Origin of the sequence: Nissabacter archeti (assembly GCF_018257325.1) — a bacterium.
Lineage (GTDB): Bacteria > Pseudomonadota > Gammaproteobacteria > Enterobacterales > Enterobacteriaceae > Chimaeribacter > Chimaeribacter arupi.
Genome location: NZ_JAERKB010000011.1, coordinates 1 through 115343, shown reverse-complemented (window position 1 = coordinate 115343; position 115343 = coordinate 1). Strand labels below are relative to the sequence as shown.

Here is a 115343-nt window from a genome sequence, read left to right as displayed (position 1 = left end):
GGGCAGCGACGTGCGCAGAGAGTGGGTGTAACCGGCAATCGGGTCGAGGTAGGTCAGGCGGATAGACGAGCCGGGGTGCTGCAATAAAGGCAGCGTGATGTCACGGTACTCGGTGGGCAGGCGCGGATGGGTGCTGTCAGGCGGCAGCGCCAGATGGTAGAAAAGGCTGTGGCCGTTGACCACATTCACCTCAGACACCCCCACCGTACGCATCGCCAGCGGCAGCCAGTTACGCACCGTGCCGGGCGGCTGGCTCAGCAGCGCCTGGTCAAAGGTGGTGGCGAGTGTGGCGAGGCGGTCATGCATCCGCTGATGGCTGAGATTGAAAAAGCTGAATGCGCATCCCAGCAGCATCAACAGCATGGCCAGCGCCACCAGCAGGGTAATAAAGGCTGAAAGTTTGGTCGTGAATCGCATCCCTGTGCCTTGCGCAGCATGGTTGAGTAAAAGGACGGCCTCCCGTGTCGGCACGCTACTATAAAATAGAAAAGCCTGGAGTAAACGGCGTTAAACCCGCCTGCCGGCCTCGCTATTCTACGGATAGCGGCATATCGGAAAAAAACAGGGTTTACGGCGTTTTTTGTTCTGCCGCATCCTGTTCCCGTAACGGGGCGTTTATATTCATAGAAAGACAACACAGTTCCCAAATAATTCATCTTTTATATAGAGAGGTTCTATGAAAGCGCTTTTGCTCGAGCAACATGAAGGCCGGATCGCCGCAGAGATACAGGAGATCGCCCCCGATCGGCTGCCGGACGGCGACGTAACGGTAGAAGTCGGCTGGTCTGGGCTGAACTATAAAGATGCGCTGGCGATCACCGGCAAGGGCAAAATTGTGCGCAACTTCCCGATGGTGCCGGGCATCGATTTCGCCGGCACCGTAGTTGACAGCAAAGACCACCGTTTCCGCCCCGGCCAGCAGGTGGTGCTTACCGGCTGGGGTGTGGGTGAAACCCACTGGGGCGGGCTGGCGGAGCGGGCGCGGGTCAACGCGGACTGGCTGGTGGCGTTGCCGCCTGTCCTGTCGGCCCGCCAGAGTATGATCATCGGCACTGCGGGGCTGACGGCGATGCTCTGCGTGATGGCGCTTGAGGAGGGCGGCGTGGCCCCGCAGAGCGGCGAGGTGCTGGTCACCGGGGCCAGCGGCGGCGTCGGCAGCACGGCGGTGGCGATCCTCGCCCAGCAGGGCTACCGGGTGACGGCAGTCAGCGGCCGCCCGCATACCCACCCATACCTGCGTGACCTCGGTGCGGCGCATATCCTGCCGCGTGAGGAGTTCTTTGAAACGGCGCGGCCGCTGGAGACGCAGCGCTGGGCCGGGGCCATTGACACCGTAGGCGATCGCCTGCTCGCCAACGTGCTGGCGCAGATGAACTATAACGGCGTGGTGGCCGCCTGCGGGCTGGCCGGCGGTTACCTGCTGCCGACCACGGTGATGCCGTTTATCCTGCGCAATGTCCGGTTGCAGGGCATTGACTCGGTGCGCGCGCCGCTGCATCGCCGCCAGGCAGCCTGGGAACGGCTCGCCGGCCTGCTCCCTGCCCGCTTCTATGAGCAGGCCGCCACGGAAATCAGCCTGGAAGAGGTGCCGGAGGCCGCTGCCGCGCTGATGGACAACCGCATCACCGGCCGCACGCTGGTGCGTATCGGTGGGTAAAGTCCGGTAACAACATTGTCAACCTGCGCGATAATGTGTAACAAATGGCAGGATTGACTGTCAGAATGGCGGTGAACAGCAATAATAGAGCCATTGCCCGCCGTTCTGGCCCCTGCTTCTCCCGGAGACCGCCCCTATGCGCAAGCCACGCAAACTTACCGAGGCTGACGTTACCCCTGAAAGCCTGTTTATGCAGGACCGACGCCGGATCATGCAGGCGCTCGGCATCTCCGCTGCCTCACTGGCGCTGCCTGCCGCCGCCCGTGCTGACATCCTCTCCTGGCTGAAAGGCAGCGAGGCCCCCAAGGCCCCGCCCGGCAAGCCGCTGGATTTCAGCAAACCGGCCGCGTACCAGCCGGGCTGGCCGCTGACGCCGGAAGACAAAGTCACCGGCTACAACAACTATTACGAGTTCGGCCTGGATAAGTCCGACCCGGCCGCCAACGCCGGGACACTGCAAACCGCCGACTGGAAAATCCGCATCGACGGCGAGGTCGCCAAACCGGTCACGTTCAGCATGGATGACCTGCTGAAACGTTTTCCGCTTGAGGAGCGCATCTACCGCCTGCGCTGTGTAGAGGCGTGGTCGATGGTGGTGCCGTGGATAGGTTTTGAGCTGGGCAAGCTGATTAACGCCGTGGAGCCGACCGGCAACGCGCGCTATGTGGCGTTCCAGACGCTGTATGACCCGGAGCATATGCCCGGCCAGAAAGATCGCTTTATTGGCGGCGGGCTGGCTTACCCCTATGTGGAGGGGCTGCGGCTGGATGAGGCGATGAACCCGCTCACCCTGCTCACCGTAGGTGTGTACGGCAAAACGCTGCCGCCGCAGAACGGTGCGCCAATCCGCCTGATTACGCCGTGGAAATATGGCTTTAAAGGGATTAAGTCGATCGTGAATATCCGCCTGACCCGCGACCAGCCGCCTACCACCTGGAACCTTTCCGCGCCGGATGAATATGGCTTTTACGCCAACGTGAACCCGCATGTTGACCACCCGCGCTGGTCACAGGCCACGGAGCGTGCGATTGGCAGCGGCGGCATTCTGGACGTGAAACGCCAGCCGACCCTGCTGTTCAACGGCTATGGCGATCAGGTGGCGTCGCTCTATAAGGGCCTCGATTTACGGGAGAACTTCTGAGTGAAGCGGCTGACGGCAAAACAGATTACCGGCCTGAAAGTGCTGCTCCATCTGGCGGGGATACTGCCGCTGGTGTGGCTGGTCTGGTCGGTGAGCCAGGGCGGTTTCAGCGCCGACCCGGCCAAAGATATCCAGCACTTTACCGGGCGGACGGCGTTGAAATGGCTGCTCGCCGGCCTGCTTATCACCCCGCTGGCGCGCTACGGGAAACAGCCGCTGCTGATCCGCGTGCGCCGCCTGATCGGGCTGTGGTGCTTTGCCTGGGCCTCGCTGCACCTGTTGAGCTATTCGTTCCTGGAACTCGGCATCAATAACCTGGGCCTGCTGGGCAGTGAGCTTGTCTCCCGCCCTTACCTGACGCTCGGCATCCTGAGCTGGCTGATGTTGCTGGCGCTGGCCGCCACCTCGACGCTGGGCGCGCAGCGCCGGTTGGGGAAAAACTGGCAACGGCTGCATAACGTCATCTATCTGGTCGCGATCCTCGCGCCCATCCATTACCTCTGGTCAGTGAAAACCCTGTCGCCGCAACCGGTGATTTACGCCGTTTTTGCTGCGATTTTGCTGGCATTCCGTTACAAAAAGGTCAGGCAATGGTGGCGTTAACGCCCCTGAACGTTCTGTGTTCTGCGCCACATAATAAGGGCCAAAACAGTGTTTAATATCGATAAAGGGTTGATTATCTTCGCTGATAAGACCAGTATTTAGCTGCGATTTGCCACGATATCATTATAATGCCCCACTTTAGCGGTTACTGCGCAGGCGATTGGCCGCTAAAAAGGTGACAAAACGATGACATCGGGTTATTTTCTACAATACAGGTCAAATTGACGGAGATAGGCGCACGATGGCAGACAAGTTTCATATCTTGCTTCTCAATGGCCCCAACCTGAACCTGCTGGGTTCACGCGAGCCGGAGAAGTATGGGCACACGACGTTGCCGGAGATTGTCAGCCGTCTGGAAACCCAGGCCAGTGAATTGGGCCTTGCCCTGAGTCACCTGCAATCCAATGCGGAACATGCCCTGATTGATCGCATCCATCAGGCGCGTGGCAACACGGATTTTATCCTGATTAACCCGGCGGCGTTCACGCACACCAGCGTGGCCCTGCGCGATGCCCTGTTGGGGGTGGCGATCCCGTTTATCGAGATCCACCTCTCCAATGTGCACGCCAGGGAGCCGTTCCGCCACCACTCCTATCTTTCTGATATTGCCGTCGGCGTCATCTGCGGACTGGGGGCTGACGGTTATACCTTTGCATTACAGGCAGCGGCGCGCCGCTTGTCACAATCCAATTAAATCAAGCAAAAAGAGTACGGAATCACACTCATGGATATTCGTAAAATCAAGAAACTGATCGAACTGGTTGAAGAATCCGGCATCGCTGAACTGGAAATTTCTGAAGGTGAAGAATCAGTTCGTATCAGTCGTGCCCCGGCAGTGCCGAACTACCCAATGATGCAGCAGGCGTACGCCATGCCGATGCAGCAACCACAGCCGGCCCTGGCCGCTGCCGTTGCCCCGGCTGCCACCGTGGAAGCCGCTCCGGCTGCTGCGGCTGCCATCAGTGGCCACATCGTTCGTTCACCGATGGTCGGCACCTTCTACCGCACCCCTAGCCCGGACGCCAAGCCGTTCATCGAAGTGGGCCAGAAAGTGAATGCGGGCGATACCCTGTGTATCGTTGAAGCCATGAAGATGATGAACCAAATCGAAGCTGATAAATCGGGTGTGGTGAAAGCCATTCTGGTAGAAAGCGGTCAACCGGTTGAATTTGACGAGCCACTGGTCGTCATCGAATAACGAGGCGTCTCATGGTAGATAAAATCGTCATCGCCAACCGTGGTGAGATCGCCCTGCGTATTCTGCGTGCCTGTAAAGAACTGGGCATCAAAACCGTAGCGGTTCACTCCACCGCGGATCGCGATTTAAAACATGTGCTGCTGGCAGACGAAACCGTCTGTATCGGCCCGGCACCTTCTGTAAAAAGCTATCTGAATATCCCGGCCATCATTGCTGCTGCTGAAATTACCGGCGCGGTTGCGATTCACCCTGGGTATGGCTTCCTGTCCGAAAACGCTGACTTTGCTGAGCAGGTTGAGCGCTCCGGCTTTATCTTCATCGGCCCGAAAGCAGAAACCATCCGCCTGATGGGCGACAAAGTTTCTGCCATCAACGCGATGAAGAAAGCCGGCGTCCCGACCGTACCGGGGTCTGACGGTTCGCTGACCGATGACATGGAAAAAAACCGTGCCTTCGCGAAACGCATCGGCTACCCGGTGATAATCAAAGCCTCCGGCGGCGGCGGCGGTCGTGGTATGCGCGTTGTGCGCAGCGACAAAGATCTGGAAGAATCCATTAACATGACGCGTGCGGAAGCCAAAGCGGCTTTCAACAACGACATGGTTTACATGGAAAAATACCTGGAAAACCCGCGCCACATCGAAATTCAGGTGTTGGCAGACGGCCAGGGCAACGCCATCTATCTGGCAGAGCGTGACTGCTCCATGCAGCGCCGCCACCAGAAAGTGGTGGAAGAGGCACCGGCACCGGGCATCACCAGCGAAATGCGCCGTTACATCGGCGAGCGCTGCGCCAAAGCCTGTGTGGACATCGGCTACCGCGGTGCAGGTACGTTCGAGTTCCTGTATGAAAACGGCGAGTTCTATTTCATCGAAATGAACACCCGTATTCAGGTAGAGCACCCGGTCACTGAAATGATCACCGGTGTGGACCTGATCAAAGAGCAGCTGCGCATCGCTGCCGGTCAGCCGCTCTCCATCACCCAGGACGAAGTGCGTATCCAGGGCCATGCGGTCGAGTGCCGTATCAATGCGGAAGACCCGAACACCTTCCTGCCGAGCCCAGGTAAAATCACGCGCTTCCACGCGCCGGGTGGCTTTGGCGTACGTTGGGAATCGCACATTTACGCCGGGTACACTGTCCCGCCGTATTACGATTCCATGATCGGCAAACTCATCACGTACGGTGAAAACCGTGACGTGGCGATCGCCCGCATGAAAAATGCGTTGGCGGAGCTTATCATCGACGGCATCAAAACCAACGTTGACCTGCAACAGCGCATCATGGCTGATGAAAACTTCCAGCACGGTGGCACCAACATCCACTATCTGGAAAAGAAACTGGGTTTACAGGAAAAGTAATCACCTGACGCCCTGCCCTAACGCCCGCTGATGCGGGCGTTATTATATGTATCTCCTCTCTTTTTCCTTACGCCCTTTTCCCTCATCCGTGACGTTATTATTCCCTCACCTTAACTTTTGCATTAATAATAATATTCCAACTTATTACTATAATGCCTGTTTAATACAGGTATTATTAAATACGCCTATCGTTCCACACATAAAATATTCACACCTCTATTAAGGGTTCTAATAACTCACTCAGCACTTATGGTAATATGCCGGGCAGTCATTCACCGTGCATCGCATTACCCCCTCCCGGCCATTATTTTAATAAAACGCACCTGCATAACATTGATTCAAGATCTCAATACATTGACGGATATTTATATTAAGGAGTAATAAATGAAACGAGATAAAATGCATCAGGCCGCGCTCGGCCTGGCAGTAATGCTTAGCGCAGGTGCGGCATTGGCAGCATCAAATCACCCTACGCCTTCTGTCCTGCCTGCCCCCACCGCGGCGGATAGCGATTCCTCCTCCGCAGGCCGTCTGTTTTTAATGGATACCTGGTGGGCAAACCAGCAGTCTTCCGAAGGATTTAAAGAGGCCATCGCGCAATTTGGTTTAACCATTGAGCAGATGAATGAGAATTATGAGGTCATGGAAGCGCGGGCTAAAAATCCTAATGACCCGTTATTCTGGCTGAAACGCACCCTGGAAACCTATCCTGCACAACAGGATCAGTATGCGATTCCGGTTACCGAAGAAAACGGCGTGATGCGTGACCGGACGACACAATGGAACCGCAACCCTTATTTCCTGACGCGAGAATATGGCAAAGCCGGTGAGCGCATCACCATCAAAACCGCAAAAATCCCAGCGGGTATCGCCTGTTATGCGGCCATGCAGGGCAACATGGGCGGCTTTGACGGGCCGGATGGGGTAAAAGCGTTGGCCTCTGACAGCATCAACACCTACGTGCTGCCGCATGACGGCATCCTGATGTTGGGCTGCCCGGACTACAACAAAGATATGAGCACAATGGACACCGCTGTCCCGATGCAGATCCTCAGCGGCGGCTCGCAACGCCATCCGCTGTTCCTGTTCGGCATCAATAGCCAGCGTGAATGGGCAGACTTCACCCAACAGGTGACCCCGACCGGCTATGGCGTCTTCTTTGATGGCCGTACCCGCTACGCTGCCAGCCAGAAAAAACTGCGCGCCTCTGCCACGACCAACATCATGCAAACGATGCGTGAAAACCTGCTGCGCAGCATCAGCTACGACAAGCTGAATGGCCTGGACGGTTCCTCGGCCCTGCACCAGCCGGTGCGTTCACTGTTTATGGCCAGTTATGATGCGTGCTGTTATGCCAGCAGCGGCAGCGGGAAACTGGCGATTGGGTTTGAAGGCACTGTGCCGACGACGCACGGCTGGGGCGCCTGGCATGAGTATGGCCACCAATACCAGATGGGCTGGTCATGGGGCGGGCAGAGTGAGGTCACGGTAAACCTCTATTCGCTGGCGGCCTGCTATACACAACTTGGCCATGTGGAGACCAAACAGTGCCACCCCAACCTTGAGTTGCAGGGCTTCACCTGGGACCAGCAAGCCGTGGGCAGCTTCCTGAAATCCGGCCAACGCTGGCATTTTGATACCGAGCCTAACGTGTTCCGCCGGCTCACCATGTTCGGGCAACTGATGACCACCTGGCCGGATCTGTACCCGGCACTGGGCAAAGCCTACCGTGAAGCCTACAACCGGGGTGGAAACAAAGCGGCGCTGGATACCACCCAGGAAAAAATCGACTGGTTTGTGACGAACGCCAGCCGCCAGAGCGGCCGCGATCTGCGTGAGTTCTTCACCCGCTGGGGCCTGGGTTACAGCGCTGCCGCAGGCGAGCAGATTACCGCGATGAAACTGCCGGCCCCGACCCAGCCGACCACGACCTATGAAAAACCGCTGGTTCACAGCGGCAACTCACCGACGACCGTCTCCTTGCAAATTGACAACGACAATCAGGCACACGGCATCGGGTTGCTAACGAATAGCGCGAAGACTGGCCCACAAAAACTCGTCTGGGTCGCAAACGGCGAGACGACGCTGCATACGCAAGTGGTAGATACGCAAAACCGGCCGTTTACGATCGCGCTGCGCGGCAAAAAATTAACCGGGGGCTGTGCGTATCACACCATCAACAGCGCCGTCACCTGTGGTTTAGGCTCGGATATCCACCTCAGCGTGATTTACCGCCCGGAAGATAACCCTGACCTGCCGGCCGGTGATTACCACGGCACCCTGCCGCTGATCGCCGCGGGCTGGCACGACCCGAGCTGGACAGCTAACGTGAATTTCCCGCTGACGATTACGAAGTAATTATCCCATCTGCTGCACCTGAAATGGGTGCAGCAAGGCACGCAATGGAATAGTCGGACAATCTTCTCTTTCCCATTAATATAATGCCTGTGTAATGCAGGCATTATTATTACCATCAATATATTCCGCTCCGTATTTTCATTTACCTCACCGCACCTACTGCATTACGCCGCGTGTATGTTAGGATGCTCCGCCGTGATTTTTACCTGTCGCACGCTTTTTCTAATTCTTATTTTAATAAGACACGCCTGTACACGGTTACCCTCTTTTTTGAACACAGCACTGGATGTTTATATTAAGGAATAATGAATGAAAGGTTATAAAATTAACCGGCTCACCCTGGCTGTCGCCTTAATACTCAGCTCAGGGGCGGCATCAGCCGCGCCAGAAAACATCACCTATCACGGTAACACGTCAGGTTCAATTATCAATTTCGGCCCGGTGCCGGTTATTAATGATGCCGATATGGATCAGAAAAATGGGGAGTTAATTCTTGATACCTGGTGGTGGAACTATCAGTACTCCGGCGGGTTTAAAGAGGCCATTGCACAGCTGGGCTTAACCATCGATCAGATGACGGCCAATTATCAGGAGATGGACGCCCGTGCGAAAAACCCGAACGACCCGTTATTCTGGCTGAAACGCACCCTGGAGATTTATCCTGCACAACAGAACCAGTACCATATCCCGGTCACTGAGAAAATGAGCGGCAGAACCACAGGCCATGGGCGAAACACGTATTTCCTGACCCGTACTTACGGGCGTCAAAACGACACCATTGCCATTGAGACCGGCAATATTCCGGAGGGTGTGGCATGTTACGCCGCGAATGACGCGGCCATCAACTTTAGCAAGATAACCGGGCCAGCTGATGTCCAACCGCTGGAAGCTAACCGCATCAATCACTATAAGGTGTTGCAGGATGGCTTGATCGTTTTATCCTGCCAGGAGCGTGATAACCAGTCGATGGCGCATGTGGACCAAAACGTGACCATGAAGATCCTGTCCGGCGGAGCCGCGCAGCCTTTATTTATTTTCGGGCAACATACACAGCACGAATGGGCAGCGTTCAGTACCCAGCCCACGCCTTCCGGGCAAACCATCTTCTTTGACGGCCGCACCCGCTACATCGCCAATAATAAGCTGGCGGCTGCCTCATCCGGGACGGATATTCTGCACACCATGCACGAGCACCTGCTTAGAACCCTTACTTTTGACAAGCTCAATGGCCTGGATGGCGCCTCCGCGCTTCACCAGCCCAGCCGCGGCTTGTTCTATGCCTCCTATAACGCCTGTTGCTGGGCCAATGGCGGGCATGGGTTAACCGCCATCGGGTTTAAGGCCACCATCCCGGCTGAAAGCAGTTGGGGCGAATGGCATGAGTATGGCCACCACTACCAGATGGGCTGGTCATGGAGCGGGATGACGGAAATCACCGTTAACCTCTATTCCCTGGCGGCCTGCTACCGGCAGTTGGGTAACGTAGACGTTAAAGAATGCAGCAGCAGTAAAGGCCTGACAGGCTTCAGCTGGGATCAGCAGGCAGTCGGGTCACTGCTTAAATCGGGCCAGTCCTGGAATTTTGAGACAGAACCCGATCAATTCCGCCGCGCCACGATGTTTGCCGAGTTGATGACCAGCTACCCGGAGATGTACCCGCAATTGGGTAAAGCCTACCGGGAGAGTTTCAGCTATGACAAAGACAAAGCCCTGATCAATGACAAACAGGAAAAAATCGACTGGTTTGTGACGAATGCCAGCCGTTTCAGCGGCCACGACCTGCGTGCGTTCTTCGACTTGTGGACGCTGCCTTACAGCGCCGCCGCGGGTGAGCAGATCGCCGCGCTGAAGCTGCCGCAACCGGCCCAGCCGGTCGCCACCTATGAAGCCACGCTGGCCCATACCGGCAGCACGCCGACCACGGCTAAACTCAAAATAGAGAATAATACCGACAGAAAAGGCATCGGCTTTGTGGCTAACTCAGAGAAAGTCGGCCCGCGCGCGCTGATCTGGTCTGGTGAGAACGAAAGCAGGCTGCACACCCAGGTGGTGGATGTGCAGAACCGGGCCTTTACCGTGACGCTGCGCGGCAAAAGGGCTATGGGCGGTTGTTCAGGCCATGCGGTTAACACGGCGGCAGTCTGCGGCTCCTCAGATGCCGGCATCCACCTCAGCGTGAGTTACCACCCGGAAGATAACCCCCATCTGCCGGCCGGTGACTATCACGGCACACTGCCGCTGATCGCCACTGCCTGGGGAAATCCGGCCTGGACGGCCAATGTGAATATTCCGCTGTCCATCAGTAAGTAATCCCTTCCTGCGGCGTCCTTTCCGGGCGCCGTTATTATCCTGATCCGCCGCAAGGCATAGCAAGGTAATAATATTTATTTCAATGGAAATGATACCGGATTAATACAGGCACTATTATTTTTACTTATTATATTTGCACCATTATTGAGTGGTCAGGATTCCCCCATCACCTGATAATAAATCAACCCGCATCTGTTCCCATAAAAATCATGGCTGCCGGGTAACGCCTGCCGCCCTGATGTGACAACCTCCGCCCCCAACCCGCTATAATTGATAGGAAAATACCGTCCTAAAGCAATCCGTCTGTTTTTAACCCGGAATAAATAACTGAAAAAATAATAATGGATGAAAAAACGCAGGAAATGCACCGCGTGTTCACCCCGAAAAAGAGAGGCACCCTGATATACTGCCGGGTGCCGGAATACACTCCGCCCCTCGCTAAAACTTTATAACCCCATAAAACGCAGACAGCGATTAATTCGTTGGCGTCTATTCACATCAGGATAAATAAATGAAAGGACATTCATTTAGCAAAATAGCGCTGGGATTAGCCCTCGCGCTGAATACCGCAGCGGCATTGGCCGCTTACACCCCCGATGACATGAACGAAATCCATACCGACGGTAGCGATGCACACTTTGACATCACGGAAAGCGTAGTAAGTTATGACACCTGGTGGAATGACTACGCGCACCGGCCCGGTTTTCAGGATGCCTTATCCGAACTGGGCCTCACCCTTGAGCAGTTAAACCGGGACCCCAACACGTTCGCCGCCCGTTCCGGGCAGGTGAATGACCCGCTGTTCTGGCTCAAGCGCACAATGTCAATTTACCCGGCGGATAAGCAACGCTACGCCATTCCGGTAACCGAAAACGGCGGCGGTGCGGCCCGGCAGTCCACCTGGGAACGCGATAACTATTTCCTGACGCGCACCTATGCCCGCGCTGGGGAAACGGTGCTGATTGAGGTCGGGCAGATCCCGGATAAAGTCACCTGTTACGCCGCCAATAAAACCACGGAAACCATGAAAGCCCGCCCCGGCACCCTGGATGTGGTTAAACTCCCTGCCCAGGGGCTGTTCCATTACCCGGTAAAACATGAGGGGGTGATCGCCCTCGGCTGTATCGACAGCACCGAAACGCTGAACAGCATCGACAAGAGGGTGACGATGCGGATTATTGCCGGCGGTGTTGAGCATCCGCTGTTTATTCTGGGCCAGCAGCCGCGCAGCCAGTGGGCGTCAATCAGTCAGCAAACCACCCCTTCCGGCAACATTCTCATGTTTGATGGCCGCAGCAATTACTACATCAATAATGCGAAAGCCAGGGAATCAACCAATACCGATATGCTGCACGCCATGAATCAGGCGCTGGTGCGGAGCACGGTTTACGACACACTGAACGGGATGAATGGCTCCTCTTCCCTGCATCAGCCTAACCGCGGCACCTTTACCGCCACCTATAACGCCTGTTGTGCCGCCGGCAACTGGGACGGGATGCTGTCGATTGGGTTCAAAAACGCTATCCCCACTAACGCGTCCTGGGGCCACTGGCATGAGTATGGCCACCTGCACCAGAACCGGGTGCTGTGGTGGAAAGATGGCCTGCGGGAAGTGGTTGTGAACATCTACTCACTGGCGGCCTGCTATTCCCAGTTAGGCAATGTGGACCCGAAAAAATGCCACGGCAATCTGTCAGCGAACAACATGGCCTGGGATCAGCAGGCGGTCGGCCACTTCCTGCAATCCGGCCAGACCCACAATTTTGATGCGGAAACCAATGTGTTCAAACAGCTGGGCATGTTTATGCAGCTTATCACCAGCTACCCGGACATGTACCCGGCGCTGAACCGTGCCATGCGTGAAGAGTTCAGCTACAACAAAAACCGGGCGCTGATTAACACCGACCAGAAGAAGAAAGATTGGTTTGTTGTCCAGGCCAGTAAACTCTCAGGGTATGACCTGCGCGACTTCTTTGATCGCTGGGGCCTGGCTTACACCGCCTCCGCGCGGGATGAGATTGCCGCGATGACACTGCCCAGCCCGAAACAGCCGGTCGCCTCTTATCAGGCTACCCTGCGCCATAACGGTAACGTACGCAGCAATGCGATCCTGACGCTGCCGGTCGTCCAGGACATGACCTCGATGGGCATCGTCACCCACTCGGATCAGATCGGCCCGAAAACGTTGGTCTGGTCTCAACCCGGCCCGACCTTGCTGAAGGCGCGGGTGGTGGATGCCCACCAGCGGCCGTTCACCGTGACGCTGCGTGCAGAACGCCGCATGGGCGGCTGCCCGGTGCTGAGCATGAACTCGGCCGCCTCCTGCGATGGGGCAGACTACGCGACCCTGATGGTCAACTATTATCAGGAAGATAACGCCGGCCTGCCGGCAGGCCACTACACCGGCCAGTTGCCGCTGATTGTCACGGACTGGCATAAAAACGGCCTCAGCGCCAACGCCACTGTCCAGCTCGACATTACGCAGTAATCTCCCTTCCCTGCGGCATCCACACCGGGTGCCGCAGAAAATCTTTGGGCAAGCCCCGCACAATCCGTACAATCCCCCTCTTTACCCATTTGGAAACGCTATGGATACGCGATTTATTCAGGCGCACCGGGAAGCACGCTGGGCCGTGGGCCTGACCGTCGCTTACCTGCTGGCCTGGGTGCTGGCGGCCTACCTGCCGGACAGCGCGCAGGGCTTCACCGGGTTGCCCCACTGGTTTGAGATGGCCTGCCTGCTGGTGCCGCTGCTGTTTATTCTGCTTTGCTGGCTGATGGTGCGCGTGGTGTTCCGCGAGATGCCGCTGGAGGAGCACGACCATGCAAACTGATGTGCTGCTGCCGCTCCTGGGCTACCTGCTGCTGGTGTTCGGCCTGTCGGTGGTGGCATACCGCCGCCGCCAGCAAGGCAATTTCCTTAACGACTACTTCCTCGGCAACCGTTCGATGGGCGGCTTCGTGCTGGCAATGACCCTGACCGCCACCTACATCAGCGCCAGCTCCTTTATCGGCGGCCCCGGCGCGGCGTACAAATATGGCCTCGGCTGGGTACTGCTGTCGATGATCCAGCTGCCGGCGGTCTGGCTGTCGCTGGGGGTGCTCGGCAAGAAGTTCGCCATCCTGGCGCGCCGCTATAACGCGGTGACGCTCAATGACATGCTCTACGCCCGCTACCAGAGCCGCCTGCTGGTATGGCTCGCCAGTTTCAGTTTGCTGGTGGCGTTCCTCGGTGCGATGACGGTGCAGTTCATCGGCGGCGCGCGCCTGCTGGAAACCGCTGCCGGCATCCCCTATGACACCGGGCTGCTGATTTTCGGCATCAGCATCGCGCTCTACACCGCCTTCGGCGGCTTCCGCGCCAGCGTGCTGAACGATGCGATGCAGGGGCTGGTGATGCTGCTCGGCACCGTGCTGCTGCTGGTGGCGGTGATCCACGCCGCCGGCGGGCTGCACGCCGCGGTCGGCAAACTCCAGCAGATTGACCCGAAGCTGGTGTCGCCGCAGGGCGGGGAGGATATTCTCAGCCTGCCGTTTATGGCCTCTTTCTGGGTGCTGGTCTGCTTCGGCGTGATTGGCCTGCCGCACACCGCGGTGCGCTGCATCGCCTACCGTGACAGCAAAGCGGTGCATCGCGGCATTGTGCTCGGCACCATTGTGGTGGCGGTGCTGATGCTGGGGATGCACCTGGCAGGCGCACTGGGTCGGGCGATCCTGCCGGATTTGACGATCCCGGACCAGGTGATCCCGACGCTGATGATCGCGGTGCTGCCGCCGTTTGCCGCCGGGATCTTCCTGGCCGCGCCGATGGCGGCGATCATGTCCACCATCAATGCGCAGTTGTTGCAGTCTTCCGCGACCATCGTCAAAGATCTCTACCTGAACGCCCGGCCGGAAGCGCTGGAGAATGAAAAGCGCCTGACGCGCATGACCAGCCTCGCCACCTTGGTGCTCGGCCTGCTGGTGTTGTTGGCCGCCTGGCACCCGCCGCAGATGATCATCTGGCTCAACCTGCTGGCCTTCGGCGGGCTGGAGGCGGTGTTCCTCTGGCCGCTGGTGCTCGGCCTCTACTGGGAGCGGGCCAACGCCACCGGTGCGCTAAGCTCAATGTTAACCGGGGCAATCAGCTATACGCTGCTGGCCGGCGTCGATCTGCATATCGCCGGTTTGCACCCCATTATTCCGTCGCTGCTGCTCAGCCTGCTAGCGTTTACTATCGGTAACCGGTTCGGTAAGGCCGCGGTCAGCGCGCTGCCGGTGACCGGGCCACAATTATAAAAGAGATGTGCCATGCCTTGGATTCAACTGAAAATTAACACCCGCGGCAGTGATGCGGAGAGCCTGGGCGATGCCCTGATCGAGAGCGGTGCGGTCTCCGTGACCTTCCAGGACACCCACGACACGCCGGTGTTTGAGCCGCTGCCGGGCGAAACCCGCCTGTGGGGCGATACCGACGTCATCGGCTTGTATGACGCGGAAACCGACATGAAAGCCGTGGTCGCTATCCTGGAACACTCGCCGCTGCTGGGCGCGGGCTTTGCCCACCGCATCGAACAGCTGGAAGACAAAGACTGGGAGCGCGAGTGGATGGACAACTTCCACCCGATGCGTTTCGGCGAACGCCTCTGGATCTGCCCGAGCTGGCGCGACGTGCCGGACCCGGACGCCGTCAACGTGATGCTCGATCCGGGCCTGGCGTTCGGTACCGGCACCCACCCGACCACCGCGCTCTGCCTCCAGTGGCTCGACGGGCTGGATCTCGCGGGCAAGACGGTGATCGACTTCGGTTGCGGCTCCGGCATTCTGGCGATTGCGGCGCTGAAACTCGGCGCAGCGCGCGCCATCGGCATCGACATCGATCCGCAGGCGATTCAGGCCAGCCGGGACAACGCCCAGCGCAACGGCGTTTCTGAGCGCCTGGAGCTGTTCCTGCCGCAAGACCAGCCCGCTGACCTCAGCGCCGATGTGGTGGTGGCGAATATTCTCGCCGGGCCGCTGCGTGAGCTGGCACCGCTTATCGGCTGCCTGCCGAAAACCGGCGGCCACCTCGGCCTTTCCGGTGTGCTGGCGACGCAGGCGGAAAGCGTCTCTGAAGCCTACCGCGATCTGTTCGACCTCGATCCGGTGGCGGAGAAAGAGGAGTGGTGCCGCATTACCGGTGTACGCCGTTAACATCCTGTTAATAAAGGCGTAATCTTTTCGCTGCTTATTCTTTAAACAGCACAATCGGCCACCTCCGGGTGGCCAAAATGCCACGATTTGCCCTTTCCCTTGCAAAAAGCAGGCGTACTCTGCGCGCCGTACCCTGCCGATAATTCCTGGCCGGTCATGCCACTTTCCGATACCCAATTTGCTTAAGAGAAAGAGATGAAACGTAGCCTGTTTTTGGCCGCCGCCTTGCTGGCGGGCCTGCCTGCTTATGCCGCCGATCATGCCGTTGATCACCCCACAACCGCCCCTGCTGAAGCGCACCCGCACTGGGGCTATGAGGGCGAAGGCGCGCCTGCCCACTGGGGGGCGCTCTCCACCGATTTCCACCTGTGTGAAATTGGCCGCAATCAGTCCCCGATTGACATCCATGACGCGCTGACTGCTCACCCGCGCCCGCTGAAGGTAAAATACAGCCTTGCGCCGAACAGCATCGTCAACAACGGCCACACTGTGCAGGTCAACGTGCCGCCGGGCAACACCCTGACGCTGGATGGCGAAACCTTCACGCTGCAACAGTTCCACTTCCATGCGCCGAGTGAAAACACCATCAAGGGCCAGTCCTTCCCGATGGAGATGCACCTGGTGCATGCGGATGCGAGCGGTGAAGTGGCCGTGGTGGCCGTGATGTTTAAATCCGGTGCCGCGAACCCGGCGCTGACGGCGCTGTGGCAGAACCTGCCGAAAGAGGTGGGTAAGCCGGTGACCCTGAGCCAGAAAGTGGACCTCAACGCCCTGCTGCCTGCGTCCCTGACCCACTACCGCTTCTCCGGTTCCCTGACCACCCCGCCGTGCACCGAAGGTGTCCGCTGGCTGGTGATGAAAAAACCGCTGACGCTTTCCCAGGCGCAACTGACGCAATTCACCCAGTTGATGCACCATGCCAATAACCGCCCGGTGCAGCCGCTGCACGGCCGGGTCGTGGTGCAATAAGCCTGCATTCTTCCGGCCTGTGTGATTGCAGGCCGGAAAACCGCACGTTTTGCTGTTCCCCGCCTTTCCCCTTACTGGTTGTTATTTAACCAATCACCAAAGTAATCTCCTGATAACCTGGCGTCAGCCGCCTACAATAGCGACGGTTTCTGCTGCTTTTGCAGATAAAATGCTGTGTTATTGGGATTATTTTTCTGGTCAATTGTTAACCATAAAAAGATAAGATGCTGTTATATATACCTAATTTTTAGGAAAAAGTGACGGCCGTCACCTTTTTCACGTCATGCCGTGCCAATTGTTCAAAGTTTGGCCTTTCATATCGCTGTAAAAATGCGTAATATACGCGCCCTTGCGGACACAGTATGGTCAAAATTTTGTCTATGCGCATTGGACACCACCAACTTACTAATTGCCTGATTGCCGCCCCGATGGCCGGTGTCACTGACCGACCGTTTCGTGCGTTATGTCACGCGATGGGAGCGGGGATGGCGGTTTCTGAAATGCTCTCTTCCAACCCGGAAGTGTGGCGGACGGATAAATCGCGCCTGCGCATGGTGCATGAAGATGAACCCGGGATCCGGGCCGTGCAGATTGCCGGCTGCGACCCGGAGGATATGGCGGCGGCCGCCAGAATCAACGTGGCAAATGGTGCCCAAATCATCGATATCAATATGGGTTGCCCGGCCAAGAAAGTGAACCGCAAACTGGCAGGCTCTGCATTATTGCAGTACCCCGATCTGGTCAAACAGATCCTTCAGGCCGTGGTTAACGCGGTAGACGTGCCGGTGACGCTGAAAATTCGCACTGGTTGGGCACCAGAACATCGTAACTGTGTAGAAATTGCCCAACTGGCTGAAGATTGTGGTATTCAGGCCCTGACCATTCATGGCCGAACCCGTGCCTGCCTGTTTAACGGCAACGCGGAGTACGACAGCATTCGGACAGTTAAGCAGACTGTTTCCATTCCGGTTATCGCGAATGGCGACATTACTGACCCGCATAAAGCCAGGGCTGTGCTCGACTATACGGGGGCTGATGCCCTGATGATAGGCCGCGCAGCTCAGGGGAGACCCTGGATCTTCCGGGAAATCCAGCATTATCTGGACACAGGGGAGCTGCTTCCACCCATGCCACTCGGTGAGGTGAAGCGCTTGTTGATTGAGCATGTACGGGAATTGCACGGCTTTTATGGTCCAGGCAAGGGATTCCGCATCGCTCGTAAGCACGTATCCTGGTATATCCAGGAAAATGCCCCAAATGACCAGTTTCGGCGCTCCTTCAACGCTATAGAGGATGCCAGCGAACAGCTGGAGGCGTTGGAAGCATATTTCGAAAATCTTAGCGTAAAAAAAGAGCTGACAGAACTATGTTCGAACAACGCGTGAATTCTGACGTACTGACCGTTTCTACCGTAAATTCTCAGGACCAGGTGACCCAAAAGCCCCTGCGTGACTCGGTTAAACAAGCACTGAAGAACTATTTTGCTCAACTGAACGGTCAGGACGTAAATGACCTGTATGAGCTGGTATTGGCTGAAGTTGAACAGCCACTGTTGGACATGGTGATGCAATACACCCGTGGCAACCAGACCCGTGCTGCCCTGATGATGGGTATCAACCGTGGTACGCTGCGTAAAAAATTGAAAAAATACGGCATGAACTGATTCCGGTCAGCTAACTGTCTGTTGACTAAGGCGTTAATCGGCATGGATTAACGCCTTTTTTATCGCCTTTTTTCCTGCTTTTGCGGCGTGACGCCCGCCCGTGTTTTATTCAGCCCACCCCTGATATCTTTACAAAATGGCGTGATATACTGCGCGCCGAAAGTCGCCTCGCTCGCTAAACACTCCTGTCCCGGTTTACCTCGCGATCTCCGCTTTTGTGTAAAGATTGTGTGCAGTTGGGCTTTTTTCTAAACGATCCCCCTCCCGCAGTGTCTACACCCCCGTACCGCTGATGAGACCTTGCTCTATAGGCGTTACGCCCCCCTTGAATGCCTATATGAGTTCCTGATGATTAAACCGCAAAAATTTACCCGCGCCTTGCTGCATCCCCGCTACTGGTTTACCTGGTTTGGGCTGGGCGTGCTGTTCCTGCTGGTGCAACTCCCCTACCCGGTGCTCTACCGCCTGGGTGTCTGGATGGGCCGCACCTCGATGCGCTTTATGAAGCGCCGTGTCTCGATTACCCGCCGCAACCTCGAGCTCTGTTTCCCCGGCATGGACCCCTGCCTGCTGGAGCGCAAAGTCGTGAGCAATTTTGAGTCCCTCGGCATGGGGCTGATTGAAACCGGCATGGCCTGGTTCTGGTCAGATCGCCGCGTCAAACGCTGGTTTGACGTCAACGGCCTGCATAACCTGAAGATGGCGCAGCAGGACAACCGCGGCGTGCTGGTGATCGGCATCCACTTTATGTCGCTGGAGCTCGGTGGCCGGGCGATGGGCCTCTGCCAGCCGATGATGGCGATGTACCGCCCGCACAATAACAAAGCGATGGAAGTCGCCCAGACCTGGGGCCGGATGCGCTCCAACAAAGCGATGCTGGACCGCAAAGACCTGCGCGGCATGGTGCAGGCGCTGAAACGCGGTGAAGCGGTATGGTTCGCCCCGGATCAAGACTACGGCCCGCGCGGCAGCGTGTTTGCCCCGCTGTTTGCGGTAGACCAGGCGGCCACCACCAGCGGCACCTTTATGCTGGCGCGGCTGGCCAAACCGGCGCTGGTGCCGGTGGTGCTGGTGCGCCGGGAAGATGGCCGCGGCTATGAATTGCTGATCCAACCGGCGTTGCAGGATTACCCGCTGGATGACGAAATGGCTGCCGCCGCCTACATGAACCGTATCGTGGAGCGTGAAATCATGCGCGCGCCCGACCAGTACATGTGGCTGCACCGCCGCTTCAAAACGCGCCCTGCCGGTACGCCGTCGCTCTACTGATGCCCGCCGCGCTCCCGGCCCTCAGGCCGGGATTTTTTTGCCCTTTCCCTCCCCCAGCTCTGCCCAATCCCTTTTTTCACCGTCCTTGCCCTGCCTTTTGCTTCTAAGCCATATAATCACGCATAAAACCATTGGCTTACGAAGCATTCCCTGTGTCCTGAGCCGGATAACCTGAATAAACAACTCACTGATTTATAATGACTTTATCTTAAATGTTGTGAGCCAGTACACAAAGTGCATCTTTTTGCGCCAACAGGCGGCAAAAACAGCGCACCTGCACTCTTTTGGTGCTATAGGTTTCATAATGCAGGTAAATGTTTCTGTTTCCTTCATTCGCCCCTTTGATTCTTAAGCCTTTTCAAAGTTGGCACTGCCTTTGCTAATACCTTTCCAGGGCCATCGCCCACGAACAGAAAGGGTGCACCAGGGTGTGCCGATAATGAAAACCCACCGTTTCCGCCTCACAGGATGCTTTATGAAGAAGATGATGCTTTCGACATTACTTGCTGCCGCCTCCTTTCTTGCCGCAGCAAACCAGGCACACGCAGGCGCCACGCTCGACGCGGTGCAAAAAAAAGGCTTTATCCAGTGCGGGATCAGTGACGGCCTGCCGGGCTTCTCCTATGCCGATTCCAGCGGCAAATTCTCCGGGCTGGACGTTGACCTCTGCCGGGGCGTGGCCGCGGCGGTATTCGGTGATGCCAACAAAGTGAAATACACCCCGCTGACCGCCAAAGAGCGCTTCACCGCGCTGCAATCCGGCGAAGTGGACATCCTGTCACGCAACACCACCTGGACGTCTTCACGTGACGGCGGCATGGGCATGATCTTCGCCGGGGTGAACTACTACGACGGCATCGGCTTTTTGACCCACCAGAAAGCGGGGCTGAAAAGCGCCAAAGAGCTGGATGGGGCCACCGTCTGCCTGCAGGCCGGCACCGACACCGAGCTGAACGTGGCGGACTTCTTCAAAGCCAACAAGATGCAGTTCACGCCGGTCACCTTTGACCGCTCCGACGAAAGCGCCAAGGCGCTCGACTCCGGCCGTTGCGACACCCTGGCCTCTGACCAGTCCCAGCTCTATGCCTTGCGCATCAAGCTCGGCAACCCGAATGACTTCATCGTGCTGCCGGAAGTGATCTCCAAAGAGCCGCTGGGGCCGGTCGTGCGCCGCGGTGATGAAGACTGGCTGGCGATCGTGCGCTGGACGCTGTTCGCGATGCTGAACGCCGAAGAGATGGGCGTGACCTCCGCCAACGTTGACCAACTGGCCGCCAACCCGAAAACCCCGGACATGGCGCACCTGCTCGGCAAAGAAGGCAACTACGGCAAAGACCTGAAACTGCCGAACGACTGGGCGGTAAAAATCGTCAAGCAGGTCGGCAACTATGGCGAAGTGTTTGAGCGCAACGTTGGTATGGGCAGCGAGCTGAAAATCAAACGCGGCCTGAACGCCCTCTGGAACCAGGGCGGCATCCAGTACGCCCCGACAGTACGTTAAACCCGGTGCGCCCCCGGCAGCACGCCGGGGGTGCCCTCCCGCTATTGCGTCACGGTGTGATGACAACACGGCCCGTTGCCGTGTTGCCCCTGTTCTGAGGTTCCTGTTATGTCGCAACGCCCAACCGGAAAAGGCAGCTTTTCGCTGACCAACCCCGCGGTTCGCGCCTGGATTTACCAACTTATCGCGGTGGCTTTGCTGCTCGCCTGTGGCGGCTTTCTCCTGCACAACACGGTGGTTAACCTCTCCACCCGCGGCATTACCTCCGGGTTTGCCTTCCTGAATAACAGCGCCGGGTTCGGCGTGATCCAACACCTGATTGACTATGAGCAGGGCGACACCTACGGCCGCCTGTTTGTGGTCGGCCTGCTGAACACGCTGCTGGTGTCGGTGCTCTGTATTGTGTTTGCCTCGCTGCTCGGCTTTGTGGTCGGCCTCGGGCGGCTCTCGGACAACTGGCTGATCCGCAAGCTCTCGACGATTTACGTCGAAACCTTCCGCAACATCCCGCCGTTGCTGCAAATCTTCTTCTGGTACTTCGCGGTGTTGCGCAACCTGCCCGGCCCGCGCCAGAGCCTCGATGCCTTCGGCGTGATCTTTATGAGCAACCGCGGCCTCTATCTGCCGTCGCCCCAATTAGGGGAAGGCGCGCTGGCCGCCGTGGTCGCGCTGCTGCTGGCTGTCGCCGCGATTGCCGCCCTCGCCCGTTACAACCGCTTCCGTCAGATCCACACCGGCCGGGTGTGGCGCATCTGGCCCTGGGCGCTGCTGCTGATCGTGGGGTTGCCGCTGCTGGCGCACATGCTGTTCGGCGCGGCGCTGCACTGGGACTTACCGGCGCTGCGCGGCTTCAACTTCCGCGGCGGTATGGTGCTGATCCCGGAACTGGCGGCGCTCACTGTCGCGCTCTCGGTCTATACCTCGGCGTTTATCGCGGAGGTGATCCGCTCCGGCATCCAGTCGGTGCCGTCCGGCCAGCACGAGGCGGCGCGCTCACTTGGCCTGCCGAACCCGGTGACGCTGCGCCAGGTGGTGTTGCCGCAGGCGCTGCGGGTGATCATCCCGCCGCTCACCAGCCAGTACCTCAACGTGGTGAAAAACTCCTCGCTGGCGGCGGCCATCGGCTACCCGGACATGGTGTCGCTGTTTGCCGGGACGGTGCTCAACCAGACCGGCCAGGCGATTGAAACCATCGCCATGACCATGTCGGTGTACCTGATTATCAGCCTGCTGATCTCGTTTTTGATGAACGTCTACAACCGGCGCATTGCGCTGGTCGAGCGCTAAGAGGCTTCCATGACCATGACGTTACCCCCGCCATCACGCAGCGCGGTGCCGCCTTCCGGCCCGGTCGGCCGGGCCGTGCTCTGGGCGCGCCGCAACCTGTTTTCCAGCGTCTTTAACACCCTGCTGACGCTGTTCTGCCTCTGGCTGCTGTGGCTGATTATCCCGCCGCTGCTGAACTGGGCGGTGTTTCAGGCGAACTGGATAGGCACCACCCGCGCGGACTGCACCAAAGACGGCGCCTGCTGGGTGTTTATCCACGCCCGTTTCGGCCAGTTTATGTATGGCCTCTACCCCGCTGACCAGCGCTGGCGCATCAACCTGGCGTTGGTGATTGGCCTGATCTCCATCGCGCTGATGTTCTGGCGCGGGATGCCGCGCCGTGGGCGTTACATCGCCTGCTGGGCGGTGGCCTACCCGCTGCTGACCTGGTGGCTGCTGTATGGCGGCTTCCTTGGCCTGCCGCGGGTTGAAACCCGCCAGTGGGGCGGCCTGACGCTGACGCTGATCATCGCCTCCATCGGCATCGCCGGGGCATTGCCGCTCGGCATCCTGCTGGCGCTGGGGCGGCGCTCACGCCTGCCCGTCGTGCGCATCCTCTCCATCTGCTTTATTGAGTTCTGGCGCGGCGTGCCGCTGATCACCGTGCTGTTTATGTCCTCGGTGATGCTGCCGCTGTTCCTGCCGGAAGGCACCAGCATCGACAAACTGCTGCGCGCGCTGGTCGGGGTGATTTTGTTCCAGTCCGCGTACGTGGCGGAAGTGGTGCGCGGCGGGCTTCAGGCGCTGCCGAAAGGCCAGTACGAGGCGGCGGAGTCGCTGGCGCTGGGCTACTGGAAAACGCAGGGGCTGGTGATCCTGCCGCAGGCGCTGAAGATGGTGATCCCCGGCCTGGTGAACACCATCATCGCGCTGTTCAAAGACACCAGCCTGGTGATCATCATCGGCCTGTTTGACCTGTTCAGCAGCGTGCAGCAAGCCACCGTAGACCCGATGTGGCTGGGGATGTCCACGGAGGGCTACGTCTTCGCCGCGCTGGTCTACTGGATTTTCTGTTTCAGCATGTCGCGCTACAGCCAGCATCTGGAAAGGCGCTTTCACACCGGACGTTCCAACCACTGAGGTAAACCATGAGCGACCATCAGGTTACAGACGATAAAAAAATGATGATTACGCTGGAAGCAGTCAATAAGTGGTACGGACAGTTCCACGTGCTTAAAGACATCAACCTGAACGTGAAACAGGGCGAGCGCATTGTGCTGTGCGGCCCGTCAGGTTCCGGCAAATCCACCACCATCCGCTGCATCAACCACCTGGAGGAGCACCAGCAGGGGCGCATCGTGGTGGACGGCATCGAGCTGAATGACGACTTGCGCAACATTGAGAAAGTGCGCACCGAAGTCGGCATGGTGTTCCAGCATTTCAACCTGTTCCCGCACCTGACGGTGTTGCAGAACTGCACGCTGGCCCCGACCTGGGTGCGCAAGATGCCGAAAAAAGAGGCGGATGAGCTGGCGATGCATTACCTGAAACGGGTGCGGATTGCCGAGCACGCGCACAAATACCCCGGCCAGATTTCCGGCGGCCAGCAGCAGCGGGTGGCGATCGCCCGTTCGCTCTGTATGAAGCCGAAAATCATGCTGTTTGACGAACCGACCTCCGCGCTTGACCCGGAGATGGTGAAAGAGGTGCTGGACACCATGATCGGCCTGGCGCAGGACGGCATGACCATGCTCTGCGTCACCCACGAAATGGGCTTTGCCCGCACCGTGGCCGACCGGGTGATCTTTATGGACCGCGGCGAAATCGTCGAACAGGCCGCCCCACAGGAATTTTTCTCCAACCCACAATCACCGCGCACCCGCGAATTCCTCTCTCAAGTGATTCACTGATGCCCTTCCCCTGCGCCGGGCCCGCCCGGCGCAAACCTTCACAGTTGGCTTAACCGGGCGACCAGCGCCATCTCCTGTTCGCTGAACGGCAGGCCGTCCGGCGTCAGCACATCATGGAACCAGAGCGCGGCGGTCGCTTCGTCCGGCGCAATACCCGGCCACGGCAGCCAGGTCTGGGTTTTGCCCTGCACCAGCCCCCACTGGTAACAGGCCACGCCTTGCGCCCTGAACAGCGGCAGTTGCTCCGCCATCACACTGCCGACGTGGCGCGCCAGCCACTCCGTACACAGCACCGGGCGCTGGAATGCGGCCAGCCGCGCCAGAATCGCCACTTGCCCCGGCGTGTCCACATACGCGTGGTAGCTGACCACATCCGACAGGTGCAGCGCGGCGATGTCGATCGGGTGCCGGAACGCCTGCCCGCACGCGTGCCTGTCCGGGATATGCCAGGCGGCCACCGTCAGCGGCTGGCAAGGGTCAGCCTGCCGCGCCCAGCGGAACACCTGGATCATCAGCGACAGCGCGTAGATGTCCAGCCGGTTGTCATACTCCGCATACTGGCCAACGCCGCAGAAAATGCCGCCGTTGCCCGGCTCGTTATAGAGATCCCACACCCCGATGCGCGGGTCGTCACGGAAACGGCCGACCACCTCCCGCACATAGGTTTCGATCTGCGGCCAGAGGCCGGGGTTCAGCACCACTGCCCGGCCGGGGCTGCCGGCGGCCTGGCTGTTATGTACCCCCGGCCGCGGCGCTTTCTGCGGCCCGATGACCGGCTCGTCGCCGGAGAAGGCGCAGTCGTCGAGCAGGGTCAGCATCACCTGGAAACCGCAGGCGTCGGCTACCGCCAGAAAACGGTCGATGCGCGCCAACAGCCCGGCGCGGTCGTGCTGCCACACCGTAAACGGCAGGTTGGTGCGCAACCGGGTGTAGCCGTAGCGGCCGGCCCAGCGCAGCTCCTGTTCAATGGTGGCCGGGTCGAACGTCTCCTCCTGCCACATCTCCAGCCAGTTGACCGCGGTGCGCGGCAGGTAATTAAACCCGCACCCCCAGCGCTGTTGCCGGTGCCAGGCCTGGGCCTGTTCAGTGGGCCATTGTGTATACATGCGGCCCCCTATTTCGCGCTGGTGAGCGTGACGGTGCCGACGATGCGGCGTGTGGCCGCGCCGCCCCAGACTTCATCGTACTCATAGCCGGTAAGCTGTTTGATCACCACGCGCGTCTTCTCATCACAGTCGCGGCAGTCGCCGCCCAGTTTGCGGCGCGCGATCTCTTTAATCAGCAACTGGTGCGTGTCCCGCGTGAGTTTGAACGGATAGGTGGTGTAGAAACTCACGGCCAGCAGCGCAGCGGTGGCAAAAATCATCAACCCGATAATCGCCTGCAACGCGCCTTCCGGCTGCGTGCCGCTGCCTTTCACAAACCCGGCCTGCTCCAGCACCAGCCCGATAATCATAATGGCGAGCGCCACGGTACTTTTACGCGTCAGTACCATCACCCCGGCGAAAATCCCCTCACGGCGCTGTTGGGTGACCATCTCGTCAATATCGGGAATAAAGCTGTAGATATTCCACGGGATATAATACAGCCCGGCGCGCGCCGCCCCCAATAACACAAAGACCGCAGAAAACAGCAGGCCGGGCACGGGTATTTCACCGTAATAGACCACAAACAGGAAACACAGCACGCTGAAAATAACCCCATAGGAGAGGCGTAACGCGGCAGAGGGCGTGAACCGGCATTTATTCAGCAGCAACATAAAGCCGTAGGTGCCGGGCACTGAGGCAAAAGCCGCAATACTGAGCCAGCCGGACACCGCCACCGTATCCTGGTTCAGGCAATACACCACATAATAGGTAAACACCGCGCCGAAGACATCCATCGCCGTAAAGGAGAAAATATAGATAATAATATGCAGCCGGAAAGCGCGGATACGGAATGACGAGAACAGATCCTGCACCAGATAGGTTAAATGGTTTATTAGCCCGCTGCCGCGTTTCACCTCTGCTTTAAACGCGCCCGCCTGTTCAATATCTTTGGCTTCCCAGGTGCAGCGCCAGGTAATAAATACCGCGACACAAAAGACGCAGGCAAATATCAGGCCGGTCAGGGTATAGGTAAAGGGATTATCTTTACCGGTAAACTGCATAATCACACCGGGCACCGACACCGCCAGGAAGCCGCCCAGTTGCGAGCAGATCATCCTTACCCCTGACAGGCGGCTGCGCTCCTCGTAGCGGTTGGTCATCTCTGCCGCCAGCGTTTCCCACGGCACCAGCACCATCGCCGACAATAATTCAATCGAGAGATAGGTGCCGAGATAATACCAATAGCCCATATCGGTGAGCCACAGCAGGGCATATAAAAACATTAACGGGGAGCTGAGCAATAAAAAGAAACGGCGGCGGCCGAATTTACGGCCAAGCCAGGTGTTGCCGAAATTATCGGTGACATAACCCATAATCGGGCTTAATAGCGCGTCGATAACGCGGGCAATGGCAAAAATAGATCCGGCCTCCAGTACCGTCAGGCCGCAATAACTGGTGTAGAAAAAAAGTAACCAGGTGCCGATAATCGCGAAGGCACCGCCGCCGAAAAGATCTGTTACGCCGTAGCCGATCGCCACGCCATAGCCGACCCTGCGTTCAGTAGGTTTGACCATAATAATTGTCCAGTTTGTAAGATATCGGTATTACCGGAAAGCGCCGGCTCTTTTTATTTACTGCTGGAATGCTGTGCGTGATCTTTTTCTTATTGCGTGATGACAGGTCAGGTAAAAACAGCGCGGAGATTACCGGCCCGGCGTTACCCATTGCCGGGTCTGGGAGGAACGGTATATCGCCTCCACGATCGCCAGTGATTTTTTCGCCTCCTCAACCGGGGTGTAGTCCGCCGGGGCCGACGGGTGGTGAAGCGCCTGGTAAAACTGCCGGATCGCCGCCAGGTGGCCCGCGCCCCAATAGGCTTTGGCGTCACTTTCCGGGGTAGGGTCGCTGATTAAGAGGGTGCGCGCCCCTGCGCAGACCCGCCACAGCCGGTTATCCCGCAGTTGCAGCATCCCGGCTTCGCAGTGGATCTCCAGCAGCAGCGGGGCGTCGGTGGTGTAGCTGTTGCTGGCATAGAACAGGCCGCGCGCGCCGTTATGGAAATGCAGCGTCGCCATCGCGCTGTCTTCCGCTTCGGTGACGCCGGCCAGCTCGCCGCTGTCCACCACGCCTTTGACGCGGGCCACGCCCCCGGCGAACCACTGCATCAGATCCAGCGTGTGGATGGCCTGATTGATCAACAGGCTGCCGCCTTCGGTGGCATAGCGGCCGCGCCACGGGCTGTGGGTGTAGTAACTGCCGCCGCGTGACCAGGTCAGCACCGCGCTCATGCCGACCATCTTGCCGAGCGTGCCGCCCGCCAGCTCGCTGATGATCTGGCGGCTGGTGGGGTTAAGCCGGTTCTGGTAGCAGACCGCCAGCCGCCCCGGCGCGCGGGCGGCCGCGGCCGCGATGTCCGCCGCTTCCCGCCCGTCCAGGCCGATCGGCTTTTCGCAAAACACATGTTTCCCGGCCGCCAGCGCCTCCATCACCATGGTTTTATGCAGGTGGTGCGGCGTGCAGATATGCACCACATCGATGTCATCACTCCCCAGCAGGGCGTGGTAATCCCGGTAAAAACGGCAGCCGTAGGTCTGGGCAAGCGCCTGCCCTTTGTCGCTGTCGATCTCCGCCAGCGCCTGCAAGTGCGCGCCCGGCACCTGTTGCAGCGCCAGCGCATGGCAAAGGTGGATGGCGCCGCCGCCCACAATCGCGGCATTCAGTGTGTTCATGTCGCCTCCTGGTGCGTCAGCGCGCGGCGTTCGCCAGCATCTGCGCTTTTATGCAGAGTTCCGCTGCCTTGAACGCGTGCGCCTGGGTCATGGCGTGTTCGGTGCGGTGCAGGCAGTCGAGGATCAGCGCGCCGAAATAGGGAAAGCCGACCTGCCCGGCCACCGGGTAGCGGAACTCGCCCGTCCGGTTCACCAGATACACCACATCCTGCTCGCCGCGGGTGAGATCGATATATTTGCGGATCTCGATATAGCCTTCGGTGCCGAGCAGCGTCAGCCGCCCGTCGCCCCAGGTCGTCAGCCCGTCGGGGGTAAACCAGTCGCAGCGGAAATAGCCGGTCGCGCCGTTTTCGCCGCGCAGCATCGCGTCGCCGAAATCCTCAAAGTGCGGATAGTGCGGGTGGCTGACGTTGCGCACCTGGCTGGCGACCACCGTGGCGTCGTGGTTGCCGGTGTAATAGAGGAATTGCTCGATCTGGTGGCTGCCGATGTCACACAAAATGCCGCCGAAATCGCGCCGTTCGTAGAACCAGCCGGGGCGGCCCTGCCCTTCGCGGTGCGGCCCGACGCCGAGCGTCTGCACCACCTGGCCAATCGCGCCCTGTTGCACCAGTTGGCCGGCGAACACCGCGCTCTCCACATGCAGCCGCTCGCTGTAGTAGACCGCGTATTTGCGCCCGGTTTTCGCCACGCTCTCCTGGGCATCCGCGAGTTGCTCCAGGGTGGTGAGCGGCGCCTTGTCGGTGAAGTAGTCTTTGCCCGCCGCCATCACCTCAAGCCCGAGGGCGCAGCGCCGGCTGGGGACGGCCGCCCCGGCCACCAGCCTGACCTCGCTGTCTGCCAGGATCTCCGCCAGCGACGCCGCCACCCTCACCTGCGGGTACTGTTGCAGGAACGGTTTCACCTTCGCCGGGTCGGGGTCGTAGACCCATTTCAGCGTTGCCCCCGCCTCCAGCAGGCCGTTGCACATGCCGTAGATATGGCCGTGGTCGAGCGCGGCGGCGGCAAACACAAACTCCCCGGCGTTCACCACCGGTTGCGGTTTGCCGACCGGCGCATAGTTCATGCCATCTGAACAGTTCATAGCCTCTCTCCTTTCTCCAGATTTTTACCTGCCGGAATCGCCCCTGCCTCGGTGAAATTGGCCACAGCGGCGGATTTTTGGTAGAAGCGCGGTGCCTGGGCGCTGATGCCGCCGGTGTGGTAGAACGGGTCGTCACACGGGATCGGCAGCCGCACCACGCGCCGGGTGATGGCGGATTGATACAACGCAGTGATCAGTTCCAGCGCGCGTTTGCCCTGTTCACCGTCCACCAGCGGCGGCGTGCCGGCGGCAATCGCGGTGAGCAGGTTGTCTATCTGCCCGGTGTGCAGCGTCCAGGCGAGCGGCGGGAGTTGCCGGTACAGGGCGTCGAGCCGGGCCTCCAGCCCCGCATCATTGTCCGGCTGCGGGAAGCCGTTGTCGGCGCTGCGGTGGGCGCACACCGCCCAGGGCGCGGAGATGCGTGCCTTTTCCCCCTGCAATACGATCTGCTGGTCTTCGCCGTGGTGCACCACCGAGGCGGTGAGCTGCGCCAGCGCGCCGTTGGGGTAGCGGAAAATCGCGGCACTCAGGTCTTCCACTTCCGCGTTGTCATGCGCCACGTTCGCCATCATCGCCACCACCTCGCAGGGGGTGCCCAGCAGCCATTGCAGCGCGTCGATGTGGTGCACCGCATGGTTGAGCGTGCAGCCGCCGCCCTCTTTCTCCCAGGTGCCGCGCCACCATAAATCGTAATAGCAGTGGCCGCGCCACCAGAAAGAGTCGACCTGCGCATGGCAAATCTTCCCGGCAAGCCCCGATTCCACCACCGCGTGCAGCCGCCAGAACGCGTCGGTAAAGCGGTTCTGCGCAATCACGGACAGTATCTTCCCGCTGGCCTGTTGGGCGGCGATCATCGCGTCACACTCCTCCAGCGACGCCGCCATCGGCTTTTCACACAGCACATGTTTCCCGGCGTGTAATGCATCGATGGCGATCGGCGCATGGACGTAAGGCGGCGTGCAGACATCCACCAGATCCACCTCCCCGCACGCGCTCAGCATCGCCTGATGGCTGCTGAACACCTGGGCGTCCGCCAGGCCGTAACGCTGTTTCTTCTCCTCCGCCTTTTCCGGGTAGATGTCCACCAGCGCCACGATGCGGCAGCGCTGCGGGAAGTGCAGATAACTTTGGATATGGTTGTGCGCGATGTTCCCGGTGCCCACGATAGCGACATGCAACATAGTTCCCCCTTGGTTTACCAGGTGCCGCCGGCATCCAGCGTGCGGTTGGCGGCGGGCTTCTCCACCGAGGCATTGATGCGCTGCTGCAACAGCGCCAGATAGTGCGCCTCGTCCAGCGGCAGCGTGACCCAATCATCCGTCCAGGTGGAGAGGTGCATGGCGTTGGAGAGCGTCAGGCCGTGGATGCCCTCCACGCCGGGTGCGATCAGCGGTTCGCCGCGCAGCACGGCGGCGCAGAAATTGGCGGTGATGACGTGGTGGTCACTGCACGCCGGGGCCACCGGCATGGTGATTTCCCAGCACTCCGGCTCACCGAAACCGTTCCGCCAGCGGGCGTTGAACGCCGGTTCCGGCTCGCACAGCCGCCAGTAGCGCAGCCGCCCCTCTTCCACCACCACTTTGCCGCGATCGCCGGTTATCTCCAGCCGGTTGGTGCCGGGTGTCTCTGCCACGGTGGTGATAAACACCCCGGTCGCCCCGTTGGCGTATTCGGCGTAGGCGGTCACCTCATCGTCCACTTCGATCTGCCGGTGTTTGCCGAACTGGCAGAACGCGCGCAGCCGCACCGGCATCCCGACCAGCCACTGCCAGAGGTCGAGCTGGTGCGGGTCCTGATTCAGCAGCACGCCGCCGCCCTCGCCTTTCCAGGTGGCGCGCCAGCCCCCGGCGTCGTAGTAGCTTTGCGAGCGGTACCAGTTGGTGATGATCCAGTTAGAGCGGCGGATCTCACCCAGCTCGCCGCCATCAATCAGCGCTTTTACCTTTTGGTACAGCGGGTTGGGCCGCTGGTTGTACATAATGCCGAACACCACGTCACAGGTGCGCGCGCAGGCGTTCATCTCCTGCACCTGGGCGGTGTAGACCCCGGCCGGTTTCTCGCACAGCGTATGGAGGCCGTGGCGCATCGCGAGCATCGACAGCCGGGGGTGGTCGTAGTGCGGTGTGGCGACGATCACCGCGTCAATCAGCCCGCTGGTGATCATCGCCTCCGCGTCCTCAAACAGCGGCAGGCCCTCGCCCACCAGCCGCCGGATCGCCGGGTGTTTGCTGCGGTCGTTATCACAGGCCGCCGCCAGGCAGGCCTCGCTGATCACGCCGTCCAGCAGGTAACGGGCGTGGACGGTGCCGATATTGCCGATGCCGATAATGCCAAAACGTAGCTTCTCCATAACTCACCTGTATTCCACTGCGTGGGGGATAGCGGGAACATAATGAAGCGGGGGAAGCGCGACAAACGGAATGTGTGAGAGGAATCGCAAGGCCGCGACGCCAACCGCCCCATGCCCCAGATTTGGTTGTAAAATCAGTAAATTACCTCTAAGAATATTTGCAGAAATTTATTGCGAGCGGGGTCACATCATGCCGGGAAAGCTACAGATGGATAAAATCGCCGCCCTGACGGGGTTTTCCGTCAGCACGGTGTCACGCGTGCTGGCGGGGAAACCCTACACCAGCGATCGCGCGCGGGAAGCGATCATCAGTTGCGCACGGCGGCTCGGCGTGCTGGACGGCCTGGCCTGCGGGCGGCTGCTGATTGACGGCGTGGCGGTGTTCGCGCCGGGCCGCACCTTCAACGCGCGCGGTGATGTGTTCTACCTGGAAGTGACGCGCGGCATCGCCGAGGCGCTGGCGGCGCACAACGTTTACCTGAGCTATTGCGGGCTGGAAGAGGAGCACGCGGATATCGAAGCCTTTCTGGACAAGGCCGGAGACAAGCACATCAACGCCGTGATCATCATCGGCACCGATGACCCGACCATCTTCAAACTGGCAGCGGCGCTGAATAAGCCCTGTGTGCTGATCAACACCCACGACCGGGAGACGGCACTCGACGCCGTCTCACCCGACCATTACGCCATCGGCTTCAACGCCGCGCGCCACGTGTTCGAACGCGGCCACCGGCGGATGCTGTCTTTGACCTGTTTGCGCCGCAAAACGCTCTACACCCGGCTGCACGGCATCCAGGACGCTTACCGCCATTTCAGCGTGCCCTTTGATGCGCAACAGGATGTGATCATCACTGAAGGGTTTTCGCCGGAAGAGGCGGAACAGGCGCTGGAGGCGTGGCTGGCGTCGCACCCGCCCGCCTGCTGGCCGGAAGTGATTTTCCCCGGCAGCATGGGCATGACGACCGGCGTGCTGCGCGTGCTGGCGCGGCGTCAGGTGCAGGTGCCGGAACAGATGTCGCTGATGACCACTGACTTCAGCTGGCATCTGGAAAACAGCGCAGGCATCCCCATCACCGGCATTGCGGTGCCGTGCCGGGAGCTGGGCATTGAGGCGGTACACCTGCTGCAACACCGGCTGAACCGGCCGCAGGCGTCGGTGTGTCATCTGTTATTGCAGGGGAAACTCAGGGAGGCGGGGTCAGTACGGTACGCCACGCGCCACGCAGCCCGCGTGGCGCTGGGTCAATAACGGCGCGGGCTGTGGCCCGCACCGAGGGGTTACACCTCTTTTTCCACCAGCAACGCTTCCAGCAGGTCGAGGTCATGCAGCAGTTTTTGCAGCGTCTCGTTGCTGATGCGCTGGGTGGCGCGCAGATGGTACAGCTCTGCCCGCTCAGCGCGCAGCGCGTTCAGGCGGAAGCGGCGCTCGAGGTTCTCCACCATCAGCATGTTTTCCATATCATCCTTGTTATAGGTGCGGCGGCGCAGGTTACCGATCACCCGCGAGCTGACCTCACGCACCGTCTGCTCGTCGATGTTCTCTTCGGCATCCGCGGCGATGCGCTCCTCCATCTTGTGCAGGCTCTCAATCGCCACTTCAGCGGCCACGGCGCGCGCCATGTGCTCCTCTTCCTTATAAACGGATTTATCCACCGTTTTCACCCCGCGCAGCAGGAACGGCAGCGCAATCACCCCGGCAATCAGCGAGAACAGGATCACCCCGGCCGCCAGGAACACCAGCTGGTAGCGTGACGGGAAGGCTTCGCCATCCGGCAGGAACAACGGGATAGAGAGCACACCGGCCAGCGTAATCGCCCCGCGCACCCCGGCAAACGACGCCACCCAAAGCTCCCGCGTGCTGTAGCTGCCGAACATCAGCGGGCGCTTTTTCAGCAGGCGGTTGCTCAGCTTTTTCATCGACCAGAGCCAGACAAAACGCAGCATCAGCAGCGCCATATAGATCAGCACCACATCGGCGAACAGTTGCCAGGTCGGGATGGTCGGGTCGTTTTCCACCATCAGGATCGAGGTTTCCAGAATGCCCGGCAGTTGCAGGCCGAGCATAATGAACACCATGCCGTTGAACACAAACTCCAGCATCGACCAGACGCCGTTGGCGCGCAGCCGCATTGCCAGCGGCGCATTGCGGATCACGCCGGACTGGCTGATGGTCATCCCGGCGGCGACGGCGGCCAGAATGCCGGAGACGCCGATATGCTCGGCGATCAGGTAGGACGCGAACGGCAGCAGCAGCAGGAACACCGTCTGCGTGGCCGGGTCATCCCCGCTCCAGCGGCTCATGATGCGCAGCGATTTACTGTAGAGCCAGGTCACGGCGACCCCGGCCAGCAGGCCGCCGACCGCCACTTTCAGGAACTCCACCGTCGCGCCGGAGACGGTAAACACCATCGTGCCCATCGCCACCGCAATCGCGAACTTCAGCGACACCAGGCCGGAGGCGTCATTCATCAGCGCCTCACCCTCCAGCACGCCCATGATCGATTTCGGGATGCGCCCCTTGCCGACAATGCCGGAGAGCGCCACCGCATCGGTCGGCGACAGCACCGCCGCCAGCGCGAACGCCGCCACCAGCGGGATGTTCGGCACCATCAGGTAGATCAGGTAACCGATGCCGACCACCGTCAGCAGCACCAGCATCAGTGCCAGCCCCAGCACCTCGCGGCCGTGGTGCAGGAACTCACGCATCGGGGTTTTCCAGCCATCGGCAAACAGCAGCGGCGGGATAAACAGCACCAGAAACAGCTCCGGGTCAAAATCGACATGCAGGCCGAAATTCGGCCAGGCCAGCAAGGCACCGACCGCAATCTGCATCAGGGGGAGTGGGATCTGGAAGGGTAACATTCTGGTCACGACACCCGAGAGTGACACCACCAGAATTAAAATGAGGATTGTAAAAAAGATTTCCATGCGTTCCTTGGGCTCTTGTCATTATCACTTTCAGCCGGGCGCAGGCGGCCCGGCATTCGCAGGGGTGATAGTAGACCAGAACCGCCGGGCTGTTAAACCCGTGCGTGCGCTTTGGCCGAATGTGCCGCCGGAGAGGAAATCACAGGCATAAAAAAAGGGAGCCGGTGGGCTCCCCTGGGTGTGGCGGCGGCGTCAGATCGCCCAGCCACCGGCGTAAAACGCGGCCAGCAATACGGCGATGATCACCGTGCCGGCGTTCAGTTTGCGCCATTCACCGGCCACCACGCGGCCAATCACCAGCGCGCCGAAGCCGAGCATAATGCCGGTGACGATGTTGCAGGTCAGCACGATAAACACCGCGCACAGCAGGCCGGACATCGCGTCCACAAAGTCGGTGAAGTCCAGCTTGGTGACGTTGCTCAGCATCAGCAGGCCGACATACATCAGCGCCGGGGCCGTTGCGTAGCCCGGCACCAGATAGGAGAGCGGCGACAGGAACAGGATCAGCAGGAACAGCACGCCCACCACCGCCGCCGTCAGGCCGGTTTTGCCGCCGGCGGCCGTGCCGGCAGCGGATTCGATGTACACCGCCGCCGGGGCAACGCCCACCAGCCCGGCCACCATGCTGCTCACGGAGTCAGAGGTCAGCGCTTTGCCGCCGTTGATGATCTGCCCCTGCTTGTCCAGCAGGTTCGCCTGCCCGGCCACCGCACGGATGGTGCCGGTGGCGTCAAACACGGCGGTCATCACCAGCGCCAGCACGCTCGGCAGCACCACCGGCTTCAGCGCGCCCATGATGTCGAGGCTGAACATGGAGGAGTTGCCGTTGGCATCCGTCAGGGACGGCATGGCAAACAGGCCCTGGTATTTCACCGCCGGGTCGAAAATCAGCCCGATCACCGACAGCGCCACAATCACCAGCAGGATGCCGCCCGGTACCCGGCGCTTTTCCAGCCCGATGGTGGCCGCCAGGCCGATAAGCGTCATCAGCACCGGGAACGAGGTGAAATCACCCAGCGCCACCGGCAGGCCGTCGATCGGGTTTTTCACCACCAGCCCGACGCCGTTGGCGGCGATCAGCAGCAGGAACAGGCCGATACCGATGCCGGTACCGTGCGCCACGCCCATCGGCAGGTTACGCAGGATCCAGGCGCGGATGCCGGTCACGGAGATCAGGGTAAACAGCAGGCCCATCAGGAACACCGCACCCAGCGCCACCGGCACGCTGATGTGCTGGCCCAGCACCAGGCTGAACGCGGTAAAGGCGGTCAGCGAGATGGCGCAGCCGATGGCCATCGGCAGATTGGCCCACAGCCCCATCAGCAGCGAGCCGATGCCCGCCACCAGACAGGTGCCGACGAACACCGCCGCCGGCGGGAAGCCCGCTTTGCCCAACATGCCCGGCACCACAATGACGGAGTACACCATCGCCAGGAATGTGGTCAGCCCGGCGACCACCTCTTGCCGCACGGAGCTGCCGCGGGCGCTGATTTTGAAAAATGCATCCAGCGGGCCGGTCGGCTGAACCTTGCCGCCCGCTTGGGTGTTATTGCTAGACATGCTGATGTCCTCTGAAGGTGATCCTGGAATGTCGGTGCGTAGTGTCGTTAAGGCGTCGTGTCCGTCCGTTTACTTCCCTGGCACCGCGTTTTCTGTAAGAGAGGCCAGAAAACAAGGCAAACGATTAACTCTGTACCCGCCTGACGTTATTAAAATGGGCGATCAATAAAAAGCAAACGATTATCCGGTGTCACAGCAGGCTTTTTCAACTCTGAATCACGACATTTTCGCGTTGTTTGCGCATTAAAGCGGCAGGAAGGAAAATGCGAGCCGCATCACATCTTATTCAGGGCAGAAAAAGAGCGGAAAGCGCGGAAATTTACCGCGTCTGTTGCGCAACTCCGCTGCCCCACCGGCCCTTGTGCCGGGTAAAACAAGGTTTCATTATTTTTGTGATGGCAATCACAAAACTATTGATCTGGTGAATTCTTCAGCGTACCCTTTTCTTGTGACACACATCACATTTCATCGCGCTTGCGCGCCATTTCCCGACAACCGGAGGCCCCTTATGAAAACGTCTTTGACTTTGACATCCGGCGACACCGCCCGCGCCCCTGCGCCTGCGGTGACACGCCCGACGTTGCGCCGTAAAAGCCTGCTGTGGGTGAACAGCCTGCTGCAAAAGCTCGGCCAGGATTTCGTCGGTGCCGGGAAAAGAATGTATTGAGCGCAGGCGGTTTTGCCGCCGCTCAGCCGGCGATCTGGTAAGGCCCGCCCTGTTTCAGCGCCTGCTGGTACGCGGGCCGCGCCTGCACTTTCTTCAGCCAGCCGCTGAGGTGCGGGCAGCCTGACAGCCCGCCCCGGGCGTTCAGCCCCTCCACCGGGAAACTCATCTGAATATCCGCTGCACTGAAATCCGCCCCGGCAAACCAGGCATTTTCCGCCAGATGGTTTTCGAGATACCCGCGGTGGGTGGCGAGCTGCTTGTCCAGGTAGGCTTTCTGCACCCCTTTGCCGATCGCCCCGGCAATCGGCCGCGCCAGCAGCGGCACCGGCGGCTTGCCCAGGCGGCTGAAGATCAGTTTCATCACCAGCAACGGCATCAGTGAACCTTCGGCATAGTGCAGCCAGTAGCGGAAACTCTGGCGCGCAAAATGATCGGTGGGTTTCAGCAGCCCCTGCGCATCGTAGGTTTCCTGCAAATATTCAATGATTGCGCCGGACTCCGCCAGCGTCAGGTCATTGTCGGTCAGCACCGGCGATTTCCCCAGCGGGTGCACTTTCTTCAACGCCTCCGGCGCCAGCATGGTATGGGGGTCGCGCTGGTAGCGTTCGATCTGGTACGGCACCCCCAGCTCCTCCAGCATCCACAAAATACGTTGTGAACGAGAGTTATTGAGGTGGTGAACGGTGATCATGCCTCGCTCCTTTTGTTGCAGTAATGTACGTTAATTCAAAGGATAGCGTTCTCCCTCTCCCCGCGCCCGCCTTTATTCATCGCGGTTAAAGCCAAATAGACCGCCGAATATCATCTAAACTTGGCTTATCAATGATAAATAATGTTTTTATTTTATACTTTCTCCATGTTGAGCAATAGAACGGTTACGGCTGTTTAACGTTGGTGAAAAAGTCGCTAATATCGCTGCACCAGTTTGAAATATCACATAATTAAACTTAACCAAAATCGCCGCCGGCCGCGTGGCTAACCCCCTCATTGTTAAGGTTATGTGATGTTTAATCCTTTTCCCGGCGATCGCCTGACCGATATTGCGCTGCAATAACGGGGCGGGGGTTGCCCTTAGCCCTGTTATGTGGAGAGCAAGTTATGCTTGCCAGCAGTTACAACGATGTTTTGGTGCTGTTTTCATTCATCGTGGCCATTCTTGCGTCCTATACCGCGTTGGATATGGTGGGGCGCGTCACCACGACCGATCGCACGGCCTCCCGCTGGTGGCTGGGCGGCGGTTCCGTCGCGATGGGCATCGGCATCTGGTCGATGCATTTCATCGGGATGCTGGCGTTCAGCCTGCCGGTTTCCATCAGTTATGACCCGCTGATCACCGGCTTGTCGATGCTGATTGCCATCGCGTCGTCGCTGTTTGCACTCTGGTTTGTCACCGCCGCCGCGCTGACCCTGCCCCGGCTGGTGGCCGGATCGCTGATTCTGGGCTGCGGCATCGCCGGGATGCACTACACCGGCATGGCGGCGATGAGCGTGATGCCGGGCATGAATTACGATCCGCGCTGGGTGCTGCTCTCGGTGGTGATTGCGGTGCTGGCCTCGGCGGCCGCGCTGTGGATGGCGTTCCGCCTGCGCACCCAGATCAACAACGTGAAATTGCTGCGCGCGCTGGCGGCGATCGTCATGGGCGTGGCGATTGTCGGGATGCACTACACCGGCATGGCGGCCGCGCACTTCCACATGATGGGTAACATGGCGCACCACCACAGCGGGGTGAACACCAACTGGCTGGCCGTGGTAGTGATTGTGTTTACGCTGGCGGTGCTGGCGATCACCCTGGTGGTATCGGTGCTGGATGCGCGCCTGCAGGCGCGCACGGCGATTCTGGCGCAGTCCCTCGAACAGGCCAACCGTGAGCTGATGCAACTGGCGCTGCATGACAACCTGACCAAGCTGCCGAACCGGCTGCTGCTGGAGGACCGCATCCAGCAGGCGTTGCAGAAAGCGGAGCACGAAGGCGAGCTGTTTGCCGTGCTGTTTATGGATCTGGACGGGTTCAAAGCGGTGAATGACGCCTACGGCCACCACATCGGCGACCAGTTGCTGATCGCCGTGACCCACCGTATCCAGGGCAGCCTGCGTGCGCAGGACACCCTGGCGCGCCTCGGCGGCGATGAGTTTGTGGTGCTGATGGAGATCCGTGACCCGGCCGACGCCGCGACGCTGGCCGCCCAGCTGGTGATGCTGATTGAGCAGCCGTTCAATGTGTCGCGCTACGAGCTGCTGGTCTCAGTCAGCATCGGCATCGCCGTTTACCCCAGCGACGGCATCACCGAACGGGAACTGATGCTGAACGCCGACGCAGCGATGTACCACACCAAAAATTCCGGCCGTAACGGCCACAGCTTCTTCCAGAAATCGATGAATGTGAATGCGCAGGAGCAGCTGCAACTGATGCATGACCTGCGGCTGGCGATTGAGCGCAACGAACTGCGCCTGCACTACCAGCCGAAATTCACGGCGCCGTCCGGCCCGGTGTGCGGGTTTGAGGCGCTGGTGCGCTGGGAGCGCCCCGGCAGCGGGATGCTCAGCCCGGCGGTGTTCCTGCCGCTGGCGGAAAAAACCGGGCTTATCCTGCCGATGGGTGAATGGGTGCTGAACGAGGCGTGCCGCCAGCTCAGCGAATGGCACCGCCAGGGACATGCGGAGTGGAGCATTGCGGTGAACCTGTCGGCATTGCAGTTTGAACAGCCGGATCTGGTGGAAAAAGTGGTCAGCATCATTACCCGCCACCAGATCCCGGCCGAAAAACTCACGCTGGAGGTGACGGAAACCACCGCCATGCTCAACCCGGACGTCAGCGTGGCGATCCTGGACGAGCTGACCAGCCTGGGGGTGAAAGCGTCGATTGATGATTTCGGTACCGGCTACTCCAGCCTGCTCTACCTGAAGCGCCTGCCGGCCAGCGAGCTGAAGATCGACCGGGCGTTTATCAACGATCTGACCACCAACAACGAGGATGCCAGCATCGTCTCCGCGATTATTGCACTCGGCCAGACGCTGAACCTGAAAGTGGTGGCCGAAGGGGTCGAGACGGTGGAACAGCAGGCGTTCCTCAGCCGCCTGGGCTGCGACACCCTCCAGGGCTTCCTGCTCGGCCGCCCGATGACCCCGGCACAGATTGGCGACCGCATCAGCAGCGACTGGCCCGGCCATGTGATCCCGGCGACCGAGCTTGCGGCAACGCCGGTGGCAGACAGCGTAAAATAGCGCCACAGGCGTGTTCAGCCCACAGACATCAGGCCACCGGAAGGTGGCCTGATTTACAAACGTTTTTTTAAAAACACATAGAAAAATCACCCTAAAGTGTACTCTTGTGAGAGTCATGACTCATTGGGCAATCACATCTTCTATCCGCTTTTTCAACTCATCAGCACCAAACTCAGAAGGATGACGGTCGCTATCAGGATTGTATTGATCTGCCAGACAGAAAATTGTAGATAACTTTTCACTCAATGCAGGATCATCCTGAAGCAGCAAACCATTATTACCTTCCCGTTTCCACATCGCCTGATAGGGATCAGCAAAGCTATCGGCAGATATTTCCCCAGATACAAAACGTTTAGCAAATTTCAGCAGTTCATGGCTCATAAGGTTCGTTTCCCTCTTCCTAACGGCAATGCTCACAAAATGTATATGGTTTATTTCAGGACTCTTGCAGCACCAGAAATGTTTAATTAAGCGGTGAGACGTGAAAATATCTCTCAATCAACTGGTTTTAAAGAGGGGTTTGTCATTTGCCTGACGCCATGCCTTAATCTGATCAACGATACCTTTTGATGTGATGTCTGGATCTTCAGGGTAGAAAATCAAGTCTGTTGACTCTGGGTGCTCACTCACGATGTCAAAATTAGTAATAAGCGCATCCTGATATTTTTCGCCACCCTCAGCACTACAAATGGTTTCGACCAAGGCTAAAAATTCAGCTTCGGTATAATCCTCAAATTTATGTCTTAACTGAAAAGTACCCATTTTAATATTTCCTCTATGACAACGCGCCATGATGTTACAGCGGGGGCGCTGCCCAGTGCCTGATTTTACGGCCCCTCTCGCACCTTTCCCCGCCCCCTGCTGCCCCTGCCCCATGGTCTATAGTCTCTACTTACCCCCCGCCCTGACTGGAGGCAGTATGAGTGATGAGCAGACGTTCCCTTATGAGAACCGCGGCCCGGCGACGGCCATCGGCCATGCGTTACCGGCGGCCGCTGCGCCGTTGCCGCCGTCCGGCATCGACAGCGGCCAGGTGAACGGTGACCAGGTGACTTTCCCGGACTGGAAAGGGGCGGCCGATACCCCGGAGCCGTCGCCGCCGGTCGCCCTGCCGCCTGATGAGCGGGTCGGGTTCGCAGTGGTCGGGCTGGGGCGGCTGACGCTGAACCAGATTTTGCCGGCGCTGCACCGCGCTAAAAATGCCCACCCGGTGGCGCTGGTCTCCGGCCACCGGGAGAAAGCGGAGACGGTGGCCGCGCAGTACGGCATCAGCCCGGACGCGATCTACAGCTATGACGAGATGCACAAGATGGCCGACAACCCGGCGATTCAGGCGGTGTATATTGTCACGCCCAACGGGTTACACCGCGACCATGTGCTGGCCGCAGCCGCCGCCGGAAAACATGTGCTGTGTGAAAAACCGATGGCGAATACCTCCGCCGAAGCGCAGCAGATGATTGATGCCTGCCGGGATGCCGGGGTAAAGCTGATGATCGCCTACCGCTGCCAGTTTGACGCCTTCAATAAAGAGGCGGCGCGGCTGGTGCAGTCCGGCGAGCTGGGGCGGCCGCGCATCATTGAGGCGACCAACGTGCAGATGATGGGGCCGGACGGCCAGTGGCGCTTCAAAGGCGGGTTGGCGGGCGGCGGCGCACTGCCGGACATCGGCCTCTATTGCCTCAACGGCGTGCGCATGATGCTGGCCGAGAACCCGATCGAGGTGTATGCGCAGGCGGTCAACCCCACCGGCGACCCGCGTTACACGGAAGTGGAAGAGACCATCAGCTTTATTCTGCGCTTCCGCTCCGGCGTGATTGCCCACTGTGTCACCAGTTATGGCGCGCATGAGGGCAAAGAGATGACGGTGCGGCTGGAAAACGGCTGGGTGAAACTCGACAACGCCTATGCCTACAGCGGCCAGCGCCTGACGGTGGCGCAACGCAAGGGCGAGGCGCAATCGCTTGAGGAGCGCAAATTGAGTGCCGGGCCGCAGTTTGTGCTGGAGATTGAGCACTTTGCCAACTGCGTGCGCAACGGCAGCGCGCCGCGTACGCCCGGCGAAGAGGGCTTGCAGGATCAGGTGTTTATCGAGGCGATCTACCGCTCGGCGCAGGAGGGGCGGCCGGTCACGCTGGAGCGCAACGATCTGCACGTCACCGCATCACAGAAACCGTGACGCGCCCTTGACCTTGCCCTAAGGGCAAGGTTTACCGTGGTGGCGGATTCATTCACAGGAGGAAGAGAAGATGCGTAGTTACCGAGCCTGGGCCGCGGGCCTGTTGCTGGCCCCGCTGGTGGCCTGTGCGGCCCCCGGCGGCACGGCAGACCATAACGGCCACAGCGGCGCAGTGCCTGACTCTGCGTCCCGGCAGGCGTATGCACGCGGCATGGAGACCATGCACGGCGACATGATGAAGGCGATCCAGTCTGACGACCCGGACATCGCCTTTGCGCAAGGGATGATTGCCCACCACCAAGGCGCCATCGACATGGCAAAAACTGAACTGAAATATGGCAAAGACCCGGCGATGCGCAAACTGGCGCAGGAGATCATCGCCGCGCAACAGCCGGAGATAGACCGGATGCAGCGCTGGCTTGCGCAACACCCCGCCCACTGAGCCGGTTGCGCATCAGGCCGGCAGCGGTTCCGGCTTGATGCGCATCGCACTCACCACCCCGATCATCAGGCAGGCGATGCCGCACAGCGTCAGCAACGGCGGCCAGCTCTGGCGCAGCAGGAAGGTATAAGCCAGCCCGGCCAGGATCTCGAACACGATTAACGGCCCGACCAGCACCGTCGGCAGCCGCTGGCTCGCCTCACTCCAGCAGAGCGTGCCCAGCCAGGAACAGAACAGGCCAATCGCCGCCATCAGCGCAATAAACAGCCCCGGCCGCGGGCCGAACGGCAGCGGGAATGGGTCATGCGTCAGCGTCATCTGCCCGCAGGCCAGCGCGTAGGCCACCAGCGCCATCGGCAGCACCGCCAGCCCCTGCGCGGTGGCCCAGGTGCCGGCGCGGTGTTGCGGGTGTGACCGCATCCAGCGGGCATTGCGCAACGGGTACCACGTCCAGCAGACCAGTGCCACCAGCGCCAGCCCGATGCCGCTCAGGTAGCGCCCGATGTTTTGCGGGCCGCCGTCACCGCGCAGCTCCGCGATATTCACCAGACACAGCCCGGTGCCGATCAGCAGCAGCGACGGCAACAGCCGGTGCCACGCCAGCCGCCCCTCATGCCGCCCGTACAGCAGGTTGGCGGAGACCGCGATCACCACCGGCAGGGTGCCGATAATCATGGTGGAAATGGGGGCGCCGGTGCGCTGGATCGCCCCTGCCAGGCAGACGTAATAGAGCAGGTTGCCCACCGCGCTGAGTTTGCATGCCTCTTTCCAGTCGCTGCGCGTCAGTTGCCGCACCCGGCGGCGGTCAACCCACGCCAGCGGCAACGCAATCAGCCCGAACGCCACATAGCGCCCGGCTGACTGCAACATCGCCGGGTACTCCGGCACCACCACCGGGCCGACAAAAATCAGCCCCCACATCAGCCCTGCGGCCAGGGCAAACAGCACACCTGCCATCATAATCTTTACGGTTCCTGCGTGAAAAACCCTACCTTAACGCAGGCCACGCGGCCGGTATTGTAGCAGCTTGCGCATTGGCGTCAGCGGCGCATCACCGCCCGCTGGTAGCGCACCGGGGTGACGCCATAACGGGTGGCGAAGGCGCGGGTCAGGTGCGCCTGATCGGTCAGGCCGACGTCGGCGGCCACCTGCGCCGCACTGACGCCTGCGGCCAGCAGCAGCTTGGCGCGGTAGAGGCGGATCGCCATCAGCATCTGGTGCGGCGTCACGTGGAAATGCGCCTTGAACTGGCGCTGGAAATGGTAAGGGCTGAGCGCGGCCTCGGCCGCCAGCTCCGCCAGTGTCAGGGGTTCGGCAAAGCGGGCGTGCAGGCAGGCTTTCACCCGGTCAAACCGGTGCGCCGCATCCGGCGGCGGGGGCAGCGGCCGCCGGGCGTGCGGGCGGAGCAGATCCACCAGTGACAGCATCAGGCCGTCAGCCGCCAGCGCATCGTTGCTCTGCCAGAGCGCCGCCAGCGTCATCGCCAGCTGTTGCGCGGTGCGCGGATCGCGCCGCACCGCCTCATGGCTGAACCACCAGCCCGGCTCGCCGGAGAGCGTTGCCAACGTCGCCGGGTCGATGTAGATCATGCGGTAGCGCCAGCCCTCGTCGGTTTCCGCCTGGCCGGTGTGCAGCTCGTCCGGGTTCATCAGCACCAGCGACCCCGGCCCCGCCACATGCTGCACGCCGCGGTAGCGGAAACGCTCTGCGCCCGCCTCGATCGTGCCGATGCCGAACGCCTCGTGGGTGTGCGGCTCAAACACATGGCGGCTGATGTGCGCGCGGTACAGCTCCACCCCCGGCAACCCGGAAAGCTGCCGGAACTGCGCCTGGTCGGTTTCACACTCAAACTGCTCTGGTACGCCCTGCACGCCCGCCTCCCCTGTTCTGCACCCTGATTATACGTTAGCTGAATTTGGCTCCGCCGGACACAGCCCCGCCTTGATCAGGCAGTCACGCAACACATTAAACGCCGGCAGCATCGCGCTCTCCTCCACGCAGGCAAAGCCCAGCAGCAGCCCGCGCCGTGACTGGCGATGCATAAAATATTGTGACAGCGGCCGCACGCTGACGCCGCGCCGCAGGGCATGGGAGGCGATTTTCACATCGTCACAGCCGTTCGGCAGCACCAGCACCAGGTGCAGCCCGGCGTCGTGGTCATACTCATGCAGGAACTCCGGCCCCAGGTAGCGGGTAATCAGTGACACCAGATAGGCGCGGCGGCGGCCATACAGCAGGCGCATCCGGCGGATGTGGGCGTTGTAGTGCCCTTCGCGCATAAACTGCGCCAGCGCGGTCTGGATCAGGAAATGCCCGCCGCGGAACAACTCGGCGCAGGCCAGTTTCATTGCCGGTGCCAGCGGTTTCGGCAACACCATGTAGCCGATGCGCAACGCCGGGTAGAGCGTTTTGCTGAAAGTGCCGAGGTAGATAACCGGCGCATCCGGCTCCAGCCCCTGCAACGCCGGGATCGGGTTGCCGGCGAAACGGAATTCGCTGTCGTAGTCATCCTCAATGATCCAGCTTCCCTGCTCCCGCGCCAGCGCCAGCAACTGTTTGCGGCGCGGCAGGCTCATCACCGCGCCGAGCGGGTACTGGTGCGACGGCGTGACGAAAATCAGTTTCGGCGACGCCCCTTTGCCGCCCGCCAGCGGCACCAGGCCATGCTGGTCGACCCGCACCGGCAGGATGTCCGCCCCGTTGATGCGCAAAACGTTGCGCGCCCCCCAGTAGCCCGGCTCCTCGAACCAGACGCGATCCCCCGGATCGCAGAGCATTTTGGCGATCAGATCCATCGCCTGATGGGTGCCCTCGGTGATCAGGATCTGATCCACATCGCACTGCACCGATCGCGTGACGCGCAAATACTCCACCAGCGCCTGTTGCAGATCATAGCTGCCGCCCTGGTGGCTGTAAGTCAGGTGATGGTGCAGCGGATCGCGATTGATCCGCCGCTGGATGGCGCTGAACAGCGCGTGCGGGAACTCGCGCACATCCGGCACGCCGGGCACAAACGCGCCCCACTGGTGCGGCGAGGCGTTGGCGTAACCCATCAGTTTGCTGCCGCGCCGCGACAGCGCCACCTCATCCACATAGCGGTGCGGGCTGCCGGGCTGCCCGGCGGTGGCGGTCAGGTAGCTGTCCGGCAGGATCTCCGCCACGGAGGTGCCGCTGCCGGTCTTCGCCTGCAAATAGCCTTCTGCCTGCAACTGCTCATAGGCATAAAGCACGGTGTTGCGTGATACCCCCAGCTCCCGCGCCAGGTCACGCGTGGCGGGCAGGCGGCTGCCGGGCGGGATGCTGCCGTCCGCCATTGCCGTGCGCAGGCACTGGCAGACCCGCAGCCGCAACTGGCCGCCGGTGGTCTGCTGCAACCGCTGTAAAAGCAGATCTGCGTGTAAAGATCGCAATTGGCTCCCTCCGTTTTCCGTAAGTGGCTCTCGCTTGATGTTAATAGACCCTGTTAATAATTAACAACATTGATGCACGTTATTTCGGCGGCCCGCCCGCCCCTGGAGAACACCATGAAACATCAGCAACTTAACGAACGCAAAGCCGCTGCCACCCCACGTGGCGTGGGGGTCATGTGTAACTTTTTTGTAAACCGCGCGGAGAATGCCACGCTGTGGGATGAAGAGGGCAATCAGTGGATCGATTTCGCGGCGGGCATTGCGGTGCTGAACACCGGCCACCGCCACCCGAAAATCATCGCCGCAGTAGAGAAACAGTTGCAGGCGTTCACCCACACCGCCTATCAGGTGGTGCCGTATGAGAGCTATGTCGCGCTGGCAGAGCGCCTGAATGCGCTGGCCCCGGTTGACGGCCCGGCCAAAACCACCTTCTTCACCACCGGTGCGGAAGCGGTGGAAAACGCGGTGAAAATTGCCCGCGCCCACACCGGCCGCCCCGGCGTGATCGCCTTCACTGCCGCCTTCCACGGCCGCACCATGATGACCATGGCGATGACCGGCAAAGTCGCTCCCTACAAGCGTGATTTCGGCCCGATGCCGCCGTCCGTGTTCCATGCCCGTTTCCCAAGCGAGCAGCACGGCGTCAGCATCGAAGATGCCCTGGCGAGCCTCGACCAGCTGTTCAGCTGTGACATCGCGCCCGATCAGGTGGCGGCGATTATTCTGGAGCCGGTACAGGGCGAAGGCGGTTTCCGCCCGGTGCCTGCCGCGTTCCTGCGTGAATTGCGCACCCTGTGTGACCAGCACGGCATCCTGCTGATCGCCGATGAGGTGCAGAGCGGTTTTGCCCGTACCGGCAAGCTGTTTGCGATGGAGCACTTCCCGGAGGTGAAAGCGGATCTGATCACCATGGCGAAAAGCCTGGCGGGCGGCCTGCCGCTTTCCGGCGTCTGTGGCCGTGCTGAGGTGATGGACGCCCCGGCCCCCGGCGGGCTGGGCGGCACCTACGCCGGGAACCCGCTGGCGATCGCCTCCGCCCATGCGGTGCTGGATGTGATTCAGGAAGAGAACCTGTGTGAACGTGCTGAACACCTTGGCCAGCACCTGCGTGAGGTGCTGGGCCTGGCGCAACAGCAGAACCCGGCGATTGCCGACATCCGCGGCCTTGGCTCAATGATTGCGGTGGAGTTCTGCGACCCGGCCACCGGCGCACCGGACAAGGCGCTGTGCGCCGCCATCCAGCAACGCGCGATGGAGGCCGGTTTGCTGCTGCTCTCCTGCGGCCAGCACGGCAACGTGATCCGTTTCCTTTACCCGCTGACCATCCCTGACGCCCAGTTCCAGCAGGCGATGGAGATCCTCAGCCACTCCCTGACCGCACGTTGAGGCCCGCATGAGCACATTACCCCCGTTACTCGACCATCCGCTGGTTCGCCGGCCGGACGCCGGCCAGCCGACCCCGGCCGGGTTTATTGACGTCACCGACCCGTCACGCGGCAGCGTGATCGCCTGGGTCAAACAGCAGGACGCCGACGATGTGGCCGCGGCGATCCAGCGTGCCGAACAGGCGCAAAAAGCGTGGAAAGCGCAGACCGCGCTGGCGCGGGCGGACATTTTGCTGGCCTGGTATCACTTGATTCTCGCCGAGCGTGACGCGCTGGCGGAGATCCTCACCGCCGAGCAGGGCAAACCGCTGGCCGAAGCGCGCGGCGAAATTACCTATGCCGCCTCGTTTATCCGCTGGTTTGCCGAAGAGGCACGCCGGGTGCAGGGTGACGTGCTCACCCCGCCGCAGGCGCATCAGCGCCTTCTGGTATTGAAACAGCCGATTGGGGTCTGTGCCGCCATCACGCCGTGGAATTTCCCGGCGGCGATGATCACCCGGAAGGCCGCCCCGGCGCTGGCTGCCGGTTGCGCCATGATCGTCAAACCGGCGGAACAGACACCGCTCACCGCCTTTGCGCTGGAGAACCTGGCGCGCCGCGCCGGGCTGCCGCCAGATCTGCTTATCCATGTGCAGGGGGATGCCGTGGCGGTCGGCAAAACGCTCTGCGCCAGCCCGGTCATCCGCAAGCTGAGCTTTACCGGTTCCACCGACGTGGGCCGCCTGCTGATGGCGCAATGCGCGCCGACGATTAAAAAGCTGTCGCTGGAGCTGGGCGGCAACGCACCGTTCCTGGTGTTTGACGACGCCGACCCGGCCGCCGCGGTGCAGGGCATTATGGCGAGCAAATTCCGCAACAGCGGCCAGACCTGCGTCTGCGCCAACCGCATCTATGTGCAGCGCGGCATCTACCCGGAGATTGTGCGCCACCTGACTGACGCCGTGGCGCAGTTGCAGGTGGGGGATGGCCGTGACGCCGCAAGCAACCAGGGGCCGCTGATTGACGATGCCGCCGTCGCCAAGGTGCAGCAGCATATTGATGATGCGTGCAGCCAGGGCGCGACGCTGGTGACCGGCGGCAAACTCCACGCGCTCGGCGGCACCTTCTTCCAGCCGACGATCCTCACCGGTGTGACGCCCTCCATGCGTGTCGCCCACGAGGAGACCTTTGGCCCGCTGGCGGCACTGATCCCGTTTGATACCGAAGAGGAGGTGGTGCGCTACGCCAACGACAGCGAGTTCGGCCTCGCCGCGTATTTCTACACCCGTGACGCCAACCGCCAGTGGCGGGTCAGCGAAGCGCTGGAGAGCGGCATGGTCGGGATCAATACCGGGGCCATCTCCAATGAAGTCGCGCCGTTCGGCGGGGTGAAGCAGTCCGGGCTCGGCCGTGAAGGCTCGCGCTACGGGCTGGAGGAGTACCTCGAACTGAAATACCTCTGCTTTGACACCAGCCGGTAAATCGCCCATTGCCGGGCGCGCCGCGCCCGGTTCCGGCAGGCAGTGATTCACCGCACGACGCCATTAACCACATCACGACATTTTCCTGTTTGCGTGTACGGCACAAACAGGAAAGTAAGGGAAGCTTATGAGTCAACACGCCAGTGAATTGAATACCAACCTGAAATCCCGCCATATCACCATGCTGTCCATCGGCGGCGTGATCGGTGCCGGCCTGTTTGTCGGCTCCGGCAGCGCCGTGGCCCTGGCCGGCCCGGCGGCCCTGATCGCCTACGCCATCGCCGGGCTGCTGGTGGTGCTGATTATGCGGATGCTGGGCGAGATGGCCGCCGCCTCGCCGGACAGCGGCTCTTTCTCCACTTACGCGGATCGCGCCATCGGCAAGTGGGCCGGGTACACCATCGGCTGGCTCTACTGGTGGTTCTGGGTGCTGGTTATCCCGCTGGAAGCCAACGTCGCCGCCACCATTCTGCACAGCTGGGTAGACGGCGTGCCGGTCTGGCTGTTCTCGCTGCTGATCACCCTGGCGCTGACCGGCAGTAACCTGCTGAACGTGAAAAATTACGGCGAATTTGAATTCTGGTTCGCGCTGACCAAGGTGATCGCCATTCTGGCCTTTATCGCCCTGGGTACGCTGGCGCTGATCGGCGTGCTGCCGAAAGGCGAACATGCCGGGCTGTCACTGATGTGGAGCCAGGGCGGCTTTATGCCGCACGGCATCGGCGCGGTGCTGGCGGCGGTGCTGATCACCATGTTCTCCTTTATGGGCACCGAGATCGTCACCATCGCCGCGGCCGAAACCGACTCCCCGGCGGAGCATGTGGTGCGCTCTACCCGCTCGGTAATTGGCCGCATCACCGTGTTCTACCTCGGCTCGATCTTTATGGTCGTTACGCTGGTGCCGTGGAACAGCCACGACCTGACCACCCTCGGCTCTTACCAGTCGGTGCTGGAGTCGCTGCATATCCCGTATGCCAAGCCGATCATGGACGGCATCATCCTGCTGGCGGTGTGCAGTTGCCTGAACTCCGCGCTCTATACCGCCTCCCGGATGCTCTATTCCCTGAGCAAACGCGGCGACGCCCCGGCGGCCGCCCGCAAGACCAACAAAGTGAAAACCCCGTACATGGCGGTGATGCTCTCCACCATCGCGGCGTTTTTGACAGTTATCGCCAACTATTATGCGCCGAAAAACGTGTTCGATTTCCTGATCGCCAGCACCGGCTGCATTGCCCTGCTGGTCTATCTGGTGATTGCGGTGTCGCAGTTGCGGATGCGCACCCAACTGCGTAAATCACAGATGCCGATCCGCATGTGGGGCTACCCGTGGATCACGCTGGCGGTGATTGCATTTATCGTGGTGATGCTGGTCTGCATGTTGTTTATGCCTGACCAGCGCGGGCAGGTGCTCGCCACCCTGATCCTCGCCGCCGTGGTAGTCACCAGCTCGTTCTGGGTGCACCGCAAAAAACGCGAGGCACGCGCCCCGGCCGCACAGATGGAAAAAAGCATCGGCTGATGCAGAAGCAGCGAGCAGTTAATAGACGTAAAAAAGCCATTCCCGGCCGGGAATGGCTTTGAACAGGCGCACGGAGGCGCTTATTTCAGCATATCCTGGGTCACGGTGAACATATCAAACCGCACCTGCGCGCTGACGCCGTTCTCTTCCCGGACTTCCAGCACATCCCCGGCTTTCAATGCAGTGCGGAAGATCGCCGTGGTATTACGCCCCTCCACCACTTTCTTGCCGTAGTAGACCGAACCGCGATCGGTATGCCCCAGGTAAACGTTGTTTTTCCAGACCACAAACTTACGGTTGCGTTGGTCCTCGTTGCTTAACGTCAGTTTCACGGCATTGTCGTCGTTTTTATCAACAAACAATTTAACAGCCTGTTTCTGGGCTTTCGTCGCTTCCGGGAACTTCAGCATATCCTGCGTGACGGTGAATTTCTCCAGGACAACCGGCGGGTTGATCTTGTCATCCTGCTGGATGTCGACCACGTCGCCGGCTTTCAGTCCCCAGTGTAACAGCACCTCGACATCGTCCCCTTTAGCCTGTTTACTGCCGTAGTAGACGGTACCGTTCTCTGTGTGTCCGGCATAGTTGCCGTTCACGAAGACCACGAATTTCTTGGTGGTTTGATCTTCTTTGCTCAGCAACACCTGGATAGAGGGGCCGTTATACGCCGGTGGGATGACGATCTTGAACTCTTTCACCGGCGTCAGGGTTTTGAACGCATCCTGGACAATTTTACCCAGCTCATGGTCAGGCGTATCACCACTGATGTCCCAGACTATCGCACCGCCGTAGCCTTCCCGGTTGATGTAATCGACTTTATTGCGGATCGATTCCGGGTCGTCATAAGTCAGGAACTCTTTTTTCTCCAGGCTATAGAGATACGGCACTTTGGATTCCGTATCCCAATAACGCCCATACTCCTCGCTGGCCGCTTTCTCTTTCAGCACGTACCACGGATGGGTGCCGGTGTTCTGGCCGACATCATCCCAGGTGCCGTGCACGGTGGCGCTGCCGGGCGCGAACAGGCCGGGCAGGCCATTGACGACCTGTATCGGGTCGACGTCGCCCCAGCCGCGGCCGTAATACGGGATGCCCATCAGCAGTTTGGACTTCGGCACCTTCCAGGTATTCACATACTCTTTCATGGCGGAATCGACGTTAAACAGCTGATCCTGATCCTGGGTGTTGGCGTAAAGCGGGGCGTTGTGGCCGGTAACAGGCTCGAACGCGCCGTGGAAGTCATACGCCATCACGTTGACGTTATCCAGCAGCGGCGCGGTCACTGCTGGGTTGGTGTAGGCGATCTTGTTGTGATTGGTGGTCACCGCCGCCGAGAGCGAGTAATAGGTGTCATCCTTCATCCCTTGCTCATCCAGCTTGCTGCGCACGGACTGGATAAGCTTAGTGAAGGCCTCTTTCTCGTTATCCGCATCCGGGTATTCCCAGTCAACGTCAATCCCGTCAAACTCCCACTCCAGCATATAGTCGACCATGCTTTTCGCGAGGGTTTCGATACCTTGCGGGGTGGCGGTTGCCGCTTCAAACGCCCCTTCTTCTGAGTTATTCCAGCCGCCGATGGAGATGACATGGCGGACACCGGCTGCCGCGGTGCGATCATTAAGCTCACGAATTAATCTCGGCCCTTGTTCGGTGTCATGCATCACGACCTGGCCATTTTTTACCACGGCAAAACCATAGTTAATTTGGGTGAGTGTGCTGTAGTCAATTTTATCCGGCGTAAAATTATTATGGGCATCATAAACGCCCCATTCCGGGAAATAACCTGCCACTTTACGCTGCGCGGCGAGTGCGTCTTTCTGTTTTTTCTGGAAATCAATCGCCGCCTGCCCGGTATAAGGCGTAAATTTAAAGGTACCCAATTCCTGAATTTTTATCTCCCCGGCATTTTGCCAGACGTCATTACTGCCCGGTACTTCGCCGGGGTTTACCCACCATTTGCTGGTCCAGTAATAGCCGTTATAACGGACCATGGTACCGGTAGTCGGGTATGATAAAGCCGGGTCATACATTTCTGAATTAATGGCCTTCGTGTCTTTAACCGCCACGACCACCGTTTTATTTCCTGGGAAATCATTTTGTTTTTCATCAGTATAGGCAATCCACCGTTCACCATTGTCATCTGACAGCATCTGGCTGCTGTCTAAACCCGAAATGGTATTGGTGTCGTCATTCGCCACCAGCGTGGCGGCAGAGGAAATAAATGGCGTGCCGGATAATATCACCATTAACGACAGCGCCAGTCTATTTAACTTCATAATAAATGCTCCTTCAGGTTTAATTTATCGCACGGCTCTTATCCCGGTAAAAATACCGGGAGAGTCATTCAAACCGTGATGCATATAAATGCCGTCAGTTTTTACCAATCCCACTAATAAGGAGCAAGAAAATGATTAATAAAAAAATTAACCTTAACATGGATCAAATTATCATATTCCTGTAGCGATGTTTTTTTACAAAAAGGGAACATCGGCAGCAAAAAAACCTAACGGTCTGCCGGGCTGCTTCAGTTTTATTAATATAAATGTCCTGAATGATTTTTTAACGGTACCGCAGTGCGGTGTGATGTCCACCGCCTTCTTTTCACCGGCCTTCCTCCCGGACTGAATAAAAACCGCCCTGCCCCTGCGCCAAAAAAGTTAAACGCTGAAATGATTCTGAACAGATGTATTTTGTTTGTTTTAATGTGTTTTTTTATTATTTAATCTAATAAATATTAAGAATTCTTTTAGGGTGCCGGACGGCAGACATAAAAAAACCCTGCCGAAGCAGGGTTTTTAATGGCCGGATACGCCATGCGCCGGATCAGAACGGGATGTCGTCGTCGAAATCCATCGGCGGTTCGTTGTTCATCGGGGCATTGTTCGAAGAACCGTGGTTCTGCTGCGGGGCCGGACGGGACTGCTGGCCGCCGCTGAACTGGTTGTTCTGCTGCGGCTGCTGAGGCTGGCCCCAACCGCCGTTGTTGCCGCCGGACGCCTGGCCGCCGCCTGCCGGTGCACCGCCGCCCTGACGGCCGCCGAGCATCTGCATGGTGCCGCCCACGTTCACCACCACTTCCGTGGTGTATTTTTCCTGGCCGGACTGGTCCGTCCATTTACGGGTTTGCAGGGAGCCTTCAATGTAGACCTGAGAACCCTTGCGCAGGTATTCACCCGCCACTTCCGCCAGTTTGCCGAACAGCACCACACGGTGCCATTCTGTTTTCTCTTTCTGCTCGCCGGTGGCTTTGTCACGCCAGGATTCAGATGTCGCCAGGGTAATGTTCGCCACAGCGCCGCCGCTCGGCATGTAACGCACTTCCGGATCCTGGCCCAGATTCCCGACAAGAATCACTTTGTTTACGCCTCTGCTGGCCATGTCGACTCTCCACAATGAGTTAATTTTTACGATACTAAACCAATCATTTTAGCACGCCACCGCGCCTGATCATACCTGCGAAGTGTGCCTCAGAATGGGTGACAGTATAAACAATTTTGCGCCGGTATACTGGATATCCATTCAGGTTTTTTTGTGTCATAATTAAACGTTTCGTACTTTCTGTGCCCCTGCTTTTTCTTCCGGTGCTTTGCGGCATCGCGCACCGGAAACCAGTGACCGGCATAGTGAGAGATCGTGTTTAATCCGGGAAATATGAATGGATAAGATCGAAGTTCGGGGTGCACGCACCCATAATCTCAAGAATATCAACCTGATCATCCCGCGCGACAAACTGATCGTTGTCACCGGCCTGTCTGGTTCGGGCAAATCCTCACTGGCTTTTGACACCCTGTACGCCGAAGGGCAGCGCCGCTACGTGGAGTCGCTGTCGGCCTACGCGCGCCAGTTCCTGTCATTGATGGAAAAGCCGGATGTTGACCATATCGAGGGGCTGTCACCGGCGATCTCGATTGAGCAGAAATCCACCTCGCATAACCCGCGCTCGACCGTCGGGACCATTACCGAAATTCATGACTACCTGCGCCTGCTGTTTGCCCGCGTGGGTGAGCCGCGCTGCCCGCAGCATGACGTGCCGCTGGCGGCGCAGACGGTCAGCCAGATGGTGGACAACGTGATCACCCAGCCGGAGGGCCGCCGCCTGATGCTGCTGGCCCCGGTGATTAAAGATCGCAAAGGCGAGCACACCAAAACGCTGGAGAACCTGGCGGCGCAGGGCTACATCCGCGCCCGTATCGACGGCGAAGTGTGTGACCTCTCCGATCCGCCGAAGCTGGAGTTGCAGAAGAAGCACACCATCGAAGTGGTGGTGGACCGCTTCAAAGTGCGTGAGGATCTGGCGCAGCGCCTGGCCGAGTCGTTTGAGACGGCGCTGGAGCTGTCAGGCGGCACCGCGGTGGTGGCGGATATGGATGACGCCAACGCCCCTGAGCTGCTGTTCTCCGCCAACTTCGCCTGCCCGATTTGTGGCTACAGTATGCGTGAGCTGGAACCGCGCCTGTTCTCCTTCAACAACCCGGCCGGCGCCTGCCCGACCTGTGACGGCCTCGGCGTGCAGCAGTTCTTTGACCCGGACCGCGTGGTGCAGAACCCGGAGCTGTCGCTGGCCGGCGGCGCGATCCGCGGCTGGGACCGCCGCAACTTCTACTACTTCCAGATGCTGCGCTCGCTGGCGGATCACTACAAGTTTGATATCGAGGCGCCGTTCGACTCGCTGAGCGCGACGGTGCAGAAGGCGATCCTCAACGGTTCCGGCCGTGAGACCATCGAGTTCAAATACATCAATGACCGGGGCGACACCTCGGTGCGCCGCCATCCGTTTGAAGGCGTGCTGAACAACATGGAACGCCGCTACAAAGAGACGGAATCGTCGGCGGTGCGCGAAGACCTGGCGAAATACATCAGCAACCGCCCCTGCACCACCTGCCACGGCACCCGCCTGCGGGAAGAGGCACGCCATGTGTTTGTGGAGAACACCACGCTGCCGGAGATTTCAGACTTCAGCATCGGCCACGCCATGACCTTCTTCCAGAACATGAAGCTCAGCGGCCAGCGCGCCAAGATCGCGGAAAAAGTGCTGAAAGAGATCGGCGACCGCCTGAAGTTCCTGGTCAACGTCGGCCTGAACTACCTGTCGCTGTCGCGCTCGGCGGAGACGCTCTCCGGCGGCGAGGCGCAGCGTATCCGTCTGGCGAGCCAGATTGGTGCCGGGCTGGTCGGCGTGATGTACGTGCTGGATGAGCCGTCCATCGGCCTGCACCAGCGCGACAATGAACGGCTGCTGGAGACGCTGATCCACCTGCGCGACCTCGGCAACACGGTGATTGTGGTCGAGCACGATGAAGATGCGATCCGCGCCGCGGACCATATCATCGACATCGGCCCCGGTGCCGGGGTGCATGGCGGCCAGGTGGTGGCCGAAGGCACGGCGGCGGACATCATGGCGAATGCCGAGTCCCTGACCGGCCAGTTCCTCAGCGGCGAGCGGGAAATCTCCGTGCCGGTGGAGCGCGTCCCGGCTGACCCGTCACGCGTGCTGAAACTGACGGGTGCGAAGGGCAACAACCTGAAAGATGTCACCCTGACGCTGCCGGTGGGGCTGTTTACCTGCATCACCGGGGTGTCCGGCTCCGGCAAATCGACGCTGATTAACGATACGCTGTTCCCGATTGCCCAGCGCGCGCTGAACGGTGCCACCATCATCGAACCGGCCCCCTACCGTGAGGTGCACGGGCTGGAGCAGTTCGACAAAGTGATCGACATCGACCAGAGCCCGATTGGCCGTACGCCGCGCTCCAACCCGGCCACTTACACCGGCATCTTCACGCCGGTGCGTGAGCTGTTTGCCGGGGTGCCGGAATCCCGTACCCGCGGCTATACGCCGGGGCGGTTCAGCTTTAACGTGCGCGGCGGGCGGTGTGAAGCCTGCCAGGGCGACGGCGTGATCAAGGTGGAGATGCACTTCCTGCCGGACATCTACGTGCCGTGCGACCAGTGCCGCGGCAAGCGCTATAACCGTGAGACGCTGGAGATCCGCTACAAGGGTAAGAGCATCCACGAAGTGCTGGAGATGACCATCGAAGAGGCGCGCGAGTTCTTTGACGCGGTGCCGGCGCTGGCGCGTAAGCTCCAGACGCTGATCGACGTCGGCCTCTCCTACATCCGCCTGGGGCAGTCGGCCACCACGCTCTCCGGCGGTGAGGCGCAGCGCGTGAAACTGGCGCGTGAGCTGTCGAAACGCGGCACCGGGCAGACGCTCTACATTCTGGATGAACCAACCACCGGCCTGCACTTCGCGGACATCGCCCAACTGTTGCAGGTGCTGCATCAGCTGCGCGACCAGGGCAACACCATTGTGGTGATTGAGCACAACCTGGATGTCATTAAAACCGCGGACTGGATCGTCGATCTGGGGCCGGAAGGCGGCAGCGGCGGCGGGGAGATTCTGGTCTCCGGCACGCCGGAAACCGTGTCAGAGTGCGAGGCGTCCCATACCGCCCGATTCCTGAAGCCGATACTGGCGCACCACCAGCAGAAGCAGAGGAAATCTGCCTGATTTGAGGCATTACCAAGCCACGCGATACAGCGTGGCTTTTTTTATCGGTTTATCGCGCATAATCCGGCGAAATCACGGCCTTTTCCTGCCGGGTTGCTACGATCATAGAGAGACAGGACAGCCCTGCTCTTACCCCCCTCACACCGAGTTTTCTGGTTATCAGGAGTCCGGCAATGCGTGAGCAATGGAGTGAGCAACAAGCCAATACGTGGTACCAGCAACAGCGATGGCCCTGCGGGTTTAATTACCTGCCGCGCACGGCCGTGAACTGGACGGAACTCTGGCAAGCTGACACTTTCGATTCGCACACCATCGACCAGGAACTCAGCTGGGCACACGCCATCGGCTATAACCATCTGCGCATCAACCTGCCGTTTATCGTCTGGCAGGCGGACCGTGACGGCCTGCTGGCGCGGATTGACCACTTCCTGACGCTGGCGGCGAACCACCAGATGATGGTGATGCTGACGCTGATGGATGACTGCGGTTTCTCCGGCGATGAGCCGTTCCTCGGCCCGCAAAAAGCGCCGGAACCGGACATCCACAACAGCCAGGCCGCGGCCAGCCCCGGCCGCCGCACAGTGATGAACCGTGAAGGCTGGCCGGACATCGAACGCTATATCCGCGACGTGATCCGCACCTTCCGGGACGACCCGCGCGTGTTTATGTGGGATCTCTACAACGAGCCGGGCAACCGGGCGATTTTCATCGGCCCGGCGGAGGAAGTGCTGTTTGAACAGGAGCTGGAAACGTTCGCGCTGGAGCTGATGCACCAGGTGTTTGACTGGGCGCGCCTCGAAGACCCGACGCAGCCGCTGACGGTGGGGGCGTGGCACCTGCCGCTCAACCCCGGCCAGGCGACGCCGAGCTGGTACCAGCACCCGATTGACGTCGCGGCGGCACAGCGTTCAGACATCATCACCTTCCACGCTTACGTCGATACCCCGGCGCTGTTGCCGATCCTCGGTTACTGGCAGCAGATGCGCCGCCCGGTGATCTGCACCGAGTGGCTGGCACGCCATATCGGCAGCCTGATTGAACAACAGCTCCCGCAGTTCCACGCCCTGCGGGTCGGCTGTTACCAGTGGGGGCTGGTGCGCGGCAAAACCCAGACCTGGCTGCCGTGGCCGTTGATACGCAAAGAGAAGCGCGACGATCCAGCGCTCTGGTTCCACGATGTGCTCGACGAGCAAGGCACCCCGTTCCGCCAGGCGGAGATGGATCTGGTGCATCAGCTGACCGGGCAGGCCGGGCAAAAATAGCCTTTACCGCACCCCGGCAGGCAAGGCCGCCTATACGCCCAGATCGTGCCGCACCGCTTCCGGCAGGCTCTCCACCACCAGTTGGTAGGAGCTGTCGATCAGGAAATAAAACTGGGAATCGGGCAGATCGCCGTCAAGGAACAGGGTGTTCCAGTGGGCTTTGTTCAGGTGCTCGCCGGGCACAATCTCCGGGTGTTTGGCGCGCAACTCTTCGGCCAACTCCGGGCTGGTTTTCAGCGAGATCGCAGGCCGCTCCTGCACTGCGCTCACCATCGCAAACATCATGTCACCGACTTTGATCTGGTTGGCGTTCCATTGGTTATCTACGCTCTGTTCCGCGCCCGGCTTGGACATACAGTAGTCGAGCAGGTCCGAACTGTTCATTGAAAGTCTCCTTGTAAGGTAGCGACGATGCGGCGCTGGCCGCCGTGGTTGCGGTGCTCACCCAGCCAGATGCCCTGCCAGGTGCCCAGCAGCAGTTTCCCGCGCTGCACCGGCAGCGTCAGTGACACGCCCAGCAAGGAGGATTTAATGTGGGCGGGCATATCATCCGGCCCTTCATAATCGTGCTGGTAGTCGGCATTTTCCGGCACCTGCCGCAGGAAATGGTGTTCCATATCGGCACGCACGGTGGGATCACAATTCTCATTTAACGTCAGTGAGGCGGACGTGTGCATAAGCAACAGGTGCAACAGGCCGGTGTCCACTTGCGCTAACCTGTCCAGTTTGCCGGTCACCTCATCGGTGATCAGGTGAAACCCACGCGCTTTGGCGCTCAGGGTCAGGGTTTGCTGATGCCACATACATCCTCCATTTTTCACTCAGTTCCCTAAGTGTGTATCAACTGAGTGAAAGATAAAGGCGGCAGGCGGAATTTATCGGTATGGGAATGTAAAGGCGGGCGGCGTAAACGCCGGAAACAGGCAGGCCGGGCGCGGCCTGCCTCGGGGGGCTTACTGCACGGCGGCGAAGGCGTCAGCAACGCGCTGCACGTTGCCGTGGTTCAGGCCGGCCATGCAGACGCGGCCGCTGGCGATCAGGTAAACGCCGAACTCATTACGCAGGCGATCGACCTGCGCTTCACTGAAGCCGGTGTAACTGAACATGCCGCGTTGCGCCAGCAGGTAGTCGAAGTTGCGCCCCGGCAGGGACGTTTTCAGGCTGGCGACCAGCGTTTTGCGCATCTCCAGGATGCGGGTGCGCATCGCTTCCACTTCTGCCAGCCACTGTGCTTTCAGCCCGGCATCATTCAACACTTTCGCCACCACCTGCGCGCCAAAGTTCGGCGGGCTGGAGTAGTTGCGGCGCACGGTGGCCTTGAGCTGGCCCAGCACGCGGGCCGCGGCGTCATCGCTTTCGCACACCACTGACAGGCCGCCGACGCGCTCGCCGTACAGCGAGAAGATTTTGGAGAAGGAGTTGCTGACCAGGCACGGCAGCCCGGCGCGCGCCATTTCACGGATGGCGTAGGCGTCGTCGTCCATGCCGCCGCCAAAGCCCTGGTAGGCGATGTCGAGGAACGGGATCAGCTCACGCGCTTTGACCAGCGCAATCACCTCGTCCCACTCCGCGTGGGTCAGGTCAGAGCCGGTCGGGTTGTGGCAGCACGGGTGCAGCAGCACGATGCTTTTCGGCGGCAGTTGTTGCAGGCTTTCCAGCATTGCCGGGAGGTTCACGCCCAGGCGTTCCGGGTCATAGTACGGGTAGGTGTGCACGTTGAAGCCCGCGCCCGCGAAGATGGCGATGTGGTTCTCCCAGGTCGGGTCGCTGACCCACACTTCAGATTCAGGGAAATAGCGCTTGAGGAAATCCGCGCCCACTTTCAGCGCGCCGGAGCCGCCCACGGTCTGGATGGTGGCAATACGCCCCTGCGTCAGCATCGGGTGGTCGTCACCAAACAGCAGCGTCTGGATGGCCGAACGGTACGGTGCCAGCCCTTCCATCGGCAGGTAAACAGAGGCACCGTGCGGCGTGGCGGCCAGCACCTTTTCCGCCTGCTCAACGGCCTGCATCTGCGGGATCACACCCTGCTCGTTATAGTAAAGCCCGATGCTCAGGTTAACCTTCTGTTCTCTCGGATCGTGTTTGAAGCTTTCCATCAGCGACAGGATGGGATCACCCGCATAGGCATCAACATTATGGAACACGGTGCTGCACTCCTTGAATAGTCTGGTGTTACTGGGTAAATGGGCGGTGTTACGCGCCTCTGGTTATACGCTGTAGCGGCCGGGGCGATGGTTCATGGCGATGATCAGGTTCAGCAGGAACGCGCCCGCCACCGAGGCCAGCAGCATCGGCAGGCTTACCACAAACAGTGATGCCAGCACGATCACCGCGTCCACGCCCATCTGAAATTTCCCGGCACGGATACCATATTTGTCCTGTAGGAAAAGTGCCAGGATATTTACCCCGCCCAGGCTCGCTTTGTGGCGGAATAACACAATAAACCCGATGCCCATGATCATATTGCCGAACAGCGTGGCGTAAAACGGCTGCAGATGGTCAACGTGGATGAACAGCGGGTGCAGGTCGGAAAACAGGGACACCAGCCCGACCGCGCAGAAGGTTTTCAGGGTGAACTGCCAGCCCATACGGCGGATCGCCAGCCAGTAGAACGGCAGGTTAATCAGGAAAAAGGCGGTGCCGAACGACACGTGGGTCAGGTAGTGCAGCAGGAAGGCCATCCCGGCGGTGCCGCCGGTGAGCGCGCCGGACTGGCGCAGCAGGATCACGCCGAACGAGACCATCAGCGTGCCCATCACAATCGCCAGCACATCTTCCAGCAGGGTATGAGAGAGTTTCTGAGATTCAGGGGTAATCACATTATCCATCGGGTCGGTCACTTCATCAGATAAGGGGGCAGCCAGGCTGCGGACCCCTTTATCCAGCAAAAAACGCGCCAGCTTTAGAGAAAACAGCGCTTGCCGTCCCGGTATTTACCCGGAAGGCCGTTTTCTGCATTTTCCCTTTCGGCAATCTGTTGTTAACTTTCGATATCCTCCGGTAACGTACTTTGCACATTTTCCCTGTCTGGCGCGCAGGTTGCGCAGTGATTACGGTAATGCCACACAAATTTCGCACAACACCCGCTTTTCATGCACCTTTATTGCGCAGCCCCAGCACCAAAAAGGTGCAACGCCGCTTACTGTGGCGGCGTTAATAATCCGTTCTCTTTGAGCCGGTTCAGCACCACGGAGGTCTTGATATGGGCAACACTTTCATGGCTTGAGAGGATTTTGCTGATGAGATCGCTTAAACCGGCTAAATCGGCCACGGCCACCTTCAGCAGGTAATCGGCATCGCCGGTGGTTTTGTAGGCGTCGATAATCGCGTCCACCTCGCCGAGCATGGTGTGGAAACTCGCCACATAGGGCGGCGTGTGGTTAATCAGCCGCACCTCAATCAGCCCAATCATCCCCAGCCCTACCGCTTCCGGGGCCAGCCGCGCATGGTAACCAAGGATCAGCTGCGCCTGCTCCAGGCTGATGCGGCGGCGTGAACACTGCGACGCTGACAGCCCCACCAGCTCGCTCAGCTCCTGGTTGGTCAGCCGCCCATTGCCCTGCAACAGGGTCAGAATTTTCAAATCGAAATCGTCAATGTTGTACATCATCCCGGCCTGTTTTTTGAGTGGTCACACAGCCTACCTGTTTTTACGCACCCGGCGCTGCCTCTTTGACACGCCGCCGAAAAAACGGGCGATCCCACTGAATCACCGCCGCTTTTCCCACATAACTGTGTACCGTCAGTGGGTTTCGCGGCCGGAAGATCGCGCGGGTCGCCCGGTTTCACCAAAAAAAGCCCTTCCACGGGAGGGCGTGGAAGGGCAGCAGAGGTACATTTCTCCCCTTTCAGCCAGGGATATTGTTATTCACCGCCACAAACATAGGCCGTTTGGGAGGATTCCGGATAACCCGTCTGCCCGCCCAGGGCGAGGTTATAGGCGTAGTAGTAATTGAGTTGTGACACATCACTCTCGTTGGTCCAGTAGTCACTGGAGGTATCCCAGTTATAGGCGCTCATATTGCCCCACAGGTTGACCAGGCTGGTCATGTTCCCCAGCGTCGGCAGGCCGCCACTGCTCAGGCACGCCGCCACGGCGGTAGGGTGGTCGCCCTGCGCGCTGGAACCGGCGGTGTAGAACCAGCTGACAAAGGTCCAGTTCTCGGTGACCACCTGCTGGGTCAGGTTATCGGTGATGGTAATGGCCAGGGCGCTGCCGTTGCCGGGGTTGCTGTTAAAGGTGACGTTGCCGTCATTGTCTACGGTCATTGCCGGGTTGTTGCTCGCCCAGCTCAGGTTGCCCGAGCCACCGGCCAGCGTGATATGGAAGCGCGCGCCCGGCCAGGCGATGACCGGCCCCTGCCCGAAGGTTTTGCCGTTGGCATTGCCGCCGTTGGCATCCACGGCTTCACGCGAGACCACTGTGATCGGCGTGGTGAAGCTGATGTTGGCGGTGGCGGTTTTCGCCGGGTTCTGGTCCAGCGTGGCGGTGAGCGCCACGGCAGCCAGGGTGGTGGCGCTGCGCACGGTGGCGGTGCCGTTCCCACCGGCATCCAGCGTGACCGGGCTGCCGGTGATGCTCACCGCCGGGTTATCCGCCGCCAGGGTGACGGAGCCGACAATCGCATTGCCGAAGGCATCCACCACTGAGACCGCCACCGGGTTGTCGCTGTCAGTGGTGTAGATGCCGTTGCTGGACGGCGTCAGCGTCACCACCGCGGTGTTCAGATCCGGCACGAACTGGTACGGCCCGCCGGTACCGGTCACGCCGTTGCTCAGGCGCGCCGCCACCACGGAGGCCGTACCGGCCACGGTACTGGTGAGGTTGAAGGTCACCTGCCCGTTGGCGTCAGTGGTGCCGCTGGGCACGGAGAGCTGGCCGAAATCAGTGGTGTAGGTCACCGGCAGATCCGGCAGCACATTATTGTTGGCATCCCGTACCGTGGCGGTCACGATAATCGGCGTGGCACCGTCCGCCGGCACGGTGCTGGTATTGGCCTGCACCGTGACCACCGCGGTGGAGATGTCCGCCGTGAAGGTCACCGGATCGGCCCCGGTCACCGTGCCGTTCAGGGTCGCGGTCAGGTTCGCCACCCCGGCCGCCAGGCTGCTCAGGCTGACGGTCAGTACGCCGTCACTGCCGGTGTTGCCGCCGGGCGCGGAGAGCGTGCCGAGCGAGCTGGCCCAGGTGATCGCCTGATCCGCCACCGGGTTGCTGTTGGCGTCGAGCACCGTGGCGGTGTACGTCACGCTGTCGCTGCCGTTGGCAATCGCGGTGGTGCGATCCACCGTCAGGGTGGCGATAGTGGCAGTGGACGCGTCAGCGATAAAGGCCGCCGCCGGTGCGCCGACTGCCGCCCCGCCGTTGACGCTGCCGGTTACCGCGACCGGCCCGGCCTGGGTGCTCACCAGCGGCAGCACCATCTGCCCGGCGGCGTTGGTCTGCCCGGTGCCGCCGTTGGCGAAGGTGCCGCGATCGGTGGTCAGCGTTACCGTTTGGTTCGCCAGCAGGTTGCCGTTGGCATCCGCGACGGTGGCGGTGTAGGTCAGCGCGTCAGTGCCGTTCGCCAGCGCCGTGGTTTTGTCGACGGTAAGCGAGGTGATCTGCGCCGTGCCCGCATCCGGTGTGAAGGTGACGACCGGTGCAGCCGAGGCCGCCCCGCCGCTGAGCTGCGCGTTCACCTGCGCATCCCCGGCCGTGGTGCTGCGCAGGGTAATGGTCGCCAGCCCATCCGCGCCGGTGCTGCTCTGCGCGCCCGCCAGGGTGCCGAGGGTGGTGGCCCAGTTCACCACAATGTCAGGCAGCGCATTGTTGTTGGCGTCAGTCACGGTGGCGGTGTAGGTCACTGCGTCGCTGCCGTTTGCCAGCGCCGTGGTTCTGTCCACCGTGACGCTGTTGATCCGCGCGGTAGCGGCATCCGCGATGAAGGTTGCCGGCGTCGCGGTGACCGGCGTGCCGTTCGCCAGTGACGCCCCAACGGAGGCTGTCCCGGCCTGTACGCTGGTCACCGTGGTCTGCGCCTGCCCGGCGGCGTTGGTCACCGCGGTGACGGTGCCCAGCGTGCCGAGGTTGGTGGTGAAGGTGATGGTCTGCCCCGGCACCGCGTTATCATTGATGTCCCGGACGTTGGCGGTATAGGTGATGGTGTCGCTGCCGTTCGCCAGCGCAGTCGATTTGTCATGCGTAATGCTGGCGATGGTGACGGTGGCCGGGTCACCGGTAAAGGTCACCTCCTCCGCCGCCCGCGGTGCACTGCTGCCGGCCTGCGCATTCACAATCGCCGCGCCGGCTTGCAGGCTGGTGAGGCTGATGGTGGCGGTGCCGTCCGTGCCGGTGGTGCTGGCGGGTGCGGAGAGCGTGCCGAAACCGGTCGTCCAGTTCACCGTCTGGTTCGCCACCGGGTTGCCCTGCGCATCGGTGACCGTGGCGGTGTAGATCGCCTGATCGGTGCCGTTGGCCAGCACCAGCCGTTTGTTCACCGTGAGCGCAGTCACCGTGGCGCTGTTGGCATCGGCGGTGAAGGTCACGGTTTGTGCGGTTTTCGCCGGCTGGTTCGGGATGGTGGCCGACACAATCGCCTCGCCGCGTTCGGTACTGGTCAGCGTGGTGAGGTAGTGCCCTTCGGCGTTGGTGACGCCGGTGGGCGCCGCCAGCGTGCCGCGATCGGTGCTCAGGGTGATCGCTACGCCGCTGACGGCATTGTTATTCGCATCCACCACCAGCGCGTCATACGTCACCGGATCACTGCCGTTGGCAAGGGCGGTGAGTTTATCCGGCGTCAGCGTGCTGACTACCGCCGTGGCCGGATCGCCGCTGAAGGTGATCGGATCGGCGTTGATCGCCGCATTATTGTCGAGCCGTGCCGACACCTGCGCAATGCCTGCCGCCGCACTGGTGAGGGTGATGCTGCTGGTGCCGTTTACCCCGGTGGTGGTGCTCTGGGCAGACATATTCCCAAGCGTGGTGGCCCAGTTCACGGTTTGCGCCGGGATCAGGTTACCGTTGGCATCCACCACCGTGACGGTAAGGGTGACGGCGTCTGCCCCGTTGGCCAGCGCCTGGGTTTTATCTTCCGTTATCTGGCTGAAGGTGGCGGTGGCAGCATCCGGCACAAACAGCACCGGCGGCGCCTGCACCGGCTCCGAACCCTGCGGCTGCCCGGCCAGCGTTACCTGCGCAATCTCTATCGCCACCCCGGCCTGGGTGCTGGTCAGCGACACGGTGGCGATGCCGTCGGCATTGGTGGTGCTGGCCGGTACCGCATCCTGGCCGAGGGAGGTCGTCCAGCGTACCAGCACCCCTTTCACCGGCCGGTCGTTGTCATCCAGCACCAGGGCGCTGTAGACCACCGGGTCTGCGCCGTTGGCGACCGCCCGGTTCTTGTTCACCGTCAACTGGGCGATACGCGCATTACGCACCGCCACGGTTTCGTTGACGGTCACGGCGCTGAGCTGCACCTCGCCGACCGACGGCGTGACCACCACGCTGCCGGGGTTGTTGCCGGCGGTGAGCAGCACCTGATAGACACCCGGCGCGGTTTCATTGACGTTACCGAGCCGGGCGGCGATCGCCGGCTGGTTGCTGCTGTCAGTGAGGGTTTCTGCCAGGGAGAAGGTCAGGTCAGCGCCCAGCCCGGACACCGGGTTGCCTTCCGTGTCCACCACTTTCACCTCCACCAGCGAGGTGCTCTGGCTGTCCGCCAGGATGTCCGTCGGGGTCGCGGTGGTGGTGGATCTCACATTGTCGATCGCCGCGCCGTTCACGGTGATCAAGGACGAGGCGGTATTGGAGCGGTTGCCTTTGCTGTCCGCCGCGATGCCGGAGAGCGGGTAGCTGTTCGGGCTGCCGTCATATTTGAACGGCGGCATTTTCACCTGATAGCGCCCGCCGCCGAGATCGACCACGGCACCGCCTGCGGCGACCAGTTCGCTCTGCTGCCACTCAATGCGTGACAGCGCATATTTGGATTGCAGGGTATAGCCGATGTCATACAACTGCCCGCTGCGGCCGCTGATCTCCGGCGGCAGGCCGAGGGTGATCAGGATCTTTTTGCGGAACTCCATCACGATCTCGTTGTTGCGATCCACCAGGTCGAGCCGGCTGCCCGCCAGGCTGCGCCTCAGCGCCACATTTTCCGACGAGACCTGCTCATCCCACGGCACGCCGAAGGTGTAGTTGAACATCATGCTGTAGCGGGTGTCGTCCATCCCGCCTTTGCCCTGGCGGTAGTCCACGCCGAAACTCACCAGCGGCACCGGCGTATAGTTCACCCCAACGGTGATGGCGTGCGGGTCTTTCTGGCGGTTATCGATGCCGAACAGCGCCACGCTGTTGCCGTAGTACTGCTCGTACGCCAGCTTGCCGCCCACCTGCGGGTAGGCCGGGATATAGCCCTGCGCCATCACATCCCAGCCGTTGGCCGGGCGCTCCTCATAATCTTCCAGCTCTTCGGAATCCACCCAGTTGGTCAGGCGCATATAGACGTTGGTGGAGAGTTTCAGGTAGTCACGCCACGCCTCCAGCCCCAGCCCCATGCGGGCGTTATTGTTGGTGATTTCCTGATCGTAGAACGCGTTATAGCCGAACATCCAGCCGTTGTCGGTAAAGTGGCGCTGGCCAAGCCCGAGGTTGGCGATCACCCGGTCGCTGACGTCACGCACGCCGAACTGGGTGAAGAAGATGCGCGAGCGGCTCTGCCAGAGGGGCGTCAGCATATCCAGCGAGCTGGTGTCGAGGTCACTGCCGTCGGACACGGCCAGGTTGGCGCGCACGGTGCCGAACTGGCTGAGCCAGCCCTCCACCGTGGAGGTGGCAGCCTGCGCCGCCTGTGACTGCACAAAGTTCTGTGCGGCATCGCCGTTGCTGTAACGGCCGCCGGTGGCCTGGCCGAAGGCTTTGGCCTGCTGGGCAAAGATGCGCTCATCCGGCGCTTTTTCTTCGCTCAGCAGGGTGCCGCCCAGGCTCGGCAGTGCCTGGTCGCGCTCACTCATCGGGATCAGCAAAATATCCCCGCCACCGAGCCTGAGCATCGCCTCGCGGTTTGGCTGGCGGTACTGGTTCAGCTTCCAGAGGTCGTCCAGGGTCAGGTTTTTGCGCTGGGCGACAAGTTTCGCCGTTTCACCGGGTTGCAGGGTGTACATGCTGGCGCGGCTGAGGGTCTGCTCCTCCAGTTGTATGCCCGGCGGGGGCGCGGCGCGGGCCTGAAGCGGCAGCAGCACCACGAATAACTGGAGGAAAATTTGCAGCCATACGGTGCACAACAGCAGACAGCGATGCATGCGCACCGCCCCAAGAAGAGACGCGCCGGAGGAAACGTTCATTGTTATATCCCACCCTGTTTACCGAATTTTAAATAAAGCTGGCCCGCGTCTTTTTCAGCACGCATTCACGCGGGAATAAGAGGCCGGTTAATTCCGGCCGCTTTTGGGAAACAGACCACTGCATATATGGGCGAACAACGACCGGCATCGCCCGGCACCACAATAAAAGGGAAACGTAACAAGATTTGTCTGACCATAAACGTATAGTCTTTAATTAATACTGTCAAACACTGCTGCTTATTTTTAAGGCGCTGTTCTGCGCCGTGTTAATTTCGTCTCCCCGGCGGGTTAAATACAAGAAATCTTTTATCAAGTAACAGCAAGCCATTGTTTTCTAAACAATAAAAACAGAAACTATTTATCCCCACTTAAATTAACGCCCTATTTCTGTGAAAAGGTGAGCGTCGCCCTTGGGAAATAAAAATCAGGTTCACTTCACACTTTTATCAGTACAATCGCAGCGGGTATTAATGAGTTAATTGCGACGCAAAAAATAAACTTAATCATTTCCTGCCTGACTGGTTATGCTTTTTAACCATCCCTGTTTTATCATGCTAAATACAACCTGCTAATGTGGATGATAAAAATGCCGCGTGGGCGGGTAACCTCAGATAAGGGGATAACGATCGATAAGGAGGGACGGTGAAGGGAAATAAAAAGCGTTAAAGGGAATAAATAAACAGGCGGCACCGGGGCCGCCTGGGAAAATTTTTACTTACCGGCGGCGGTTTATTCCTCCGGGTACTCCATCGCCACCCGCGATGTCAGTTTGGTAATCAGTTCATAGGCGCTGATACCGGTGGCCGCGGCCACCCGCTCCACCGGCAGAACGTCGCCCCAGAGGATCGCGTCATCCCCGACCCGATCGCCGGCGTCAGGCCCGAGATCGACGGAGATCATGTCCATCGACACCCGGCCGACAATCGGCACGTCGCGCCCGTTGATGTGCACCGGCGTGCCGGTCGGCGCGCTGCGCGGGTAGCCGTCGCCGTAGCCGATGGCGATCACGCCGAGGCGGGTGTCGCGCTCGCTGCGCCAGATGCCGTTATAGCCCACCGGCTCACCGGCGCGGTGTTCCCGCACCGCGATCAGGCTGGCTTTCAGCGTCATCGCCGGGCGGAATCCGTGCTCTGCGGCATCCCCCTGCGCCAGCGGCGATACGCCGTACAGCACAATGCCGGGGCGTACCCAGTGCCGGTGCGCATCCGCCCACAGCAAAATGCCGCCGGACGCCGCAATCGACTGTTCGCCCGGTTTGCCCTGGGCAAAGCGGTCAAAGCAGGCGAGCTGGTCAAGCGTGGTGCGCTTTTCCGGTTCGTCGGCGCTGCTGAAGTGGCTCATGATGTTGACCGGCTGGCTGACGTTGCGGCAGGCGCACAGGCGGCGGTAGAAGGCGTCCGCCTCCTCCGGGCGCACGCCGAGCCGGTGCATCCCGCTGTCGAGCTTCATCCAGACTTTCACCGGCCGCGGCAGCAAGGCCTGCTCCAGCGCCTGGAGCTGCTCTTCGCTGTGCACGGCAGTGTCGATGTTGTTCGCCACCAATACCGGCAGATCGTCGGCGCTGAAGAAGCCCTCCAACAGCAGGATCGGTTTCACGATGCCGCCGGAACGCAGGGCCAGCGCCTCGCCGATGCGCGCCACGCCGTAGCAGTCGGCGTCTTGCAGGGTGTGTGCCGTTTCCAGCAGCCCATGCCCGTAGGCATTGGCTTTGACGACTGCGACCAGATGGCTTTGGGGGGCCAGCCGGCGCACCTGTTGCAGGTTGTGCCGCAGGGCGCGGCGGTCAATCACTGCGGTTGCCGCTTTCATGTCTCTTCCTTAGTGAGGGGGGCGTTATTCGTCGTCGTATTGCGGGCCGGCGTAGTTGTCAAAGCGCGACCACTGGCCGTTAAAGGTCAGCCGCACCGAGCCAATCGGGCCGTTACGCTGTTTACCGATAATGATCTCCGCGATGCCTTTCAGGTCACTGTTCTCGTGGTAGACCTCGTCGCGGTAGATGAACATGATCAAGTCCGCATCCTGCTCGATGGAGCCGGATTCACGCAGGTCGGAGTTGACCGGGCGCTTGTCGGCACGCTGTTCCAGGGAGCGGTTGAGCTGCGACAGCGCCACCACCGGCACCTGCAACTCTTTCGCCAGCGCCTTCAGCGAGCGGGAGATCTCGGCGATTTCCAGCGTACGGTTGTCGGAGAGCGACGGCACGCGCATCAGCTGGAGGTAGTCGATCATGATCATGCTCAGGCCGCCGTGTTCGCGGAACACGCGGCGCGCACGGGAGCGCACCTCGGTCGGCGTCAGGCCGGAGGAGTCATCAATGTACATGTTGCGTTTTTCCAGCAGGATGCCCATGGTGCTGGAGATGCGCGCCCAGTCCTCATCATCGAGCTGGCCGGTACGGATGCGCGTCTGGTCCACGCGGGAGAGCGACGCCAGCATACGCATCATCAGCTGTTCGCCGGGCATCTCCAGGCTGAAGATCAGCACCGGTTTTTCCTGCAACATCGCGGCGTTTTCGCACAGGTTCATGGCGAAGGTGGTTTTACCCATCGACGGACGCGCCGCCACGATAATCAGATCTGACTTCTGCAAGCCGGCGGTTTTTTTGTTGAGGTCCTGGTAACCGGTGTCGACGCCGGTGACGCCGTCGTGCGGCGTCTGGTAAAGCGACTCAATACGCGACACGGTCGCTTCCAGGATCTGGTCAATGCTTTTCGGCCCTTCATCCTTGTTGGCACGGTTTTCCGCAATCTGGAACACGCGCGACTCGGCGAGATCGAGCAGGTCTTCACTGCTGCGGCCCTGCGGATCGTAACCCGCATCGGCGATCTCATTGGCCACCGAGATCATCTCACGCACCACTGCCCGCTCACGGACGATGTCGGCATAGGCGGCGATGTTGGCGGCGCTCGGCGTGTTTTTGGAAAGCTCCGCAAGGTAGGCGAAGCCGCCCACCGATTCCAGATCGCCCCGCTGTTCCAGCGACTCTGACAGCGTGATCAGGTCAATCGGCTTGCTCATCTCCAGCAGGCGCTGCATCTCGGTGAAGATCAACCGGTGAGGGCGGCTGAAGAAGTCATTCGCCGCTACGCGCTCTGATACGTTGTCCCAGCGTTCGTTGTCCAGCATTAACCCGCCCAGCACGGACTGCTCCGCCTCCAGCGAGTGCGGCGGGAGTTTCAGCCCTTCCATCTGGCGGTCTCGGGGTTCGGTGGGTTTGCTGAAGGGTTTTTTGGCTGACATGGGTAGATTTGTTTCCTGGGGTAAAGGTTTCCTGCCTGTGAGGAGGGCTGCGGCAGACGCAGCAGAAATTCGACGCGTCAGTATACTCAATTCTCTTAACGCTTTCTGCACTATCCCTCTCGGTAAGGCGAAAAGCGCGCCCTCCCGGTGAGGCGAAAAGGGTGCTCACGCGATGAAGCGAAAAGCGCGCTCACGCGGTGAGGCAAAAAGCGCGGGCTGGAAAGGCTGCCCGCTTTGGCGTAGCGTGAAGGAAACCCCTAACGGAGAAAAGCGACATGGCTAAACGCATTCAGTTTTCCGCCACCGGCGGGCCGGACGTGCTGGAATATGTGGACTTTACCCCGGCTGACCCCGGTGAACATGAGGTGCAGGTGGAGAACCGGGCGATCGGCATCAACTACATCGACACCTATGTGCGCAGCGGCCTTTACCCCCCGGCCACCTTCCCGTCCGGGCTGGGCACCGAGGCGGCGGGCGTGGTCACCAAAGTGGGCGGCGGCGTCAGCCACCTGAAGCCAGGGGACCGCGTGGTCTATGCGCAGGCCGGGCTGGGTGCGTACAGCGAAGTGCATAACGTGCCGGCGGGCAAAGCCGCGCCGCTGCCGCAGGGGATCAGTTTCGAGGTGGCGGCCGCCTCGTTCCTGAAAGGGCTGACGGTCTACTACCTGTTGCGCCAGACCCACGAAGTGCAACCGGGCGAAGTGTTTTTGTTCCACGCGGCGGCCGGCGGCGTCGGGCTTATCGCCTGCCAGTGGGCAAAAGCGCTGGGCGCGAAGCTTATCGGCACCGTGAGCAGTGATGAAAAAGCCGAACGGGCGAAACAAGCCGGGGCCTGGGCGGTAATCAACTCCCAGCGGGAGGATATCGCGGCGCGCGTGGCAGAGCTGACGCAGGGTGAAAAGGTGGGCGTGGTGTTTGACTCAGTGGGCCAGGCAACCTGGCTCGATTCGCTCAACAGCCTGAAACGCCGCGGCCTGATGGTGAGTTTCGGCAACGCGTCCGGCCCGGTCACCGGTGTGGACCTCGGCATCCTGAACCAGAAAGGCTCGCTGTTTGTCACCCGGCCGTCACTTAACGGCTACGTCACCAATTATGAGGAGTTGCTGAGCGCCAGCCAGGAGCTGTTCGCCATGCTGGCCGGTGGGGTGATTCAGGTTGAGGTGCCGGAGAGCCAGAAATTCCCGCTGTCGGAGGCGAAACGCGCCCATGAACTGCTGCAAAGCCGCCGGACGCAAGGCTCAAGCCTGCTGATCCCCGGCCGCTGAACCAACTTCTGAAAAGCAAAGAGGGCTTCCGAAGAAGCCCTCTGATGCTATCGCGTAACGATAAACGCTTTCACGATAATTCATGCACTGTAGGAGTAGGGTTACAGCGGCACACCCAGGGGATGGTGTCACTTCAGCGACTATTGTCTATCCCGCTGGGCTGGATGAATCCGTCATTGCAGGCCGTGGCATAGCCGGCAATAGAAAGCTGGACACATCCTAACAGCCCGCTTTGTTAAAAAATATGGATAATGTCTTAAAACACCGGGAAATCTGCCGGGTTGTGATCATCACCGCAGAATAGTGCCTCAGGTCAGCAAATTTTTTCACCATCCTGTTACCTGATCGACGATTTATTACCCTGAAATGTAACGCTATTTTTTGAACAGCTGGGATTTGCCGTAACAGGTTCCGTTAATAACGGCGCAGTTTCGGCTTCTGCACGGCCCGGTAAATCCATACCACCGCTACCGCCAGCAGCAACCACGGTAACAATTTTATAACCATTGTGAACAAGCCGCCGACCATCATAAACAGGGTGGCCACCAGCAGCGCCGCCACAATGCCAATCAGTGAAACGCCGGTAAACAGCAGCATGGCAAAGAAGCCAATAACAAAGAAAAGCTCGATCATGGCAAGCCTCCAAAAAAGAAAAAGGTCTTCCCTGCTATTACAAAAAGCGTGCCAACTTCAGGCGGTGCTAACCCGTTGATAAAACAAAACACCCGCAGCGGCAGGCGGCGGGTGTTGGTGGAAAGCGCGAACAAGTGGCGAAAATAACGACACGTTATGGCTACGGTACGTTATTTCCCTGCCCTATTAAAAACAGCACTGCTTACGGCTGCGCCGGGCTGCCGTGCGGGGCGATCACGCATTGCAGCGCACGTTCCACCACGTCGACATCCGCCCCGGCTTTGTGGGCGTTTTCGCTCAGGTAACGTCGCCATTGGCGCGCGCCCGGCACTCCCTGGAACAAGCCGAGAATGTGGCGGGTAATGTGGCCGAGATAGGTGCCGCGTGACAGTTCCGCCTCAATGTACGGATAGAGCGCCCGTACCACGTCAACACCGGTGCGCACCGCGTCGTCACTGCCGAAAATTTCGCGGTCAACCTGCAACAGGATGCCGGGGTTCTGGTAGGCTTCGCGGCCCATCATTACGCCGTCCAGGTGGGCCAGGTGCGCTTTCGCCTCATCCAGGGTTTTTACCCCGCCGTTGATCGCCAGCGTCAGGTGCGGGAAATCCTGTTTCAGCTGGTAGACACGCGGGTAGTCCAGCGGTGGGATCTCGCGGTTCTCTTTCGGGCTGAGGCCGGAAAGCCAGGCTTTGCGCGCATGGAGGGTGAACATCTCACATTCGCCGCGCCCGGACACCGTGTCGATAAAGTCACACAGGAAGGCGTAGCTGTCCTGATCGTCAATCCCGATGCGGGTTTTCACCGTGACCGGAATCGACACCACGTCGCGCATCGCTTTGATGCAGTCCGCCACCAGCCCGGCCTGCCCCATCAGGCAGGCACCGAACATGCCGTTCTGTACCCGGTCAGACGGGCAGCCGACGTTCAGGTTCACCTCATCGTAACCGCGTTCTTCCGCCAGCTTCGCGCAGTGCGCCAGCGCGGCCGGGTCACTGCCGCCCAGTTGCAGCGCCACCGGGTGCTCCGCGTCGCTGTACGCCAGGTAGTCACCTTTGCCGTGAATAATGGCCCCGGTGGTCACCATTTCGGTATAGAGCAGCGTCTGGCGGCTCAGTAAACGGTGGAAATAGCGGCAGTGGCGATCGGTCCAGTCGAGCATGGGCGCCACAGAAAACGTGTGTGCCGGACGGGTCGGCGCGGTGCGAGAAGTTGTCATAACGAGATTGGGCAGTTCCGGAAGGTCAAAAGATCGCCTGTCAGCAACAGGCACAACACAGCGGCGCATCGCCGCAGGCAAACGTCTATTGTACAGCGATCGCGGCGATTTAACAGGCCACCTCTGCACGCGTTTTGCCGGGAGGTTCGTCGATTTGCGGTAAACGTGGTAAAATCGTCTCTTCTTTTGTGCCGGGAAATTTGCCATGAACTCTTCCATCCAGGACTCCCTCAACCAGGAAAAGCTCCTTGCTCAGGCTGAGCAGCTGTGCCAACAGCGCAATGTGCGCCTGACCCCCCAACGGCTGGAAGTGCTGCGCCTGATGGCGCTTCAGCCTGGCGCAATCAGTGCGTACGATCTGCTGGATCTGCTGCGTGAATCCGAGCCGCAGGCCAAGCCGCCTACCGTGTACCGCGCCCTCGATTTCCTGCTGGAGCAAGGCTTTATCCACCGGGTCGAGTCCGCCAACAGTTATGTGCTCTGCCACCACTTTGAAGAACCGACCCACGCCTCGGCGATGTTCATCTGTGACCGCTGCGGCCAGGTGACGGAAAAAACCACCGAAGGGATTGAAGAGATTCTGGTGAAACTGGCGCAGACGGCCGGTTTTGCGCTGCGGCACAGCGTGGTGGAAGCCCACGGGTTGTGCGCGCCCTGCCGGGAAGTGGAAGCCTGTGATGACAAACACGCCTGCGGGCACGATCACAGCATTGCCATTAAGAAACGGTGATTTTTCAGAAAGCCATTGTTTAAAAAACAGTTTAAACGTAAGGCATCAGCACCGGTCAGGCAGTGAAGAAGCAAAGGATTTTTAAGAAGGTTTTCAGAAGGCTTTCAGAAGATTTCAGGAAGAGTCCGGGAAAAAGTTCAGGCTCTGGGGGGCACGAAAGGGTACATCCTTGTACCTATCATCCGCTTCTTTGCTTATCGGGTAGGAGCAGCTAAAGAGCCCTTGGATCCTCACTTCTGGCCTGCCCCTGCATGAGTGGCATCATGCGTGGGAAGAGCAGGCCGGAACAGGGGGACGACAGCTATCGCGACACGTTACACCCTGCGTACTCTCTGATGTACTGTCACAGCACTACCATTTGTAGTTGTTGCTGTCTTCCCAGGTTTTCACTTCTTTTTCAGCAGCGTCTTTCTCGTAACCGTAGCGCTCCTGAATCTTACCGACAAGCTGCTCACGTTTACCTTCGATGACCGTCATATCGTCATCCGTCAGCTTGCCCCATTGCTCTTTTACGCTGCCTTTAAACTGTTTCCAGTTACCGCCGGCTTGATCTTTATTCATCGTAATCTCCTTATCTCATTCAGATGAGGGGTTATGGACATCACTCCATCGCCCGTTACAGATACTCACGGCAGGGGACCTTATTCACCGGGCTCAGAATTCATCCTTCACAAAACCCGTGGGTGCCAGTGTCAGCCTGGTATTTATGGCTGCCTCTGCGCCTGCCGTGTTAATAACTATAGTAGGTAATACGGAATTTGGGCGCCTTTCCAGTCAGATTAACCTTAAAAACGCGTTACAGCAGAACAGGGACAGCCTAAAAAGGAAGGGAAAACAGACGTTAACGTGAAGTGATAATAACTGTCAGTAGATGTAAACCAATATGTCCGCCAGCGGGCCGGGCGCAGCAAATTGCTGCGCCGGCCGCCTGCCTTATTGCGCGGCTGTTGATGCCGTAAACCAGCTTCCGCGCTGCTGATGGCGGTGCCACAGCCACCCCAGCGCCGCCCCGCGCAGTGCCAGAAATACCGTCAGCGCCAGCCACAACGCATGGTTACCGAGCCACGGCAGCGTCAGCAGCGTCAGGCCGTAACCGGCAGCCGCGACGGCCATGCTGTTACGCATCTCCCGGCCGCGTGTCGCCCCGACAAACATGCCGTCCAGCAGATAACACCAGACCCCGGCCAGCGGCAACACCACCTGCCAGCTGAGATAGTGCTGCGCCAGTTGCTGTAACGCCGGCAGCGACGTCAGCGCATGGACAATCTGCATCCCGAACAGTGCGTAAGCCGCGGCAAACGCCAGCGCCACCATCCCCGCCTGACGGCAGGCAGCGTGCCACACCCGCAACAGCCGCTCGCGGTTGCGCGCGCCAAACGCCTCACCGGAATGGGCTTCCACGGCATAGGCAAAGCCGTCCAGCGCGTAGGCGGTGAAGGTCAGCAGGTTCATCAGGAGCGCATTGACCGCCACCGTCTCGTTGCCCAGCCGGGCACCGATAATCGTCAGGGAAGCGAAGCAGAGTTGCAGCAGCAGCGAGCGCAACATGATGTCGCGGTTCAGCGTCAGCAACCGCCGCAGGTCACCGCGCCAGCCCTGTTTCAGCAACGGCCAGCCAATACCGCGCCGCTGCATCACCCGCCACACCAGCCACAGCCCGAGCAGCAGTGTGGCGTACTCTGCCGTCACCGTGGCCCAGGCAGCGCCGCGCACGTTCCAGTGCAGGCCCATCACCAGCCAGAGGTCGAGCACAATGTTCAGCAGATTCCCGACAATCAGCAGCAGTACCGGCGCGCGCACATACTGCACGCCCAGCAGCCAGCCGAGGATCACCATATTGGCCAGCGCAGCAGGTGCGCTGAGCCAGCGGATTTCCAGGAAGCGCCGCGCCTGTTGCAGCACTGCGTCGTGGCCGCCCACAATGTTTAAGGCCAGGTCAATCAACGGATGGCGCAACAGCAGGATCGTCAGCCCAGCCAGCAGCGCCAGCAGCAACGGCTGCATAAAGGCGCGCGCCAGGCGGGCCGGGTTCTGCGCCCCAAAGGCCTGCGCCGCCATGCCGGTGGTGCTCATGCGCAAAAACAGCAGCAGCATAAATAAAAAGCTGGTCGCCATCGCGCCGACGGCTACCCCGCCCAGATAGACCGGGCTGTCGAGATGGCCGATCACGGCGGTGTCCACCAGCCCGAGCAGCGGCACAGTGATATTGGAAAAGATCATCGGCAGCGCCAGCCGCCAGAGATCCCGGTCAGTTTGCCCAAAGCAGGCAGTCACAGAGAATCGCATCAGAAAGGGTCACTTTTCTTACAGGCGTAAACTTGCCGGAATGCGGAACGCTAAAAACGACATCGCCCCAATAAAGGGGCGATGAGGCACAGCTGGAGGACTGTATAGGCGCGGCCGGTTCCATTAGCCGCGCCCCTGACTGGTCAGCTCCAGTCGCCGTTGCGGATCACGCCCACGGCCAGCCCTTCAATAGAGAAGGTCTGCTGGCGCAGATCAACCACAATCGGGGAAAACTCTTTGTTTTCCGGCAACAGGTGCACGATGTTGCCCTGCTTTTTCAGGCGCTTGACGGTCACTTCATCATCAATACGGGCAACCACGACCTGCCCGTTACGTGCGTCCTGCGTTTTATGCACGGCCAGCAGGTCACCATCCAGAATCCCGATGTCTTTCATCGACATCCCGCTGACACGCAGCAGGAAATCCGCGTTGGGTTTGAACATTGCCGGGTCTATCTGGTAGTGGCTTTCAATATGTTGCTGGGCCAGCAGCGGCTCACCGGCGGCCACACGGCCGATCAGCGGCAGGCCGTCTTCTTCTTCCATCAGCAAACGGATGCCGCGTGAGGCACCGGAAATGATCTCGATCACCCCTTTGCGCGACAGTGCCTTAAGGTGCTCCTCGGCCGCGTTGGGTGAGCGGAACCCCAAACGTTGCGCAATCTCGGCACGCGTCGGCGGCATACCGGTCTGGGAAATATGGTCGCGAATAAGGTCATAGACCTCTTGCTGTCTGGCTGTTAATGCTTTCATCCCGCCCCCTGGTTGTTTATACAGTCTTGCTGGGAGTATATACAGCAAACACGCCCTTGAAAACCGCACAAACAAGAAAAAGCCTGTTTATGACGCGATTTACCTGCTTTACCGGTTACTTTTGCGTAAAACTTCGCAACTCAGAACAATCGCGGCAGCAGAACCATTGCCCAGACAAAAAGTGTCAGTATGATAGCCAGCGCAACGGCCGCCGACCCTAAATCTTTGGCGCGGCCGGAGAGCGGATGAAGTTCCGGCCCGATACGGTCGACGATGGCTTCTATGGCACTGTTGATAATTTCCACAATAAGGATAAGCCACAGTGAAGAGACCATCAGAATGCGTTCGGCGGTGCTCACATCCAGCCAGAAAGCCAGTAACATAGCCGGGATGACCATGATGGCTTCCTGCCGGAATGCGGCTTCATTTTTCCAGGCCGCGAGCACGCCCTTTACGGAGTAGCCGGCAGCTTTGTAGATGCGGATCAACCCGGTCGTCTGATTTGCCATACTTTCTGCACCTTAGGATGAATTAACAACATTTTAGCGGGAATTCCCCCGTGCGGCACGAAAGATCTCCACCCGGCTTTCTGCTATCCTTGCGGCGCATTGCTACTATGAGGCTTCACATTTTTATGTCAGGTTGGCGCAAACTTTATTATTCCCTTTTAAACTTACCGCTCAAATTATTGGTAAGAAGCAAGGTGATCCCTGCCGATCCGGTCACGGAGTTCCGCCTGGACCCGACCCGGCCGATACTTTATGTATTACCTTATGATTCCGACGCGGATCTGCTCACCCTTCGCCAGCAGTGCCTGGCGCAGAACCTGCCGGACCCGCTGATCCCGCTGGAGATTGACGGCCATTTGCTGCCGAGCCATGTGTTTATCGGCCAGGGGCCGCGGTTCTTCCGCTATTACACCCCGCAGCATGAGTCGGTGAAACTGTTCCACGACTACCTCGACCTGCACCGCAGCAACCCGACGCTCGACATCCAGATGTTGCCGGTGTCGGTGATGTTCGGCCGCTCGCCGGGGCGTGAGGGCGAAGGGCAGATGATGCCGCACCTGCGCCTGCTGAACGGCATCCAGAAATTCTTTGCCGTGCTCTGGCTGGGGCGCGACAGCTTTGTCCGCTTCTCCAATACCGTGTCGCTGCGCTATATGGCGACCGAGCACGGCACCGACAAGACCATTGCGCAGAAGCTGGCGCGCGTCGCCCGGATGCATTTTGCCCGACAGCGGCTGGCCGCCGTCGGCCCACGCCTGCCTGCCCGCCAGGATCTGTTCAATAAGCTGCTCGCCTCCAAAGCGATTGAAAAAGCCGTGGAAGATGAAGCGCGCAGCAAAAAGATCTCCCATGACAAAGCGCAGCAGAACGCCATCGCGCTGATGGAAGAGATCGCCGCGGACTTCTCTTACGAGACCGTGCGCCTCTCTGACCGGGTGCTGAGCTGGACGTGGAACCGCCTCTATCAGGGCATCAACGTCAGTAACGCCGAACGCGTGCGCCAGCTGGCGCAGGACGGCCAGGAAATCGTTTATGTGCCGTGCCACCGCAGCCACATGGACTACCTGCTGCTCTCCTATGTGCTCTACCATCAAGGGCTGGTGCCGCCGCATATCGCGGCCGGGATCAACCTGAACTTCTGGCCCGCCGGCCCGATTTTCCGCCGCCTCGGCGCGTTCTTTATCCGCCGTACCTTCAAGGGCAACAAACTCTACTCCACCGTGTTCCGTGAATACCTGGGTGAGCTGTTCACCCGCGGCTACTCCGTGGAATACTTTGTTGAGGGCGGGCGCTCACGTACCGGCCGCCTGCTGGAGCCGAAAACCGGCACACTGGCAATGACCATCCAGGCGATGCTGCGCGGCGGCACCCGGCCGATTACGCTGGTGCCGATCTACATCGGTTATGAGCATGTGATGGAAGTGGGCACCTACGCCAAAGAGCTGCGCGGCGCGACCAAAGAGAAAGAGAGCCTGTTGCAGATGCTGCGCGGCCTGCGCAAGCTGCGCAACCTCGGCGAAGGCTATGTGAACTTCGGTGAACCGCTGCCGCTGACCACCTACCTGAACCAGCATGTCCCGGCCTGGCGTGACGCCATCGACCCGATCGAGGCGCAGCGCCCAAGCTGGCTGACGCCGACGGTGCAGGATCTGGCCGACAAAATCATGGTGCGCATCAACAATGCCGCTGCCGCCAACGCCATGAACCTCTGCTCCACCGCCCTGCTCGCCTCCCGCCAGCGCTCGCTGACCCGTGAGCAACTGCTGGAGCAGCTGGAGTGCTACCTGCAACTGATGCGCAATGTGCCGTATGCCGGGGATGTCACGGTACCGGACCAGACCCCGGCGGAACTGCTGGACCACGCGCTGAAGATGAACAAGTTCGAGGTGGAGAAGGACAACATCGGTGACATCATCATCCTGCCGCGTGAGCAGGCGGTGCTGATGACCTACTACCGTAACAACATCCACCACCTGCTGGTGCTGCCGTCGCTGATTGCCAGCATCGTGATGCACCACCGCCGCGTCAGCCGGGCGGAGCTGCTGCGCCAGATTGGCCTGATCTACCCGATGGTGAAAGCGGAACTGTTCCTGCACATCACCAAAGAAGAGTTACCGGCCGTGCTCGACACACTGTGCGATGAACTGGCGCGTCAGCACCTGATCATCACCGACCGTGACGAGCTGGCGATTAACCCGATCCGCATCCGTCCGCTGCAACTGCTGGCGGCCGGGGTACGTGAGACGCTGCAACGCTACGCGATTGCCCTCTCCCTGCTCAGCGCCAACCCCAGCATCAGCCGCGGTGCGCTGGAGAAAGAGAGCCGTATCATGGCGCAGCGCCTCTCGGTGCTGCACGGCATCAACGCGCCGGAGTTCTTCGACAAGGCGGTCTTCTCGACGCTGGTGGGGACGCTGCGTGCCGAAGGCTACATCAACGATGTGGGCGATGCCATCCAGGAGCATACGCTGGCGGTCTATAACATGCTGAGTGATCTGATGACGCCGGAAGTGCGCCTGACGATTGAAAGCGTGATGACCCCGGCCGATGCGCTGCTGGTGACGGCAGAAGCCCAGGCAGCGGCCGACCCGGACGCCAACTGATACCGCGTTGCCCGCCCCCTGGGCGGCAGGCAGCAAAAAGGGCACTGTTCGCAGTGCCCTTTTTTATTGGTTATCACCCGGTGGCGGGTTTTGCCGCCCCGCCCCCATTGCGGTGCTTCCGATACTCGCCGCGTTGCGGTTTCTGCCCCATTACCGGGTTTCGCAGGAAAACCGGTGGTCAGGCGCTGAACGGCGGGTAACTGGCCAGAATGCCGAGGAACAGCACCATCCCCACGGCGTTATTGTTCAGGAACGCGCGGAAACAGAGATCGCGCTGGCGGCCGGCAATCATCTTCTGCTGGTAGAGGAACAGCGCCCCCGCCAACACCAGCCCACCGTAATAGACCGCGCCGAGCTGCATCAGCTGCCCCACGATGACCATCAATACCAGCGTCGCCAGTTGCAGCAGGCCGATAATCAGCTTGTCCTGCGCGCCAAACAGGATGGCGGTGGATTTCACCCCAATTTTCAGATCATCATCCCGGTCAACCATCGCGTATTGCGTGTCGTAGGCCACCGTCCAGCAGAGGTTGGCGATAAACAGCAGCCAGCAGGTCAGCGGCAGGCTCTCCCCGACCGCTGAAAACGCCATCGGGATCGCCCAGCCAAACGCCGCGCCCAGCACCACCTGCGGCAGGTGCGTCACCCGCTTCATAAACGGGTACATCCAGGCCAGCGCCAGCGCCACCAGCGACAGGGCAATCGTCATGCCGTTCAGGGTTAACACCAGCCCGAATGAAATCAGCACCAGCCCCACAAACAGCCGCTTGGCCTGCCCGGAGGTGATCTGGCCGCTCGGCAGCGGCCGCCCGGCGGTGCGTTTCACATGGCCGTCAAATTTGCGGTCAGCGTAATCATTCACCACGCACCCGGCGGCGCGCATGAAAAACACCCCCAGCACAAACACCAGCAGCAGCTTCAGCGGCGGCACGCCCCCGGCGGCCAGCCACAGCGCCCAGAGGGTCGGCCACAGCAGCAGCAGGGAACCAATGGGTTTATCAATCCGCATCAGGCGGCAATACGCCCGCCATTTGCTCTGCATTACAGTTGCCTCCACCTTATCTCCCCTCCTGGTGTGTTGGCTGCGGCGCGCGGTAGACCGGCGCATCCGCAAGAAAAAGTTCCGTCAGCAACAGCGGTTTGCCCGACAGCCGCAGGCGTGAGCGCCTGGCCCAGCAGGCGCCTACGCCCTGCTCTGCGCCGGTTGCCCGGCGGGAATGCCCGCTGCGCTGATCAAATGCCCCGTGGGCCAGGCCAGGCCCTTGGCCTGTCAGGCCAAAACAGATGTAATCCCGCGTCAGCGCCGCGCCGCCGAACAGATAACGCCCCAGCGGCACGGTGCCGAGGTCTACCAGCGCACGATCCGGGCCGGTCAGCGTCTCTTCCGGGATAACGGTGCGCCCCAGCAGCCAGGGGACACCGTCACCCAGCAGCACAATTTCACGCAGCCAGTAGCGCGGGCTGTCGGGCAAGTCGGCAGCCTCTTCCGGCCGCAATGCCGCGCGGGTAATAAACCCTTCTTTCACCGGCTGCACCGTGACCTCACGGCAATGTTGTTCAAAACGCCGGGTCATGGAGCCGATTTCGCCCAGCCAGTCGGCAATGTGCGGCGGCACCGGGTCGGCCGGGCCAAGCCAGTGCAGGGAAGCAGGGATGAGACGCGCGTCAGGCATGGGGACTCTTTCAAACCGGGCTGGACATTCAGGGCGCTATTGTAACGCAGAAAAGCATTAGGGGAATGGGTGTATTAACAAGCTACTAACCTGGCGGCAATACCTGACGGCCGTACCGTGCGGGACAGGCAGGCCGGGCAGCCGGGCGGCCACGAAAAAAGGTGCGCCGCAGCGCACCAATCATCCAGCCACAAACGGCGGCGTGGGGAGTTACCCCTTGCCTTTCACGCTGCCGATAAATGTTTGACGCGCGGTTTTCGAACCGAGGCGTTCTGCTTCATCCAGCAGTTTCAGGGCCTTATCAATTTCACCGGCTTTCACGGCTTTGGTGATGGCCTGATTGAAGTAGCTTTCGGTGTCATTAAGCATCGGCTCTGTGGGTTTGGCCGGAGCCGGGGCCGGTGCAGCGGCCGGGGCAGGACGTGCGGTATTGCCGACCACCACCGGTGCCGGGGCCGGGGCGGTGACCGCCTGGCCAATCATGATATTGCCGGACTGCTGTTCAGCGCTGATTTTGATTTTCAGCGTGCCGCTGTCACTGTGGCGCGCCACCGGATCAGGGATGGCCGGCACCGCGTTACCGACGCCCGCCGCATAGGCTTTGGCCGGGTCCACCATTTGCGTGGTGCGCGCCAGATCCTGCCGGGTGGTGTAAACCAGCAGATAGATCTGCTTCTGGCCCAGCGCCGGGGTCAGTTTCAGCGTGCCTTCCAGCCGGTCGCTGGAGATCACGCCCGGCTGCTGATACGGGAAATAGCTGCTGGGATAGAACGCCGCCGGACGCATCTGTTCGTCCAGCACCAGCACGTTCGGGGCGTAAACCGAGCGGTTTTCGGCCACGCTGGTCAGCCGGATCTCCAGCGAGCCGCGGTCGGCAGGCAGGGCAAAGGCGGCCACCGCACCCTGTACATCGCCCTGGTTGATGCGGCTGCTGCTGCCGTTCAGGGTAAGGGTTTCATTAGCAGGCGGTACCAGCGGCACCCAGGGGAGCTGCTGCAACGCCTCAGGGGAAATCGTCGGGGCGGTAGAGACATCACTGGATACCGCCGGGGAAGGAGAAGAAGTCAGGGAGATGGCGTGTGCCGCCATCGGTGCCATCGCCCCGATGCTCAGGGTGAGGCAGAGGGAAAGCAGTGTTTTTTTCATGATGAAGCCCTTTTTGTGGAACGGGAGTGCCGGCGTCAGGCAGGCAATGCACTGCGCCGGCTAATCTCTGAAACCATCCATAACAGGTTGACCGGCCGGGTGCCGGTCACGGCCGCCGGATCGCCCCGGCGGCGCGCGGTATTACCACCAGATCTCCATCTGCGCACCGAAGCTGACTTCGTCATCATCGCCGCGGCTGAAGGTGGTCAGGTCGGTGTCACGCGCGGCGACACCCGCCTCGTCATAACCCCATTTCTCATCCCATTTGGCGTAGGTGGCAAACACACGGATCGCCGGGCGTGACCAGATGGTGTTACCCGCCTGCCACTGTTGCGCCAGGGTGACTTTGTACTGGCCGTTGCGGTCGCCGGTTTCCTGCGATTTCACATTGTCATAGCCCACTTCCAGCAGGGTGCTCATGATCGGCGTCCATTTGTACATCGGGCGCACACCCACGGTGTACCAGGTGGTGCCGTTGTTGTTGTCGCGGTCAACATCCTGATACATGGCGACGTACATCAGGTCCCATTTCTCGGCCAGGGTGATGGCACCGTGGTCCAGCACGCGGATCATGTGGCCGTCGTTATTGACCAGTGCGCCCTGCGAGCGCCCGGCGTTGGCGTTGTTGGTGCTCATGCCGTCAGTCGCGTACTGCAGCACGAATTTGTTGAAGCCGTCCATGTAGCTCTGGACGTGCTCACCGGTGACCAGGAAGCCGTCTTTGCTGGCGTTGTCATCCAGCGAGTAACCGTCACGGGCGTTGGCGCGGCCGTAGTCGAGGCCGAGTTCCAGCGTACCGCCCGGGTTCACCGCCAGGCCGGCCAGACGCACGTCAAACACGTCGTTGGAGGTCGGGACTTCTTCACGGTCATTATTGATGTAGCCGATCGAGCCGCCGCTTTCGGTGCTGCGGGTGGCAGCCAGGGAGAGCTTGCCGAAGCCGAGATCGATATCTTCCAGACCCGCACCCGGGCCGGAGATGTCCCAGTAGTAGAAGTCGATCATGTGCACGTCATGGCGCTGGTAGAAGCGCTTACCGGCCCAGATGGTGGCACCCGGCAGGGCATCAATCAGGTTTTTACCTTTGATGTTGGCTTCACGGAAAGCCGGTTCAGTGGCTTCCCAGTCGTTCTCCTGGGAAACGGAGTAGGCGACGTTGGTGTCGAAGTAGAAGCTCTTGTCGCCCTCTTTCCACACTTCCTGGCCGAATTTCAGTTCAGCATAGGTTTCGCACTCGTTACCGAGACGGTATTTGCTCTGGGCGCCGGTTGCCTGGAAACATTGTTGCTCACCGCCGCTGCCGCTCCAGCCGATGCCGGAACGGGCGTAACCGGTGAAATCAACCGCCGCCGCCTGAGTAGAGATCACACCGGCCGCAACCGCCAGTGCCAGAGGTACAATGCGCAGAGTAGACATCTAAAATCTCCTGTTATGGATTTGCCTGATGGCATGTGCGTGCTTTAAACGCCCGGCTCGTCATGCAGCCGTTGGCATGCCGAGCCATCCTCACGGAACAGATGACAGCGATGCGGCGGCAGGCCGATAGCGAATGTTGCACCTTCTTCTACCAGCACAACGTCATTCTGGCGGTAGACCAGGTTCTGACGCAGCGCAGGGATTTGGATATGGATTTGGGTTTCGTTGCCCAGTTGCTCGACCACCTGCACCTCACCGGCGAGCGTCACCTCTGAGGCATCGCTCGGCAGCAGGTGCTCCGGCCGGATGCCGAGCGACAGGTTGCTGCCGGGCTGGACGCCCTGCCCGGCCACCGGCAGCCAGACCAGCTGGCGGTTCGGCAGTTCAACCTGCACCCGTTCCGCCTCGGCGGCGATCGCCTTGACCGGCAGGAAGTTCATCTTCGGCGAGCCGATAAACCCGGCAACAAAGCGGTTGGCCGGGTAGTGGTAGAGCGCCAGCGGCTTGCCCACCTGCGCCACGCGCCCGGCGTCCAGCACCACGATTTTGTCGGCCAGGGTCATCGCCTCGACCTGATCGTGGGTGACGTAAATCATCGTGCGCTTCAGGCGCTTGTGCAGGCGGGAGATCTCAATGCGCATCTGCACCCGCAACGCGGCATCAAGGTTGGAGAGCGGCTCATCCAGCAGGAAGACATCCGGCTCCGCCACCAGCGTGCGGCCGATGGCGACGCGCTGGCGCTGGCCGCCGGAGAGTGCTTTCGGGCGGCGGTCCAGCAGGTGCGCCAGTTGCAGGATTTCAGACACCTGGTTGACCCGCTGGCCGATCAGGCTCTTTTTGGTGCCGGCCAGTTTCAGGCCAAACGACATGTTGTCCGCCACCGACAGGTGGGGGTAAAGGGCGTAGGACTGGAACACCATGCCGATGCCGCGCTCAGCGGGCGGCACCTCATTCATGCGCTTTTCACCAATCAGCAGGTCACCGGAGGTGATCTCCTCCAGCCCGGCAATCATCCGCAGCAACGTTGACTTCCCACAACCCGACGGCCCGACGAAGACCACAAACTCGCCGTCATCGATGGTCAGGTTAATGTCTTTAGAGATAACGGTTTCACCGTAGGCTTTATGTACGTGCCGCAGCGTAACGCCTGCCATGCAAGACTCCTTTCTGCCAAAAATTTATGTGGCGAATAATTGGTGGTGAGGATGCGCGTTTGTAATCAGCCGGTAATCATCCGTAACAAGGTTTTTCGTGGGGGAGGAGCCGGGAGGATGAGCCGCAACAGCGGGGGTACAAAAGTTCCGCCCTGATGCCAAGTTTGTGATCCGGCTTACAAAAATAGCCTGTTGATTGTGTGCCGGATGCCACATAACCGGCCGGAGTGTTAAGCCGGTCACAACTCCATTTGTGGGGGCGTAGAGGGGGGGAGGATGAGTGTATGTCGGATTGTGAACGACTATGACCACGCTGAAACTCTTTCACCCCGGCCGCACCAGCTTTTCAGGGCTGCCTGCGTCGCTGCCTACAGACACGGATAACAGGACAGGATTATGACTCACACACGTAATAAGTCTGGCGCCACCCGCTTTAGCCGCACGCTGGCACTCTCTGCGCTGGCCACGCTGGTGCTCGCTGCCCCGGCTCTGGCCAAAATTGAAGAGGGCAAACTGGTCATCTGGATCAACGGTGACAAGGGCTATAACGGGCTGGCGGAAGTGGGCAAACGCTTTGAAAAAGACACCGGCATCAAAGTGAGCGTGGAGCACCCGGACAAGCTGGAAGAGAAGTACCCGCAGGTGGCCGCCACCGGCGACGGCCCGGACATCATCTTCTGGGCGCATGACCGTTTCGGCGGCTATGCCCAGTCCGGCCTGCTGGCGGAGATCACCCCGTCCCAGGCGACGAAGGACAAACTCTTCCCCTTCACCTGGGACGCCGTGAAATTTGACGGCAAGGTGATCGGTTATCCGGTGGCCGTGGAAGCGCTGTCACTGATTTACAACAAAGACCTGATCAAAACCCCGCCGAAAACCTGGGAAGAGATCCCGGCGCTGGACAAAGAAATGCGCGCCAAAGGCAAGAGCGCCATCATGTGGAACCTGCAGGAGCCCTACTTCACCTGGCCGATTATCGCGGCGGACGGCGGCTACGCCTACAAGCTGGAGAACGGTAAATATGATGTGAAAAACGTCGGGGTGAACAATGCCGGGTCACAGGCCGGGCTGCAATTCATCGTTGATCTGGTGAAGAACAAGCACATCAACGCCGACACCGATTTCTCCATCGCGGAAGCGGCCTTCAACAAGGGCCAGACGGCGATGACCATCAACGGCCCGTGGGCGTGGGGCAACATCGAGCAGAGCAAAATCAACTACGGCGTGGCCGTGCTGCCGACCTTCAAAGGCAAGCCGTCCAAACCGTTCGTCGGTGTGCTGACTGCCGGGATCAACGCCGCCAGCCCGAATAAAGAGCTGGCCACCGAATTCCTGGAGAACTACCTGCTGACGGACGAAGGGCTGGCGCAGGTGAACAAAGACAAGCCGCTCGGTGCGGTGGCGCTGAAGTCTTACCAGGCACAGCTGGAGAAAGATCCGAAGATCGCCGCCACCATGCAGAACTCGCAGAACGGCGAAATCATGCCGAATATCCCACAGATGAGCGCCTTCTGGTATGCCGAACGCAGCGCGGTGATCAACGCCGTCTCCGGCCGCCAGAGTGTGAAACAGGCACTGGATGACGTGCAGGCCCGCATCACCAAGTAATGCCCCGCCCCGCCGCCCTGCCGCCCCGGCCGGGCGGCGGGCGTATCCTCCCTCAGTCTTATCGCAAGGAACGTCGTTATGCAGTTGACCCGTACCGATCGTGCCGGCCGTAAACCCACCGCCTGGTGGCAGAGCGATCCGCTGAAGTGGTTGGTTATTGGCCTGTTCTCCCTGTTCACTGCCTATCTGGTGGTGCTGATGTATGCGCAGGGTGAATATTTGTTTGCCATTGTTACGTTAGTGCTGCTGAGCGCCGGGCTGTATGTCTTTGCCAACCGCCGCGCCTATGCCTGGCGCTATGTTTACCCTGGGCTTGCCGGGATGGGATTGTTTGTGCTGTTCCCGCTGGTCGCCACCATCGCCATTGCGTTTACCAACTACAGCAGCACCAACCAGCTGACTTTTGAGCGCGCGCAGTCCGTGCTGATGCAGCGCCAGTATCAGGCCGGTGACACCTACGCCTTCGCGCTCTACCCGGCGGGCGACAAGTGGCGCCTGCAACTCACCGACCCGGTGAAAAACAGCCAGTGGATTTCGCAGCCGTTCAGCCTGGGGCCGAACCCGCCGCCGCTGGAGATGCAGGCGCAACAGACCGCGCCGGAAGGGGACAAAGCCACCCTGCGTGTGATCACCCAGAACCGTCAGGCGATGGCCGCGCTGGTGGCGCGCCTGCCGCAGGGCGTTAACCTGCGCATGAGCTCCCTGCGCCAGTTCTCCGGCACCGCACCGCTCTATACGCGGGCGGACGACGGCACCACGCTGACCAACAACCAGACCCAGGTGGTCTACAAACCAAACCCGGACACCGGCTTCTATCAGGCCGTGGATGCCCAGGGCAACTGGCAGGCGGAAAAACTCAGCCCCGGCTTTACCGTGGGCATCGGCTGGCAAAACTTCCTGCGCGTGATGCAGGATGAGGGCATCCAGAAACCGTTCCTGTCGATTTTCGCCTGGACGATTGTGTTCTCGCTGCTGACAGTGGTACTGACCGTGGCGGTGGGTATGGTGCTGGCCTGTGTGGTGCAGTGGGAGGCGCTGAAAGGCAAGGCGCTCTACCGCGTGCTGCTGATCCTGCCCTATGCGGTGCCGTCGTTTATTTCGATTCTGATTTTCAAGGGGCTGTTTAACCAGAGTTTCGGTGAGATCAACCTGATGCTCGGCGCGCTGTTCGGTATTAAACCCGCCTGGTTCAGCGACCCGACCACTGCCAAGGCGATGATTCTGATTGTGAACACCTGGCTCGGCTACCCCTACATGATGATCCTCTGCATGGGGCTGTTGAAGGCGATCCCGGATGATTTGTATGAAGCCTCGGCGATGGACGGCGCCACACCGTTCCAGAACTTCTTCCGCATCACGCTGCCGCTGCTGATCACCCCGCTGACGCCGCTGATGATCGCCAGCTTCGCCTTTAACTTTAATAACTTTGTGCTGATCCAGCTGCTGACCAACGGCGGCCCCGACCGGCTCGGCACCACCACCCCGGCCGGGTATACCGACCTGCTGGTGAGCTTCACCTACCGCATCGCCTTTGAAGGCGGCGGCGGGCAGGACTTCGGGCTGGCGGCCGCGATTGCCACGCTGATTTTCCTGCTGGTGGGCGCACTGGCGATCCTTAACCTGAAAGCCACCAAGATGAACTTTGACTAAGGAGAGCCGCCAATGGGTATGGTAAAACCAAAATCGCAGCGCGTACGCCTGCTGGTGACACACCTGCTGCTGATCGCGTTTGTGGCGATGATTATGTTCCCGCTGCTGATGGTGGTGGCGATTTCGCTGCGCCCCGGCAACTTCGCCACCGGCAGCCTGATCCCCGATCAAATCTCCTGGGACCACTGGCGGCTGGCGCTGGGCTTTAGCGTCACCCACGCTGACGGCAGCGTGACGCCGCCGCCCTTCCCGGTGCTGTTGTGGCTGTGGAATTCGGTGAAGGTGGCGTTTATCACCGCCATCGGCATCGTGACGCTCTCTACCACCTGCGCCTACGCCTTTGCGCGGATGCGCTTTCGCGGCAAAAGCAGCCTGCTGAAAGGGATGCTGATTTTCCAGATGTTCCCGGCGGTGCTGTCGCTGGTGGCGCTGTATGCGCTGTTTGACCGCATCGGCCAGTACCTGCCGTTTATCGGGCTGAACACCCACGGCGGGGTGATCTTCGCCTATATGGGCGGCATCGCACTGCATGTGTGGACGATAAAGGGCTATTTCGGGACGATTGATAATTCGCTGGAGGAAGCCGCCTCACTGGACGGTGCCACGCCGTGGCAGGCGTTCCGGCTGGTGTTGCTGCCGCTGTCGGTGCCGATTCTGGCGGTGGTGTTTATTCTGTCATTTATTGCCGCGATCACCGAAGTGCCGGTGGCCTCGCTGCTGCTGCGTGATGTGAACAGCTACACCCTGGCCGTTGGGATGCAGCAGTACCTCAACCCGCAGAACTATTTATGGGGCGATTTTGCCGCCTCTGCCGTGCTCTCCGCCATCCCGATCACCGCCATCTTCCTGCTGGCCCAGCGCTGGCTGGTCGGTGGCCTGACTGCCGGGGGGGTGAAGGGGTAACCCTCGTTTTGCGCCGTTCTTGTTTGACTTACCTTTGTGTTGGGCGGCCGTTGCGGGCCGCCTTTTTTATGCCGGGCCGCAGGCGCTATTCGCGCTTCAGCCGGTCGGAATTGGCGAGGAACAGCGTGACCACCAGCACCAGAATGGCCGCAGAATAGATAAGCGTATCCAGCGGGTTTTTGTGGTCAACGATGATAAGCCGGATAATCGCCGTGATGCCGATGTAGATGAAATAGCGCAGCGGGAAGTGATACCCGGAAGAGAAATACTTCACAATCAAGGCGATAAACTCAAAGTAGAGGAAGTAAATCACAATCCCTTCAATCAGCAGGTATGACGACGGCTCATCGCCGTTCACGAACAATACCAGCGTCAGATGGTAGGTTTCCCGCCCCAGAAACAGCAGCAGGATAGCGCCCAGCCCCAGTAAAAACACATTCAAAATACGCTGCATGATAACGGATATCATGATGCCGCGTGGTGAACCGCCCATTAGGAATCTCTTTAGTCATTAAATCGTTTCAGCAGCATACAGAATGCGGGCCGGGCGGGACAAGGGAAGGACGTTGCCTCTGTGCGTTTACCCTTCTCATGCCCATAAAAAACCCCGGCATTGCCGGGGTTGGGTGGGTGACGCCTGCCGGGTTGCCCTTAGTTGAAGTAGGGCGAGCGGCTGTCGGTGATGTTGTAGAGCTGGTATTTGCGGCCAAGCATCTGGCCGCCGTCGCGGGTCAGCGGTATCCAGTTGATCTGCGCACGTGTCCGGCTTGGCTGCACGGTCAGGATGTCCAGCGGCACCGAGATATAGAAGCCCTTGGTGAATTCCCCTTCCCCATACTCCTCCGCCGAGACGTTGGTCTTGGTGGCAAATGCCCCGACAATCACGCCGCTGTCGAAACGCTTGGAGACGTCGAGCGTGCCGCCTTTGTCTTTCGCCAGATACTGCCCGACGCTGGCTTTGACCAGCACCCCGTCCAGGAAACGCGGCTGCCAGTAGGCAGTCAGGTTGCCGGTCTGGGTTTTGTACTGGGTGAAATGCAGCGGGCTGTCCCAGTCACGTTGCTTGACGTAGTTGGCGTCTACGCCGACTGCCCAGCGGCTGTCCAGCGGGCGGTAGAGCACTTCCGCGCCCACGCCGCCGTACATCTGCTCCAGGTAGCCGCCGTAGATCTGGCCGTACCAGCCGTCGCCCAGGCGGTTCATATACGTCAACTGTGCATTGTTCAGGTAGAGGTCGTTGTTATCGACATACTCACGGATGCGGGTACGCACACGCGGCAGGGAGCTGTCAGCCGGCGGCCCCTTGTAGTTGAACTTGTCATAGTTGTTGAACAGGTTCAGGAACAGTGAGCCGGAGGCCAGCAGGTGGTGGGTCATCCACCAGTCGGCGCTGCCCTGAATACCGACCTGATACATGTAGAAATCTTCCGGGCCGCCGATCGACTGGTTCAGCACCGGTGCCAGCCCGGCACTGAAGGTGCTTTTCTCCACGTAGTACCCCTGCTCCGCCCGTTCCGGCAGGTGCGGGTCGGCGCGGTGCTGCAACAGCGGTTTCTCCTGCCCGAGCGGGTAGCCCTCCAGCTGCTGCTTCAGGCTCTCCACGCTGGTCACGGTACTGGAGATCGGCATATTCATGCTGGTATCGGTAACGTTCAGGGTCTCTATCCCGTCCGGCAGCCGGTTGATCAGGATACGGTTGGCACGCGCAATGGCCGCATTGTTGTCACGGTAACGGTTTTGCTCGCCGGTCATGTAGAGCGTACGGTCTTTCACCTGGATGTGCGGCGCGGTGTAACCGGCGTTGTCCTGCAAGGCGGCCAGTTGCTCACCGATGACCTGATGGTCAAGGATGGCGTCCTGCGGCTGCGGCTGGTAAGGCTGCGGCGGCGGGTCGATGTGGCGCTGCGACATCTCATTGAAGTTGGTGCGCAGGGTGACGCCGGCCATCAGGGTGTTGCCGCGCTCCCAGCTCAGGTTGACGTCGGCCCAGTCCGTCATGCGGTAGACCGCCCCGACGTTCACTTTCGAATCCTGTTTGATGGTGCCGGCGAAATCGCCCTGGTAGTCGTTGCCTTCATACTCGACTTTCAGGCGCAGCGGCTGCCATGGCGTCTGGTATTCGATACCACCGAACAGCGAGGCCGGGCCGTGGAAGAAGTTTTTCCCGTTGAACTCACCGGCTTCGCCCTGCACGTTGTTACGGTAGCAGTAACTCGCCTTGGCCTCACAGAACGGGTTTTTCACGTTGCCGCTGTTGCCGAGGTAACCCCAGCCCAGGCCGAGGGTGAAATCGAGCGGCCCCCAGGCTTTGCTGGCGGCGATGAATTCGCTGTCAAACAGCCCGGTGCCGCCGAAGTCGCGGATGCCGACGGAGGTTTCCGGCAGCCAGTAGCCCTCTTCCCACAGGCGCAGTTTCAGGTCGACGCCCTTATCTTTGTAGGTCTGGTCGCCGCTGAATGCCTCATCGCTGCTGTATTTGCGGGTGCGCACGTCGGTGTAGCGGATGGTGGCTTCCAGCCACGGGAAGGGCTGCACGGCCAGGGAATAGAAGCGGTACTGGTCGTTGTGGCGCAGGTTAAGGCTGAATTCGCCCTCTTTCGCCATGCGCCCGGTCGGCACCTGCATCAGGCCGACACCGCCGAAGTCGCCCTGCGACGGCCCCAGCGGTTCGGTGTAAGGGGAAGCCTGCACGCCCGCGACCACAGCCATCGCCAGTGCGCTGATAACATAGGATCTTTTCATTAGTCAGGGACCCGGTTGGTCAACAGCGCCAGAATCCGCAGGTTCAGATCGCGGTAAGCGCTGGGTAAGACGTGGGCGGAAAAGCCCACAAAGAGCGTGCTGCCCGGTGCCGGTTCGGCGCGGCGGTGGTTCCAGTAGGCGACCGGCACCTGCCGGGTGGCGCCGTCGGGCTGAATCAGCCAGACCTGGTTTTTATCGTACCCCGCCAGCGGGGCGTGGTTGTCGAGATAGGTTTTGGCATCCTGCGCCGGGACAAACGGCTGCGGGCCGCTGTTCTCGAATAGCCCGAACAGGCGCACGGTAGTCGGCCGTTGCAGGGTATAGACGCTGTACTCCCCTTCCAGGCGGCGGTTGTGCTCCGGCCGGATGCGCACGTCGTCCGGGTCGAGCGGCACAAACTGGCGGCCGGTCACCGTCAGCTGCGACACCTGCTGGTGCAGGTTGTCGGCGGCGGCAGCCAGGTCACCGTCATCATCCTGGCGGAAGGTGGCGGCCAGCGCGCTCAGGGAGGCCAGCACCGCCTGCTTCATCGCCTGCTGGTGTGCGGTGGCCTGCGGCGCAGCGATCACCGTGCCCGGCCACCAGGTACGGTTAAACAACGCCGGATTCATCACCAGTTCACTGAGGTCCCGGGCGCCGTCAACCGTGACGCTGCCGGCCTGCTCCGGTAAATACACCGTGACGTGGCTCTCCGCGAACGCGGACGCAGCCAGGCCAACGCTCAGGCTTACTCCAAGTAAGAGACGTTTTTTCATGGTATTTACGGTTTCAAAATTGTGATGTTAACGGGGATGAAATCCGGGCCGATGTACTGCTCCGCTTTCCTGACAATGCCGGTGGCGGGGTCGATCCAGAAGTGGTTGCGGTAGTGGCGGCCCAGCGACGGCACCGTCACCTCTTCCTCCACGCGCAGCGTGTCCAGGGTGGTGCCCGCAATCTCCAGCGGTTCGCGGCCGTCAAGGTGGAAGACTGATTGGGCGGTGGCGCTGTGGAACTGCTGCCCCTCTGTCCAGCTCAGGGTACGCGTCCAGGTCGCGCCCTCTTTCAGGGTTTGCGGGTTGAGCAGCGGGTCGTGTTGGCGATCGGTGACCTCCAGCAGGTTGTCACGGTAGCCGACGGTTTTGGTCAGGCGGCCGTTTTGCGTCACCAGCAGCACGCGGTCAGAGGAGAGCCACTTGACCTGGCCCTCTTCCGCGAAGGCGGCCACCACAAAAATCTGCGGGCCGTCATTCAGCCGGGCATAGATGCTGGAGTACGGCAGGGTACGCAGCGTCTGCGCATCGACCTCGACATCGGACATCCCGAACGCGGCGATCGCCAGCGTATCCCCGATGCCCCGTTGCGTCTGGCTACAAGCCGAAAGCAGGAGGCAAGCCAATAACAGTGAAAAATAGCGCACGTTCTTTTCCCAGGATAAACAGGCCCATAACAGGGGCCGCAGCGGGCAGCCCCCAGAAGTCCGCCGCGTCACAGGGCGGGCGGATGCATGATTATTGGCCTCACCGGGGCGAACCCCGGCGGGCAAACGTAGACCGGTTAACACCGGAGGCCCCTTTCGCCAGCACACAGGCTGGAATTCCATGCGAAAAGCGGGGCACGTTTGCCGGGCGGCCAGTTTATGGCGCCGTTCCGTCAGCCGATACATTCCAGAAACTAAAGGTTCCCCGGCAGCGAATTAATACGTTGCCTCAAGGGGATACTGGCCTCTGTCGGATAGGGCGGGCAGGAAAGGCTGCTTATTTATAATGCAATAAACTGTTAATGAGTGTCATCATTGATGGCGTGAATGGCTTAGTCAGGGAAGGTTTTTCATGCGAGGGGTCATTTTTAGCATTTTTGTTAAATCGATGATTTTAAGCATCTTTTATCGGAGGTGTTCCGGCCGATTTTCCCTCTGTGGTTTTTCAGCAGCGCGATGAACAGATAAGAAAAGTGGTCAAAAAACAGGTCGAACAGATTTTTACGCCAAAAACCCGACTTAAGGGAAGCACAATATCCGCCGGTTTCGCTAATCTCAGGAAAAATAACGGATAATGCGCGGTGAAATTATAAGCGCACTCAGCATAAGCTGAATTTCCGGTTTTTCAGACAAACCCTACAGGACGGCGGCCGCCTCAGGGCAATAAAAAGGCCCTGTCAGGGAAAATCCCGCAGGGCCGTTGATGTGTTGGCGGCGAAACCTTAACCCGTGGTTAAGCTTTGCCGCCCACTGCCGGGCTTAGCGCCAGGCTTTGAAGCGGTTGATCAGCGCGTTGGTGGAGCTGTCGTGGCTGCTGACCTGCTCATCCCCCGCCAGTTCCGGCAGGATGCGGTTTGCCAGCTGTTTGCCCAGCTCTACGCCCCACTGGTCAAAGGTGAAGATGTTCAGGATCGCGCCCTGGGTGAAGATTTTGTGCTCATACAGGGCAATCAGCGCGCCGAGGCTTTCCGGGGTGATTTCACGCAGCAGGATGGAGTTGGTCGGGCGGTTGCCTTCGAACACCTTGAACGGCGCAACGTGTTTCACGTCTTCCGGTTTTTTGCCCTGGGCCGCGAACTCTTCTTCAACGGTCTCCAGCGATTTGCCGAACGCCAGCGCTTCAGTCTGGGCGAAGAAGTTGGAGAGCAGCTTCGCGTGGTGGTCGCTCAGCGGGTTATGGCTGATGGCCGGGGCGATGAAGTCACACGGGACAATTTTGGTGCCCTGGTGAATCAGCTGATAGAAGGCGTGCTGGCCGTTGGTGCCCGGCTCACCCCAGATGATCGGGCCGGTCTGGTAGTCCACCGGGTTGCCGTTACGGTCAACGTATTTGCCGTTGGATTCCATGTTGCCTTGCTGGAAGTAGGCAGCAAAGCGGTGCATGTACTGGTCATACGGCAGGATCGCTTCGGTTTCGGCACCAAAGAAGTTGTTGTACCAGATACCGATCAGCGCCAGCAGCACCGGCAGGTTCTGCTCCGCCGGGGTGTTGGCGAAGTGTTTGTCCATCTCGTGCGCGCCGGTCAGCAGCTTCTCGAAGTTCTCAAAGCCCAGGGAGAGCGCAATGGAGAGGCCAATCGCTGACCACAGGGAGTAACGCCCGCCGACCCAGTCCCAGAATTCGAACATGTTGTCGGTGTCGATACCAAACTCGCCGACGGCTTTCGCGTTGGTGGAGAGCGCGGCAAAGTGTTTGGCCACGTGCTGCTGGTCACCGGCGCTGTTCAGGAACCAGTCACGCGCGCTGTGGGCGTTGGTCATGGTTTCCTGGGTGGTGAAGGTTTTGGAGGCCACCAGGAACAGGGTGGTTTCCGGGCTGAGGGTTTTCAGCGTTTCGGCGATGTGGGTGCCGTCAACATTGGAGACGAAGTGCATGTTGAGGTGGTTTTTGTACGGCTTCAGCGCTTCGGTCACCATGAATGGGCCGAGGTCAGAGCCGCCGATGCCGATGTTCACCACGTCGGTTATCGGCTTGCCGGTATAGCCTTTCCAGTCGCCGCCGATCACGCGGTCACAGAACTGCTTCATTTTCGCCAGCACGGCGTTCACTTCCGGCATCACATCTTTGCCGTCCACCACAATCGGGGTGTTGCTGCGGTTGCGCAGGGCCACGTGCAGCACGGCACGGTCTTCGGTGCGGTTGATCTTCTCCCCGGAGAACATGGCGTTGATGGCGCCCTGAAGATCAGTCTCTTTGGCCAGGGCCTGCAACTTCTCCAGCGTTTCTTTGGTGATGCGGTTTTTGGAGTAATCCACCAGCATCTGATCGTTAAAGGTGGCGGAGAAGGAGGAGAAACGGTCACTGTCCTGGGCGAATAATTCACTGATCTGAACATCTTTCATCTGTTCAAAATGCTGCTGCAGGGCCTGCCAGGCAGCGGTTTGACTTGGATTGATATTTTTCATCGCAACGCTCTCGTTTGAGTTTCACATTATGAGATTAAAAGCCTATCCCAGCAGGCGCGAAGTGTGGGCAAACACGTCATGCTGGGATACGCTTTACATACCGCCTGATGCCGATTGTAGCCTGTAATCCTTTCGATGATATCCCTTTTCTTGCAATAGGCCGCATCTGTTAATGATTATTTATTAATCGGTTATGAAGTGTGACAGATCATGCGCATCATCCGTAAATAATAAAAACAGAAAAGCCTTATGCTTTCGTTGACAGCGCAGCCAGAACCAGTAATCCTAGCCCTCTACTCGCGCAACCGTGTGCGAGCCAGAAGAGGCGCGTCGCCCAGGCAGGGTGTCAGAGGAACCGTATTCCACTGACGGCACTTGAGGGGGAGCGACGCCGAGGTACGTGGGCAGGCGGATGCCCCGTATCGGCTACAGAGGCTGAATCCTCTGGGTTGTCACCAGATCGCCCAACGCGGGCGGCCAGCAAGGTGGAGCGCTTCTGGGAGTATCGTAGCCCACTACGTCTGCCCCCTATTACCGCTCTCCCCTTGTGCCAAGGTTTTGAATTTGTTGCCATAAAATAATGGCCCTGACACGAGGTTTACCATGAATCAAGCAGTTCCCTCCTCCTTCCACGCCGGTCAGCCGATGATCGTGGCGAAATTTGGCGGCACCAGCGTCGCAGATTTTGATGCCATGAACCGCAGCGCGGATGTGGTGCTGGCCAACCCGGCCAACCGCCTGGTTGTTCTGTCTGCCTCCGCCGGCATTACCAACCTGTTGGTCGCTCTGGCCGAAGGCTGCGAGCAGGAGCAACGTGACGTGAAACTCAGCGAAATCCGCCGGGTTCAGTACGCCATCATAGACAGACTCACTGAGCCTGAGGTGATCCGCGAGGAGATCGATCGCCTGCTGGAGAACATCGCCATGCTCTCCGAAGGCGCCAGCCTGGCCACCTCCCCGGCACTGACCGATGAACTGGTGAGCCACGGCGAACTGATGTCGACCCTGCTGTTTGTTGAGATCCTGCGTGAACGCAATGTGGCGGCAGAATGGTTTGACGTACGCAAAGTGATGCGCACTACCGATCGCTTCGGCCGCGCCGAGCCGGACACCGCACAACTGGCTGAGCTGGCCACCCAGCAACTGCTGCCGCGCCTGGAGCGGGCGCTGGTGATCACCCAGGGCTTTATCGGCAGTGAAGATAAGGGCCGCACCACCACCCTCGGCCGCGGCGGCAGTGATTACACCGCTGCACTGCTGGGTGAGGCGCTGCACGCCGGCCGCGTTGATATCTGGACGGATGTGCCGGGCATTTACACCACCGACCCGCGCGTAGTGCCGACGGCCAAACGCATCGATAAAATCACCTTTGAAGAAGCCGCCGAAATGGCGACCTTCGGCGCGAAAGTGCTGCACCCGGCGACCCTGTTACCGGCCGTGCGCTGCGACATCCCGGTGTTTGTCGGCTCCAGCAAAGACCCGGCCGCAGGCGGCACGCTGGTGTGCAACAGCACCAAAAACCCGCCGCTGTTCCGTGCGCTGGCCTTGCGCCGCAAACAGACCCTGCTGACGCTGCACAGCCTGAACATGCTGCATGCGCGCGGGTTCCTGTCTGAGGTGTTTAACATCCTGCTGCGCCACAATATCTCGGTTGACCTCATCACCACCTCTGAAGTGAGCGTGGCGCTGACGCTCGACACCACCGGCTCAACCTCCACCGGTGACAGCCTGTTGACCACTGCGCTGCTGACGGAGCTGTCGTCGCTCTGCCGCGTTGAGGTGGAAGAGAACCTGGCGCTGATTGCGCTGATTGGGAACAAGCTTTCGCAGGCGTGCGGCGTCGGCAAAGAGGTGTTCGGCGTGCTCGACCCGTTCAGCATCCGCATGATCTGCTACGGGGCCAGCAGCTATAACCTCTGCTTCCTGGTGCCCGGCGGCGACGCCGAGCAGGTCGTGCAGACCCTGCACCGCAACCTATTCGAGTAATACCGCGGCGCGCAGGGCGAAGCCGGGCGCACGCCCGGCTTTTTTATGTCCGCCGCACCGTAAAACCAGCAAGGAAAGACGTTATCAGTAGAAAAACAGCGCACCCGTGAACACCGGTGCCTGTAAAAAACACAACATCCGCCATAACCAGAAGAAGGAACCGACCTCTCATGTTAGCGAAAATCACCCGCCTGTTTCCGTTATGGGCTGTCCTGCTCTCCGTCGCGGCCTATTACCTGCCCGGCACCTTTACCCCCATCACCCCGCACGTCAGCACGCTGCTGATGCTGATTATGTTCGGCATGGGCGTTACGCTGGAGTTCGCCGATTTCAAACGGGTACTGTCGCGCCCGGCCCCGGTGGCTGCCGCCACGTTCCTGCACTACCTGGTGATGCCGCTGGCCGCCTGGGTGCTGGCGAAACTGTTCCAGATGCCGCCTGATCTTGCCGCGGGCATGGTGCTGGTCGGCAGCGTGGCCAGCGGCACAGCCTCCAACGTGATGATCTACCTGGCGAAAGGCGATGTGGCGCTGTCAGTCACCATTTCCGCCGTCTCCACGCTGGTGGGCGTATTTGCCACGCCGCTGCTGACGCGGCTTTATGTGGATACGCAGATCAGCGTCGATGTGGCCGGGATGCTGCTCAGCATCCTGAAAATCGTGGTGATCCCTATTTTTGCCGGGCTGGTGATTCACCACCTGTTTACCGGGCTGGTGAAAAAGCTGGAGCCGGTGCTGCCGCTCTTTTCCATGGTCTGCATCCTGGCGATCATCAGCGCCGTGGTGGCGGGCAGCCAGGGCTTTATCGCCTCTGTGGGGCTGGTGGTGATTGTGGCGGTGATCCTGCACAACGGCATCGGGCTGCTGAGCGGTTACTGGGGCGGCAAGCTGTTCGGTTTTGATGAAACCATCTGCCGCACGCTGGCGATGGAAGTCGGGATGCAGAACTCCGGGCTGGCCGCCACGCTGGGCAACCTCTACTTCTCGCCGCTGGCCGCCCTGCCCGGTGCGCTGTTCTCCGTCTGGCATAATCTTTCCGGTTCCTTGCTGGCCGGCTACTGGTCAGGCAAGCCGGTAGACAAAACCGATGCGGCGGTGACCGCGCGGGCCGATCGCTGACCTGGGCGCCGGCCATAAAAAAGGGCGCGGTTTCCCGCGCCCCTTCTGTCTCTGCCCCGCCCTTAGCGTGTCACCAGCTCCTCTTCATCACGTTCATCATCTTCCAGCTCCTGCTCCAGCACGCTGTAGGCCACTGCGCAGAACAGCGAGTTCAGGCGTTTCATGTCACCCAACAGGCCCAGGTGCAGCGAGCTGGTTTCAATGCTCTGCACATTCTGCTGATGCAGCCGGTCAACGTGCGCGTGGGCATACCGGCGATCCATCAGGCGGAAGCGGTGCTTGGAGCGCCGCAGGCGGCGCGCGCTGGTGATGTCGCCGGAGAGAAACACCGACATGCTGAGGCGCAGGTTATCCAGCAGGCGCTTATGCAGCTCATCCAGCTCTGCCAGCCCGGCGGCGGAGAAGGCCCGGCGCGCGCCGTGGGATTTCGCCGCCACATCGCCGGTCATCCGCTCGATGATGTCGCCCGCCTGTTCGAGGTTCAGCGCCATCTCAATCACCTCCGCCCAGCGGCGCGAATCGGACTCGCCCAGATCCTCTTTCTGCATCTGCGCCAGATAGAGTTTGATGGCGGTATAGAGCACATCGACATCATCATCCAGCCGGCTGACTTCCCGCTCCTGCGTCAGGTTGCCGTGCACCACCTCATGGTGCAGCACCAGCATGTGCTCCACCACGTCGCCCATGCGCAAGGTTTCGCGCGCGGCATTGGCCAGCGCCAGCGTAGGGGTGTCGAGCGCGCTGGTGTCCAGGTGGCGCGGGCTGAGGCGCGGGTCCTCCTGCGGTGACGCGACGATCAGCACCTGGCAGAGGCGCGCCATCCGCTCGCTCAGCGGCAACAGCACCAGGCAGCGGATCAGGTTGTAGAAGACGTGGAAATAGATCACCAGCTCCTCATCCGATACCGGCAACCGGTCAAATGCGTCTGCCAGCAGGGCCACAAACGGCAACACCAGCACGCAGCCAATCAGCTTGAACAGCAGGCTGCCGAGCGCCACGCGCCGCGCCTCCGCATTCTGTTTGCTGGCGTTGATCATCGCCACCAACCCGCTGCCGAAGTTGGCCCCGATCACCAGGCAGAGCGCGACCTTGAGCGAAATCACGCCGGTGGCGGTGAGGGTTGCCGTCAGCAGCACTGCCGCCAGGCTGGAGTAACTGATGATGGCGAACAGCGCGCCGGTCAGGGCGTCCAGCAGCACATCCCCGGTCAGTGACGAGAACAGCACTTTAACGCCGGAGGCCTGGGTGATGGGGGTGGCGGCCGTGACGATCAGTTCCAGCGCCAACAGAATCAGCCCCAGCCCGATGGCGACCCGCCCTATCTGCCCGGCGCGCAACTGTTTGCGGCTGAGGAACAGCGCCACACCCACAAAGATCAGCAGCGGCGAAAGCCAGGAGAGGTCAAACGTCAGGATACGCGCCATCAGCGCGGTGCCGACATCCGCCCCCAGCATGATCACCAGCGCCGGGGAGAGCCCCACCAGCCCCTGCGCCACAAACGAGGTGACCAGCAAGGCGGTGGCGTTGCTGCTCTGCACCAGTGCAGTAACGCCAATGCCGGAGACAAACGCCAGCGGTTTCTTTTCCACGCTGCTGCTGAGGATCTGGCGCAGGTTGGCACCAAATACCCGCATAATGCCGGTTCGCACAATATGCGTCCCCCATACCAGCAGGGAGACGGCCGACAGCAAATGAAGAAGGGTTAACACGGAATAGCTCTCCTTCGCCAGGCATTAACAGGCCACCCCACCTGCCTGACGATTGGAGCGGGATGGCATCCGATTACCGTCACCAGGCATCTTGCCCGGTCCGGCTCTCGCAAATCATTTATCGGTCTTGCAAAAAACCTGCCGGAAAGACGCTCTCTGCAACGCAGAGGTTTATTCATGCTTATCAGCGAATTACCTGTCCCTTCCGGCCTGCTGTGTGCAGCTTTCCATAAGATTTATCACAGTAATTGTAGACCACAATAATCCAGCCAGTCGCCCGGCCCGGCCATGACACTCATAATAATGAGCACCGGCAAATCCGGCCTATAGAGTTATATAAAAAATAATCAGGTGATATTTTTTGAGGGACAGTGACAGCACTAAAAAAAATCATTTAACCCGCCTTTCCTTTGATTACGCACACTGATTTACCACGCTGACTTGGTATCTTGTCGGCGGATTTCCAGCGTAAAAATAATCAGGGAAGGTCATATGAGAAAGTTATTTATTATGACGGCACACCAGTGTAGCCGGGCACTTATTTGGACAGTGGAGTACCTCTCCTCATTTCCCGGTAATCACATCATTATTCATTATGATGCCAAATCTGACAGCCATGAGATCTTACCCCTGGCTAAAGAGAACGTGCATATCCTTCAGGAACGTATCCCCGTCCGCTGGGGTGATGTGTCACAAATTCACGCGACGCTGTTGCTGCTCCGTCAGGCATTGCAGGTTAAATTTGATTACTGTTTTTTCATCTCTGGTGAAGATGTTCCGGCCGTCTCTGATGAGAGAATGAATACATTTCTGGAAGAAAATAAAAACCATGAATTTATTCATTACCAGAATAATAGCAATACCTATGTTGACCCTTACCCGCGGGTTTTATATCGCTACCCCTCCTGCTTTTTCCGTTCTCAAAAAAATCTTTTTAGCCTGATAAAAAGCAAACTCCATTTTTATAGCCGGGGGCTGTTTAAAAACCGCAAGGTTATGGCATTAATGGCCAGCGGCCAACTGCCGCCCCTCTATAAAGGCACCAACTGGTTTACCTTAACCGCTGACAGTGTGAAGTTTATTGTGGCCTATATTGATACCCACCCCGATTTGCTTACCGCATTTAACGGCACCTTTTGTGCTGATGAGATCTTCTTTCATTCGGTATTAAAGCTAAAACCTGGCCTGCGCCTGTACCAAAACCCCGACGCCGGCAGCCACTGCCTGCGTTATATCGACTGGCACAGCGGGCCCCACTACCCTAAAAAATTGGATACCCGCGATCTCGCCGCCATCTCGCGTGGATTCTATTTCTTTACCCGGAAAGTCTCGGAAGAGTTAACCGATGCTGAGTTTGACCAGTTCAAAACGCTGGTTTCCTGACCCCGTCCCTTCACGGCAGGCGGGGCGGGGTCAGGCGTGAGGATTACTCTGCGTCGTAACCCAGGTTGGGTGCCAGCCAGCGCTCAGCCTCTGCCACCGGCATCCCTTTACGCCGGGCGTAATCCTCAACCTGATCGCGCTGAAGCTGGGCCACGGCAAAGTATTTGCTCTCCGGATGGCTGAAGTACCAGCCGGAGACTGCCGCCCCCGGCCACATGGCAAAGGATTCAGTGAGCTTCATGCCGGTATGGGTTTCAACGTCCAGCAATTGCCAGATCTGCCCTTTTTCCGTGTGCTCCGGGCAGGCCGGGTAACCCGGTGCCGGGCGGATGCCCTGGTAATTTTCCCGGATCAGATCCTCATTGCTGAGGTTTTCATTCGGCGCATAGCCCCAGTACACCTTGCGCACCCGCTCATGCAGGTATTCCGCGAACGCTTCCGCCAGGCGGTCAGAGAGCGCTTTCACCATGATTTTATTGTAATCGTCGTGTTGGGCGTCATAGGCCGCGGCCAGCGCGTCCTCTTCCAGCCCGGCCGTCACCGCGAAGGCACCGAGGTAGTCCCGCTTGCCGCTGGATTTCGGCGCAACAAAATCGGCCAGGCAGTAGTTCGGGAAATCGTTTTTCTCCGTTTGCTGGCGCAGGTGGTGACTCACCAGCAGCACCTCATCACGGCGTTCGTCCCGGTAGAGGTGGATGTCATCGCCTACCCGGTTAGCCGGGAACAGCCCCACCACACCGCGCGGCGTCAGGGATGTGCTGGCGGCCAGGCTGTCGAGCATCGCGTTGGCATCGGCAAACAGGCGTTTCGCCTCTTCCCCTACCACCTCATCTTCCAGAATGCGCGGGTATTTGCCGGCCAGCGACCAGGTCATAAAGAACGGCGTCCAGTCGATGTAGTTGCGCAGGGTGTCAATGCTGACACTGACCGCCTGCACGCCCAGGCGGTGGGCCACCGGCGGGGTGTAATCGTCCCAGTCCAGCGACAGCGCATTTTCCCGCGCCGCCGCCAGCGTCACCGGTGGGGTGCGCGGCTTTTTACGCCCGTGCTGGATGCGCACCGTCTCGTACTCTTTGCGGGTACGCGCCACAAACTCATCACGCTGGGTATCAGACAGCAGCGCTGACACCACGCCCACGGTACGTGAGGCGTTCTGCACATAGACCGTCGGCCCGCTGTAGTTCTGCTCGATCTTCACTGCCGTATGCGCTTTCGAGGTGGTGGCGCCGCCAATCAGTAACGGCAGGGTAAAGCCCTGGCGCTGCATCTCTTTGGCAACGTTGACCATTTCATCCAGTGACGGTGTGATCAGCCCCGACAGGCCAATGATATCCACCTTCTGTTCAATCGCGGTTTTCAGGATTTTGTCCGTGGGCACCATCACGCCCAGATCGATGATTTCATAGTTATTGCACTGCAACACCACGCCGACAATGTTTTTGCCGATGTCGTGCACGTCCCCTTTTACCGTCGCCAGCAGGATCTTGCCGTTGGTGCTGCCCTGCTGTTTGCTGGCTTCAATGTACGGCTCAAGGTAGGCCACCGCCTGCTTCATCACCCGCGCCGATTTCACCACCTGCGGCAGGAACATTTTGCCCTCACCGAACAGGTCACCCACCACATTCATGCCATCCATCAGCGGGCCTTCGATGACCTCAATCGGCCTTGCTGCCGCCTGCCGTGCCTCTTCGGTGTCCAGCTCAATAAACTCGGTGATGCCTTTGACCAGCGAATATTCCAGCCGCTTGTTGACCGGCCAGGCGCGCCACTCCGCCTGCACTTTGGCGGTTTCCCCACCCTCTTTATTGCCGCGGTATTTTTCTGCCAGTTCGAGCAGCCGTTCAGTACCGTCCGCACGGCGGTTCAGCACCACATCTTCTACCGCGTCCCGCAGTTCGGCCGGGAGGTCATCATAGATCGCCAGTTGCCCGGCGTTGACGATGCCCATGTCCATACCATTGCGGATCGCGTGGTAGAGGAATACCGCGTGAATCGCCTCGCGCACCGGGTCATTGCCGCGGAACGAGAAAGAGACATTGGAGACGCCGCCGGAAATCAGCGCGTGCGGCAACTCGGTTTTGATGTCACGACAGGCACCGATGAAGTCCACCGCATAGTTGTTGTGCTCTTCAATGCCGGTGGCCACGGCGAAAATGTTCGGGTCGAAAATGATGTCTTCCGGCGGGAAGCCCACTTCCTCTGTCAGGATGCGGTAGGCGCGGCGGCAGATCTCGATTTTGCGTGCTCGGGTGTCCGCCTGGCCATCTTCATCAAAGGCCATCACGACCACTGCCGCGCCGTAGCGCCGTACCTGCTTCGCATGGTGGATAAAGGCCGCCTCGCCCTCCTTCATTGAAATGGAGTTCACGATGCCTTTGCCCTGAATACACTTCAGCCCTTTTTCGATGACCTCCCATTTGGAAGAGTCGATCATGATCGGCACACGGGCGATATCCGGCTCACCGGCAATCAGGTTAAGGAAACGCACCATCGCGGCTTCGGCATCCAGCATCCCTTCATCCATGTTGATGTCGATGATCTGCGCGCCGCTTTCCACCTGCTGGCGCGCCACATCCAGCGCCTCGGCATATTTTTCTTCTTTAATCAGCCGCTTGAACCGTGCCGAGCCGGTGACGTTGGTGCGTTCCCCCACGTTCACAAACAGGGTGTTGGCATCGATGGTCAGCGGCTCCAGGCCCGCCAGGCGGCAGGCGACCGGGATGTCAGGCAACGGGCGCGGGGCAACGCCCTCGACCACGCGCGCAATGGCAGCAATGTGCTGGGGCGTGGTGCCGCAGCAGCCGCCGACAATGTTAAGGAAACCAGCGCGCGCCCACTCACCAATCTGGGCCGCCATCTCGTCAGCGCCCAGATCATACTCGCCAAAGGCGTTGGGCAGCCCGGCATTCGGGTGGGCCGTCACGTAGCATTCGGCAATGCGCGATAACTCCTGCACATACTGACGCAACTCGTCCGGCCCCAGCGCACAGTTAAGGCCAAAAGAGAGCGGCCGTACGTGGCGCAGCGAGTTATAGAACGCTTCGGTAGTCTGCCCGGAGAGCGTGCGCCCGGAAGCATCGGTGATGGTGCCGGAAATCATGACCGGCAGTTCGACGCCCAGCGCCTCGAATTCGCTTTCCACGGCAAAGGTTGCGGCTTTGGCATTCAGGGTGTCGAACACCGTTTCGATCATGATCAGGTCGGCCCCGCCCTCAATCAGCGCACGGGTGGATTCCCGGTAGGCCTCCACCAGCTGATCAAACGAGATATTGCGGAAAGCAGGGTCGTTAACGTCAGGGGAAATGGATGCCGTCCGGTTGGTCGGGCCGAGTACCCCGGCCACGTAGCGCGGCTTCTCCGGGGTGCGTGCCGTCCACTCATCGGCGCAGATCCGCGCCAGCCGGGCGGCTTCGTAGTTAATCTCCGCAGAGAGCGATGCCATGTGGTAATCGGCCATCGCGATCGGTGTGGCGTTAAAGGTATTGGTTTCGAGGATGTCCGCCCCGGCTTCCAGGTAGCCGTAATGGATGGCAGTAATCACTTCCGGCCGGGTCAGTACCAGCAGGTCGTTGTTTCCTTTCAGGTCACTTTGCCAGTGCGCAAACCGCTCGCCCCGGTAATCCGCCTCTTCCAGCCGGTAACTCTGGATCATGGTGCCCATGCCGCCATCCAACACCAAAATACGTTGGGCAAGCTGCGAACGCAGCGCTTCTGCTCGATTTGTCACTCTATTTCAACCCTTACCTTTTACCGGGCGGCCGGCCCGGCACCTGTATGCGATGGCGCACCTGACGACGTGCTGAAAAATCAGACAACCGCCATCCTAACACAAGTTTTTCAGCCGCCCCCATGCGCCATATTGAGACTTTTTCAGTTATGCCGATTAACTCATCGGATGAGCAAACCCTGGGCTTGTCCGCCATACTGATTAAATGAAAACCACTTCCACATTTTCTCTTTCGCACCCTTTATAAAGGATTTCGCCATGGTCACGTCTTCCCCTGCCAAACGCGGTAAAAAGCCCCGCGCTGCGGCCTCCGCCCCTGCGGCTACCGGCCAGGTACAGTCTCTGACGCGCGGGCTTACCCTGCTGGAATATATTGCCGCGTCACACGGCAGCGTGGCGTTGACTGACCTCGCCCAGCAGGCCGGGTTGCCGAACTCCACCACCCACCGTTTGCTGACCACCATGCAGCAACAGGGGTTTGTGCGGCAGGTGGGCGACCTGGGGTTGTGGACCATTGGCGCACACGCCTTTGTGGTCGGCAGCAGTTTCTTGCAGAGCCGCAACCTGCTGGCGATGGTGCACCCGGTGCTGCGCCGGTTGATGGAAGAGTCCGGCGAGACGGTAAATCTGGCGGTGTTCGACCACAGCGATTCCCAGGTCATCATCATCGACCAGGTGCAATGCAACGCACTGATGCGTATGTCCGCGCCGATTGGCGGCAAACTGCCGCTGCACGCCTCCGGGGCCGGGAAGGCGTTCCTTTCCACGCTGCCGGAAGAAAGGGTCGTGGCGCTGTTGCACAAAACCGGCCTGCACAGCTATACGCCGCGCACGCTGACCGCCCCCGCTCAGTTGCGGCAAGCGCTGGCAGAGACCCGCAAACGGGGTTATTCATTTGATGATGAAGAACATGCGCTTGGCCTGCGCTGCGTCGCCGCCTGCATTTTTGATGAGCACCAGGACGCCTACGCGGCGATCTCCCTCTCCGGGCCGGTTTCCCGCATCACAGATGACCGCGTGACGGAACTGGGCGCGCTGGTTATCCACGCGGCTAAAGAGGTGACGCAGGCTTACGGCGGCACGCGCAGCTGATTCTCCGGTAAACGCTGGCTGAAGCGCCGGCAGCGGCGATAGGCAAAGACATCCTCAATATGGCCGCGGCGGATCCGCTGTTGCAGGCTCCGCCAGTACTCTGCGCTGAACAGGTCGTTATGCAGCTCTTCAAACAGTGCCCGGATGCGGCGATCCCCGCAGAGGAAATGGCGGAACTCCTCCGGGAAGACATCGTTGGGCGCGACGCTGTACCAGGGCTCCGCTGACAGCTCATCCTCGGGATAGCGCGCAGCGGGGATATCACGGAAGTTGACCTCCGTCATGTAGCAGATTTCGTCGTAGTCATAAAACACCACGCGCGCATGGCGGGTGACGCCAAAATTCTTGAACAGCATGTCACCGGGGAAAATATTGGCGGCCGCCAACTGTTTGATGGCGTTACCGTACTCCTCAATCGCCGCGCGCTGCTGCGCCTCATCCGCCTCGGCCAGGTAGAGGTTCAGCGGCATCATCCTCCGCTCCATATAGAGATGGCGTATCAGCAGTTTATCACCTTGATCTTCCAGCTTTTCCGGCACCTCCCGCCATAGCTCTGCCAGTAAAGCGGGGGCGATGGCCTGTTTGTCGATGACAAAATTCTCATATTCCTGGGTGTCTGCCATGCGGCCGACCCGGTCGTGCTCCTTTACCAACTGGTAACAGGCACGCACCCGCGCGGCGCTGACCTCTTTTTGCGGGGCAAAGTTGTCTTTAATAACTTTAAACACCCGGTCAAACGAGGGCAGTGTAAACACCAGCATCACCATGCCGCGCACGCCGGGCGCGATAATGAACTGTTCGTCATGCCGGGCCATAAACGCCAGGTATTCACGGTAATACTCTGTTTTTCCGTGCTTCTGGCAGCCAATCGCCATGTAAAGTTCGGCAGTCGTTTTACCGGGCAGAATTTCCCGCAGCCACTCCACCAGCGCCGCCGGAAACGGGGCATACACCATAAAATAGGCACGGGCAAAGCCAAACACGATGCTTGCGTCATCCTGCCCGGTCAGGCAGGTGTCGACAAACAACGCGCCCTCGTCACTCTGATGAAGCGGCAGCAGGAAAGGGGCAACCTCGCCCGCCAGCCGGATTTTGCCGACCAGCCATGCCGCTTTATTACGGTAAAAAAGCTCATTGGCTATCTCAAACTGTGCCTCCGCCAGCGCCGGGGTGCCAAACTGTTGCCACAGTACCCGCTCAATGGCCCGGACGTCCCGCGGCAGATCCTCCCACGGCAGGCGCAACGGCAGATCGCTGAGCAGGGTGTGCAGCATGGCGGCGATGCCCTGCACCGGCCTGACAGGGCGGGCCAACGGCCGGGGAACATGATGGAAGGGGGCCGGGGGTTGTGAACTGAAGATAAACAGTTTGTCCGGGGTTAAATCCCGGTGATGGAAAAGGCGGCAGTAGACAGAATTAAAGAAGCTTTCTGCAATTTCATAGCGGGGGTAGTCCGGGAGCAGCCCGGTGTAAATTGTTTTGATACGGCTGATAAAGGCGGCGTCATGCATGCGCGGCCCGGTGATGCAGGTCAGTTGTTCCACCACCAGGCCGACGTGATGATCATACAGATGGATGCGCTGTTTCATCGCCTGTTGCACGGCGGGCCAGTCCGCCTGTTCAAACCGTTGCTGCGCCCCGGCAGTGATCTCCAGAAAGCGGCCATACTGCGCATCAAACCCCTGAAGGATGGTATGCGCAATCAGGGTTTCCATTGCCTCTGCCATCATTGCCTCCTTGAACACGGAGGGCGGCCGCCCGCCCTCGTGCACCTCAGAATTGCTGTTCTTCTGTGGAGCCGGTCAATGCCGTGACCGACGAACTGCCGCCCTGAATCACCGTAGTGACTTTGTCGAAATACCCGGTGCCGACCTCCTGCTGGTGGGAAGCAAAGGTATAGCCGCGCTGGCCGGCCTCAAACTCCGGCTGCTGCACTTTATCGACGTAATGCTTCATGCCTTCACCCTGCGCATAGGCATGGGCCAAATCGAACATGTTGAACCACATGCTGTGGATGCCCGCCAGGGTAATGAACTGATAGACGTACCCCATCTCCGCCAGCGCATCCTGGAAGCGGGCGATGGTGGCGTCATCCAGATTTTTCTTCCAGTTGAAGGAGGGAGAGCAGTTGTACGCCAGCAGTTTACCGGGGAAACGGGCATGAATAGCCTCCGCAAATTCACGGGCGGCGGCGAGATCCGGCGTGGAGGTTTCGCACCACACCAGATCGGCATAAGGCGCATACGCCAGGCCCCGGCTGATGGCCTGTTCAATACCGGCGCGGGTGCAGAAAAAGCCCTCCGGCGTGCGTTTCCCGGTCAGGAACCGGCTGTCTTCAGGATCACAATCCGAGGTCAGCAGATCGGCGGCGTCCGCATCCGTGCGCGCCACCACCAGCGTCGGCACGCCCAACACATCTGCGGCCAGCCTTGCCGCGACCAGCTTCTGCACCGCTTCTTTCGTCGGCACCAGGACTTTGCCGCCCATATGGCCGCATTTTTTCACAGCAGCCAGCTGATCCTCAAAATGCACCGCCGCCGCTCCCGCTTCGATCATGGCTTTCATCAGTTCAAACGCGTTCAGCACCCCGCCGAAACCGGCCTCCGCATCGGCAACGATCGGCAGAAAATAGTCGGTGTAGCTGCGATCTCCCGGGCCGATGCCCTTCGCCCATTGGATCTGATCCGCACGGCGAAACGTGTTATTAATGCGCTTCACCACAGCCGGTACGGAATCTACCGGATAGAGAGACTGATCGGGATACATGGCAGAAGCGCTGTTGGCGTCTGCCGCAACCTGCCAGCCTGAGAGATAGATAGCTTCCAGCCCGGCTTTGGCCTGTTGCAATGCCTGCCCGCCGGTGAGAGCGCCGAGGCAGTTGACGTACCCTTTGCGCGCGTCGCCGTGCAGTAACTTCCACAATTTTTCAGCGCCTAATTGCGCCAGCGTACAGGCTGGGTTCACTGAGCCTCGCAGGGCGATCACCTCTTCAGCCTGATAAGGGCGGGTGATGCCGTCCCAGCGCGGGGTTTTCCACTGCTGTTCAAGGGCAGAGATCTGTTGGTGACGGGAGAGAGTCATAGCGGCGATCCTTTATCAATAAGGGCGGGTTCAGGCCAGCAGCGCGTAGCCGGGCAGCGTCAGGAAATCGACCAGTTCATCCTGGGTGGTGATACGTTCCATCAGTTGTGCGGCTTCAGGAAAACGGCCGCGATTGAAACGTTCTTCACCCAGCTCTTGTTGGATCCGGTGTAACTCTTCAGCCAGCATCTGCCGGAACAACTCGCGGGTCACAGGACGGCCGTCACTGAGGCTTTTCTGGTGATGAATCCACTGCCAGATGGACGTGCGGGAAATTTCCGCGGTGGCAGCGTCCTCCATCAGGCCGTAAATCGGCACACAGCCATTGCCGCCAATCCATGCCTCAATGTATTGCACCGCCACGCGGATATTGGCGCGCATCCCCTCCTCTGTGCGTTCACCGGCGCAGGGAGCCAGCAGTTCGTCAGCAGTGATGGGCGCATCCTGTTCGCGCAACACATCAAGCTGGTTACGCCGCTCCCCTAAGGCATGATCAAACACTGCGTTCACCGTTTCGGCCAGGCCGGGATGGGCAATCCAGGTGCCGTCATGGCCATTGGCGGCTTCCCGCTCTTTATCGGCTTTAACCCGTTGGAGCACCGCGGCATTACGCTCAGGGTCTTTGCTCGGGATAAAGGCTGCCATCCCGCCCATCGCAAAGGCACCACGACGGTGGCAGGTTTTAATCAACAACCGTGAATAGGCATCGAGGAAAGGTTGGTCCATCGTTACGGACTGGCGATCCGGCAATACGCGATCGCTATGATTTTTCAATGTTTTGATATAACTGAAGATGTAATCCCAGCGGCCACAATTAAGCCCGACGATGTGATCACGCAGGTGGTAGAGGATCTCATCCATCTGGAATACGGCCGGCAGCGTCTCAATTAATACCGTGGCTTTAATGGTGCCGCGCGGCAGAGAAAAGCGATCCTCAGTGGTGCTGAATACCTGACCCCACCAGGCTGCTTCCTGCCAGGATTGCAGTTTTGGCAGGTAAAAATAGGGGCCGCTGCCCTTCGCCAGTAATGCCTGATAGTTATGGAAAAAGTAGAGGGCAAAATCAAACAACCCGCCGGGAATCGCTTCCCCCTGCCACTGCACATGCTTTTCCGGCAAATGCAGCCCCCGTACCCGGCACACCAATACCGCAGGATCAGGCTTAAGCTGATAAATTTTCCCGCTTTCGTGGGTATAAGAGATCGTCCCGTTAACGGCATCACGTAATGCTATCTGCCCTTCAATGACTTTTTGCCAATCCGGTGCCAGTGAATCTTCAAAATCCGCCATAAAGACATTCACATCAGCATTTAACGCATTGATTACCATCTTCCGCTCGACCGGCCCGGTAATTTCAACCCGACGATCCTGCAAATCCTGAGGAATGCCGCGGATTGACCACTCGCTCTGTCTAATGGAAAGTGTTTCCGGAATGAAACCCGGAAGCGTACCGGCGTCAATCTGTTGCTGCCAGGCGTGGCGCGCCTTCAGCAGCTGATTCCGGTGGGGAGTAAATTCGCTGACCAGATCAGTCACAAACCGGATTGCCGGCTCCGTCAGTATCGCCTTTTCATGGCCATTAAAAGGCTGCGTAAAGCTAAGTGGCGGGCTTAAGGTGGGTTGATTCATCACGTTCTCCTGCACATAAGTCAAACAGATCACTGAGACATACGTTCTGGGACAGCAAACCCGATCGTGTGATTGCCGGACGATCCTCATTGAGGTGGTCAATATTACGCCGGTAACACTGAGCATAATTCATACACTGAAAAAATCAAAAACGATTTCCATTTTATTTATTAATGTTGAGAAGTGCCTTTTAAAGCAAAAGGTTAGAGCCGTGAAATTTTCATCGTGATTAAGAAGTGGATCTCAAAAAAGAAGCGAAGGACGCCACGAAGCTAAGGCAGTGCCGGGGGAGGATCAAAGAGAGGGGGAACAATGCAGACGGCAGCCTGTCGGCTGCCGTAGGGGAAAGATTAATCCAGCGTAGGGTTCATCTGACGCAGATCAAACGGGGTGATCTGGTAAACGTAGTAGTTCAGCCAATTGGAGAATAACAGGTGCCCGTGGCTGCGCCAGCTCGCTTTCGGTGGCAAATCAGGGTTGTCCTGAGGGAAATAGTTCACCGGCAACGTAGGTTCAAGACCGGCAGCAGCATCACGCAAGTATTCCCCGCCTAATGTGCCGGCATCATATTCTGGATGGCCGGTGACAAACGCCATGCGCTTATCTTTCGTCGCAAACAGGTAGGGCCCCGCTTCCTCCGACTCCGCCAGGATATCCAGATCCGGCAATGCATGCAGCACGTCAGCTGGAAAATCGGCATAACGGGAGTGAGGTGCCAGGAAAGTTTCATCAAACCCACGCGTCAGCAAGGCATGTGGCCGCAGTGTCTGATGCTGATAGACACCGGATAGCTTCACTTCACGGGTCATTTTTGGCACACCATACAGCACATTCAATGCAGCCTGCACCGCCCAACAGACAAATAATGTCGAGGTGACGTGCTCTTTTGCCCAATGCACAATGCGTTCGATCTGCGGCCAATAAGCGACATCATTAAAATCAACCAACCCTAATGGCGCGCCGGTCACAATCAGGCCGTCAAAGTTCTCGTGTTTAATATCTTCAAAATCACAGTAGAAGTTATTGAGATGCTCAGCCGGAGTGTTTTTGGACTCACGGCTGTCGATCCGCAGTAATTGAATGTCGATCTGTAATGGCGAGTTTGAAAGCAGCCGAAGAAACTGGTTCTCAGTTTCGATCTTTTTCGGCATCAGATTAAGTACCAGAACCTTCAAAGGACGGATCTCTTGTGTCTTCGCACGGGAAGATGTCATGACAAAGACATTCTCTTCACGCAAAAAATTCACGGCTGGCAACTCATCCGGCACCCGAATCGGCATAGCTCATATCCTCACAGCATACGTTTAAACGTTTAGACTTCTAGATGCCCGAAGATAGCGGGTTCTGCCCGACTTGTCGAGTCTTCATGCAATAGATGAAAATGTTTCACTGCCCTGCGCATAAGCCCGGCGCATTGAGGGTCATATTACGCGCAGATTGGTCGGGCAATATGGGAAAGTGAGTATGAAAGTTCGTATTAGGGGCTAAACAAAGGCGTGGAAAGTGATTAAAACATAAAAGTGGGGGATAAATGACAGAAAAAGAAAAAGCCTCATGCTTTCGCATGAGGCTTCATCTCTGTTTGATGCCTGGCAGTTCCCTACTCTCGCATGGGGAGACCCCACACTACCATCGGCGCTACGGCGTTTCACTTCTGAGTTCGGCATGGGGTCAGGTGGGACCACCGCGCTAGTGCCGCCAGGCAAATTCTTTATTTGCCGAACTCTAACCGCTAAAAACTGGTGCTGATACCCAGAGTCGAACTGGGGACCTCACCCTTACCAAGGGTGCGCTCTACCAACTGAGCCATATCAGCACACTAAATTTGATGCCTGGCAGTTCCCTACTCTCGCATGGGGAGACCCCACACTACCATCGGCGCTACGGCGTTTCACTTCTGAGTTCGGCATGGGGTCAGGTGGGACCACCGCGCTAGTGCCGCCAGGCAAATTCTGTTATCCCGACCGCCCTCACGGGCCACCGGAACCAATCTTGGAACAGCGCTGAAAATCGTCGTCTCTAAAAACACCTTCGGTGTTGTAAGGTTAAGCCTCACGGGTCATTAGTACCGGTTAGCTCAATGCATCGCTGCACTTACACATCCGGCCTATCAACGTCTTGGTCTTAAACGTCCCTTCAGGGAACTCAAGGTCCCAGGGAAGACTCATCTCGAGGCAAGTTTCGCGCTTAGATGCTTTCAGCGCTTATCTTTTCCGCACTTAGCTACCGGGCAGTGCCATTGGCATGACAACCCGAACACCAGGGGTGCGTTCACTCCGGTCCTCTCGTACTAGGAGCAACCCCTCTCAATCTTCCAACGCCCACGGCAGATAGGGACCGAACTGTCTCACGACGTTCTAAACCCAGCTCGCGTACCACTTTAAACGGCGAACAGCCGTACCCTTGGGACCTACTTCAGCCCCAGGATGTGATGAGCCGACATCGAGGTGCCAAACACCGCCGTCGATATGAACTCTTGGGCGGTATCAGCCTGTTATCCCCGGAGTACCTTTTATCCGTTGAGCGATGGCCCTTCCATTCAGAACCACCGGATCACTAAGACCTGCTTTCGCACCTGCTCGAGCCGTCACTCTCGCAGTCAAGCTAGCTTATGCCTTTGCACTAACCTCACGATGTCCGACCGTGATTAGCTAACCTTCGTGCTCCTCCGTTACTCTTTAGGAGGAGACCGCCCCAGTCAAACTACCCACCAGACACTGTCCTCA

At 59.7% G+C, this 115343-nt stretch carries 86 protein-coding genes, 1 tRNA gene, 3 rRNA genes, 1 pseudogene and 1 riboswitch (1 of these 92 running past the window's edge); of the genes and pseudogenes, 40 read left to right on the top strand and 51 right to left on the bottom strand.

Annotated features, from left to right (window positions below):
* Positions 1–417 carry the 5' end (the start) of an RNase E specificity factor CsrD gene (csrD, locus tag JK232_RS16250; RefSeq protein ID WP_101828997.1) on the bottom strand. It extends 1503 nt beyond the left edge of the window, so the window shows 417 of its 1920 coding nt (coding positions 1–417); its start codon is at positions 415–417; the stop codon falls past the left edge of the window.
* Positions 418–676: 259 nt separating this feature from the next.
* Between csrD and acuI the strand changes: the two genes are divergently transcribed.
* From acuI to JK232_RS16150, 20 genes are all read left to right on the top strand, one after another.
* Positions 677–1657, top strand: a complete 981-nt coding sequence (acuI, locus tag JK232_RS16245) for an acrylyl-CoA reductase (NADPH) (RefSeq protein ID WP_212589412.1) — start codon at positions 677–679, stop codon at positions 1655–1657.
* Between the two features lie 136 nt (positions 1658–1793).
* Positions 1794–2798, top strand: coding sequence for a protein-methionine-sulfoxide reductase catalytic subunit MsrP (gene msrP / locus JK232_RS16240; protein WP_072933405.1), 1005 nt, complete (start codon positions 1794–1796; stop codon positions 2796–2798).
* The gene (msrQ, locus tag JK232_RS16235) at positions 2799–3401 is read left to right on the top strand and encodes a protein-methionine-sulfoxide reductase heme-binding subunit MsrQ (RefSeq protein WP_072933403.1); all 603 of its coding nucleotides are present in this window, start codon (positions 2799–2801) and stop codon (positions 3399–3401) included. It begins immediately after the preceding gene.
* 241 nt (positions 3402–3642) lie between these two features.
* The gene (gene aroQ, locus JK232_RS16230; protein ID WP_072933401.1) at positions 3643–4095 is read left to right on the top strand and encodes a type II 3-dehydroquinate dehydratase; all 453 of its coding nucleotides are present in this window, start codon (positions 3643–3645) and stop codon (positions 4093–4095) included.
* A 30-nt stretch (positions 4096–4125) separates the two neighbouring features.
* Positions 4126–4599 carry an acetyl-CoA carboxylase biotin carboxyl carrier protein gene (gene accB / locus JK232_RS16225; protein ID WP_072933399.1) on the top strand — a complete coding sequence of 158 codons (474 nt, stop codon included), beginning with the start codon at positions 4126–4128 and terminating at the stop codon, positions 4597–4599.
* 11 nt (positions 4600–4610) lie between these two features.
* A complete protein-coding gene (gene accC / locus JK232_RS16220; RefSeq protein WP_072933397.1) occupies positions 4611–5960 on the top strand; it encodes an acetyl-CoA carboxylase biotin carboxylase subunit in 1350 nt (449 codons plus the stop codon).
* 384 nt (positions 5961–6344) lie between these two features.
* A complete protein-coding gene (locus JK232_RS16215) occupies positions 6345–8318 on the top strand; it encodes a M60 family metallopeptidase (protein WP_212589411.1) in 1974 nt (657 codons plus the stop codon).
* 309 nt (positions 8319–8627) lie between these two features.
* On the top strand, positions 8628–10628 hold the full coding sequence (locus JK232_RS16210; RefSeq protein WP_212589410.1) for a M60 family metallopeptidase: 2001 nt from the start codon (positions 8628–8630) through the stop codon (positions 10626–10628).
* A gap of 511 nt (positions 10629–11139) precedes the next feature.
* Positions 11140–13116, top strand: coding sequence for a M60 family metallopeptidase (locus JK232_RS16205; protein ID WP_212589409.1), 1977 nt, complete (start codon positions 11140–11142; stop codon positions 13114–13116).
* A gap of 100 nt (positions 13117–13216) precedes the next feature.
* Positions 13217–13462, top strand: a complete 246-nt coding sequence (locus tag JK232_RS16200; RefSeq protein ID WP_072933390.1) for a YhdT family protein — start codon at positions 13217–13219, stop codon at positions 13460–13462.
* Positions 13452–14906 carry a sodium/pantothenate symporter gene (gene panF / locus JK232_RS16195; RefSeq protein ID WP_212589408.1) on the top strand — a complete coding sequence of 485 codons (1455 nt, stop codon included), beginning with the start codon at positions 13452–13454 and terminating at the stop codon, positions 14904–14906. The genes JK232_RS16200 and panF overlap by 11 nt, the downstream gene beginning before the upstream one ends.
* 12 nt (positions 14907–14918) lie before the next feature.
* Complete coding sequence (gene prmA / locus JK232_RS16190; protein ID WP_072933386.1) at positions 14919–15800, top strand: 50S ribosomal protein L11 methyltransferase; 882 nt, start codon at positions 14919–14921, stop codon at positions 15798–15800.
* A gap of 195 nt (positions 15801–15995) precedes the next feature.
* The gene (locus tag JK232_RS16185) at positions 15996–16769 is read left to right on the top strand and encodes a carbonic anhydrase (RefSeq protein WP_101829004.1); all 774 of its coding nucleotides are present in this window, start codon (positions 15996–15998) and stop codon (positions 16767–16769) included.
* Between the two features lie 380 nt (positions 16770–17149).
* Complete coding sequence (dusB, locus tag JK232_RS16180) at positions 17150–18154, top strand: tRNA dihydrouridine synthase DusB (protein ID WP_072933409.1); 1005 nt, start codon at positions 17150–17152, stop codon at positions 18152–18154.
* Positions 18136–18432 (top strand): DNA-binding transcriptional regulator Fis, encoded by a 297-nt coding sequence (gene fis / locus JK232_RS16175; protein WP_000462905.1) that lies wholly within the window; start codon positions 18136–18138, stop codon positions 18430–18432. The genes dusB and fis overlap by 19 nt, the downstream gene beginning before the upstream one ends.
* A 348-nt stretch (positions 18433–18780) precedes the next feature.
* Positions 18781–19701, top strand: coding sequence for a kdo(2)-lipid IV(A) palmitoleoyltransferase (gene lpxP / locus JK232_RS16170; RefSeq protein ID WP_072933383.1), 921 nt, complete (start codon positions 18781–18783; stop codon positions 19699–19701).
* A 475-nt stretch (positions 19702–20176) separates the two neighbouring features.
* On the top strand, positions 20177–21202 hold the full coding sequence (locus JK232_RS16165; protein WP_072933380.1) for an amino acid ABC transporter substrate-binding protein: 1026 nt from the start codon (positions 20177–20179) through the stop codon (positions 21200–21202).
* 108 nt (positions 21203–21310) lie between these two features.
* Positions 21311–22489 carry an amino acid ABC transporter permease gene (locus tag JK232_RS16160; RefSeq protein WP_212589407.1) on the top strand — a complete coding sequence of 393 codons (1179 nt, stop codon included), beginning with the start codon at positions 21311–21313 and terminating at the stop codon, positions 22487–22489.
* Positions 22490–22498: 9 nt separating this feature from the next.
* A complete protein-coding gene (locus JK232_RS16155) occupies positions 22499–23608 on the top strand; it encodes an amino acid ABC transporter permease (protein WP_072933376.1) in 1110 nt (369 codons plus the stop codon).
* Between the two features lie 8 nt (positions 23609–23616).
* Positions 23617–24378: an amino acid ABC transporter ATP-binding protein gene (locus tag JK232_RS16150; RefSeq protein WP_072933374.1), complete on the top strand. Its 762-nt coding sequence runs from the start codon at positions 23617–23619 to the stop codon at positions 24376–24378.
* A gap of 38 nt (positions 24379–24416) precedes the next feature.
* Here JK232_RS16150 and JK232_RS16145 read toward each other — a convergent pair whose 3' ends face one another.
* From JK232_RS16145 to JK232_RS16120, 6 genes are all read right to left on the bottom strand, one after another.
* Complete coding sequence (locus JK232_RS16145) at positions 24417–25484, bottom strand: glycoside hydrolase 5 family protein (RefSeq protein ID WP_101829007.1); 1068 nt, start codon at positions 25482–25484, stop codon at positions 24417–24419.
* Positions 25485–25492: 8 nt separating this feature from the next.
* A complete protein-coding gene (locus JK232_RS16140) occupies positions 25493–27040 on the bottom strand; it encodes an MFS transporter (protein WP_101829008.1) in 1548 nt (515 codons plus the stop codon).
* Between the two features lie 129 nt (positions 27041–27169).
* The gene (locus tag JK232_RS16135; RefSeq protein ID WP_101829009.1) at positions 27170–28195 is read right to left on the bottom strand and encodes a Gfo/Idh/MocA family protein; all 1026 of its coding nucleotides are present in this window, start codon (positions 28193–28195) and stop codon (positions 27170–27172) included.
* A gap of 16 nt (positions 28196–28211) precedes the next feature.
* Positions 28212–29279, bottom strand: a complete 1068-nt coding sequence (locus JK232_RS16130) for a Gfo/Idh/MocA family protein (protein ID WP_212589406.1) — start codon at positions 29277–29279, stop codon at positions 28212–28214.
* The gene (locus JK232_RS16125) at positions 29276–30460 is read right to left on the bottom strand and encodes a Gfo/Idh/MocA family protein (RefSeq protein ID WP_212589405.1); all 1185 of its coding nucleotides are present in this window, start codon (positions 30458–30460) and stop codon (positions 29276–29278) included. Before JK232_RS16125 ends, JK232_RS16130 begins: the two co-directional genes overlap by 4 nt.
* Positions 30461–30474: 14 nt before the next feature.
* On the bottom strand, positions 30475–31629 hold the full coding sequence (locus JK232_RS16120) for a Gfo/Idh/MocA family protein (protein WP_212589404.1): 1155 nt from the start codon (positions 31627–31629) through the stop codon (positions 30475–30477).
* A gap of 190 nt (positions 31630–31819) precedes the next feature.
* Here JK232_RS16120 and JK232_RS16115 point away from each other — a divergent pair, with 190 nt between their 5' ends.
* Positions 31820–32878: a LacI family DNA-binding transcriptional regulator gene (locus JK232_RS16115; RefSeq protein WP_072933360.1), complete on the top strand. Its 1059-nt coding sequence runs from the start codon at positions 31820–31822 to the stop codon at positions 32876–32878.
* A gap of 29 nt (positions 32879–32907) precedes the next feature.
* On the opposite strand, the gene JK232_RS16110 is transcribed toward JK232_RS16115, so the two are convergent.
* Together JK232_RS16110 and JK232_RS16105 are read right to left on the bottom strand one after the other, a co-directional pair.
* Positions 32908–34557 (bottom strand): Na+/H+ antiporter, encoded by a 1650-nt coding sequence (locus JK232_RS16110; protein ID WP_072933358.1) that lies wholly within the window; start codon positions 34555–34557, stop codon positions 32908–32910.
* 192 nt (positions 34558–34749) lie between these two features.
* A complete protein-coding gene (locus JK232_RS16105; RefSeq protein WP_072933355.1) occupies positions 34750–36117 on the bottom strand; it encodes an NCS2 family permease in 1368 nt (455 codons plus the stop codon).
* Positions 36118–36625: 508 nt separating this feature from the next.
* Here JK232_RS16105 and JK232_RS16100 point away from each other — a divergent pair.
* Positions 36626–36784: a hypothetical protein gene (locus tag JK232_RS16100; RefSeq protein ID WP_212589403.1), complete on the top strand. Its 159-nt coding sequence runs from the start codon at positions 36626–36628 to the stop codon at positions 36782–36784.
* 22 nt (positions 36785–36806) lie between these two features.
* Here the strand turns inward: JK232_RS16100 and JK232_RS16095 are convergent, their stop codons facing one another.
* Positions 36807–37475 carry a glutathione S-transferase family protein gene (locus JK232_RS16095; protein WP_072933353.1) on the bottom strand — a complete coding sequence of 223 codons (669 nt, stop codon included), beginning with the start codon at positions 37473–37475 and terminating at the stop codon, positions 36807–36809.
* Positions 37476–37882: 407 nt separating this feature from the next.
* Here JK232_RS16095 and JK232_RS16090 point away from each other — a divergent pair, with 407 nt between their 5' ends.
* On the top strand, positions 37883–40009 hold the full coding sequence (locus tag JK232_RS16090; RefSeq protein ID WP_079205342.1) for a putative bifunctional diguanylate cyclase/phosphodiesterase: 2127 nt from the start codon (positions 37883–37885) through the stop codon (positions 40007–40009).
* A gap of 120 nt (positions 40010–40129) precedes the next feature.
* Here JK232_RS16090 and JK232_RS16085 read toward each other — a convergent pair whose 3' ends face one another.
* A complete protein-coding gene (locus JK232_RS16085; protein WP_101829020.1) occupies positions 40130–40390 on the bottom strand; it encodes a colicin immunity domain-containing protein in 261 nt (86 codons plus the stop codon).
* A gap of 117 nt (positions 40391–40507) precedes the next feature.
* Positions 40508–40771 carry a bacteriocin immunity protein gene (locus JK232_RS16080; RefSeq protein WP_212589402.1) on the bottom strand — a complete coding sequence of 88 codons (264 nt, stop codon included), beginning with the start codon at positions 40769–40771 and terminating at the stop codon, positions 40508–40510.
* Between the two features lie 157 nt (positions 40772–40928).
* On the opposite strand from JK232_RS16080, the gene JK232_RS16075 reads away from it, so the two are divergent.
* Entirely contained in the window at positions 40929–42185 is a 1257-nt protein-coding gene (locus JK232_RS16075; protein ID WP_212589401.1) for a Gfo/Idh/MocA family protein, read from the top strand.
* A 70-nt stretch (positions 42186–42255) separates the two neighbouring features.
* Positions 42256–42627 (top strand): CopM family metallochaperone, encoded by a 372-nt coding sequence (gene copM, locus JK232_RS16070; protein WP_072933003.1) that lies wholly within the window; start codon positions 42256–42258, stop codon positions 42625–42627.
* Positions 42628–42639: 12 nt separating this feature from the next.
* Here the strand turns inward: copM and JK232_RS16065 are convergent, their stop codons facing one another.
* From JK232_RS16065 to pdxR, 3 genes are all read right to left on the bottom strand, one after another.
* Complete coding sequence (locus JK232_RS16065) at positions 42640–43587, bottom strand: DMT family transporter (protein ID WP_072933001.1); 948 nt, start codon at positions 43585–43587, stop codon at positions 42640–42642.
* 80 nt (positions 43588–43667) lie between these two features.
* The gene (locus tag JK232_RS16060; RefSeq protein WP_101857610.1) at positions 43668–44498 is read right to left on the bottom strand and encodes an AraC family transcriptional regulator; all 831 of its coding nucleotides are present in this window, start codon (positions 44496–44498) and stop codon (positions 43668–43670) included.
* A 27-nt stretch (positions 44499–44525) separates the two neighbouring features.
* Positions 44526–46037, bottom strand: a complete 1512-nt coding sequence (gene pdxR, locus JK232_RS16055; RefSeq protein ID WP_072932997.1) for a MocR-like pyridoxine biosynthesis transcription factor PdxR — start codon at positions 46035–46037, stop codon at positions 44526–44528.
* 114 nt (positions 46038–46151) lie between these two features.
* Here pdxR and JK232_RS16050 point away from each other — a divergent pair, with 114 nt between their 5' ends.
* From JK232_RS16050 to gabP, 3 genes and pseudogenes are all read left to right on the top strand, one after another.
* Positions 46152–47423 carry a 4-aminobutyrate--2-oxoglutarate transaminase gene (locus JK232_RS16050; protein ID WP_072932995.1) on the top strand — a complete coding sequence of 424 codons (1272 nt, stop codon included), beginning with the start codon at positions 46152–46154 and terminating at the stop codon, positions 47421–47423.
* A gap of 7 nt (positions 47424–47430) precedes the next feature.
* On the top strand, positions 47431–48882 hold the full coding sequence (locus JK232_RS16045; RefSeq protein WP_212589400.1) for an NAD-dependent succinate-semialdehyde dehydrogenase: 1452 nt from the start codon (positions 47431–47433) through the stop codon (positions 48880–48882).
* Between the two features lie 127 nt (positions 48883–49009).
* Positions 49010–50323, top strand: a pseudogene (gene gabP / locus JK232_RS16040) (GABA permease); the annotation flags it as partial.
* A gap of 158 nt (positions 50324–50481) precedes the next feature.
* Here gabP and JK232_RS16035 read toward each other — a convergent pair.
* Positions 50482–52677, bottom strand: coding sequence for a glycosyl hydrolase family 18 protein (locus tag JK232_RS16035; RefSeq protein ID WP_212589399.1), 2196 nt, complete (start codon positions 52675–52677; stop codon positions 50482–50484).
* Between the two features lie 547 nt (positions 52678–53224).
* Positions 53225–53779, bottom strand: coding sequence for a single-stranded DNA-binding protein (locus JK232_RS16030; protein ID WP_072932982.1), 555 nt, complete (start codon positions 53777–53779; stop codon positions 53225–53227).
* Between the two features lie 277 nt (positions 53780–54056).
* Here JK232_RS16030 and uvrA point away from each other — a divergent pair, with 277 nt between their 5' ends.
* A complete protein-coding gene (gene uvrA / locus JK232_RS16025) occupies positions 54057–56912 on the top strand; it encodes an excinuclease ABC subunit UvrA (RefSeq protein WP_072932980.1) in 2856 nt (951 codons plus the stop codon).
* 173 nt (positions 56913–57085) lie between these two features.
* Entirely contained in the window at positions 57086–58174 is a 1089-nt protein-coding gene (locus tag JK232_RS16020) for a glycoside hydrolase 5 family protein (RefSeq protein WP_212589398.1), read from the top strand.
* Between the two features lie 30 nt (positions 58175–58204).
* On the opposite strand, the gene JK232_RS16015 is transcribed toward JK232_RS16020, so the two are convergent.
* The 8 genes from JK232_RS16015 to dnaB all read right to left on the bottom strand — a co-directional run bounded on the left by JK232_RS16015 (position 58205) and on the right by dnaB (position 70738).
* On the bottom strand, positions 58205–58558 hold the full coding sequence (locus JK232_RS16015; RefSeq protein WP_072932974.1) for an MmcQ/YjbR family DNA-binding protein: 354 nt from the start codon (positions 58556–58558) through the stop codon (positions 58205–58207).
* Complete coding sequence (locus JK232_RS16010) at positions 58555–58977, bottom strand: secondary thiamine-phosphate synthase enzyme YjbQ (protein ID WP_101829058.1); 423 nt, start codon at positions 58975–58977, stop codon at positions 58555–58557. Before JK232_RS16010 ends, JK232_RS16015 begins: the two co-directional genes overlap by 4 nt.
* Positions 58978–59127: 150 nt before the next feature.
* Complete coding sequence (locus JK232_RS16005) at positions 59128–60321, bottom strand: amino acid aminotransferase (RefSeq protein WP_101829057.1); 1194 nt, start codon at positions 60319–60321, stop codon at positions 59128–59130.
* Between the two features lie 63 nt (positions 60322–60384).
* Positions 60385–61005 (bottom strand): YitT family protein, encoded by a 621-nt coding sequence (locus tag JK232_RS16000; protein WP_072933007.1) that lies wholly within the window; start codon positions 61003–61005, stop codon positions 60385–60387.
* 311 nt (positions 61006–61316) lie between these two features.
* On the bottom strand, positions 61317–61784 hold the full coding sequence (locus JK232_RS15995) for an Lrp/AsnC family transcriptional regulator (protein ID WP_072933005.1): 468 nt from the start codon (positions 61782–61784) through the stop codon (positions 61317–61319).
* Positions 61785–62041: 257 nt separating this feature from the next.
* Positions 62042–67456 (bottom strand): Ig-like domain-containing protein, encoded by a 5415-nt coding sequence (locus JK232_RS15990; protein ID WP_212589397.1) that lies wholly within the window; start codon positions 67454–67456, stop codon positions 62042–62044.
* Positions 67457–68227: 771 nt separating this feature from the next.
* Positions 68228–69307: an alanine racemase gene (gene alr / locus JK232_RS15985; RefSeq protein WP_072932964.1), complete on the bottom strand. Its 1080-nt coding sequence runs from the start codon at positions 69305–69307 to the stop codon at positions 68228–68230.
* Positions 69308–69331: 24 nt separating this feature from the next.
* Positions 69332–70738, bottom strand: a complete 1407-nt coding sequence (gene dnaB / locus JK232_RS15980; protein WP_072932962.1) for a replicative DNA helicase — start codon at positions 70736–70738, stop codon at positions 69332–69334.
* Between the two features lie 275 nt (positions 70739–71013).
* Here dnaB and JK232_RS15975 point away from each other — a divergent pair, with 275 nt between their 5' ends.
* Positions 71014–72003 (top strand): quinone oxidoreductase, encoded by a 990-nt coding sequence (locus tag JK232_RS15975; RefSeq protein ID WP_212589396.1) that lies wholly within the window; start codon positions 71014–71016, stop codon positions 72001–72003.
* A 414-nt stretch (positions 72004–72417) separates the two neighbouring features.
* Here JK232_RS15975 and pspG read toward each other — a convergent pair whose 3' ends face one another.
* Both pspG and dusA read right to left on the bottom strand, forming a co-directional pair.
* A complete protein-coding gene (gene pspG / locus JK232_RS15970) occupies positions 72418–72636 on the bottom strand; it encodes an envelope stress response protein PspG (protein WP_072932958.1) in 219 nt (72 codons plus the stop codon).
* A gap of 202 nt (positions 72637–72838) precedes the next feature.
* Positions 72839–73855 carry a tRNA dihydrouridine(20/20a) synthase DusA gene (gene dusA / locus JK232_RS15965; protein WP_072932956.1) on the bottom strand — a complete coding sequence of 339 codons (1017 nt, stop codon included), beginning with the start codon at positions 73853–73855 and terminating at the stop codon, positions 72839–72841.
* Positions 73856–74060: 205 nt separating this feature from the next.
* On the opposite strand from dusA, the gene zur reads away from it, so the two are divergent.
* Positions 74061–74585 carry a zinc uptake transcriptional repressor Zur gene (zur, locus tag JK232_RS15960; protein WP_072932953.1) on the top strand — a complete coding sequence of 175 codons (525 nt, stop codon included), beginning with the start codon at positions 74061–74063 and terminating at the stop codon, positions 74583–74585.
* A gap of 351 nt (positions 74586–74936) precedes the next feature.
* Here the strand turns inward: zur and JK232_RS15955 are convergent, their stop codons facing one another.
* The 4 genes from JK232_RS15955 to JK232_RS15940 form a co-directional block, all read right to left on the bottom strand.
* Complete coding sequence (locus JK232_RS15955; RefSeq protein WP_072932950.1) at positions 74937–75146, bottom strand: CsbD family protein; 210 nt, start codon at positions 75144–75146, stop codon at positions 74937–74939.
* A gap of 372 nt (positions 75147–75518) precedes the next feature.
* Positions 75519–76871: an MATE family efflux transporter DinF gene (gene dinF, locus JK232_RS15950; RefSeq protein WP_212589395.1), complete on the bottom strand. Its 1353-nt coding sequence runs from the start codon at positions 76869–76871 to the stop codon at positions 75519–75521.
* 143 nt (positions 76872–77014) lie between these two features.
* On the bottom strand, positions 77015–77623 hold the full coding sequence (gene lexA, locus JK232_RS15945) for a transcriptional repressor LexA (protein ID WP_072932946.1): 609 nt from the start codon (positions 77621–77623) through the stop codon (positions 77015–77017).
* Between the two features lie 140 nt (positions 77624–77763).
* A complete protein-coding gene (locus JK232_RS15940) occupies positions 77764–78132 on the bottom strand; it encodes a diacylglycerol kinase (protein WP_072932943.1) in 369 nt (122 codons plus the stop codon).
* A gap of 125 nt (positions 78133–78257) precedes the next feature.
* Here JK232_RS15940 and plsB point away from each other — a divergent pair, with 125 nt between their 5' ends.
* Positions 78258–80735: a glycerol-3-phosphate 1-O-acyltransferase PlsB gene (plsB, locus tag JK232_RS15935; protein WP_072932941.1), complete on the top strand. Its 2478-nt coding sequence runs from the start codon at positions 78258–78260 to the stop codon at positions 80733–80735.
* Between the two features lie 178 nt (positions 80736–80913).
* On the opposite strand, the gene ubiA is transcribed toward plsB, so the two are convergent.
* The 5 genes from ubiA to malK form a co-directional block, all read right to left on the bottom strand.
* On the bottom strand, positions 80914–81777 hold the full coding sequence (gene ubiA, locus JK232_RS15930) for a 4-hydroxybenzoate octaprenyltransferase (protein WP_246538611.1): 864 nt from the start codon (positions 81775–81777) through the stop codon (positions 80914–80916).
* 16 nt (positions 81778–81793) lie between these two features.
* Positions 81794–82408, bottom strand: a complete 615-nt coding sequence (locus JK232_RS15925) for a chorismate lyase (protein ID WP_101829052.1) — start codon at positions 82406–82408, stop codon at positions 81794–81796.
* A gap of 210 nt (positions 82409–82618) precedes the next feature.
* The gene (gene malM / locus JK232_RS15920) at positions 82619–83554 is read right to left on the bottom strand and encodes a maltose operon protein MalM (protein ID WP_101829051.1); all 936 of its coding nucleotides are present in this window, start codon (positions 83552–83554) and stop codon (positions 82619–82621) included.
* A 141-nt stretch (positions 83555–83695) separates the two neighbouring features.
* Positions 83696–84970: a maltoporin gene (locus JK232_RS15915; protein ID WP_072932931.1), complete on the bottom strand. Its 1275-nt coding sequence runs from the start codon at positions 84968–84970 to the stop codon at positions 83696–83698.
* A gap of 44 nt (positions 84971–85014) precedes the next feature.
* Positions 85015–86124, bottom strand: coding sequence for a maltose/maltodextrin ABC transporter ATP-binding protein MalK (gene malK, locus JK232_RS15910; protein WP_072932929.1), 1110 nt, complete (start codon positions 86122–86124; stop codon positions 85015–85017).
* A 396-nt stretch (positions 86125–86520) separates the two neighbouring features.
* Between malK and malE the strand changes: the two genes are divergently transcribed.
* From malE to malG, 3 genes are all read left to right on the top strand, one after another.
* Complete coding sequence (gene malE, locus JK232_RS15905) at positions 86521–87732, top strand: maltose/maltodextrin ABC transporter substrate-binding protein MalE (RefSeq protein WP_072932926.1); 1212 nt, start codon at positions 86521–86523, stop codon at positions 87730–87732.
* A 78-nt stretch (positions 87733–87810) separates the two neighbouring features.
* Entirely contained in the window at positions 87811–89382 is a 1572-nt protein-coding gene (gene malF / locus JK232_RS15900; protein WP_072932924.1) for a maltose ABC transporter permease MalF, read from the top strand.
* 12 nt (positions 89383–89394) lie between these two features.
* Positions 89395–90285, top strand: coding sequence for a maltose ABC transporter permease MalG (malG, locus tag JK232_RS15895; RefSeq protein ID WP_101854193.1), 891 nt, complete (start codon positions 89395–89397; stop codon positions 90283–90285).
* A gap of 85 nt (positions 90286–90370) precedes the next feature.
* Here the strand turns inward: malG and psiE are convergent, their stop codons facing one another.
* From psiE to pgi, 5 genes are all read right to left on the bottom strand, one after another.
* Positions 90371–90778 (bottom strand): phosphate-starvation-inducible protein PsiE, encoded by a 408-nt coding sequence (psiE, locus tag JK232_RS15890; protein ID WP_072932919.1) that lies wholly within the window; start codon positions 90776–90778, stop codon positions 90371–90373.
* 158 nt (positions 90779–90936) lie between these two features.
* Positions 90937–93027 (bottom strand): YjbH domain-containing protein, encoded by a 2091-nt coding sequence (locus JK232_RS15885; RefSeq protein ID WP_212589394.1) that lies wholly within the window; start codon positions 93025–93027, stop codon positions 90937–90939.
* A complete protein-coding gene (locus JK232_RS15880; protein ID WP_072933662.1) occupies positions 93027–93782 on the bottom strand; it encodes a capsule biosynthesis GfcC D2 domain-containing protein in 756 nt (251 codons plus the stop codon). The genes JK232_RS15885 and JK232_RS15880 overlap by 1 nt, the downstream gene beginning before the upstream one ends.
* 5 nt (positions 93783–93787) lie before the next feature.
* Positions 93788–94426, bottom strand: a complete 639-nt coding sequence (locus JK232_RS15875; RefSeq protein WP_101829049.1) for a YjbF family lipoprotein — start codon at positions 94424–94426, stop codon at positions 93788–93790.
* An 819-nt stretch (positions 94427–95245) separates the two neighbouring features.
* The gene (gene pgi, locus JK232_RS15870) at positions 95246–96892 is read right to left on the bottom strand and encodes a glucose-6-phosphate isomerase (protein WP_072933666.1); all 1647 of its coding nucleotides are present in this window, start codon (positions 96890–96892) and stop codon (positions 95246–95248) included.
* 312 nt (positions 96893–97204) lie between these two features.
* A riboswitch (Lysine riboswitch) is annotated at positions 97205–97396 on the top strand.
* Positions 97397–97495: 99 nt separating this feature from the next.
* Between pgi and lysC the strand changes: the two genes are divergently transcribed.
* Both lysC and panS read left to right on the top strand, forming a co-directional pair.
* A complete protein-coding gene (gene lysC / locus JK232_RS15865) occupies positions 97496–98878 on the top strand; it encodes a lysine-sensitive aspartokinase 3 (RefSeq protein WP_101829048.1) in 1383 nt (460 codons plus the stop codon).
* 170 nt (positions 98879–99048) lie between these two features.
* Positions 99049–99996, top strand: coding sequence for a ketopantoate/pantoate/pantothenate transporter PanS (panS, locus tag JK232_RS15860; protein WP_072933670.1), 948 nt, complete (start codon positions 99049–99051; stop codon positions 99994–99996).
* 62 nt (positions 99997–100058) lie between these two features.
* On the opposite strand, the gene JK232_RS15855 is transcribed toward panS, so the two are convergent.
* Positions 100059–101705 (bottom strand): Na/Pi cotransporter family protein, encoded by a 1647-nt coding sequence (locus JK232_RS15855; RefSeq protein ID WP_072933672.1) that lies wholly within the window; start codon positions 101703–101705, stop codon positions 100059–100061.
* Positions 101706–102197: 492 nt separating this feature from the next.
* On the opposite strand from JK232_RS15855, the gene JK232_RS15850 reads away from it, so the two are divergent.
* Complete coding sequence (locus JK232_RS15850; RefSeq protein WP_101857601.1) at positions 102198–103088, top strand: beta-1,6-N-acetylglucosaminyltransferase; 891 nt, start codon at positions 102198–102200, stop codon at positions 103086–103088.
* 43 nt (positions 103089–103131) lie between these two features.
* Here the strand turns inward: JK232_RS15850 and metH are convergent, their stop codons facing one another.
* Positions 103132–106815: a methionine synthase gene (gene metH, locus JK232_RS15845; RefSeq protein ID WP_101829046.1), complete on the bottom strand. Its 3684-nt coding sequence runs from the start codon at positions 106813–106815 to the stop codon at positions 103132–103134.
* Between the two features lie 258 nt (positions 106816–107073).
* On the opposite strand from metH, the gene iclR reads away from it, so the two are divergent.
* The gene (iclR, locus tag JK232_RS15840; protein WP_212589393.1) at positions 107074–107907 is read left to right on the top strand and encodes a glyoxylate bypass operon transcriptional repressor IclR; all 834 of its coding nucleotides are present in this window, start codon (positions 107074–107076) and stop codon (positions 107905–107907) included.
* Here iclR and aceK read toward each other — a convergent pair.
* The 8 genes from aceK to JK232_RS15800 form a co-directional block, all read right to left on the bottom strand.
* A complete protein-coding gene (gene aceK / locus JK232_RS15835) occupies positions 107886–109634 on the bottom strand; it encodes a bifunctional isocitrate dehydrogenase kinase/phosphatase (RefSeq protein WP_101829045.1) in 1749 nt (582 codons plus the stop codon). The genes iclR and aceK overlap by 22 nt on opposite strands.
* A 46-nt stretch (positions 109635–109680) precedes the next feature.
* Positions 109681–110988 (bottom strand): isocitrate lyase, encoded by a 1308-nt coding sequence (gene aceA / locus JK232_RS15830; protein WP_072933683.1) that lies wholly within the window; start codon positions 110986–110988, stop codon positions 109681–109683.
* A 30-nt stretch (positions 110989–111018) separates the two neighbouring features.
* Positions 111019–112617, bottom strand: a complete 1599-nt coding sequence (gene aceB, locus JK232_RS15825) for a malate synthase A (protein ID WP_212589392.1) — start codon at positions 112615–112617, stop codon at positions 111019–111021.
* Between the two features lie 350 nt (positions 112618–112967).
* The gene (gene metA, locus JK232_RS15820) at positions 112968–113897 is read right to left on the bottom strand and encodes a homoserine O-acetyltransferase MetA (protein WP_072933688.1); all 930 of its coding nucleotides are present in this window, start codon (positions 113895–113897) and stop codon (positions 112968–112970) included.
* Between the two features lie 307 nt (positions 113898–114204).
* Positions 114205–114320 (bottom strand): 5S ribosomal RNA (gene rrf / locus JK232_RS15815).
* Between the two features lie 37 nt (positions 114321–114357).
* Positions 114358–114433: transfer RNA gene (locus tag JK232_RS15810), tRNA-Thr, on the bottom strand.
* 14 nt (positions 114434–114447) lie between these two features.
* Positions 114448–114563 (bottom strand): 5S ribosomal RNA (gene rrf / locus JK232_RS15805).
* Between the two features lie 95 nt (positions 114564–114658).
* Positions 114659–115343 (bottom strand): 23S ribosomal RNA (locus JK232_RS15800); the annotation flags it as partial.

Coding starts and splice junctions, on each gene's coding strand:
- acuI (WP_212589412.1), top strand. CDS start 677: ATGAAAGCGCTTTTGCTCGAGCAACATGAAGGCCGGATCGCCGCAGAG.
- msrP (WP_072933405.1), top strand. CDS start 1,794: ATGCGCAAGCCACGCAAACTTACCGAGGCTGACGTTACCCCTGAAAGC.
- aroQ (WP_072933401.1), top strand. CDS start 3,643: ATGGCAGACAAGTTTCATATCTTGCTTCTCAATGGCCCCAACCTGAAC.
- accB (WP_072933399.1), top strand. CDS start 4,126: ATGGATATTCGTAAAATCAAGAAACTGATCGAACTGGTTGAAGAATCC.
- accC (WP_072933397.1), top strand. CDS start 4,611: ATGGTAGATAAAATCGTCATCGCCAACCGTGGTGAGATCGCCCTGCGT.
- JK232_RS16215 (WP_212589411.1), top strand. CDS start 6,345: ATGAAACGAGATAAAATGCATCAGGCCGCGCTCGGCCTGGCAGTAATG.
- JK232_RS16210 (WP_212589410.1), top strand. CDS start 8,628: ATGAAAGGTTATAAAATTAACCGGCTCACCCTGGCTGTCGCCTTAATA.
- JK232_RS16205 (WP_212589409.1), top strand. CDS start 11,140: ATGAAAGGACATTCATTTAGCAAAATAGCGCTGGGATTAGCCCTCGCG.
- JK232_RS16200 (WP_072933390.1), top strand. CDS start 13,217: ATGGATACGCGATTTATTCAGGCGCACCGGGAAGCACGCTGGGCCGTG.
- panF (WP_212589408.1), top strand. CDS start 13,452: ATGCAAACTGATGTGCTGCTGCCGCTCCTGGGCTACCTGCTGCTGGTG.
- prmA (WP_072933386.1), top strand. CDS start 14,919: ATGCCTTGGATTCAACTGAAAATTAACACCCGCGGCAGTGATGCGGAG.
- JK232_RS16185 (WP_101829004.1), top strand. CDS start 15,996: ATGAAACGTAGCCTGTTTTTGGCCGCCGCCTTGCTGGCGGGCCTGCCT.
- dusB (WP_072933409.1), top strand. CDS start 17,150: ATGCGCATTGGACACCACCAACTTACTAATTGCCTGATTGCCGCCCCG.
- fis (WP_000462905.1), top strand. CDS start 18,136: ATGTTCGAACAACGCGTGAATTCTGACGTACTGACCGTTTCTACCGTA.
- lpxP (WP_072933383.1), top strand. CDS start 18,781: ATGATTAAACCGCAAAAATTTACCCGCGCCTTGCTGCATCCCCGCTAC.
- JK232_RS16165 (WP_072933380.1), top strand. CDS start 20,177: ATGAAGAAGATGATGCTTTCGACATTACTTGCTGCCGCCTCCTTTCTT.
- JK232_RS16160 (WP_212589407.1), top strand. CDS start 21,311: ATGTCGCAACGCCCAACCGGAAAAGGCAGCTTTTCGCTGACCAACCCC.
- JK232_RS16155 (WP_072933376.1), top strand. CDS start 22,499: ATGACCATGACGTTACCCCCGCCATCACGCAGCGCGGTGCCGCCTTCC.
- JK232_RS16150 (WP_072933374.1), top strand. CDS start 23,617: ATGAGCGACCATCAGGTTACAGACGATAAAAAAATGATGATTACGCTG.
- JK232_RS16145 (WP_101829007.1), bottom strand. CDS start 25,484: ATGTATACACAATGGCCCACTGAACAGGCCCAGGCCTGGCACCGGCAA.
- JK232_RS16140 (WP_101829008.1), bottom strand. CDS start 27,040: ATGGTCAAACCTACTGAACGCAGGGTCGGCTATGGCGTGGCGATCGGC.
- JK232_RS16135 (WP_101829009.1), bottom strand. CDS start 28,195: ATGAACACACTGAATGCCGCGATTGTGGGCGGCGGCGCCATCCACCTT.
- JK232_RS16130 (WP_212589406.1), bottom strand. CDS start 29,279: ATGAACTGTTCAGATGGCATGAACTATGCGCCGGTCGGCAAACCGCAA.
- JK232_RS16125 (WP_212589405.1), bottom strand. CDS start 30,460: ATGTTGCATGTCGCTATCGTGGGCACCGGGAACATCGCGCACAACCAT.
- JK232_RS16120 (WP_212589404.1), bottom strand. CDS start 31,629: ATGGAGAAGCTACGTTTTGGCATTATCGGCATCGGCAATATCGGCACC.
- JK232_RS16115 (WP_072933360.1), top strand. CDS start 31,820: ATGCCGGGAAAGCTACAGATGGATAAAATCGCCGCCCTGACGGGGTTT.
- JK232_RS16110 (WP_072933358.1), bottom strand. CDS start 34,557: ATGGAAATCTTTTTTACAATCCTCATTTTAATTCTGGTGGTGTCACTC.
- JK232_RS16105 (WP_072933355.1), bottom strand. CDS start 36,117: ATGTCTAGCAATAACACCCAAGCGGGCGGCAAGGTTCAGCCGACCGGC.
- JK232_RS16100 (WP_212589403.1), top strand. CDS start 36,626: ATGAAAACGTCTTTGACTTTGACATCCGGCGACACCGCCCGCGCCCCT.
- JK232_RS16095 (WP_072933353.1), bottom strand. CDS start 37,475: ATGATCACCGTTCACCACCTCAATAACTCTCGTTCACAACGTATTTTG.
- JK232_RS16090 (WP_079205342.1), top strand. CDS start 37,883: ATGCTTGCCAGCAGTTACAACGATGTTTTGGTGCTGTTTTCATTCATC.
- JK232_RS16085 (WP_101829020.1), bottom strand. CDS start 40,390: ATGAGCCATGAACTGCTGAAATTTGCTAAACGTTTTGTATCTGGGGAA.
- JK232_RS16080 (WP_212589402.1), bottom strand. CDS start 40,771: ATGGGTACTTTTCAGTTAAGACATAAATTTGAGGATTATACCGAAGCT.
- JK232_RS16075 (WP_212589401.1), top strand. CDS start 40,929: ATGAGTGATGAGCAGACGTTCCCTTATGAGAACCGCGGCCCGGCGACG.
- copM (WP_072933003.1), top strand. CDS start 42,256: ATGCGTAGTTACCGAGCCTGGGCCGCGGGCCTGTTGCTGGCCCCGCTG.
- JK232_RS16065 (WP_072933001.1), bottom strand. CDS start 43,587: ATGATGGCAGGTGTGCTGTTTGCCCTGGCCGCAGGGCTGATGTGGGGG.
- JK232_RS16050 (WP_072932995.1), top strand. CDS start 46,152: ATGAAACATCAGCAACTTAACGAACGCAAAGCCGCTGCCACCCCACGT.
- JK232_RS16045 (WP_212589400.1), top strand. CDS start 47,431: ATGAGCACATTACCCCCGTTACTCGACCATCCGCTGGTTCGCCGGCCG.
- JK232_RS16035 (WP_212589399.1), bottom strand. CDS start 52,677: ATGAAGTTAAATAGACTGGCGCTGTCGTTAATGGTGATATTATCCGGC.
- JK232_RS16030 (WP_072932982.1), bottom strand. CDS start 53,779: ATGGCCAGCAGAGGCGTAAACAAAGTGATTCTTGTCGGGAATCTGGGC.
- uvrA (WP_072932980.1), top strand. CDS start 54,057: ATGGATAAGATCGAAGTTCGGGGTGCACGCACCCATAATCTCAAGAAT.
- JK232_RS16020 (WP_212589398.1), top strand. CDS start 57,086: ATGCGTGAGCAATGGAGTGAGCAACAAGCCAATACGTGGTACCAGCAA.
- JK232_RS16015 (WP_072932974.1), bottom strand. CDS start 58,558: ATGAACAGTTCGGACCTGCTCGACTACTGTATGTCCAAGCCGGGCGCG.
- JK232_RS16010 (WP_101829058.1), bottom strand. CDS start 58,977: ATGTGGCATCAGCAAACCCTGACCCTGAGCGCCAAAGCGCGTGGGTTT.
- JK232_RS16000 (WP_072933007.1), bottom strand. CDS start 61,005: ATGGATAATGTGATTACCCCTGAATCTCAGAAACTCTCTCATACCCTG.
- JK232_RS15995 (WP_072933005.1), bottom strand. CDS start 61,784: ATGTACAACATTGACGATTTCGATTTGAAAATTCTGACCCTGTTGCAG.
- JK232_RS15990 (WP_212589397.1), bottom strand. CDS start 67,456: ATGCATCGCTGTCTGCTGTTGTGCACCGTATGGCTGCAAATTTTCCTC.
- alr (WP_072932964.1), bottom strand. CDS start 69,307: ATGAAAGCGGCAACCGCAGTGATTGACCGCCGCGCCCTGCGGCACAAC.
- dnaB (WP_072932962.1), bottom strand. CDS start 70,738: ATGTCAGCCAAAAAACCCTTCAGCAAACCCACCGAACCCCGAGACCGC.
- JK232_RS15975 (WP_212589396.1), top strand. CDS start 71,014: ATGGCTAAACGCATTCAGTTTTCCGCCACCGGCGGGCCGGACGTGCTG.
- pspG (WP_072932958.1), bottom strand. CDS start 72,636: ATGATCGAGCTTTTCTTTGTTATTGGCTTCTTTGCCATGCTGCTGTTT.
- dusA (WP_072932956.1), bottom strand. CDS start 73,855: ATGACAACTTCTCGCACCGCGCCGACCCGTCCGGCACACACGTTTTCT.
- zur (WP_072932953.1), top strand. CDS start 74,061: ATGAACTCTTCCATCCAGGACTCCCTCAACCAGGAAAAGCTCCTTGCT.
- JK232_RS15955 (WP_072932950.1), bottom strand. CDS start 75,146: ATGAATAAAGATCAAGCCGGCGGTAACTGGAAACAGTTTAAAGGCAGC.
- dinF (WP_212589395.1), bottom strand. CDS start 76,871: ATGCGATTCTCTGTGACTGCCTGCTTTGGGCAAACTGACCGGGATCTC.
- lexA (WP_072932946.1), bottom strand. CDS start 77,623: ATGAAAGCATTAACAGCCAGACAGCAAGAGGTCTATGACCTTATTCGC.
- JK232_RS15940 (WP_072932943.1), bottom strand. CDS start 78,132: ATGGCAAATCAGACGACCGGGTTGATCCGCATCTACAAAGCTGCCGGC.
- plsB (WP_072932941.1), top strand. CDS start 78,258: ATGTCAGGTTGGCGCAAACTTTATTATTCCCTTTTAAACTTACCGCTC.
- ubiA (WP_246538611.1), bottom strand. CDS start 81,777: ATGCAGAGCAAATGGCGGGCGTATTGCCGCCTGATGCGGATTGATAAA.
- JK232_RS15925 (WP_101829052.1), bottom strand. CDS start 82,408: ATGCCTGACGCGCGTCTCATCCCTGCTTCCCTGCACTGGCTTGGCCCG.
- malM (WP_101829051.1), bottom strand. CDS start 83,554: ATGAAAAAAACACTGCTTTCCCTCTGCCTCACCCTGAGCATCGGGGCG.
- JK232_RS15915 (WP_072932931.1), bottom strand. CDS start 84,970: ATGTCTACTCTGCGCATTGTACCTCTGGCACTGGCGGTTGCGGCCGGT.
- malK (WP_072932929.1), bottom strand. CDS start 86,124: ATGGCAGGCGTTACGCTGCGGCACGTACATAAAGCCTACGGTGAAACC.
- malE (WP_072932926.1), top strand. CDS start 86,521: ATGACTCACACACGTAATAAGTCTGGCGCCACCCGCTTTAGCCGCACG.
- malF (WP_072932924.1), top strand. CDS start 87,811: ATGCAGTTGACCCGTACCGATCGTGCCGGCCGTAAACCCACCGCCTGG.
- malG (WP_101854193.1), top strand. CDS start 89,395: ATGGGTATGGTAAAACCAAAATCGCAGCGCGTACGCCTGCTGGTGACA.
- psiE (WP_072932919.1), bottom strand. CDS start 90,778: ATGGGCGGTTCACCACGCGGCATCATGATATCCGTTATCATGCAGCGT.
- JK232_RS15885 (WP_212589394.1), bottom strand. CDS start 93,027: ATGAAAAGATCCTATGTTATCAGCGCACTGGCGATGGCTGTGGTCGCG.
- JK232_RS15880 (WP_072933662.1), bottom strand. CDS start 93,782: ATGAAAAAACGTCTCTTACTTGGAGTAAGCCTGAGCGTTGGCCTGGCT.
- pgi (WP_072933666.1), bottom strand. CDS start 96,892: ATGAAAAATATCAATCCAAGTCAAACCGCTGCCTGGCAGGCCCTGCAG.
- lysC (WP_101829048.1), top strand. CDS start 97,496: ATGAATCAAGCAGTTCCCTCCTCCTTCCACGCCGGTCAGCCGATGATC.
- panS (WP_072933670.1), top strand. CDS start 99,049: ATGTTAGCGAAAATCACCCGCCTGTTTCCGTTATGGGCTGTCCTGCTC.
- JK232_RS15850 (WP_101857601.1), top strand. CDS start 102,198: ATGAGAAAGTTATTTATTATGACGGCACACCAGTGTAGCCGGGCACTT.
- iclR (WP_212589393.1), top strand. CDS start 107,074: ATGGTCACGTCTTCCCCTGCCAAACGCGGTAAAAAGCCCCGCGCTGCG.
- aceK (WP_101829045.1), bottom strand. CDS start 109,634: ATGGCAGAGGCAATGGAAACCCTGATTGCGCATACCATCCTTCAGGGG.
- aceA (WP_072933683.1), bottom strand. CDS start 110,988: ATGACTCTCTCCCGTCACCAACAGATCTCTGCCCTTGAACAGCAGTGG.
- aceB (WP_212589392.1), bottom strand. CDS start 112,617: ATGAATCAACCCACCTTAAGCCCGCCACTTAGCTTTACGCAGCCTTTT.
- metA (WP_072933688.1), bottom strand. CDS start 113,897: ATGCCGATTCGGGTGCCGGATGAGTTGCCAGCCGTGAATTTTTTGCGT.